Origin of the sequence: Paenibacillus sp. GCM10023250, from assembly GCF_042653205.1 — a bacterium.
Taxonomy (GTDB): Bacteria; Bacillota; Bacilli; order Paenibacillales; family Paenibacillaceae; genus Paenibacillus_Z.
Window position 1 is genome coordinate 114,960 of record NZ_JBHSHY010000001.1, and the last position, 115,343, is coordinate 230,302.

The window sequence follows — 115,343 nt, forward strand, 5'->3', positions numbered from 1 at the left end:
CGATATCGGATTCAGCACGCCCCGCCCGGACCCGAACGACGCCATCGACATTTCCGTGGAAGACATCCGCTCGGTCGTCGAACGGAACTTGCTGTCCGCGATGTACGTCTGCAAATTCGCCGGCGCGCACATGCGGGAACGCCGCTCGGGCAAAATCGTCAACGTCGGCTCGGTCGCGGGCCACGTGCCGGTCACGGCCGGGCTGATCTACGCCGCCGCCAAGACCGGCGTCTCGTCGTACACGCGAAGCCTCGCGGAGCAGCTGCGCCCGTACGACGTCAACGTGAACTGCATCTCGCCGGCGCCGACCTTCACCGGCCGCTTCCTCGCGACGCGGACCGTGCGGAGTGAAGAAGGAAAGTCCCGGCTGCAGCGCATCGCCCAGCCGGAGGACATGTCGAACATTGTGCTTTTCCTGTGCGGAAGCGCTTCCGACGCCCTGACCGGCGAGACGCTCGTGTGCTGGAAATAACGAACCCGACATCACCGAGAGCGAGGGAAGACGACGATGAATCAAGCACTACGCACTATTATGGGGCCGGAAGCGCCCGGCCTGTATGACATCCATACCCACGCCGCCGGACCGGAAGGCAGGCTGCCGCTGACGGCGGACATGCTGACGGAGCTGCCTTCCGGGGACTTGTTTGGCCTCAGCCAGAACGTCGGCATGGGCTGGAAGCCGGACCGGCTGCTGGGCAAGCAATTTCTGATCTTAAGCACGCAGGGCGGCATTCGGGCCGAAGACGGCACTCCGGTTGCGCTCGGCTTCCATACCGGTCACTGGGAGGTCGGGCTGCTCGCGCGGGAAGCGGCGCGCGAGATCGCCGCGCTCGGCGGCGTGCCGTTCGCGGCCGCCGTCAGCGACCCGTGCGACGGTCGTTCGCAAGGGACGACGGGAATGTTCGATTCGCTGCCGTACCGCAACGACGCGGCGATCGTCTTCCGGCGCCTCATCCGGTCGCTGCCCACCCGCAAGGGCGTTATCGGCATCGGCACCTGCGACAAAGGATTGCCCGCCATGATGATCGCGCTCGCAGGCATGCGCGACCTGCCGACGATCGTCGTCCCGGGCGGCGTGACGCTGCCGCCGACGGACGGCGAGGACGCGGCCAAAATCCAGACGATCGGGGCGCGGTACGCGCACGGCCAGCTCACGCTCGAGGAGGCGGCCGATCTGGGCTGCCGCGCCTGCGCGACGCCGGGCGGGGGCTGCCAATTCCTCGGGACGGCGGCATCGGCCCAGGTCGTGGCGGAGGCGCTCGGCATGACGCTGCCGCACGCGGCGCTGGCGCCATCCGGCCAGCCGGTCTGGCTCGAGCTCGCGCGGCAGTCGGCCCGGGCGATGCGGCGGATGGCGGACGATGGGACGACGACGCGGGACATCGTCACGGACGCCGCCCTGGAGAACGCGATGGCGGTCCACGCGGCGTTCGGCGGTTCGACGAATCTGCTGCTGCACATCCCGGCGGTCGCGCACGCGGCCGGCTTGCGCATTCCCGACGTCGGGGACTGGACCCGCGTGAACAAGGCGGTGCCGCGGCTCGTCAGCGTGCTGCCGAACGGTCCGGAATACCATCCGACGGTGCGCGTGTTCCTGGCCGGCGGGGTACCCGAGGTCATGCTTCATCTGCGCAAGTTCGGGCTGCTGCGCCTGGACGCGCGGACCGTCTCCGGCGAGACGCTCGGCGACGTCCTCGATTGGTGGCAGGATTCCGAACGGCGCCATGAAGTGCGCAAGCGGCTGCTGGCCGTCGACGGCATCGATCCGGACCGGGTCATCCTGCCGCCGGCGCAGGCGGCTGCGCGGGGGCTCACGTCCACGGTCGCGTTCCCGGTCGGCAATCTGGCACCGGAAGGCTCCGTGATCAAGTCGACGGCGATCGATCCCGACGTGGTCGGCGCCGACGGCGTCTACCGCCACGTCGGACAGGCCAAGGTGTTCACGTCCGAGAAGGCGGCGGTGAAGGCGATCAAGGACGGCGGCATCCGGGAGGGCGACATCCTCGTGCTGATCGGCAGAGGCCCGTCGGGCACCGGCATGGAGGAGACGTACCAGCTGACCTCCGCGCTGAAGCATCTGCCGTTCGGCAAGCGCGTGACGCTGATCACGGACGCGCGCTTCTCGGGCGTCTCCACCGGCGCCTGCATCGGCCACGTCGGGCCCGAAGCGCTGGCCGGCGGCCCGATCGGCAGATTGCGCGACGGCGACTGGATCGACGTGCGGATCGACCGGAACGCGCTCGAGGGCAGCCTCGACTTCGTCGGCGAAGGCGAGACGCGCTTCGCGCCGGAAGCCGGAGCGGCGATCCTGGCCGCGCGCCCGCCGCATCCGGAGCTGGCCGCGGACCCGGCGCTGCCGGACGACACCCGGCTGTGGGCGGCGCTGCAAGCCGCGAGCGGCGGCACGTGGCGCGGAAGCATCTACGACGTCGACCGGATTATCGAGACGCTGCAGGCGGGGATGGCCGCGCTGGCAAGCGGCAAGGAGAGGGGAACGGAAGCATGAGGAAACGGCTGGAAGGCAAAGTGATCGTCGTGACCGGCGGGACGCGGGGCATCGGCAAAGGCATCGCGCTGATGTGCGCGGCCGAGGGCGCCCGCGTGGCCGTGAGCGGCCGCAACGAACAGGAAGGGAGCGACGTCGTGCGGCGGATTGCCGAGAACGGCGGCCCCGAAGCGAAGTTCATCGCGAAGGATATCAGCAGCGAGCAGGGGTGCCGGGAGCTGATGGAGGAGGCGGCTGCGCATTTCGGGCGGATCGACGGGCTGGTCAACAACGCCGGCGTCTTCCCCCGGGGGAGCGTGCTCGACACCACGGAGGAGCTGTTCGATTTTATTTTCGACGTCAACATCAAAGGCGCGTTCTTTTGCTCGCAGTACGCGATGAAGGAGATGCTGAAGACCGGCGGCGGCTCCATCGTGCAGATCGGCTCGACGAACGGCTTCAAGGGGGCGAAGGAGCTGGCGGCATACGCTTGCTCGAAAGGCGCCCTGCGGACGCTGAACCGGAATATTGCGGCCCACTACGCCAGGGATGGCATCCGCTCCAACTGGGTGACCGTGGGCTGGGTGCCGTCCGAAGGGGAAGTGGAGCTGCACGGGAAGAACGGACTGCAGGTAGAGGACCTGCACGAGATGGCGGCGGCCCGCATCCCGGCCGGCCGGATGCAGACCCCGGAGGATATGGCCTACGGCGTCGTCTATCTGCTGTCGGACGAATCGAGCCAGGTCACGGGCACGGAGCTGGCCATCAACGGCGGGCTGGGCTTATAGCTGCGCTCCTCGAATTGCACCGTGAATAAAACGCGAAATAACCGCCCGCGGAAACGCGGGCGGTCTTCGGTATGGCGGCGATTAGCGGGCGATCAGCCAAATGACCAATATCCAAAACGGCATGACGGCCAGCGCACCGTTGAACAGGCCGAACTTGAAATTAGTTGCGTCTTCCTTCATGTCGGATTCGGCAGCGGCCGGTGCCGCGGACACGGATTCGTGCATCTTCATGCCTACGCGCAGCAGCGCGGCGTCGGCGGTATCACGTTGCATCCCGTTCATCAATAACCCTTCTCTCCTGGATCCTTTGCATGACCATCGTCATGCAAGCTAGTCGTTATAGTTAATATCGGCTGAGATGATATAGGAATGAAGACCTTAGTTTAACTTTTTTTTCTTGATAGCAGGTCTTCCAATCGACGACGAAAGACCTTTCGTGTTTGGCGGAATCTTGGTTCTAACGACGCAGTCTATGTCCCGGTCGCGAAGCGGCGTTCTTTCTTTTCTTTAAGAGCGCCGGCGCCGCATTTACTCGTAAGCGCTGTCATTGGCTTCGGCAGATGTCCGTTCCTTTGTAATTTATGATACGCCGCGGCGTTCGATTCGGTGTGTAGCGCTGGCCGCGGGCAAATAATCCAAAGGCGGCATCGCGCCGTTCGATGCGTCCGGCGCACCGCCCCGCTGTACATTTCGCGGATGAGCCCGTACAATCACGATGAACCGTATTATCCGACGCAGAGGAGGGAACCGGACATGCGATCCGAGGACCAGGTCAAAGCGAAATTGCATCAGCTGAAGCAGCTCCAGCAAGCCGCCGATTCCGATGCCGTCCGCATTCAAATCGAAATGCTGGAATGGGTGCTCAATCAGCCGACCGGCAGCTACCACGAATAACCGCCGGCCCGCGAACAGGCCGCCGAATCATCGGCGGCCTGTTCGGCCGTTCGGAGCCGCGCAAGCAACATTTGGCAGGCGGATTCCGTCAAGGTAGCGTCGGGGCGGGCCGAAACGAGGCCAAGCACGCGCCGTTACCTCGTTCGTACCGCATCGTTTGCGCGCGAAAATGTGTCCAAAGGATGAAAGAGTTCCATATTTTCGCAACATTTACATACCATGTGCGTCAAACATGAGGAAGCAGTCGCTTGGACTGCCCGGACGGGACGCGGACGCGTTCGACACAGAAGAGAGAGAGAAAGGAAGACGTGGCATGAAATCGTTGAAGTGGTTATTAGCGGCATCATTCTTGATCACATCTTATTCAAGCGCGGGGTTGACCGGAGCGAGCGCGGAGGGCTTGGCACCAGAGCAGCCGCCTGCCGCTACCGACCGGCTGGATCTGACGATGGGCAGCGCGAAAATGCTCCATAACGGCGCCGTCTATCAATCGGCGCAGCCCGTGGCCAGCATCGCCGGCAGGACGTTTCTGCCGTTCAGCTCCATCGCGGCCCGCTACGGCTACAAAATTTCGTACGACGCGAAGAAGAAGGAGTCGACCGCCGAGAACGACCGGCACAAGCTGGTCTTCAAGATCGGCAGCGCCGTCGCTTACCGGGATGGCGTCGAGACGAAGCTGACCGGCGCGCCGTACATCTCGAACGGCTATTTGATGGTTCCGCTCCGCTCCTGGGGCGAAATGGCGGACAGCACGATCGCGGTCGTCGGCAAGACGATCACGCTGAAATGGTCGTCCGTCGTCGCGCCGGCGAAGCCGACGGCCGCCTTCGAGGTGCAGCCCGCCGAGATCTACGCAGGCCAAACGCTGGTGACGTACGTGGACCGCGCGACGAACGCGACGGGCCTTCCGTTCGTGGACGAACGATGGACCGGCCGGTTGGACGTCTTTCCTCAGCCCGGAACGTACGTCGTCACGCGGGAAGTCGAGGACAGCAACGGCGTCTGGAGCGATCCGTATTCCGTCACCGTCACGGTCAAAGCGCCGAACCTGCCGCCGGTCGCGGATTTTACCACGGATAAGCCGACATACCGGATCGGCGAGAACGTCTCGTATATCGACCTTAGCACCGACGACGAGAACGCCATCGCCAAGAGCACCTTCACGGGCAACGACAAGGCGTTCTTCGAGCCCGGCGAGAAGTCCGTTACGCTGACCGTCGAGGATAGTCACGGCCTGACGTCGACTGTCACGAAGACGGTCACCATCACGAACGAGGTGTTGTATACGAAGGACGAATACGACCGGCTGTTCACGCCGATCGGCGATATCTACGCCGTCGACGGCGCCGCGGTGCTCAATTATCCGGCGTACAAATATTCCATCGTGAACGAAGCCGCCCAGATGGTCCGCAGCAACAGCCCGGAGACGCTCGTCCAGGAAGGCATCGCGTACCACGCCCAGATGACGGGCAACGTCCGGTTTATGTTCCATAACGTCAACAATATCGGGTATCCGGTCTCCGTGCATCTGCTCGCGACGAATCTCGGCAGCGCCCCGGCCACGTTCAACAAGAGCGCCATGGGCATGGGCGGCCCGACATTGTCGCCTGAGCTCGCCGGCAAGCTGTCCACGTCCCGGTACTTGACCGCACTGACGGCCAAACCGGCGCCGATCGCGACGACGATCGCCCCGGGCGAGACGAAGGAAGTGCTGCCCGAAATCGCCAAGGTGCCGCTGAAGGCCGGCGAGTCGCTCAGTTCGTACGCGGACGTCTACTCCGATAAAGAGCTGCTGTACAACATCGTCGTGGTCGCCGCGGGCAAGAATCCGGTCGCGGAGCTGAATAACCTGACGGTCATGCCGCGCGACGGGATCCATACGCGGGGAACCTTCTACAGCGCCGACCGGACCATCACGGTCGACGACCGGATCGGCGACAAGCCGCAGCGCGTCATGTTCGGCGACGTCGGCAAAGACGCGTACGACACGATTCTGGACGGCATCGACGAGACGTCCGGCCAGCTGGAGTACAACCGGGGCAACTTCGGCGTCCTGTACCGCATGCATCTGTCGGATGTCGCGCCGCATACGCTGATCTCGCTGAACGCGCGGGGCGGGCTCTATACGGGCGCGTTCCTCGTCAACGGCCAGCTCGTGACCGTCGCGAACAACCAGGCGCTCCGGAGCAACGCCCAGTCATCCGTGCTCTACCGGACAGGCGACAGCGAAGAACCGGTCGACATCGTCTTTACCATCGCGTCGGGCAGCAACCTGCCGATCGCGATGACGTTCACGCCGCTTCCGCCGATCCGGCAGTAGCGCCGAACATCCTTCCGCCAGCAGCCGCCCGCCAGCATGACGCCGTTGTAACGGCGAACCGCCGGCGGGCGGTTTTTTTGCGCGTTCTTCTCCACGTCAAGCCGGACAGCTCGTTCTGCGTCCGGACGTTCCGAAGGCAGTCCAACGCTTGCGCGTCAAGCGGGTGGACTGCCTTTCGCGCGTTATTGCTCCATATCGGCGCATAAGAACCGGGCATGCGCCGTTCATTTATCGGCAGGCGACCGCATATATGGATATTGGAAGCGCATTCCAAGGGGGCAGAGAAGACATGGTTATGATGGAGAAGGGAGGAGACGCGCACACTTGTCCGATTCGAGCAGCATGAATACGCGCAAAATGTAAAGCGCTTACAACTGGAGGGGTATGCCAATGAAAAAGCGGTTCAAACAAACGCTGCGCTTTTTTCGCGGCGGCGATCGCCGTCTGCCTGGCGGCCGGTAACGCGGAGACGGCGCGGGGGGCGGGCGAGAACTTCATTACGCGGAGCGGCGACAAGCTGATGGACGGCAGCGCGGAATACCGCTTCATCGGCACGAACGCGCCGTTTCTGGAGCGGGCGTGGGCCGATCCCGCGGAGATCGAGGACGAGATCCGGGCCGCCAGCCGCTCGGGCATCGACGTCATCCGCCTCTATCCGTTCGAGGTGCGTATGAGCGGGGATCCCCCAGGCATGTTCCGGCACGTCATGGGACCGGGGTCCTATAATGAAAGTGCATTTAAATTGATCGACAAGGTTATTCAGCTCGCCAACGCGTACGGCGTCAAACTGATCGTGCCGTTCGTGGACAGCTACACGTACGTCGGCGGCACGGCCGATTGGGCGGCCTTCCGAGGGAAGCCGGCCGACGCCTTCTGGAGCGATCCCGTCATCCGGCAGGACTTCAAAAACTTCATCGCGTACGTGGTGAACCGGGTCAATACGTACACGAAGGTCCCGTACAAGGACGATAAAGCCATACTCGCCTGGCAGCTCGGCAACGAGCTGCGGTCCACGGATGCCTGGACGAGCGAAATGGCCGCCTACATCAAGAGTCTGGATCCCAATCACCTCGTCGGCGATGGCGGCTACGTGCGTGCTCAGGGCATCCGGGCGAACGCGCTAAACGACCCCAATATCGATTTTATTGATCCGCATATCTATCTATACCACAATTATGCAGATCCCATGGCCAAGCTGAACGAATGGCGCAACGCCACGAAGGGCAAGAAGCCGCTGCTGATCGGCGAATTCGGGAATTTCTCGCCCGAAGCGAACGCGCAGCTGCTGCAAACCGTCCAGTCGAACGGGACCTCCGGTGCCATGTATTGGGGCAGCATGCCCCATCACCGGATGGGCGGCTGGCATTGGCCGCCGGTCGGGGATTGGTCGTACCTGCGCTATCCCGGCTTCGCGACGGGCGACTGGGCGAACGAATCGGCCGTCTTCGGCCAGCTGCGCGCGCAGGCATACGCCATCCGCGGCGCGGCCGTGCCGCCTTGGACGGCGCCGCCCGCGCCGGTGCTGTTCCCGGCCGATTCCGCGCATACGCTGTCCTGGCTCGGGGTCTCGACCGCGTCGGCATACGACGTCGAACGCGCGGAGGCGCCGTCCGGCCCATGGTCCGTCGTCGCCGCGGACGTGACGGACGACATCACCGCGCCGAGCGACTACAATTACGCGGTGCCGCTCTACGACGACGCGTCTGCCGCCGCCGGCACCGGCTATTACTACCGGATCCGGGCGAAAAGCCCGGATGGCGCGCTGTCGCCGTATTCCAACGTCGTCGGGCCGATCAAGCCGCGCGCCGCGCTCGTACTCGACAACGCCGATGACGGCTATTCGGAGACGGGCAGCTGGGCGGACAGCACGCTCCCGGCGAGCTACGGCGGCGGCTCCCGGTACAGCAACTCGGCGGGCAGCACGGCTGCCTGGGCGCTGAACGTCGAGACGCCCGGCTATTACAACGTCTACGTTCGATACCCGTACCATCAGACCTCGTCGCAGAACGTCGCGTACGTCGTACGGCACAACGGCGTAAGCGATGCGATTCCCGCCGTTGACCAGACGACGGTCGCGAAGGGGCAGTGGCGGCTGATCGATACGGCGTACTTCGCGGCGGGGGGCGAGCAAGGCATCACGCTGACCGCCGGAACCAAGGCGGGCTCCGGCAACGTCACGCGCGCCGACGCGGTGATGCTCGAGCCGGTCGCGTACGGCGATCTCTTCCAGAGCGGCGTGCTCGCCGGCTGGTCGTCCGGCAGCGGCTCGTGGGCGCCGGCGATCGACACCGCCAAGACGCTCGTCTCGCAGACGCTTAGGCAGTCCGCGGCGGGCATCGCGGAGACGCGGGCGGAGGGGACGTTCGGCGACGCGTCCGTCACGGCCGCCATCAAAGCGTACGACCGGACGGCAGCGGACTCCTCGTCCGGCCTGATCGCCCGGGCCAGCGCGGACTTCTCCAGCTATTACACGCTGCGCCTCAACTACGGCCAGAACAAAATTCAGCTGTACAAGAAAGTGGGCGGCGTCTGGACGAAGCTCGGCGAAGCGGAAGTGCCCGCGAGCCCGGGCGCGTGGTACTTGCTGCGTCTCGAGCTCCGCGGCGGCGCGATCGCCGGTTACGTTAACGGCATCCGGAAGATCGCCGTCAGCGACGGTTCGCTGACGCAGGGCTACGCCGGGCTGCGCACCTATGAGCAGACGGCCGTCTTCGACAATTTCATCGTCGCCGCCCCGGAATCGCCGCCGGCAGGAACGATGAGCGCCGAAGCGGAGGCGAACGGGGCGCCGGCGACGGATGATCCGGCGAGCGGCGCGACACCGGAGACGGATCAGCCGGCAGCGCCCGAGACGCCGGAAAGCGCCTAAGGCCCGAAGCCCGGAAGGCGCAGGGGCGCCTTCGTCCGCGACAGCCGAAACAGAGAAACCGCGTGGCCCTGGCCGCGCGGTTTTTCTGTTTCTTTTTTACGGACTGCTACCCTGACCGCCACCCGGAAAAGCCGCTCCGGTCACCGCCCGGCTTCGCTCCGCATACGATGCCGTTACGTTTTCAGGTTGCCCGTATTGCGTATGATCGTCTTGACCTGCAGCTCGACTTGCAGCCGCGGCAAGTATGCGGTCCGCCATTTCGCCAGCTGCGGGCGCTGCAGTTCGTCCCGGAAATGCTGGCCCAGCCCGAAAATGTCGGCCTCCGTATGCCGCACCTTCGCGATAATTTTCTCGAACCGCTCGGAAACGACCTTCCGCAGCTCCGATTTTATCATTTCGGGGGACGGATCGCCGCGTTTGTCCATAACGACGACTTTGAGGTGGATCGTACTTCTGAGTTGCGGCTTGCCGTCGCGGATCGAGCCCTTGCTCCAGATGCGGCTGCTCGTGATTTGGACGGTGGCATGGCCCATTACCTCGATCTTCCCCTGCGTGTTCATGCCGTCGAAGACGTTGTACAGCAGCGTCTCCTCGTTGTTCAGACGCCCGACCATCTTGCCGTTCTTCATGATCGCCGAGCCGACGCTTCGGATGATCGTCGTGTCGCCGGACTTCACGATCGGGATGACGACGTCGTGCGTGTACGAGTGGATGCTGCGGAAAATGCGCCAGGTCGGCGTGTACGCGATGTCGGGGCTCCAGCCGGCGCTTTTCTGGAAGAAGTCGTAGATCGCGGTATTGTTGTGGTCGGCCCGGTCCTGCATATGTTTGAAGAATTTTTCGAGCGGCTCGTCGCAGACGACGAACATCGTCTTGGGCGCGATATGCCGGGAGCGCACGATGCTTGCGATGCCCTCGGACAGCCCGCTCTCCGCGAATTCGCGGTCGACGATGATGACCTTCAGGTGAAGCAGGTCGACCTGGCTTTCCATATTCATGCTGATATGATCGATGACTTTGTTGATGGAATCGCCTTTGTCGGAGATGACCTGAATGCCTTCGGACTCCGACTCCGTTACTTCCGGGATATCCAGGTAGAGGGTGTATTTGCCATCGTGATACGAGATTCCCATGGCGATCGGCAGGGAGCGGTGGTTGATGTCCTTGTTGGTCCAGCAGCCGGCGAGCAAGAGGAGCAGCAGGACCGCGGCTGCCGTTTTCGACAGTGTTCTCATGGCGCCTCCTTCTGCAGCTGGCCGGTGTATCGGCGGCCGGCGGCGAACACGGCGAGCGGCGTTATGATGGACACGTAGCCCCACAAGTACAAATCCCAGCGGAATAACGCGTTGACGGACTTCCAATCCGGAATGAATAAACAACAGACGAATATGACGCAGGCGAGAATCGGCAGCAGGATGTTCGGCCGGACGTTCCGGACGCTGAGGCGAAACACATTTTCCATCTGCCAGATGAGAACCGCGATAAACAGCAGGATGAATGCCAGCAGGCCGAGCACGAGGAACATCGTCACCCGGTCGAACATAAGCCATTCGATGTCGATCGTGTCGGCGGTGAAGATGAATGGAAATTCCAGCTGGCTCGAGGTCTCTTCGCCAAGCGTCATTAACGGAATGTAGACGGCTAAGAGGTACAGCGGAATCAGGAACGCATAAGCGGTATAAATGCCCCGGGCGGTAAACGAGACGTAGGACGGAACCAGTCCCATGAATAAGAAGCAGCCCGAAAACGCAAACAGGCTCTTGTAATATGAAGCTTGTCCGAGAAACGCGAAATCCGAAGCGCTTCGGGGAACAAGCGGCGCCGCGTAATGCGGATCGATGTTCTGGAACGAAGCGGCGAGCACGAATAGGACCGAAGGCAGGAACAGCACGCCCATTAGCAGGCTTAACCGCATCAAGCCTTGAATGCTGCCGCGGAGCACGATGTACGTCGGGATGGCGATGAACATGAAATCGAAATGCCACAGCGGCATCGAGGACGAGACGACGATCGAAATGATTTCCGCGAACGACCGAACTGTCAAGACGGCCAGCACGCCGATATATAGCCAGAGGGGCAGGAAGATCACCCAACCGAGCCACCGGCTCTTGCGCATGAGCACCGTAACGACGTTATGCCCGTGATAGTAACGGATGCCTTTCAAATAAAGCGCGATGATCGCCAATTGGATCAACAGTCCGGTAGCGATGGGCAGCCAATGGATTTCCTTGGTGCTCGCGATCATGTCCATGGGGAAAAGGTAGAACATCATGCCCGTATGCATGAGGAAAAACGTCATCGGCACTTGCATGTTTTTGAACACGTCATTCACCTTCCGGTTTGTTTGCTTGCAAATACGGAATGTCGAGCGTTTTCTCGCAGGCCAAATAGGCGCAAACCAAAACCAGTCCGGACATTAGGCCGAGCACGCCGTAGAGGGCGGACAGCACGAGCGTGACATACTTGAACATTCGGAACGTCAGTACGTTCTGAAACCCGACCGCGGTCGCGCCGGAGATCGTGCCGGCCGCCAGTACGATGATGAGCAGATTGCTGACCAGCTTGGCCGCTACGGCCGCTTGCCCGAGCACGATGCCGCCGACCATCGTGATCGCGGGACCGATGCTGGCCGGAAGCCGAATGAGCGCCTCCATCAGCAGCTCCAGGACGATCATCATGACGAGCGTTTCGACGAAGGCGGGGTAGGGCACTTCCAGGCGGCTCTTCGCGATCGAATGGGCCAGTTCGAAGCGCAGCACGTCGGGATTGACCGAGACGAGCGAGACGTAAAGCGCCGGAAGGAGAATCATCAGAAGCAGGCCGAAGACGCGGTAGACCCGCAGAAATATCGCGATCGGCTGCGGGTAGTTCCGGTCTTCCTCCGACATGATGAAGTCGGATGCCAAGCTGGGCACCACGATCGCGTAGGGCAGGCTTTCAATGAAGATGACGGCCCTGCCGTTGCGCAACGCCCGAACCGCGTTGGCAGGCGTCTCGCACGTGCGGAACCGGGTTACGATGCCGTACTTGGACAAGCCGAGCAGTTTGGTCAAGTCTTGCAGATTGTCGATGTCCAGGCTCGACTGCAATTCGCGCGACTTCAGCCGATCCGTCAGCTTGCGCAGCAGCGAAGGATGGATTGCGCCTTCGAGATAGGCGAGCGTCACGCGGCTTTTGTACGTGTGGCAGAAGCTGTACGTCAAGAAATGGAAGTCGTCTGAATTGATCCGCTTGCGCAGCATGCCGAGATTCAGGTCCATGTCTTCATTGAAGGCACCGTTCGGATTCAGGATCGGATTCTCCATCAGCGGTTCCGAAATGGGGCGGTGCAGCTGCTGCAGGATCGGGTATAGGCTGAAGACCGATTCGGACGGTTCATGGACGACGATCAGCTTCGCGTCGCGCAGCGCGGCGGTCAGTTCCTGCAGCCTGTTTGCCAGCTTGCATCCGAGTCCCGCGAGCATGCGCAGCAGCTCTTCCTCCGAGCCGCCGCCGTCGTGCAGCTGCTGCCGGATCATCGTGAGCGTCTGCGGGAAGTCGATCATGGACTTGAAGCCGACGAGCGCAACCGACGCGCCTCCGAAGTAAGCCCGGTGCACCATAAAATCCTCCTCGCGTTCATAATGCCGCTCCAGCTCCGTCACGACCGACATCGTTCATCCTCCTTCGCCATGGTTCCGATTCTTGTCGATATACTTGTCCAGTATCTCTAAATGCCGCGTTCGATAAACCTGAACCTAGTCAGCGCGGCGCCGGAAGCGAGGAGGCTCGATCGTTGCCGTCGAAGAAACGGGCTGCATGGGGGTGATTAATGCGATTAATCATTCGTGCGCGCATTTTGATTAATGATGTTAACTAACGAGGGAGGTACTTCTCTTTTTCTGCGGCAATCGAATGCCTGCACGTCCTGGTGAAAAAGAACCGCTCCCGGCGGTTCTGTTTATTTCATGGCATTAATTGAATATCGCATGAACCGCCGGTCGGTGCGTTCGGATGATTATGCAGGAAGGCGGCTAGTTCGCGACGAATGGAGGAAGGACGACGTCTAGCCATGCTTGCTTGACGTAATGCCGGCGCCCGGGAGGGGTATGATGAAAGTTCGCTATCCGATCGCGGACGCCGCGCTCGCCGGCAGCCTGGAGCGCGCCTATCCGATTCGAATCCAGGAGATCGCCTTCATTCCGCACGGCGATTCCGCGTATTCGTACAAGCTCGTCTGCGGCGGGGGAGCCGCCTATTATTTGAAGCTCTACGATCATGCGAACGACCGGCAGCGGAGCGGGATTGATCGCCTGCCGCGCTACTTGCCGCTCATTCGGCGTCTGCATCGCGACGGAGTATTCCCGAACGCGGCGCGTCCGGTACCCAACATAAGCGGCGGGCTGTCGTCCGAATGCGGCGGATACACCTTAGTGCTCTACGGTTTCATTGAAGGGGAAACGCTGGCGGATGCCTACCCGTTCCCGGACGGCTTGCTCGAGGAAGTCGCCGAAGTAATGGCCGGCATCCATCGGCTCGCTTCCGTCGCGGCCGGTGTGGGCGTCGCGTCCGAATCGTTCGAGCTGGCTTTCGCGGATCGGCTCGAGTCCTGCCTGTCCGCGCTCGAACGGACGGACTTCGCCGGAAGCCCGGTCCAGCTGGCGCTGCGGGCGCTTATCTCGCCCGAGCGCGCGCGTATCCGCGGGCTCCTGCGGCTCGTCCGCGAGCTTCGGCGCGAAGCCGTCGCGGATGAGCGCGAATACGTGCTCTGCCATGGGGATCTGTGGGGCGGGAACCTGATTCGCGGCGAACGCGGCTTGTCCGTGCTCGATTGGGAGAACGCGCTGCTGGCGCCTCCGGAATTCGACTGGTTCGGCTATATCGGCGACCGGTTCGAGCGGTTCGCCGCCGCTTACGAGCGGCGCCGGGGACGTCCCGTAGCGCTCGACGGAGGTCTGCTGCGCTTCTATGCGTACCGCCACCATTTGCGCAATCTGACGAACTGGCTGCTGAACATTCTAGGGCGCAACCGCGACGACGCGCAGAGCGCGCATGATTTGGACCTGATCGCGCATCATTGCTTGAACCGGCTGGATGCGATCGAGCCGGATGCCGCGCGGGCCGAGCGCGAATTCGGCCGGCCGGGCCGTTCTTGATCCGCGAATGCGCCGCGGGTTCGGAATAATCGCGAGTCAAGCGCGAATTCGCAATCATGTCGTCCGTCGCGTCGATTCGGGCGACGGCCGTTCGTCGTCCTTATGAAAGCGCAGAAGCGCTTACCCGAATTCACTCGCCAAAGGAGAATGAATGATGCTATTCGTATGCTTGGGCTATTTCGATCGCGAAGCGATGGACGCCCGTCCGAAGGAGGAAATCGAAGCGGTCATGGGGCAATGCGGGCCGCATCTCGAGGAGCTGTACGGCACTGGCCGGGTCTTCCTAGACGCCGGACTGGGTACCGTCGGCAAAACCATCAGGCGTGCGGAAGGAAGGACGGTCGTGACCGACGGCCCGTTCATCGAATCGAAGGAAATGATCGGCAGCGCGTTCTTCGTCGAAGCGGAGGACCTGGACGAAGCCGTCCGGATCGCATCGCTGCATCCGGCCGTGCGGCTGGCCGAAGGCGAAGCGTTCGGCTGGGGCCTTGAAGTCCGGCCCATACATTACTTCGAGCGCAGAGACCCGCAGCGGTAGAGACCGCGGCGGAAGACGCGAGAGCAGCCGGTACCCCTGCTTTCAACCATGGCAAAAGACCCGCAAGCGGGCACGATCCGTCGTGTCCGGCTTGCGGGTCTTGTTCGCGATTGCGGTCTTGGCGCGTTCGGCAAGGAACGGACGCGCCGTGCCGCGCAGCCGCCTTTAGACGCGCTGGCCGCGGATATAATGGCTCTTCCAGTACGAGCTGTTGAAATCCGAGACGACGACGCCCTCGTCCGGCAGGTTGTTGATGAATTGGCCGTTGCCCATGTAAATGCCGACGTGATTGACCTGTCCCGGCTTGCTGACGCTGAAGAAGACGAGATCGCCGGCCTTCAGCTGGCTGCGCGGCACGTACGAGCCGATCTTGGCTTGGGCTTTCGAGCCCCACGGAATCGATTTGCCGTTCAGCTGGAACACGTACTGCGTGAACGAGGAGCAGTCGAAGAGGAGCCGCTTCTGATCGCGTTCCCCGAAGACGTATTTCACTTTCCCGATGTACGATTTCGCCGTGTTGACGATGCGGCTGCCGCTCGAAGCGCCGCTGCCCGGATTCGGCTGCGGATTGGCGGATTCGCGGATCGTGACGTACGAACGGGACACGTAGCCGGTGCGGCCGTCATAGTCGACGAGCACCCAGTAGTCGTTCGCCGCTTCGACGGGAAGCACGGTGCCGGCCTTGACGAAGCCGATGATCGAAGCGCTCGTGCTCTGGCCGGAGCGGAAGTTGACGCCTTTGTTGACGGTCGCCGTCGCGACGGGCGATGCCGACGCGGGCGCCGCGAATCCGCCGATCGCGGACAGGGCCAGGCCCAGGCTTAACGTGATGGCAGCAGCCGATTTTCCAAGGTGTTTCTTAAGTCGCATGGTCGTGATGACCTCCTTATGTATCGTGGGATGAATTCCTTGCCTGTCCATACTCTACCATAGCCGGGCTTGCCACCATTTACCTGCGTAGGATGAAGTTAACGTCCGCGCTGAAGAAATCGCCAATTATTAGATCTTCATGAGAAAAATTAAGAAATCATTCCTTGACAGGAAACAAACGCTCAGCTCTACATAATTTCGCCAACGGGTTCCAAAACCGCGTCCAGCATGGCAAGGGCGCTTCCTTCGATTCATATAGTGAGTCATGAACGTTCTATCCGACTTCTATCTGAATCGAAAGCGAGGTTATCAAGCACGAGTATGAAACCATTCCATTGGAGAGCCGGTCTCGCCGCGATCGCCGCTTTGCTGCTGTGGAGCGTCCTGTTCGCGCCCCCGGCGAGCGCGGCGGAGGCGAAGAACCAGCTGATTATCGTGAACAAGCAGACGAACGAACTGGCCTTCTTCGAGAACGGCGCGCTGGTCAAGACGTTCCCCGTCGGCACGGGCCGAACGCCGGACCTGACGCCCGAGGGTACCTTCCCGATCGTCAATAAGATCAAGAACCGGCCTTACTACAAGGACCATATTCCCGGCGGCGATCCCCGCAATCCGCTCGGCGACCGCTGGCTGGGGCTCGAAGTCGACGGCACGTACGGCACGACGTACGCGATTCACGGCAACAACAATCCGAAATCGATCGGCCGCTATGTCAGCGCGGGCTGCATCCGCATGAACAACGACGCGATTCATTGGCTGTTCCCGCAGATCGAGCTCGGCACGAAGGTCGTCATTACGTCGTCCGGGCATTCGTTCGCCGCGATCGCGGCGGCGCACGGTTATCCGGTCTGGCAGCGTTACGAAGGCAAGCTGTCGCTGAACGGCCAGGCGCGGACGCTGAGCCGCGACGTCGTCGTCGCCGATTCGCGCGTCTTCTTGCCGATGCGGGAGCTGTTCGAGCTGCTGGGAGCGAGCGTCGCGTGGGACGGCGAGACGAAGACCGTCACCGCGATCGTCGGCGGCCGGACGATCACGCATGTCCCGCAGACGGGCACGGTGACCGTCGACGGCAGGACGATAGCGATCACGCCGTCCCTCGTGTCGTCGAATACCGTGCTGCTTCCGGTCCGCGGCATCTTCGAGTTGATCGGGTACGATATCGCCTGGGACGGCCGGGCGAAGGAGATCCGGATGACCTCCGTATCCGGTGCATTCTAATCCGCGCAGCGCAAGCCGCGCGGGCGGCGGAAGGAGGCGCACCAGGGCCGGCGGCGGCTCGGGCGGCATCGCCCGCTTGAAGGGGCGGCCGGCCGCCGGCCGCCTCTCTTGGCCGCGCGTCCGCGCCGTGCTTCTTTGCCGGGAAGCCGCGCAGCCGCGGGCTTTCGTCTATACGGTTCGCTTCGGGTAAGTAAGTAACAATTTTTTCACGTCTTCTCGCGCCGGGACAGGTTCTTTATAATGGAAAGTGGCAAACCGCGGGCGGGCGAAGGTGTGCGGCTGAATGCGAAAGCGCTTTTTCAGCCGGCGCCGCCGTCCGTCCGAGCCGAACGATGTCGTTCGCCGCACTTGTCGCACGGAACTCCGGACGAACCGGAGGAATCGAAACACGAATAGGAGGCATCGCGCATGAAGTACACCTATTTGGGAAAATCGGGCTTGAAGGTCAGCAAGTTATGCTTGGGCACGATGAATTTCGGTCCCGAAACGGACGAGCAGGAAGCGTTCCGGATCATGGACGCCGCTCTGGACGCGGGCGTCAACTTCTTCGACACGGCCAATGTGTACGGCGGCCAGGGCAATCGGGGAAGAACCGAGGAGATCATCGGCCGCTGGTTCGCGCAGGGCGGAGGCCGGCGGGAGAAGGTCGTCCTCGCGACCAAGGTGCATAACAACATGGACGACGCCTTGGACGGGCCCAACATGACGAATGGGCTGTCCGCCTACAAGATCCGCCGCCACCTGGAAGGCTCGCTCCGCCGTTTGAACACGGATCACGTCGAGCTCTACCAAATGCACCACGTCGACCGCAACGTCGGCTGGGACGAGCTGTGGGACGCGTTCCAGGTCCATATTAATCAAGGCAAGATCAGCTATGTCGGCTCCAGCAATTTCGCCGGCCGCGATCTGGTGAAGGCGCAGTACGAAGCGAAAGCGAGACATCGTCTCGGACTCGTGTCCGAGCAGCATAAATTCAGCCTGCTGTGCCGGCTGCCGGAGCTGGAAGTGCTCCCGGCCGCGCAGGATCAGGGCATCGGCGTCATCGCCTGGAGTCCGCTGGACGGCGGCCTGCTGGGCGGTAACGCGCTCAAGGCATCCGGCGGCTCGCGCAGCACGCGTTCGCAGGAGCGGGTCGACGCGCACCGGAGCAAGCTCGAGCAATTCGCCAGCCTGTGCCGGGAGCTCGGCGAGAGCGAAGCCAACGTCGCGCTGGCGTGGACGCTCGCGCACCCGGCCATGACGGCGCCGATCATCGGGCCGCGGACGCTGGCGCAGTTCCAGGATACGCTGCGCGTCGTCGACATCGAATTGTCGGACGAGACGCTGAAGCGGCTCGACGAGATCTTCCCGGGACCGGGCGGCGAAGCGCCGCAAGCGTACGCGTGGTAACGAGAAGGGTATCGGCCTATTGAACGCCGAGCTCTTCATCAGGAATGTCATGATCCGAATGACGTGAGACCAACATTCGATATCAAGGAGGCAATTGCCATGACGACGCTGCAAACCTCGACTCTCGGCCGGACCGGCCTCGCGGTCACTCGGCTCGGCTTCGGCGCGATGGAAATCCGCGGGCCGCGCATCTGGGGCGGCCGCCCCGTCGCGGACGGAGAGGCGGACCGGATTCTGAACGCCGTCCTCGACGCCGGCATTAATTTCATCGATACGTCCTACGACTACGGCTTGAGCGAAGAATACATCGGCCGGTTCATCAGCAAGCGCCGGAGCGAATACGTCCTCGCGACCAAGTGCGGCTGCACGGTCGTGAACGCAGGCGATCACGACGAGACGCCGCATGTCTGGACGCGGGACAACCTGCTCCGCAACATCGACGTCAGCCTGAGCCGCATGAAGACGGACTACGTCGACTTGCTGCAGCTGCACAATCCGACGCTGGACCAGACGGAGGAAGGCAGTCTGATCGACGTGCTGAAGGAAATCCAGGCGTCGGGCAAAGCGCGCTGGATCGGCATCTCCTCGACGCTGCCGCATCTGCCGGCTTATATTGAGACCGGCGCCTTCGATTCGTTCCAAATTCCGTATTCCGCGCTCGAGCGGGATCACGAGAATCTCATCGCGGCCGCCGCGCAGGCCGGCGCCGGCACAATCATCCGCGGCGGCGTCGGACGCGGCGAGCCGGGGTACGGTCTCGGCAACCAGGACCGCTGGGCTGCCTGGGAACAGGCGAAGCTCGATGAGCTGCTGGACGAGGGCGAGAGCCGGACCGACTTCATCCTGCGGTTCACGCTCAGCCACCCGCAGCTGACGACGACGATCGTCGGCACGAAGAACCCCGAGCATCTCGCCGAGAACATCCGCATTGCGGAGAAGGGGCCGCTCGCCGAGGACGTGTACGAAGAGGCGAAGAAGCGCCTGAGCGCCGCGGGCCAGCAGCCCAAGGCTTAAGGCCGGCGTCTCGTCTTCATTCTCTTCATCCATCTATCAGATCGCTAAGGATGGCCGATCCAATCCGCCCGTTTGGGCGGATTTTTCTGATTTCGCCGCAAATCGGACGATCGCCGTGCGGCTCCCGGACCGTGGCCGATCGGGTTCCGGCGGCGTTCCGATTGATTCCGACGCGTTATCGTTCCTGCCTTCGATTGTAGCTAGACGCCTCCTCGCCCGTCGCATCGACGTCGGATTCGCCGCCTTCGGGCGGCTTTTTTCATGAATTCCCGTAGGATTCGGTCGGATCGCGTAGGATGGCCGTATCGTGGACCTAGCATCGCGTGATTTAACTTGACATGACTCGTCCATCGGCCGTGCATGCTGCGGCAAGTGGCGGAAAGGAGGAGGTACGATGATTGCGTTCGAGCAAGTCGACAAACATTACGGCGACTTTCATGTCTTGAAGGACATCGGGCTCCGCGTCGAGTCGGGCGAGGTCGTCGTGGTCGTCGGCCCGTCGGGGTCGGGGAAGAGCACGCTGCTCCGGTGCATCAATCGGCTGGAGTCGATCACGAGCGGCAGCCTGACCGTGCTCGGCGTCAAGCTCGGGGACAAGGGGACTGACATCAATCGGCTGCGGCGGGACATCGGCATGGTGTTCCAGCATTTCAACCTGTACCCCCACATGACCGCCCTCGGCAACGTCTCGCTCGCGCCGATGAAGGTGCTCGGACAGCCGCGGGCGGAAGCGGAGGCGACGGCCAGAATGTACCTGGATAAGGTCGGCATCGGGGACAAGGCGGACCGGTATCCGGCGCAGTTGTCCGGCGGCCAGCAGCAGCGCGTCGCGATTGCGCGGGGGCTTGCGATGAAACCGAAGATCATGCTCTTCGACGAACCGACGTCCGCGCTCGATCCCGAGATGGTCGGCGAAGTGCTGGACGTCATGAAGGCGCTCGCGCGGGAAGGGATGACGATGGTCGTCGTCACGCACGAGATGGGGTTCGCCCGCGAGGTCGCGGACCGCGTCGTGTTCATGGATCACGGCCGCATTCTGGAGGTGTCCCCGCCGGAGGTCTTCTTCGAGCGGCCGCAGGAAGAGCGGGCGCGCGTGTTTCTTAACCGGGTGCTTCATCATTGACGGGGCGCTTCGTCACTTACAAGGCGCATCGTTCCGGTCACGTTCAATCCAAGAGAGGGGAAATGTACGATGAAACGAAGAAAATGGCTATTCGCTTGTGTCCTCACGATGCTGCTGGCGGCAATTGCGCTTACGGGCTGCGGCTCCAATAACGGCGCGAACGGAGGATCGAACGCTTCGTCGAACGGCAATGCCGCGAGCGGCGGGGCGGCGGAAGGCGACGGCGCCGGCAACGCCGGCGGAGATCAGGCGGCTGGCTCGGCGGCGCTTGACGCCATTAAGAGCCGCGGCAAGCTCGTCGTCGGCGTCAAGTTCGACACGAAGCTGTTCGGCCTAAAGGACCCGGCAAGCGGCAACGTCGAAGGCTTCGACGTCGACATCGCGAAGGCGCTCGCTAAGGAGATCGTCGGGGACGAAACCAAGATCGAGTTGAAGGAGGTCACGTCGAAGACCCGCATCCCGATGCTCAACAACGGCGAGATCGACATGATCGTCGCCACGATGACGGTTACGGAGGAACGGAAGAAGGAAGTCGACTTCTCCGACGTGTACTTCAAGGCGGGCCAGTCACTGCTCGTGAAGAAGGGCAGCCCGATCAAGAGCATCGACGATATCAAGAAGGGAATCAAGGTGCTGGCCGTCAAGGGCTCGACATCCGTGGACAACATCAAGGAAAAAGCGCCCGACGCGACCGTGCTGGAATTCGACAATTACCAGGACGCGTTCAGCGCGCTCAAGGCCGGGCAAGGCGACACGCTGACGACGGACAACGCGATTCTGTACGGCATGGCCGCGCAGGATCCGAATTATGAGGTCGTCGGCGAGCCGTTCACCGACGAACCGTACGGCATCGCGATCAAGAAGGGCGAGACCGCGCTTCTGGACGCCGTCAACGCCGGGCTCAAGAAGCTGAACGACAGCGGCGCGTACAAGGAAATTTACGAGAAATGGATCGGCGAGACGCCGGCGACTAACTAACGTAAGCAAGCGCGAAGCGCGACCGGCCTTGGCGCCGCCGCGCTTCGCGCTTGCCCGATTCGGGCGGAAGGAGGGATACGATGCCGGATCTGTCGATTTTCACGGACCATTTCGGGTTATACATGAAAGGCTTCGGCAACACCATTCTCTCGAGCGTCGCCGCCTTGCTCGGCAGCTTCGCGCTCGGGACGGTCGTGGCCGTCTTCCGCATCTCGGCCGTCAAGCCGCTGCGGTGGGCCGGGACCGCCTTCGTCGAGTTTATTCGCAACATTCCGATCTTACTCATTGTCTTTGCGTTTTATATAGGGCTGCCGACGCTGGGCGTCACACTGAGCGGATTCGCCTGCGGCACGATCGGGCTGACGGTATATACGGCGTCCTTCGTCGCCGAAGCCATCCGCGCGGGCATCCTGAGCGTGCCGGCCGGCCAGTCGGAAGCAGCCAGATCTTCGGGCATGAGCTACGCGCAGACGATGCGCTTTATCGTGCTGCCGCAGGCGATCAAGATCGTCATTCCGCCGCTCAGCAACCAGTTCATTAACCTGGTGAAGAATTCGTCGGTGCTGGGCGTGTTCGCCGGTTTCGACCTGATGTACTACGGCGATCAAGTGGCGAGCAAGACGTACGCGACGTTCGACACGTACCTGTTCGTCGCGGCGCTCTATCTCGTCCTGACGCTGCCGCTCAGCTGGGCGGCGCTCCGGCTGGAACGCCGGTGGGCGCGGAACGGCTAGTTTTCGCGCGAACGGGCGCGGATTCGCCAAGCCCGTCAATTCCGATATTAGGAGGATCGAAGGATGGACATCGCCGGCGCATTCGCCTACCATAATCTCATCTTTATCCTCAAAGGCTTCGGCATGACGCTCTGGGTCGCCTTCGTCGCGATCGTCGCGAGCTTCGTGCTCGGCGGCATCGCCGGAACGCTGCGTTACATGCGCATTCCGGTCGTCTCCCGGGTAATCGGCGCGGTCGTCGAGATCATCCGCAACCTGCCGCTGCTGCTCATCCTATTCTTCACGTACTTCGCCATGCCCGACGTGGGTATCAAGCTGAGCGTGACGAGCGCGGCGATCGTCGGCTTGACGGTCTTCGAGGCGGCGATGATTTCGGAAGTCGTGCGCAGCGGGCTGAATGCCGTCCCGAAGGGCCAGATCGAAGCCGCGCGTTCGTCCGGGCTCACGCGCCTGCAAACGATCCGGTACATCGTGCTGCCGCAAGGGGTGCGGGCCATGGTGCCGCCGCTCGTGAGCCAATTCATCTCTCTCCTGAAGGACACGTCGCTCGCCATCGTCATCTCGCTGCCGGAGCTGATGCATAACGCGAAGATCGTCATCGCCCAGCAGTACGACTATACTCTGCCGGTGCTCGCGCTGGTTGCCGTGCTGTATTTCGCGGTGAATTACGCCTTGTCGATCGCGGCGCGTCGGCTCGAGAACAAACGCGTCTAGCATAGAGCAAAGCGCCTCGGGCCAGGCCCGGTTCCGAAAGGCGCTGCGATCGCGTGCTACCGGCCGCGCCGCCCGACGGGCTCATGGGAGTGGGTGCCTATCGCTATCGCGAAGCAAAGCGGCTTCAAAACCGAAAACATGCAAATTACCGTCATTGCCGTCGTCGTCGCGGTCGCGGGAGAATTCAAGATCAACCCGTTCAGCGGCGACTTCTTCCGCATCGGTCTTGGCAGCAGCGCCTTCCTGTTCCTGCTGCTCTTCATGCGCCATCTGCCGTACCGCAGGACGGGGCTCGCCGTCGGGGCGACGGTGCTGCTGTTCCGGATCGCGCTCGACGGCGCGGCGGAAGGCGCGGCGTTCTCGCTGCTCGGCAGCGTGCACGCGCATTTCTCCGCGATGCTGTACTACGCCGTCTTCGGCGCGGGAATGGCGCTCGTGCAAAGCCGGCTGCAGCAGCTCGATCCGCTCATTCTCGGAGCGTGCGCAACGCTGATCGATATCGTCTCGAACGAGGCGGAGCTCCTCTCGCGGAGCCTCGCTTTCGGCCTGCCCGTATTCCGCGCCGATCAGATCGGCGTCGTTTCCTTGATTGCGGCGGTGCGGAGCTATTTTACGGTCGGCATCTACAGCAGCATCGCGGTGAACCAGATGCGGGTCGTGCAAGCCGAGCAGCAGAAGCGGCTCGAGCAGATGATCGGCGTCGGCAGCGGGCTGTACGCCGAAGCGTTCTACCTGCGCAAATCGATGGACGTCATCGAGCAGATTACCGCCAAGAGCCACGATCTGTACGAGCGCTTGAACGAGGAGGGGCTGCGGACGCACGGCCGGGCCGTCCTCGAGCTCACGCAACAGATTCACGAGGTCAAGAAGGACTCGCAGCGCATCTTGGCCGGGCTGACCAAGCTGGTCGATCTCGACCATGCCTCCGAGATGACCCTGGCCGAGATCGTTAGTCTCGTCGCGAAATCGAACGGCGAATACGCCCGGATGCTGAAGAAGGACATCCGCATGGAGTCCGAGATCCGCACCGATTATGCGACCCGCCATTACATACCGCTCCTGACGGTGCTGAACAATTTGGCGGCCAACGCGGCCGAGGCGATCGAAGCGCGCGGCACCGTGCGCTTCGACGTGTATGAACGGGGAGATGAGACCTTCTTCACGGTCGCCGATACCGGGACGGGCATCGCGGAGCAGGACCGGGACCTCGTGTTCGAGCCGGGCTTCACAACCAAATTCAACCAGGAAGGGACGGCGGCGACGGGGATCGGCCTGTCGCATGTGCGCGACATCGTCGGATCGTTCGAGGGCAGGCTGCGCCTGCTGGCACCGGGGAAGGACGCATTAACGACGTTCGCGGCGGCGTTCCCGACGGAACGGTTGAAGAAAGGGGGATAGGCCATGCCGACGTTTTGCATCATCGACGACGATGCGGTAAGCAGGCGGATGCTTCAGACGATCATCGAGAAGGGCGGGGTCGGCGAGGTGGTCGGGACGGCGGCGGGCGGTACCGAGGGCGCGCAGCTTATTCTCGACGAGCAGCCCGACGTCGTGCTGATCGACCTGCTCATGCCAGACCAGGATGGACTCGAGACGATCGCGGGCCTCAAGCAGGCGGGCTACGACGGCCGGTACGTCATGATCTCCCAGATCGAGAACAAGGACATGATCAGCAAAGCGTACCAGGCGGGGATCGAATTCTATATCCAGAAGCCGATCAACCGGATCGAGATCGAGGCGGTACTCGGCAAAGTGAGCGAGCAGTGGCGGATGGCGCGCTACTTGAACGAAATCAAGCAGTCGATCGCGAAGCTGGACCGCCTCGATCCGGAAGCGGCGGGCGAACGGAAGAGGCCGGGCGCCCGCGAAGTCATGCGGACGATCCTGATGGATCTCGGCATCGTCGGCGAGAGCGGAAGCAGCGATATCGCCGTCATGACGGAGTATTTGCTGCGCCATCATCGCGGAGGCGGTCTCCCGCCGCTGAAGTCGCTCTACGAGGCGTGCATCCGCGAGAGCAATCCGGAAGGCGCCGACGCCGAGAAGGAAGGCAAGGCGGTCGAGCAGCGCGTCCGCCGGGCCGTCCTCGCCGCGCTGACCAACCTGGCCAGCATCGGGCTGACGGATTACGGCCATCCGAAGTTCGAGCATTACGCGCCGCTCTACTTCGATTTTCGCGACGTCCGGCTTAGGATGAAGGAGATCGATGAGCTGGCGCCGCAGGAGAAGCCGAAGGTGAACATCAAGAAGTTTCTGCAGGTGTTCTATCTGGAGACGCTCGACAAGCTGAACGGGGCGCGATAGCGGCGGCCTCTATATACCATAGCCCGGCCGACCGGAGACACGCGATTCAAGCGCTGTCTCCTTTTTTGCGTGTTCCGGTACTGGCTTGCCGGCGGACAGCGAACGCTGCGGGATACGTATCGTGATGCTGCCGAAGCCGTCTCCTTTCCTTGCCGGAAACGAGGCGGCTGGGGCTATAGACCACATCTATTGCTCCTCTGAAAACTATGAATTACTTCAATGGGGATGATTCGTATTATAGTGAAGTTACGAACCGCGCAATCGTCGCGAAGCGAACCAATCCTAACTATTGACAGCAGGAGTGATTATACATGAAAACCTACTACGAAACCGACAAAGCCCATATTTACTGGGAAGAAGACATCGAGACCGTTGTCATCCGCTGGCACGCCTTCGCCAAAGGCGAAGAGTTCCGCGAGCCGCTCGACAAAATGATCGAGCTCGCCGTCATGAAGAACGCCAAAAAAGCGCTGTTCGATTCGAGCCATATTCTGGTCGTCGCCGAAGACACCAAATGGCTGGCCGAAGAATGGCTGCCGCGCCTCTTGAACGCCGGCATCCATTACACGGCGACGGTGAATCCGAAGCGTTCCGCGGCGAACGAAGAAGGCGATGTCCGCAGCGACCCTGCGCCGCTGCTGCATCATGAATTCACGGGGATGTGCCCCGCGGTGGAATGGTTGTCCGGTATTACGGCGTAAACGCCGGCCGGCGAAAGGAGAGGGAAACATGGAACGGGAATTGGCCTTGGAAGTGGTTCGCGTAACGGAATTGGCAGCGCTGGAATCGGCGCCGTGGATCGGCAGAGGCGATAAAATGAGCGCGGACGACGCCGCCACGACGGCGATGCGGACGATGTTCGATTCCGTCTCCATGCGCGGCACCGTCGTCATCGGCGAAGGGGAAATGGACGAAGCGCCGATGCTGTACATCGGCGAGCGATTGGGGAACGGCGAAGGTCCGGAGGTCGACGTCGCGGTCGATCCGCTCGAGGGCACGAACCTCGTGGCGAGAGGCTTGAACAATGCCCTCGCCGTCGTCGCGATCGCGAACAAGGGTCAGCTGCTGCACGCGCCGGACATGTACATGGAGAAACTCGCGGTCGGCCCCGCGCTCGCCGGCAAGCTGCGCCTGCTCGATCCCGTCGAGGTTACGCTGGCGAAGGCCGCCGACGTCCTCGGCAAGCCGGTCTCCGATCTGAACGTCATGATTCTCGACCGGGAACGGCACGCGCCGATCATCGAGACGATGCGCGGGCTCGGCGTGCGGATCTCGTTGCTGTCGGACGGCGACGTCGCCGGCGCCATCGCCCCGGCCTTCCCGGAGACGGGCATCGACCTGTACCTCGGCTCGGGCGGCGCCCCGGAAGGCGTGCTGGCCGCCGCGGCGCTGAAAGCGCTCGGGGGCGAGATTCAAGGGCGCCTGCTGCCGGAAAATCCGGAGCAGTACGAGCGCGCCGTCGCGATGGGGCTCGCCGATCCCGACCGCGTGCTGGCGATGGAGGACCTGGTCGGCACGGACGATGTCATCTTCGCGGCCACCGGCGTGACGCACGGCGAATTTCTAGAAGGCGTGCGTTATCTGCCGAACCAGCGGGCCGAGACCCACTCCATCGTGATGCGCGCCAATACGGGCACGGTCCGGTTCATCAAGACGATCCACTATTTACCGAATAAAACGATCCGCCGCGAAGAGTCGGCGCAGCTTACGGGCTGAACGCGGATCGCCTGAACCGGTGCGGACGTGCATGAAATCCGTGGCGGAGCGGAAAGATAATTGCGATATCGTCCGCCCACCCGAGCCGGGTTCGGACGCCCACCCGAGCCGGGTTCAGATGAATAAGGGACGAGTCTCTAATAATAGAAAGTTCAGAAAATTTGAATAAATAACTGGCGCATTGCCCGCGGCTGTGGTACAGTGTGTGTACACGAAAGGAGGTGGTCAACATTTCTAGTTCCATGTTGATCGCGTCCCTTACCCGGTCCGCTCGGATCTAGATCCGGACGGAGGCGCGGGATGCGGATCGATGCAGTACAAATAGCGCCTCGGGTACCCGTCGTTTTCGGACGACACGGAGGACCGCCGCGTTTGGCTCAGGCCGGGCGCAGGCGGTCTTCTTGTTGTTCCGGCCCCGCTATGCGGCGCTCTCCGCGAGGGGAGATTTACAAGAAGTTCAAGGAAATTTCAAATTGCCCATTGACAGTGCTCGCGCATCGATGGTAAATTGTCACATATACTTTGAGGAACGGAAAGGAGGGTTACGACTATGCGGTACGATCGATTGGTTTTAATTACGCTGCCGGCTGCCGGCGGCGTCCGCAATCGCATAGGACGTAACCCTCGCGCGGTCTGACCGCGGCAGGACGGAGAACGCGTTTTCCCCGTCTGCCCATCGGAAGGCGCACGGTTGCGGCGACGTAATCGTGCGCCTTTTTTGCGCGCTCGGCAGGGAATTCGCGGCTATCGGTCCGCGAATGCCCGAACACCGGGGCTCAGGCGTATCGCTTACGGCGGTACGTCTTTTTTGTTCTTCAAATCGAGAGAAAGGTTGTGGATGGCGTGTTTACCGTACTGAAGAAGTTAAGCTGGTTTTTCAAAATGCGCTGGAGGCGCTATGCGATCGCGACCGTGCTGCTGACGATCGTCGGCATCATGGACGTACTGCCGCCCAAGCTGATCGGAACGGCGGTCGACGGCATCCAGCAGGGGACGATGACCCCGGGCAAGCTGGCGGAGCTCGTGGCATTCTGGGGGGGTCTCACCGTCGTCGGCTATCTCATCACGTGTGTCTGGTGGTCGCTGCTCTTCGGCTCGTCCTTCGTGCTGGAGCGCACGCTGCGTTCGCGGCTCATGCGCCATTTCATGCGGATGACGCCGGCGTTCTACGAGCGCAACCGGACGGGCGACCTGATGGCGCGGGCGACGAACGACCTCGGCGCGGTGTCGCAGACGGCGGGCTTCGGCATCTTGACGCTGATCGATTCCACGCTCTTCATGCTGACGATTCTCGTCATGATGGCCGGCGTGATCAGCTGGAAGCTAACGCTCGCGGCGCTGCTGCCGCTGCCGCTCATGGCGCTCATCATGCAGCATTTCGGCAAGAAGATTCACGAACGGTTCACGGAGCAGCAGGACGCATTTGGCAATCTGAACGACCAGGTGCTCGAATCTGTATCCGGCGTGCGGGTCATCCGGGCGTTCGTGCAGGAAGGGGCTGACCGGCAGCGGTTCAGCGCGATGACGGACGACGTGTTCCGCAAGAACATCGCCGTCGCCAAGATCGACGCGCTCTTCGAGCCGACGGTCAAAATTTTGGTCGGGATCAGTTATTTGATCGGCCTTTGCTACGGCGGGGTGCTCGTGTTCCGGAGCGAAATCTCGCTCGGCGAGCTCGTCTCGTTCAATATGTTCCTCGGGATGCTCATCTGGCCGATGTTCGCGATCGGCGAGCTGATCAACATCATGCAGCGGGGCAACGCGTCGCTCGACCGCATCAACGAAACGCTCGGGGTGAAGCCGGACGTGCAGGATGCCGAACGGACCGTGCCGGTGCAGGTGCCGGAATCGCTTGAATTCAAAGGCGTGACGTTCCGCTATCCGTCCTCGACGATCGACAACCTGGTCGACATCTCCTTTACGCTGAAGCGCGGCCAGACGCTCGGCATCGTCGGGCGGACGGGAAGCGGCAAGACGACGCTTCTCAAGCAGCTGCTCCGCGAATACCCGCTCGGTCAAGGCCAATTGACGGCCGGCGGCGTTCCGCTCGGAGAAATCGCCTTGCGCGAGGTCCGCAGCTGGATCGGCTACGTACCGCAGCAGCCGATTCTGTTCAGCAAGACGATTCGCGAGAACATCGGCTACGGCATCGAAGGCGAGATGAGCGAGGAGCTGCTGGGCAAGGCGCTGGACCTGGCCGCGTTCCGCAAGGACGTCACGTTCCTGCCTGACGGCCTCGAGACGCTGGTCGGCGAGAAGGGCGTCGCCCTCTCCGGCGGGCAGAAGCAGCGCGTCAGCATCGCCCGCGCCGTCATCGCGAATCCGGAAATCCTCATGCTCGACGACGCCCTGTCCGCGGTAGACGCCAAGACGGAGACGGAGATTCTCCAGGGCATTCGCCGGGAACGCGCCGGCAAGACGACGCTCATCGCGACGCACCGGCTGTCCGCCGTGCAGCACGCGGACTGGATCATCGTCCTGGACGAAGGCCGGATCGTCGAAGAAGGCGTACACGAGCAGCTGCTCCAGAACAACGGCTGGTACAAGGAGCAATATGACCGCCAGCAGCTCGCGACGGCGGTCGAAGCGTAGGCGCTTCGATGCTCCCTCCCGGCATGTCACGGCAAGATCAGAACGAAGGAAGAAAAGAAGGTGGAACCTCCAATGGGCAACAACGGCAAACGATTATTTCAATACGCCTGGCAGTTCAAGAAACCGATCCTGCTCGCGCTGCTGCTGCTCGCGCTGGCGATCGCCGCGGAGCTGGTCGGCCCGTTCGTCGCGAAGCGGATGATCGATACGAATATCATGGGCATCGAGAAGCCGTGGTACGAAACCGCGAGCCAAGACGAACCGTACGCGGTCGGCTACCAAGGCCGCGCTTTCAAGCGCGCCGGCCACTGGCAGGCCGGCGAAACGAAAGGCCGCGAGGTGCGCGTGCTGCAAACCGGCTTGACCTACTATTTCGTCGACGCTGCCGGCGTCCCCGATACCGGCAAACGGACCTTCGCGGACGGTGCGCTGACGGTCGAAGCGAGTGACGGGACCACGCAGCGGTTTCCGGCCGTGAAGCTGACCCGCGGCGAGATCTACGGTTTCTACAAGCCTGAGTTCCCGAGCATCTTCAAGCTCGCGGCGTTCTACGTCGGGCTGCTGCTCGTCGGCGCGGCGCTGGCTTACGGCCAGCGGTATTTGCTCCAGGTATCGGCGAACCGGATCGTGCGCAAGATGCGCAACGACGTCTTCGGGCACATCCAGGAGCTGCCGGTGCAGTACTTCGACAACCTCCCGGCGGGCAAGGTCGTCGCGCGGGTGACGAACGATACGGAAGCAATCCGCGAATTGTACGTGTCCGTGCTGGCGAATTTCTTCTCCGGCGCGATCTACATGGTCGCTATCGTTGGCGCGCTGTTCATCCTAGATGAGACGCTCGCGCTGATCGCGCTGCCGATGCTGCCGATCCTGTACCTGTGGATCGTCGTCTACCGCAAGTTCGCGTCGCGGTACAACCACGTCATCCGTTCCCGCCTGAGCGACATCAACGGCATGATCAACGAATCAATCCAAGGCATGCCGATCATCCAGGCGTTCCGCCGCGAGAACGAGACGATGGCGGAATTCCGCGAGATGAACGACGATTACTTCAATTACCAGAACAAGCTGCTGACGCTCAACTCCTTGACGAGCCACAACCTTGTGAACGTGTTCCGGAACGTGATCTTCCTGCTCGTCATTTGGCTGTTCGCCGGCGGGTCGCTCTCTTCGGCTGTAACGATCGGCGTCCTCTACGCCTTCATCGATTATATGAACCGGATGATGCAGCCGATCGTCGGCATCGTCAACCAGCTGTCCAACCTGGAGGTCGCGCGGGTGTCGGCGGAGCGCGTGTTCGCGCTGCTCGACGAGCCGGGCGTCCCGGTCTCGGAAGAGCGGATGCCGCGGTACAAGGGCAACGTCGGCTTCCATGACGTATCCTTCGGCTACAAGCCGGGCGAGGATGTATTGAAGAACATCAGCTTCGAGGCGAAGCAGGGCGAGACGGTCGCGCTCGTCGGCCATACCGGCTCGGGGAAAAGCTCGATTTTGAACCTGCTCTTCCGGTTCTACGATGTGGAGCGCGGCACAATCACGATCGACGGCGCGGACGCACGGGGGCTCTCGAAGCAGCAGCTCCGCGAGCATATGGGCATCGTGCTGCAGGATCCGTTCCTGTTTACGGGGACGATCGCCTCGAACGTCAGCCTGGACGATCCCGCGATTACGCGGGAGAAGGTCGAGCAGGCGCTTCGCGACGTCGGCGCGTACGACATGTTCATGCAGCTGCCGAACGGCCTGGATGAACCGGTCATCGAGAAAGGCAGCACACTGTCGGCGGGGCAGCGCCAGCTCATCTCGTTCGCGCGGGCGCTCGCGTTCGACCCCGCGATACTGATTCTGGACGAGGCGACGGCAAGCATCGATACCGAGACCGAGGCCATCATCCAGCGGGCGCTCGACGTGCTGAAGCGCGGGCGTACGACGTTCGTCATCGCGCACCGGCTGTCGACGATCCGCGCGGCGGACCAGATTCTCGTGCTCGACCGCGGCCGCATCGTGGAGCGCGGCAATCACGACGAGCTGATGGCGTTCGGCGGCAAGTACCGCGCGATGTATGAGCTGCAGCAAGGCGCGGCGGTCGCCGTCAGCGCATAGGCCGGTCCGTCCGCCAGGCGGCAGCTCGGCCGCGCGCCGGTCGGACCCGCCAGGCAGCCGCTCGGCCGCTGACGCCCGATGCGGCAGGCGCGATCCTACGGCGTAGGCGCGTTCTCGCCTTCCGCGCGATGGCGACGCGTGTCCGCGCGAATCGCCGCGGTGCTGTGCGAGTCCGTCGGGAGCGCCACGCGAGATCGGCGCCAAGCGCAATTTCCAATTCGCGAAAGCCGCATGCCTGCGAACGGCATGCGGCTTTTTTACGCGCGCGCACCGTATTGGGGGGGCTATACCGTAACTGGCTGTCCGCATATTCGAGGGCAGCAGGGGAGGATTTCCGAGGGAAATCATCGAGAATAACGCGCTTCCTGCAACCTTGATGCCGACGACAGCGTCAGTTGCTGCGAGGTGATGGTCATGAAAATATTTACATTATTGGCGGCCGCATGCGCGAGTCTTGCGCAGGCGACAGGCTGCAGCAATGACGGGCCGGATACCCCGGGCACGACGATCTCGTCTTCCGCTTCATGGGCTTACGCGTTCGTCGTCCATGACGGCGTCGTCTATGCGACGACCGATGCGCCGGTCACCGGCGTCGGGCGGGAGATCGGCGCCGTCACGACGTATTCCGACGACGAAGGAACGTACGAAGGCAATTTCTCCAACCGTTACCCCGCCGGCACCAAGTATTATGTCGTCCCGGGCGTCGATCCCGCGGTCTCCATCGCGGTCGCGACCGACGGCGGGTACGTGCGGGCGGACGCTGCAGGCAAGTACGGCGCCAAGTAACGGGGCGGCAGTGCGGATCCACCCATCTCGCTGTCTCCGCCCGCGCCTGTACCGCATCGCAGCTGCAACGGAAGGAATTCGTTGCAATCGCCTTTATTAATGTAGGAATCGCGAATCGGCAGCGAGGTTCGCGTTCCCTCCATGTCCGCATTTGTCGGATCAGCTCGGAGATTGACAATTCTTCCGCCTATCGCTTACTGTGTAAAATCTGGTAGAGACTCCAAATTCGAGAGGATGGCAAGAAGTGGAACACGGAATCGGCGTCATATTATTCGTGAAGGAAGCGGAAGGCGGCCTGACGAGCGTCGACGAACGGGAATGGACCCCGGCGATGGTCGCCTCGCTCGAGCACGTCAACTATATTACGGTCGGCGGACGCGAATACGAGACACTGGAAGGCCGTATGAATCTGGATAGCGGCAAATTGGAAATCCTCGTCGTTCCGATGCGGAACGACGGATGACGCAGCGAAAGGGGGACCCTCGATTGACACGACACGAACAGCCGCATGAGACGATCAGAAGCAAGCTGTTTACGAAGGAAGGCAAGCCGCTGCGGGTGCTCTCGACGTCGCTTGGCCTCGCCCTGCTGGCCAGCGTCGCGTTCGGCGCGGTGACGTTCGCGGCGGACGGCACGGCGGCGGCGCCCGAGCAGCCGAAGCTGGTCGAGTACTCGACGGAGGCCGTGAAAGCGTATTTCGATCCCGCGGTCGACTGGAACCTTCCGATGCTCGTCGAGGACGACGATAACGGGCAGGCCCAGCCGCCCGCCGAACCTCTCGGTGGAGGCGGCGCGGGATCGGCCGGCACAAGCGGCTCCGGCGGCGAGACGATCGTCATCAACAATGGTTCGTCCTCCAGCTTCGGCTGGGACGATCTGCTCCTCTATCATTTGCTGTTCAATAACGGCGGCTCGTATTCGACGTCATCGTGGTCGAGATCGCATACGACGTACTACGCGGGCACGAGCGCGCCGTACAAAGCCAAGCGCTACACGGGCGACAGCTTCCAGAACAAGCCCGTCGTCGGCTCGGCCGTCCGTCCGAAGACGACGACGGGGTCGGGCACGGTCACGCGCCGTTCTTCGTCCTCGAAGCCCGGCGGCATCGGCGGCACCTCGAGCGTCATCAGCGGATCGAAGTCGAGCTCCGGCTCGTCGAGCCATAGCAGCGGCTCCCGTTCGTCGGGAGGCTTCGGCGGATGAGTACGCAGGCGTTCGAAGTGAGCGGGATGCCCGATCCGGACCGCGTATCGCGCGTCGCGCAGCTGCGCGACATCGGCTTTGCCTGGGCGGATCTGGAGGACGAGGCCTACTGGCTTGACCAAATTGTCGTCATGAAGGAGGAGACGTACGCCGAGCTCGAGGCCGCGGCCGCCAAGCTGTGGCGCATCTTCGATAAGGCGGTCCGCTTCGTGCACGGCAAACGCGAGCTCTACGAACGGCTCGGTATTCCGGAGATCCTGTGGGCGACGCTGGATCTGCTGCCGCTCCCGCCGGAGGGATTGATCAGCCGCTACGCGCGGTTCGACTTCGCCGTCTCGGACGAAGGCGCGATCAAGCTATTGGAGCTGAACGCCGACACGCCGACCGGATACGTCGAAGCCGCGATCGCGACGCCATGGCTGTGCGACGAGGCGGGCATCGCTTCGCCGAACGCGCGCATGGCGGAGCTCATCGCGGCGGCCTGGGCCGAGGAACGGCCCGATACCGCGGCCTGCGTCGGCTACGGCGAGCACTTGGAGGATTCCGGCACCATCGAGGCGCTCGTACGCCACAGCGGCTTGAACGTCCGCTGCGTCGACTGCCTCGAACTGTGGGTGGATGAAGGCGTGCTGAAGGATGGGCAGGGCAACGCGATCCGGAGCCTGTTCGCGTTGTACCCGAAGGAGTGGCTTGCCGTCGACGAGGGCGGCGACGCGCTGCTGTACGCGGTGGACAGCGGCAATCTCGCGCTGTTCAACAACCCGCATGCCATCATTCTGCAATCGAAGGGGCTGCAAGCGGCGATCTGGGGCTTGTACGAACTGAATCAGCTGTACGACGCCGAGGAACGGAAGGCGATCCGCCGTTATATGCTGCCGACCTATAACAAAGCTGTCTTCCAGGGCAGCTTCGTCTCGAAGTCGATGTTCGGCCGCGAAGGCGGCTCCGTCCGGATGTTCGACCGGGAGGGGCGGCTCGAGCTCGAGGACCGGGACGGCTTCGATACGAGCGCGCTGTTTCCGATCGTGTACCAGAAACGGGCGGAGCTGGCCCGCATCGCGACAACCGCGGGCGACTTCCATCTGCTGACGGGCCTGTTCGTGTTGAACGGCACGCCCTGCGGCCTGCTCGGCAGAGCCGGCGGTCCGATTACCGGCAATACGAGCCATTTTATCCCGCTAGGAGTGAAGGAACGAGGATGATCGAGAACATGACCCACCCAACACCCGCACCGGAACCGCCGCGGGCATCGTCCGGCGCTGCGCGCCGCTTCCGCCCGAGGCTGCTCGGCCTGCTCGCGATAGGCGCGCTCGCCGCGCTGCTGCTCGCCGCCTGCGGGAACGACCGGACGTCGGTGCTGAGCGCCGGCGCATCGGCGAACGCGCAGGCCGGCGCCGCCGACCCGAACCGGATCCCGTGGGATTACCGGCTCGTCCAAGGCACCGTCGGCGACTTGATCGGCGGCGACATGACGATCCTGCCGGACAACGCGCTGCTCCCGAACGACGGCAACTACGCTACCGGCGACAAAGTCTGGACGCTGCAGTACATGAGCGCCGACATGACGACGGGCGAGAACGGCAACAACGAAGTGAAGCTGTCCGCCTGGACGACGATCAAGTCGTATCCGGACGAGGCGAAGGCGAAGGCGGACATCGCCGATTTGAAAATATCACTTAAGACGAATGTCAGCCTAGTCGGCGTCTACAAGACGACCTACCAAGGCAAGACGCGCAATTTCGCCGTTATCACGCTGCCGTCCGGCAACCAGCTGAAACAGCCGATCGACGACGCGCGGTACCAGAAGCTCAAAAGTTTGAAAGAAGTGCCGGTCATGGTCGAGGAAGTCCACGACTACGCGAATTATGATTTGGCTTACGCGAAATTCAGGGGGTGGGCATGATGGTCGTGGTGACCAATCTAATTATTAGCGTCGTCGTCATTATTCTTCTTCAACTGCTCGGCATGCTCGTCTTCAGCTGGATGACCCCGTTCAAAGACATGGAGGAGCTGCGCAAAGGCAATACGGCCGTCGGCCTCGCGCTCGGCGGCAAGTTCATGGCGACGGCAATCATTCTCGGCGTCGCGGCGTACACAAATACGTCCATCTGGCATCTGATGCTGTGGTTCGCCGTGGGGTACGTCTGCTTGATTGCCGCATATTGGCTCTTCGAGCTGGCGACGCCGGGACTCAAGGTCTCCGAGCATCTGCAGCAGGGCAACAACGCCATCGGCATCCTGCTCTGCGCGGTATTCCTCGGCACGAGCTTCGCGATCAGCAGCCTGATCGTGTAACGCGCCAACCGGGAGGCCAGAGGCTTTCCGCCGCACTACGAGGCTGATCCGAACGGGAGTGGAACGTCCGCATGCATTTTTTGCTTCGCTTGCTGCTCAAAACCATGCATTTCAAGAACACGTCGATCATCCTGACGGCGCTCGTCTTCATCCTGGCGTGCTCGACGCTCGCGCTGGCGCTGGAGCCGGAGACGTTCCGTTCTTGGTACAACGCGCTGTATTGGGTGCTGACGACGATGTCGACGGTCGGCTACGGCGATTATTACGCCAAGACGGCAGCCGGCAAGCTGCTGACCATGTTCCTGTACGTATTCGGAATCGGGCTGCTCAGCCTGCTGATCGGCAAAGTCATCGATTCCGTCGCATCCATCCAGCGGCAGAGGGAGGCCGGTCAATTGCGGTATCAGGGGAAAGGCCACTTCATCATCATTAATTGGAGCAAGAAGGCGCAGTACGCCGTCGACGAAATCGCGGCCTGCCTGCCGGAAGCCGATATCGTCATCATCGACGAGTCCGATCGGCATCCGATGCAGCGGAGGAGCCGTGTGCACTTCATCAGCGGCGATCCGGCCTCCGACGAGGTGCTCGAAGAGGCGAATCTGAAGGAGGCGCGCGCGGCGATCATCTTCGCGGACTCGCGTATCGACGAGGCGGCGCTGGCCGACGGGAAGACGCTCCTAATCGCGTCGAGCATCGAGCGGCTCGCGCCGAGCATCCATTCCACGGTCGAGATCGTGCACGAGAAGAACGTCCAAAACTTCCGTTACGTCAAGGTGAACGAATTCGTGCTGTCGCATGATGCGATCTCGCGGCTCGCGGTCCGGGCGGCGCTGCAGGAGGGCAACGCGGAGATCTTCAGCCAGCTGCTCAGCCGGCAGCACGGCGACGATATCTACGAGGTGCCGCTGAAGCCCGAGTGGCGGACGTACGGAGACGCCTTCCAGGAGCTGCTGAGCCGGGGCGCGACGCTGATCTCCGACCGGGGCGACCTCGGCGTGAACCGCAAGCTTCGCGAGGCGATTCCGCCGGATGCGAGACTGTTCGTGATCGCGGACAAACCGACCATCGACGCGATCGTGGGCACGAAGGCGATTGAATCGTAAGACAGCTAAACCGAAAGACCATGCCTTGCGGCGCTGCCGCAGACATGGTCTTTTTTGCATGTCAGGGCGCCGCTTAGCGCAGATTCGCGCCGCCGCCCGAAGCGGAGGCGCCGCTGCCCGCGCCCGGCTCCAGGAAGGCGAGCCGGAAGGAGACGGCGCCGGCCGCGAGCGAGATCAGGAAGCAGGCCGCGGCGGCGAGCGGGAGCGCGGACCATTCGAAGAGCGCGCGGCCCCAATACGTCTGCCCGCCGATCGCGAGCAGGCCGAGCAGGAACGAGACCCCCGCGGCGTGGATATAGACGCGGCTCGCGAAGCCCCGCCGCGCGGCGCGGGCCGAGAGCCAGGCGACCGCCGGCAGCGCCTGCAGCGCATGGAAGCCGAGGCCATGCAGCCAGATGATGTTGCCGTCCGCTCCGACGATGCGGCCCTGGTTCATCGAGATCCAGATGCCGGCCGCGAAGGAGACGGCCACCGCAGCCATGGCGTAGCGGATGCCGATCGCCAGCTCGGGCTGCCGGCGGTAGGCGCTAGGCCGGAAAAAATAGCCGGCAAAGAAGAGGTAGTACGCAATCAGCAGCGCCGCCACGCTCGCGAATACATTGCCGACCGCGACGTCGAACGCCGCCGCGCCGTCGCCCAGGAACCGCGGATTGACGCCGCGGGCGTTTTGGATCGTTTCCGCCGCGTACGAGTAGAGCGCGAGCGCCATATACGACCAGCGGAAGAACGCCCGGACCTTCGGGCCTGCGCCAGAAAGCGGGACGATCGCCGCCGTCGACAGCACGAACAGCCCCAGCGCCGCGTTGAACGAGAACGCATGCGAGATGTCGCCGCCCGGCGCGACCGCCGCGCCTTCCGTCAGCCACCAAATGCCGCAGACGGCCGCGAGCAGCAGACCGAGCAGCCCCGTCAGTACCAGCCATCGTTCACCATGAAAGAACCGCGGGGGCTCCTTGGCTTCATGCCGATTTCCCGCCGTTTGCGAGATCATCACGTTCTTCATCTTCCTTCACTCCTTATTCGGTAAATGTGCTGCTCTCATCGTACAGCTGTTATTTATTGGAAAACACCTGCGCAAGGCCGAGGCCCGGGTACGGCTTTGGTCGAGGGCGGCCCCGGACTTCGAGCGGAGCGGCTCCAATCGCATGGTTTCGCGGCGAAATTGTTGATTGGATTGGCGATATGATCAGCCGGCGCGCAGGATTTCGGCATTGGATTGGCGATTTTGCACATATCGGGAAGGGGGCCGGGCCGTTAGTCTGAAGGAGTGAGAGCGCTTGCAAGCTCTCGTCACGATACGATTCAACGGAGGGTGAAACGCATGAGAAAATGGTTGGTATCCGGCCTGAGCGTCGCGCTGCTCGGTTCGCTGCTCGCGGCCTGCTCGTCGGACGGCGGGAACAACGCGGGTGCCGGGAACGCGAACGGCGGTAACGCGCAAGGCAACGGAAACGGAGCCGCGAACGAGGGGACGGCGGGGTCGCAGGCTGGGGAAGGCGAAGCGTCGGCATATCCGATCAAGACCGACAAAACGCTGACGTACTGGGGCGAAATCACCGGCAATCTGGTCGGCGTCAAAGCGTCGCACGACGAAGTCCCGTTCTTCCAGGATTGGCAGAAGAAGACCGGTGTGAAGCTCAAATTCACGGCGCCGCCGGCGGGTCAGACGAAGGAAGCGCTCAACGTGATGCTCGCCTCGGGCGATCTGCCGGACATGCTCGAGTACAACTTCCTCGGCTTCCCGGGCGGGCCGGAGAAAGCGATCGGCGACGGCTATATTCTGAAGCTGAACGACCTGATCGACAAGAACGCGCCGAACCTGAAGAAATTTTTGCAGGACAACCCCGACATCGACAAGATGGTCAAGACCGACAGCGGCAGCTATTACGCGTTCCCGTTCATTCGCGGCGACGAGTATCTGCGCGTTTTCCAAGGGCCGATCATCCGCAAGGACTGGCTCGACGAGCTCGGTCTGCCGATGCCCGAGACGATCGACGACTGGACGGCGACGCTGCGCGCGTTCAAGGAGAAGAAGGGCGCGGCCGCCCCGCTCTCGTTCGTCAGCAAGCCGCGGTTCTTCAACGAATCCGGCAACGGCGCGTTCATCGGCGCGTTCGGCGTGAACCGCGGCTTCTACCAGGAGGACGGCGAAATCAAGTTCGGCCCGGCCGAGCCGGGCTTCAAGGACTACTTGCGCCAATTCCACGAGTGGTACGCCGAAGGGCTGATCGACAAGAACGCCGCGACGGCGGATTCGAAGGCGCTCGACAGCAACATTGCCTCCGGCGCGACCGGCGCCACGGTCGGCAACGCTGGCGGCGGCATCGGCAAGTGGCAGCCGCTCGTGCTGGCGAACGATCCGAAGGCCGTGCTCGTCGCCGCGCCGTATCCGGTGCTGAAGAAGGGCGACACGCCGAAGTTCGGCCAGCGCCAGCAGGCGTACTCCTCCGAGGGCACGGTCGCGATCACGACGTCGGCCAAGGATCCGGAGCTGGCGGTCCGCATGCTGGATTACGGCTACAGCGAGGAAGGGCATATGTTTTTTAATTTCGGGACGGAAGGCGTCAGCTATAACATGGTGGACGGCTACCCGACCTTCACCGACCTGCTGATGAAGAATCCCGACAAGCTCGCGCCGGCGCAGGCGATATCGCAGTATGCCCGCAGCAGCTACAACGGTCCGTTCGTCCAGGACAAGCGCTACGCCGAGCAGTTCTTCGCGCTCCAGACGCAGCGCGACGCGATCGGCATTTGGGCCAAGACCGACGCGGCCAAGCATAACTTGCCGCCGCTTACGCCGACGCCGGAGGAGAGCTCGGAGTATGCCGCGATCATGACCGACATCGATACGCTGGTGGACGAGATGACGCTGAAGATCATCCTCGGCACCGAGCCGGTCGACAAGTACGACGATTACCTCGCGAAGATGAAGTCGCTGAACCTCGACCGCGCGATCGAGATTCAGACGGCGGCTTTGGCAAGGTACGACAGCCGGTAAGAGATCGGGGAGGGGATTCGCCCTCCCTACGAAACGAGGTGAACGCATCGCGCCATGGCACAGCCGTCCGCGGTCAAGAACCGCATCATGCGGGATTTCCTGCTCAATAAATATTTGTACCTGATGATGCTGCCGGTCCTCGCGTACTACGTCGTCTTCCATTACGCGCCGATGTACGGGGCGCTCATCGCATTCAAGAATTACTCGCCGATGAAGGGCATTCTCGGCAGCGACTGGGTCGGTCTGAAGCATTTCGAGGAGTTCTTCCGCAGCTACTATTTCGTACGTATTCTGAAAAACACGCTGCTCATCAGCCTGTATTCGCTGCTGTTCGAGTTTCCGGCGCCGATTATTTTGGCGCTGCTCATCAACGAGGTGCGCCACCGGATGTTCAAGCGCGTCGTGCAGACGATCACGTACATGCCGTACTTCATCTCGCTCGTCGTCATCTGCGGCATCATCACCGATTTCACCAACGCCGACGGCCTGATCAACCGCCTGTTCACGTGGCTCGGCTACGACGGGCAGGCCATGCTCCAGAAGCCCGGGCTGTTCCGCCCGATCTATATCTCGTCGGAGATCTGGCAGCGGATCGGCTGGGAATCGATCATCTACATCGCGGCGCTGATGAGCATCGACCAGGAGCAGTACGAGGCGGCCCGGATGGACGGCGCCAGCCGGTTCAAGCAGATTGTCTACATCACGCTGCCGGGCATCATGCCGACCATCGCGATCATGCTGATCTTGCGGATGGGCAACCTGCTCAACGTCGGCTTCGAGAAAATCATTCTGCTGTACAACCCGGTCACCTACGAGACGGCCGACGTCATCTCGTCCTTCGTGTACCGGAAAGGCCTGCTCGAATTCGGCTGGAGCTACAGCTCGGCGGTCGGTTTGTTCAATTCGTGCATCAATCTGATCCTGCTCGTGACCGCCAACGCCGTCAGCCGCCGAGTGAGCAAGAGCAGCCTATGGTGAGGTGAGAAGGATGAAAACGGAAACAAGCTTCGTCGACCGGGCGTTCGACGTCGCGATCTATACGCTATTGCTGCTGCTCGTCGCCGCCACGCTGTACCCGCTGCTGTACGTGCTGTTCGCTTCGTTCAGCGACGCCGGCCGGCTGATCGTGTACAAGGGCATCCTGTGGAAGCCGCTCGGCTTCAGCCTCGAAGCCTACAAGAGCGTGCTCGCGAATCCGGGCATCGCGATCGGCTACCGCAACACGCTGTTCATCGTTGTCGCCGGCGTCCTCGTCAACCTGCTCATGACGGCGCTGGGCGCCTACGTGCTCTCCCGCAAGAACGTGCTGTGGAACAACGTCTTCATGTTCATCATCGTGTTCACAATGTTCTTCGGCGGGGGGCTGATTCCGCTCTATCTGATTGTGAAGGGCGTCGGCCTGCTCGACTCGCTCTGGTCGACGATCGTGCCATTCGCGGTCAGCACGTTCAACCTCATCATCATGCGGACGGCGTTCATGGGCATTCCGGACAGCCTCGAAGAGTCGGCGAAGATCGACGGCGCGAATCATTTTACGATTCTCTTCCGGATCATCATCCCGCTCTCGATGCCGGTCATCGCCGTCATGATCCTGTACTACGCGGTCGACAAGTGGAACGGGTGGTTCTACGCGTCGGTCTTCATCAAGAGCCGCGAGCTGTTCCCGCTGCAGCTCGTGCTGCGGGAAATTCTGATCTCCAACTCGACCGACAGCATGTCGACGGGCGCCTCGGCCAGCGACCGGTTCCAGATCGGCGAGACGATCAAGTACGCGACGATCATGATCGCCACCGTCCCGATTCTGTGCGTCTATCCGTTCGTACAGCGGTTCTTCGTGAAGGGCGTCATGGTCGGCTCGTTAAAAGGCTGAACCGGACGGAAAATCGCAAGCGGAACGACAGGCCGTTCATCGGCCGACCCGCGCGAGGCCAGCCTGGCCCGCGCGGCCAACGAAAAGGAGGCATTCGAGAGATGATCGAAACGGCAGTATGGAACGAAACCGCAAGTGCCGCCGTCTGGGCGCGGATCCTCGCCAAAGTCGACGCCATGCGGACAGTCATGGGCGACCGTTCGCCGCATGTTGCCGGCGGCGACGGCAAGTACGACAGCTTGCGGCTCGATTGGTGGACGTCCGGCTTCTGGCCGGGCATGCTGTGGCTTGCCCACGACATGAGCGGCGAGGAGCGGTTCCGGGAAGCCGCCTGGAGCTGGGATGAGCGGCTGGAGCAGATGATGCTGGAGGAGAACCGCTTCGACCACGACGTCGGCTTCCAGTTCCTGCCCACGGCGGTGTTCAAGCACGCGCTGACCGGCGACGAGGATGCGCGGCGGCGGGGATTGTTCGCCGCGAACTTCCTCGCGGGCCGCTTCAATCCGCGCGGCGGCTTCATCCGCGCCTGGAACGGCGACCGGATCGGCTGGGCGATCGCAGACACGGCGATGAACCTGTCGCTGCTGTTCTGGGCGGCGAAGGAGAGCGGGGACCCGCGCTTCGCGCATGTCGCGAAGCTGCACGCGGACACGGTGCTGCGCGAATTCATCCGGCCGGACGGCTCGGCGCATCATATCGTCCGCTTCGATCCGGAGACGGGCGAGCGGGCGGACGCCCTCGGCGGCCAAGGCGCGGCGCCGGATTCCGCCTGGAGCCGGGGCAACGCCTGGGTGCTGTACGGCATGGCCAATACATACCGGCATACCGGCGACCCGGCGTATTTGCGGGCGTCCCAGCGGGTGGCGCATTATTTCGTCGCCCACCTGCCGGAGGATGCCGTCCCGCACTGGGATTTCCGGGCGGACGGGGAGCTCGCCGGCGAGCCGCGCGACACCTCGGCCGGCGCGATCGCGGCGTCGGGGCTGCTCGAGCTCGCGGACGCGCTGCCGGAGCGGGAAGGCCGGGCTTACCGCGCGGCCGCCGAGCGCATGCTCGCGTCCCTCGACGCGCGCTACGCGACGTGGGACCGGCCGGACCATGAAGCGATTCTGACGCAGGGCACGGGCCACAAGCCGGCCGGTCAGAACGTGAACGTCTCGCTGATCTACGGCGACTATTTCTTCATGGAGGCGGTCGCGAAGCTGAACGGCTGGGCGCGGCGGATCTTCTAGGGCAGGCAGCGCTTAATGGAGCGAAGGCGCCGCAAACCGCGGCCCGAAAGGACGAACGGCGTCCTTTCGGGCTTTTTCGCGTGTCCGGACAGCCGGAGTCGGCGAATCGTTGGCGATATTGTAAATCGATTTTTCGTTTTTCTCCATTCCGTTCCGGCGGCGCGAATCGGTATAATGGAGGTCTGAACGCGTCCTTCCAGACGACCAATCCGATACTTGCGGGGGATGGGAGCTTGCCGACGATTCGCGGATTATGGCAAAAACGCAAAAGCATCGTGTTCACGTGGCTGATCTCTTACAGCGCGGTCCTGTTCGTCCCGATCGCGATCAGCCTGGTCATCTATTCGCAGGCCAGCCATGCGCTGAAGGGCGAGATTCACCGCGCCAACGATGCCCTGCTGAAGCAGATGCGCTATACGATCGACAATCAGATCGATCTGATGAAACGGCTGGACATGGAGATCACGTGGAACGACAAGCTGCAAAGCTTGATGTACTCCAGCAAGCCGGCGAAGGAAGCGCCGTTTACCGCCTACCAGCTGGCGAAAGAATTCCGTCTCTATAAGACGTCCTATGCTTCGGTCGACGAATTTTACGTCGTCTGGGATCAGGGCGGGGCCGTCCTGCGGCCGGGCAACATCCGCGACCTGCGGACCGCCTTCCGCACGCTGCACGATACGGGGGATATGACTTATGATGAATGGCAGGCAACGGTGCGCGGACCGAAAGCGAACCGGTTCGCGGTGCTTCCGCATCTCGGCGCGGGAACGTCGGACGACGCCATCGCGTACATCACGCGGCTGCCGAACGATCTGAGCGGCAAAGCGACGGGGTCGGTCGTCGTGATGGCGGACGCGTCGAGGTTCCGGGAGGCGATCGAGGGCATTTCGGATTTCGGCGAAGGGCTGCTCCTCATTCTGAACGAGGACAACGAGATTCTGCTGTCGAGCCGTCCGGACGCGCCGGAATTGCAGCCTTTCCTAGGCGGCGGACATGTCCGCCTGACGCAGGCGCGAATCGGCGATTCGGAGCTGTTTTACATGCCGTCCGCCGTGTCGGACTTGAAGTACGCGCTGATCTTCCCGAGCGCCGTCTATTGGAAGAAGGCCGAATACGTCCGCAGCTTCGCGTCCATCAGCATCCTGCTCAGCCTCATCGGGGCCGGGATCCTGACATGGTTCTTCACGCGCCGGAATTACACCCCGATCCACGAACTTATGCAATCGCTTACAGACCGCAATTCGCCGGCCGAACCGGGGGACGGCAATGAGCTCCGGTACATCCAGCGCGCCGTGCTGAACGCGAGAAGCGAGAAGGAGCGAATCGCAACGCAGCTGCAGAAGCACCAGCAGACGCTGCGCTCCAACATGATCCACCGGCTGCTAAAGGGCAGGCTCGACGCGCGCGTCCCGTACGAGGAATCGTTCCGCTCGTTCCATATGGCGCTGCCGTCGGATGAATTCGCCGTGCTGCTGTTCGTGCTGGAGAACGAAGAGAGCCTGTACGCCAAGCTGCCGGGCATAGATCTGAACGAACGGGCGCGGCTCGCGCCGTTCATTATCGGCAACGTCGTCGAAGATCTGGCGCAGCAGCGCCGGCATGCGGGCTACGTCGCCGAAGCGGACGACATGCTGGCCTGCCTCGTCTGCCTGATGCCGGACGCGCCGGACGTCCGCGGCGAGCTGATGGCGATCGCTTCCGAAGCGCAAGCCTTCCTGCGCCGGTACGACATGGAGCTCACGATCTCCGTCAGCGGGATCCATTCGTCCTGGGCCGGCATCGCGGCGGCGTACCAGGAGGCGGTCGACGCGATGGAGTACAAGATGGTGCTCGGCAAGCAGGGCATCCTCGCGTACGAGGATATTCGCGCGGCTCCGGCAGATTCGGCCGGTTTCGGCTATTACTACCCGCTGCAGACCGAGCAGCAGCTCATCAATTTCATCAAGACCGGCGACTTCGGTCAGGCATCGTCGTACATGCGCGAGATCACGGACCGCAATTTCGGCGGACGGGTCATGCCGATCACGCTGGCGCGCTGCCTGCTCTTCAACCTGGTCGGCACGATGGTCAAGGCGATCGGCGAGCTGGGCGAAGGCAGCGCGTGGGAGCAGGATCCGGGCAGGATGGACGCCGTCATCGCCAGCGACACGATCCAGGGGATGCAGGAAGAGCTGCAGGATTTGCTTCGGGACGTCTGCGCATTCGCCGCGGCGAAGCGCGCGAGCAATGCCGCGCTGGAGCGTGAAGGCTCGCTCCGCGAGCTGACGGCCGACGTGGTCCGATACATCGAAGACCATTACACGGACGCGAATCTGAACGTCAATGCGATCGGCGAACGCTTCGACCTGAAGGGCAGCTACCTCTCACGGCTGTTCAAGAACCAGACGGGCGAAGGGTTGCTCGACTGCATCCATAAGACGCGGATCGCGCAGGCCAAAGCGATGATCCGCGAGAAGCGGGATTCGATCAACGAAATCTCGCGGCTCGTCGGCTACAACGACGCCGCCACGTTCATTCGCGTGTTCAAAAAATACGAGGGCATCACGCCGGGCAAATACAAGGAAATCTACTAAGGGGGCCTTGTCATGCGAAAAAAAAGCGCACGGCTCATGGCGGCGGCCGCGGCGACGGTCGCGCTGCTGGCGCTGGTCGGCTATAGGGATAGGGAGAGCGCCGGCGTCCGGCCGGCGGACGGCAGCGCCGGCGAGCCGAAGCAGGCGGGAGGCGCGGCGGACGAAGCCGACGGCAGCGGCAGGGGCGGCGCCAACGGAGGCGAGGCTGCGATGACGTACTGGGCGGAGCTGAACGGGAACGCGGCGAGCGCCAGGCAGCGGATCCAGGACGTGCCGTTCTTCCAGGAATGGCAGCGCGAGACGGGCACGAGGCTGACCTTCATTCAGCCCCCGTCGAATCAGGCGAAGGAAGCGATCAACGTGCTGCTGGCGTCAGGGAAGCTGCCTGACATGATCGAGTACGAATGGGCGAGTTTCCCGGGCGGGCCGGAGAAAGCGATCAAGGACGGATATATTTTAAGGCTGAACGACGCGATCGACCGCTATGCCCCCAACCTGAAGGCGTACCTGCGCGGGCATCCCGATATCGACAAGCAGATTCGGACGGCGGACGGCAGCTATTATATGTTCCCGTTCGTGCAGAACGACGACCGGCTGCGTACGTACCAGGGCCCGATCCTGCGGAAGGATTGGCTGGACGAGCTCGGGCTCGGCGTGCCGGAGACGATCGACGATTGGCATACCGTGCTGAAAGCCTTCAAGGAACGGAAGGGGGTCGAAGCGCCGCTCACGTTCCTCGGCGTGCCGAATCCGCTGTATGGGATCGAAGGCGGCGGCTTCATCGGCGCGTACGGCGTTAAGAAGGGCTTTTATTTGGAGAACGGCCGCGTGAAATACGGTCCGCAGGAGCCCGGCTACAAGTCGTTCCTGACGCTGTTCCGGGATTGGTACGCCGAGGGGCTTATCGATCCGAACTTCGCCGCGGTCGACTCCGAGACGCAGGACGCGAGCATGCTGACGGGACGGAGCGGCGCGAGCATCTGGAACGCGGGGGCGGGCATCGGGACCTGGCTGCCCGTGCTGCGGCAAAACGATCCGTCGGCGGAGCTGACCGCGGCGCCGTATCCCGTGCTGCGCCGGGGCGACCGGCCGAAGTTCGGGCAGCTCGCCCCGGCCGTCGGGTCGAGCGGCGGGGTGGCGATTTCTGGCGCGAGCCCGAACGCCGAGCGGGCGGCCCGGCTGCTGGATTACGGGTACGGCCCGCAGGGCCATATGCTGTTCAACTTCGGCATCGAAGGCGTCAGCTACGAGATGAAGGACGGCTACCCGAGGTACACGGACCTCATCCTGAACAATCCCGACAAGCTGGCGCCGTCCCAGGCGCTCGCGATGTATACGCGGGCCAGCTATTTCGGGCCGTTCGTGCAGGACGTCCGTTATATGGAGCAGTATTATTCGATGCCCGAGCAGAAGGACGCGATCCGGCTCTGGGGCGCCACGGACGCGGCGGACCATGTGCTGCCGGCGACGCCGAAGACGGAGAAGGAGAACGCCGAGCTCTCGGCGATCATGCGGGACGCAGCGGCGCTGACGGACGAGGCGTCGCTCAAATTCATACTCGGCATCGAGCCGATGGACGGGTTTGACGCCTACGTCGAACAGCTGAAGTCGCTCGGCATCGAGCGGGCGATCGAGATTCAGCAGACGGCGTACGACCGTTACCGGCAGCCGGTCCGCGCCGAGCGCCCCGTATCCGATTGAAGCGGACATGTTCGCCGAACCGCGCTCAGGGTAAAATAGCACATAGGGTAAAATAGAATCATCAAAACGTTGGACTAGCGCGCTATTCGCGCCTGTACCGCATGAAAGGTGCCGGCCATGCTGACGGTTTATTGGTTTCCGATTTCCTATGCGTTTCTGAGCTTCCCGGCGGCGGCGCTGCTGTTCACGCTGCCGTTCCTGCTCGTGCAGTATCGGCGTCACGGGTACGTGAACAAGTACCGGGCGCTGCTGCTCTACTTGTTCCTGCTCTATCTGTTGAACGCGGTGTTCCTGATCCTGCTGCCGCTCCCGCCGAGCGTCCACAATTCGCCGCCGGCGGCCGGCTCGTACGCGCAGTGGATCCCGTTCCATTTCGTGCTCGACGTCCTCAAGGAAACGGGCGTCGATTGGGAACGGCCTGCAACGTACTTTCGGCTGCTGGGGGAACGAGCGGTGCTGCAGGTCGCGTTCAACGTGCTGCTGACCGTGCCGTTCGGCATGTTCCTGCGCTACTATTTCCGAACGGGCTGGCTGGCGTGCCTGCTGCTGACGCTCGGGCTCTCGCTCTTCTTCGAGGCGACGCAGGTGACGGGCATCTACGGCATCTACGATTACCCGTACCGGCTGTTCGACGTCGATGACGCGATGACCAACACGGCCGGCGGCCTGCTGGGCTTCGTGGCCGCCGAATGGCTGTCGAAGCGGCTCCCTCGCATTGACAAGCTCGACGAGCGAGTCGATCTCGCGGCGAAGCGCGTGTCGTACACGCGCCGCGGCCTGGCGTTCCTCATCGATTGGTGCGTGCTGAATCCGGTCCTGGCGGCGCTCGCGGTACTGCGCGTTCCGTTCCCGTACGTCATCGCGGTCGCGGCGTATTTCATCGTCCTGCCGTATTTGACCAACGGGCAGACGCTCGGCAAATGGTCCGTCCGCATCCGCTTGCGCGGAGCCGGAAGCCGGGTACGGCTGCGCGAGCTGCTGATCCGATACGGGCTGCTCTACGGCGCCGTCGGCGGCATTAACGCGCTGATGGCCGGCCTCGGCGCGCGGGGGGCGGGCGATTCCGTTCTCATCCTGCCGCTGCTGCTGGCCGTGTTCGCGGTCAATGCCGCGTTCGCCATTCACCTCGTGATTTGCTTGTTCAACCGGAAACGCCGGCTCTTCTACGAGCGGCGCAGCGGGACGGAACACGTCATCACGCCGAAAGCCCGCAAGGCCAGGCGGATCGAGACAGGCTGATCGAGGTTGGATAATCGAAGCGGGCTGATCGCGGTCCGGTGCGGATTCCCGCGACGGTCTTCGCGGCGGGCCGCGAAGAGGAGGGCCGCTCAAATTGCGAGCCGGCCGGTCCAACGTTCAGAAAACTGTTGGAATTGCCTAGCTGGACGAATCGGCGGCGGGCGAAAGCGCCGTCAATGAACGGATTTCCGGTCGCGCAATCGCTCTCAAAGCGTGCCGACACCCGGTCGCGGACCGCGATTCGGCGGCGATTCGTCCGTTCAACTTCGGCGCGCTTCTTGTCGTATCGCTTGCAACTATCATATAATAGTGAATAAATATTTTTTAATGTTATGGACTGGTCCGGAAAAGGCTTGCGACGCGGCGGCGCCTCGGCTTTTACGGCATTTTATGCCGGTGCGCCTGCATCCTTTTCGGCAAATTCAGCGTGTAAGGACGGTAAACATGAGTGACAGACAAACTAGTACAGACGTTATCCTGATCGGCGCCGGCATCATGAGCGCGACGCTGGGGTCGCTGCTGAAGCAGCTGGCCCCGGACTGGAACATCAAGGTGTTCGAGAAGCTGGCGAGCGCGGGCGAGGAAAGCTCCAACGAATGGAACAACGCGGGAACGGGGCATGCGGCGCTGTGCGAGCTTAACTATACCGAGGAGAAACCGGACGGCTCCGTCGACATCGCCAAGGCGATCAAGATCAACGAGCAGTTTCAAGTGTCCCGGCAGTTCTGGTCGTATCTCGTGGATCAGCAGCAGATCCGCAATCCGCAGGACTTCATCATGCCGCTGCCGCACATGAGCCTGGTGCAAGGGGAGAATAACGTCGGCTTTCTGCGCAGGCGGTATGAGGCGATGTCCGCTAATCCGCTGTTCGCGGGCATGGAATTTTCCGACGACCCGAAACAGTTAAAGAAATGGATTCCGCTCGTCATGCAGGAACGGAAATCGAACGAGCCGATCGCGGCGACGAAGATCGATAGCGGCACGGACGTCAATTTCGGCGCGCTGACGCGCATTCTGTTCGAGACGCTGCAGCGCCAAAACGTCGAAATAAAGTACAGACACATGGTCGATAATATAAACCGGCTGCGCGACGGGCGCTGGGAACTGAAGGTGCGGAATCTCGGCACGGGCGCCGTCGAGCGTCACGCGGCGAACTTCGTCTTCATCGGCGGCGGAGGCGGAAGCCTGCCGCTGCTGCAGAAATCCGGCATCCCGGAATCGAAGCGGATCGGCGGCTTCCCGGTCAGCGGCCTGTTCATGGTGTGCAACAACCCGGACATCGTCGCCCAGCATAACGCCAAAGTGTACGGCAAGGCGCCGGTGGGCGCGCCGCCGATGTCCGTGCCGCACTTGGACACGCGGTACATCGACAACAAGCGATCGCTGCTCTTCGGACCGTTCGCCGGCTTTACGCCGAAGTTCCTGAAGACCGGTTCCATGTTCGACCTGATCGGGTCCGTGAAGCCGAACAACGTCGTGACGATGCTGGCGGCGGGCGCCAAAAACATGGGCTTGACCAAGTACCTGATCCAGCAGGTCATGCTCTCGAAAGAGAAGCGCATGGAAGACCTGCGTCAGTTCGTGCCGAACGCCAAGAGCGAGGACTGGGATCTGCTCGTGGCCGGCCAACGCGTCCAGGTTATCAAGGACACGGAGAACGGCCGCGGCACGCTGCAGTTCGGCACGGAAGTCATTAATAACGCCGACGGTTCGATCGCGGCGCTGCTCGGCGCATCGCCTGGCGCTTCCACCGCGGTGTCCGTCATGCTCGAATTGATGAAGAAGTGCTTCCCGCAGGATATGAAAACGTGGGAGCCGAAAATCAAGGAAATGATTCCGTCCTACGGTCTTTCGCTCGTGAAGCATCCGGAACTGATCCAAGACATTCACGCGTCGACTTCGCGCGCGCTCGGTCTGAACCGGGAGCTGCAGCCGGCCAAATAATCCCCGTAGATTATCGTTTACCGCAGAGATGGCCTTCGTCCCGTTCACCTGGGCGGAGGCTTTTTTGGCGTTGTCCCGCAGCTTCGATCCGGACACTTTCGATTCCGAAGGCGAAGAAGGATCTGTTCGTCCGGCTGCCCTGGCGGAAGATGCGGACCCGGCCGAGTCTGGCGGACGAACGGAATCGCGTGCGCCAGTCCGATCCGAAGCCCGATCCGGACGGAGAGGGGCATCCATGAGGCGCGGCGTTCGCCTGTTGTGGCTGGCGGCGGCCTGCTGCATGACATTCGCGCTGTCCGGGTGCTGGAACAGCAGGGAATTGAACAATCTGGCCATCGTGACTGGTATGGGCATCGACCGCATGAACGGAACCGGGCAATATCTGGTCTCGTTCCAGGTCGTGAATTCGAGCAAACTCGCGGCTAACTTGGATGGCGGCGGTCCTGGCGAGCTGCCGATCATCGTCTACGCGGCGACGGAAAACTCGTTATTCGGCGCCATGCGCAAAGCCTCGCAAAAAATATCCCGCCAGCTGTTCTTCTCGCATACCCAGCTGCTCGTTATCGGAGAGGCGATGGCGCGAGGCGGGATTCAGGAACTGTTCGATTTTTTCGACCGATCGCATGAATTTCGGCTGAACATGCCGGTCATCGTCTCGAAAGATACGACGGCGCAAGCGATCCTCCGGAAAGTCACGCCGCTCGAGAAAGCCTCCGCTAGCGGGCTCAATAAGCGCTTGAAAATGACGCAGTCGGTCTGGGCGCATAATTTGACCGTGGACGTGAAGGACATCATCTCGGCGCAAAGCCGCGCGCAGGACATGGCGCTGAGCGGAATCGAGAACACGCCTGAAAAGGGGATCATGGTGTACGACGGGCTCGCGGTGTTCCGGGAAGGGAAGATGACCGGTTGGCTGAAAGGCGAGCATGCCATCGCGATCCTGATGCTGAAGAACACAATCAAAAGCACGATCTTCCAGTTGTCGTGCCCGCATTCGAAGGATAAGCTCTTTGTCGAGCTGCTCAGCGCCAAGTCGAGCCTGCAAGTCGGCATGCGCTCCGGCAAACCGGCGTTTCGCATTCGCGTCAAGGAAGAAGGGAACGTCAGCGAAGTGCACTGCCCGGTCGATCTGAATAACAAGGCGACGATGGTCAAGCTGCAGCGCGAGTGGGCGGATCGGACCAAGGCCATGCTGGAGGCGACGATCCGGACATCGATGAACGAACGTACGGATATCCTCGGCTTCGGCGAGGCGGTCAGCCGCAAATATCCGAAAGCCTGGAAGCGCATGGAGCGCGATTGGCGGGAAGCTTACGCGGACGTCGACTTCGACGTGTCGGTGGAAGCGTATCTCCGGAACACGGGCATGACGCTGAAAGCCTATATTCCTGAGGCATCGGAAACGTAAAGCGGCTTCAGCCGCGATCGATGCCGCGGCGGCGCTTGGCGGCGAACGCGTACCACAGCGGGAGGCAGATTAGGACGATCAGGAAGATGGCTTGCGCCGGCTTCAGTACGCTGAACGCCTTGCGCAGCGTCTGCAGCGCCTCTGGGATCGGAGTGCCGGACAGCAGGTCGGCCGCCACCAGGAAGGCGAGCTCGGCGGCGAACAGCAGGACATAGACAAGCACGATTTTCATAGCGGTACCTCGGCTTCGCGTCATGGGATCGATACCTTCCCAGCATTGCCGGGATCGGCCGCGCCTAATCCGACCGCCGGGCGATCGCGTCCGGACGGCATCTTCACCGATACGGGAGACATGTTTATGAGAACGGATATGCAATGCATCAGCGGGCTTCAACTCTTTTCCATGATGGTGTTGTACGTATTCGGCACCGCGCTGGTCATTCCCGTCGGATTCCAATCCGGCCAGGAAGTGTGGTTATCCATCCTGTCAGCGCTGCCCGCCGGTCTGCTCCTATACCTGATCTTCGACGGCCTGCACCGGCAATTCCCGCGGCAAATCCTGAGCGGCTACTGCCGCCATATCTTCGGCGCGCCGATCGGCTGCGCGCTTAGTCTGCTGTACGCGGTTTATTTCATGTACGTCGCCGCCCGGAACCTTCGGGAAGCGGGCGACTTGCTCATCACGTCGAGCTACGACGTCACGCCGAACTTCGTCATACAGACCGCCATGATCGTCGCCGTCATTTACGTGCTCCGCAAAGGACTCGAGGTATTCTACCGGTTGGGTCAAATCTACTTTTTTATCTTCATCCTCATCGGCGCCGTCTCCAATCTGCTGGTTTTGTTTTCCGGCTTGATCGATCTGAGGAACTTGGAGCCGTTGACCGGCGAAGGCTGGCGCAAGATCCTCTCGTCGGCGTATCCTTCGATCTTCATGTTTCCGTTCGGCGAGGTAGTCTGCTTCATGACCGTCTTCGCGCATGTGAACGGACGCGGCACCGTGAGGCGAAATGGCTTCTCGCGATGCTCATGGGCGGCTTGCTGCTGAGCATGACGCATGCTCTCGAAATCTCGGTGCTCGGCGAGAACATCTACTCGCGCTCGACGTTTCCGCTCCTCAGCACGCTCAGACTGGTCAATATCATGGACTTCATCCAACGCATGGACGCGCTGGTCCTTCTAGCGATGATCATTGGCGTGTTCTTCAAAATGACGATGTACGGCTATGCCGCGATGGCGATCGCCGCAGACGTGTTCAAGGTAAAAGAACCGCAGCGTCTGGCGTATCCCGTCTCGATCGTGATCCTCTTCGCCTCGATCTTCTCGGCATGGAGCTTCCCGGAGCACAACGAGGAGGGATTGACGGACGTCCATCTGCTGAAGCCGATATTCGACCTGACGATTCCGGTGCTGCTGCTCCTCGTCCATCTGCTTCGCCGCAAATGGAGCAAATCGTATGCCGCGCGGGTGCAAGCGGACCAACGGTAACGCACGCCTAAGGCAAAGGATCCACCGCAAGGCCGCCGACTGACCGGCGGCTTTTTTGGCGTTCCCGCGCATAGGCCGGAAGAGTAGGACTTCCAGCACTGACATAGGACTATATTAACAATATTGCCGGAATCTGGACACTTTCGGAAGATTGGCCGTACTAATGAGAGACTCTTACCAAACGCTAGCTTTCGAAGGAGGGTAGCCAAAAAAGAGGCAGCGCAAAAAGATTGAGGAGGCTCTCATGCATAACCCATTGAAACGGCTGGCATTGACAGCGCTTGCAGCTACGCTGCTCTTGCCGGGGGGCGCGATGGCCGCGGGACAGGACAGCCCGCAGGACTACGACGCCACGCGGAAAGCCGCGGCCGAGAAAGCCGCGCTGCTGACGGGGACCTATCAGACGACCAGCGTGCAGTACGCGCTGATCGACCACGGCCGCATCGTCGTATCCGGAGAATCCGGGCGCAATCACGAAAACGATCAAAAACCGCTGTCGAAGGATACGATGTACGGGATCGGCTCGACGAGCAAAATGTTCGTGACGGCGGCCGTCATGAAGCTCGTCGACGAGGGAAAGGTCGACCTGGACACGCCCGTCGTCCGCTACTTGCCGGACTTTACGATGCAGGACGAGCGGTACACCCGTATTACGCCGCGCATGCTGCTGAATCATTCGTCCGGGCTGTACGGCTCGACGTTCCCGAACGCGTTTTTGTTCGAGGACAACGATACGTACGCCCACGACCGCTTGCTGGAGGAGCTGGCCAAGCAGAAGCTGAAGGCCGACCCCGGCGCGTACTCCGTCTACAGCAACGACGGCTTCACGCTGGCTGAGCTGCTCGTCGAGCGGGTGAGCGGCACGGACTTCACCTCGTTCATTCACAAGTCCTTCACGGAGCCGCTCGGCATGGACGCGACGAAGACGCCGCAGGACCGGCTCGACCTCTCCCGGATGGCGGGATTGTATTTCCCGGCTTACAAGGGCCAGCTGCCGAACGAGACGGTCAACGTCATCGGAGCCGGCGGCATCTACTCGACGGCGGAAGACCTGGTCCGCTTCTCGCAGATGTTCACTGGGCAAACCGCAGGCATCCTCTCGGAGAAGTCGGTCGATGCCATGGATCAAGCGGAGTACAAGCTCGGCATGTGGCCGGATGACGCCGATACGTCCGTCAATTACGGGCTCGGCTGGGACAGCGTCGACCTTTTCCCGTTCGGCGAGTACGGCATCCAAGCGCTGACGAAGGGCGGCGACACGATTCTCTATCACGCCTCGCTCGTCGTGCTTCCCGAACAGAACATGGCGGCGGCCGTCCTGTCCTCAGGCGGGGCCAGCACGACGGACCAGCTGCTCGCGAACGAGATCCTGCTCAGCGCGCTGAAGGAGAAGGGCGCCATTGCGGAGCTCAAACCGGCGAAATCGTTCGACACCCCGGTCAAAGCGCCGATGCCGGAAACGCTGACGGAGCTGTCGGGCACGTACGGCGCAACGAATCAATTGCTCAAGGTCGAGGTGCGCAAGGACGGCGACCTGGCGGTCAGCGCCGTTCAGGCGCCGGGGGCGCCGGCCGAGCATTACGCCTACACGGCGGACGGCACGTTCGTCAGCGCGGACGGCAATGCGAAGGTCGCGTTCGTGAAGGAGTCGAACGGGCATACGTATGTCTGGGTGCGCGCGTACGCGTCGCTGCCCGGGCTCGGCCAAACGGCATTGTCGCAGTATTCCGCCGAGAAGCTCGAAGCGAACCCCATTCCGGGCGAGACGGCGGCGGCGTGGGAGAAGCGCGTCGGGCAGTCATATTATTTGGTCAACGAGAAGTATTCGTCGCTCGCGTACCTGCTGCAGCCCGCGGTCAAGCTCGCGCTGTTCCCGGACGCGCCGGGCTATTTGCTCGACCAGAAGATTCTCGGTCCGGACGTTTCCGCCAGCGACCTGCAAATTCCGACGATGGCGGGGCGGGACACGCAGGCGTACCGATTCTATACGGATAACGGCATCGAGTACATGACGTCCGCGGGCAGCGTGTTCGTCAGCGGTGAAGCCGTGAAGCCGATCTATGCCGGCAAACAATCGACGGCTACGATTCCGGCGAACGGTTACGCGAAGTGGTACCAGGTTCCCGAGCAAGCGGCCGGCAAGACCATGCAGGTGAAGCTGCACGCCGACGCCTCGTTCGCCGTCTACGACGCGCAAGGGACATGCGTCTACTTCAGCGCCGCCGGCGGGAAGGACGCCGTCGTCCTGCCGAAGGACGGCACCGTTGTCTTCGCCGGCGAAGCCGGAACGAAATTTGGCATCACCATCAAGCCTTAATACCGCTTCAGCTGCGCGCGGACGACCGTATCAACCGCGAACGGGCCCGCCGGGCAGTCGAAGCGCAAATCAATGAAGCTCTTGGGATGGAAATCCCGAGAGCTTTTATTGTTTGCGGCATGCCGCCGTTTTAAGCATTTTTTCAGTTTACTTTCATCTGTCTATTAGCCAGCCTTAAGGAACGCTTCAGGTTCGCGTCCTATACTTCTCGCATGGCATGACACATCAGGACAGCGAAAGGCGGTAATCGAATGAACGAGAAGATGAGAATCGAGCTGAACGCGGATGAAGCGGGCAAGACGCGGAACGTGAAAAAGGCGGGCATCGCCAATTGGCGCGCGATGTTCGCGACGTTCATGGCGGGCGCGGCCGTTGTCGGCGGATTGACGTTCGCTTCGGATAAGCTGAGTCTATTCGGGTATGGCGGCCAGTCCGCGCAAGCGGCCGTCTCCTCCGCCGGCGATTCCGCCGCGGCCGGCGTCCGCGGCGCCTCGTTAGCGGCATCGGGAACAAGCGGCATCGCGTCCATCGTGAAAACCGCGAGCCCGGCCATCGTCAAAATCGAGACCAAAGTGAACCAGGCGAACAACGGATTTTCGGGCCGAGGCGCGCTTCGGCAAGGGGCGGGCGGAGACGAGGTCGAAAGCGGGATCGGTTCCGGCTTCGTGTTCGACTCGAGCGGCTATATTTTAACCAATGAGCACGTCATCGACGGGGCGGACGACATCGAGGTCTACGTGCAGGGATACGACGCACCGTTCACGGCCACGCTGGTCGGAAGCCGGTACGACCTGGATTTGGCCGTGCTGAAAATCAAAGGAGACAAAGCCTTTCCCGCGTTGAAGCTCGGCGACTCCGACAAAATGGAGGCCGGGGACTGGGTCGTCGCGATCGGGAATCCATACGACTTCGACTACTCCGTGACGACCGGCGTCTTAAGCGCCAAAGAGCGCGAGATCAGTATCGACGACGAGCAGGGCACTCGCAGCTACAAGCACTTGCTGCAAACGGACACCGCGATTAACCCGGGCAATTCGGGCGGTCCGCTGTTGAATATGGCAGGCGAGGTCATCGGCATCAACACCGCCGTAAACGCCGAAGCGCAAGGCATCGGCTTCGCGATTCCGTCCAGTACGGTGCGATCCGTCGTCGATCAGTTGAAAGGGAGCGATACGAGCGCGAAGCAGCTGCCAACGCTGTAAGCGGCAGGCATGAGTACGAGCGATCGCGGCTGGGCCGGGCGCAGACCGGACAAGGGCGCTCCGACGGCGAAGTAAGCCGTTTGGATCTTGCTTCAAGCCAGCCCATATGCCAAGATGGGAGCATAACGGTGAGGGAGGAAGCTTCGTATGATGAAATGCGCAGTGCTGGACGATTACCAGCAGGTCGCGATGTCGATGGCGGATTGGTCGGTTGTCGCGGATCGGGTTCAGGTGGAGGTGTTCCACCGTCATTTCGACGATGAGGAGGAGCTGGCGGCCGCCATCGCGGATTGCGAGATCGTCGTGATCATGCGGGAGCGCACGCCGTTCCGGCGGTCGCTCTTCGAGCGGCTGCCCCGGCTGAAGCTTCTCGTGACGACGGGCATGCGCAACGCCTCGGTCGATCTCGCCGCCGCTTCCGAGCGCGGCATCGTCGTCTGCGGCACGCGCGGCGGCGGCGAAGGCACGACCGAGCTGACGTGGGCGCTCATCCTGGGCTTAGCGAGAAAGCTGGTGCAGGAGAACGAGTCGCTGCGCGGCGGTGGGCCGTGGCAGCAATCGATCGGCGCCGACCTGACCGGCAAGCGGCTCGGACTGCTCGGGCTCGGCCATATCGGCAGCAACGTCGCGCGGATCGGACAAGCGTTCGGCATGGAAGTCGCGGCCTGGAGCCAAAACCTGACCGCGGACAAAGCCGAGGCGGCCGGTGTGCGGCTCGCGTCTTCGAAGGACGAACTGCTGGCGAACTGCGACATCGTCTCGATTCACCTGGTGCTGGGCGACCGCACCCGCGGGCTGCTCGGTGCCCGCGAGCTCGGGCTGATGAAGCCGACCGCCTACCTGATCAACACCTCCCGCGCGCCGATCGTCGATCGGGAGGCCTTGATCGCGGCGCTGCGCGAGGGCCGGATTGCCGGCGCAGGGCTGGACGTGTTCGAGACGGAGCCGCTACCGGCGGACGATCCGTTCCGCTCGCTGCCGAACGTGCTGGCCACGCCGCATATCGGCTACGTCACCGAAGCGGCGTACCGCGGATTCTTCCGCGGCGTCGTCGCGGACATCGAGGGGTACTTGAGCGGCTCGCCGGTGAACGTGCTGGGTTAAGCTGGCAGCGCGAGGTACGTTCACGAGATGTTCATCCTTGCAGCCCGATCTCGTCATCTCAAGCGCCCGTTCCTCTGGTATACTGAGGTCGTTCATGACGGACGTTGAGGAGTGAAGAGGATGAAATTAGGCGCGGGACTCCTGCTGCTGCTTATCGCGCTGTTCGCGCTGCCGACGGCCGCGTCGGCCCATACGGAATTGAAAAGTTCCTCGCCCGCCGACGGGGAAACGGTCACGAAGGCGCCGTCGGACATTCAGCTGACGTTCGCGACGACGATCCAGCCGTTGACCGTGCTAAAGGTGACCGACGGCGAAGGCAAGGCCGTCGCGGTCAAGAGCGCCGCCGGCGAGAACGCCATCACGGGCACCTTCGAGCAGCCGCTCGAAAACGGAACATACCAGGTTGACTGGCGGATCATCGGGGAAGACGGGCATAACATCTCAGGCAGTTATGCGTTCACGGTCGCGGTGCCGGCCGGGCAGGCGTCTGCCGGCGGCGAACCTCCGGCCGCGCCGGATCAACCTTCGAACGGTCCGGACACGGCAGGTTCGACCGGGACCGGTTCGAACGACGGCACGCCAGCCGGCGCGTCCGGCCAGGACGCGAACGCGCCGCAGTCGAATGCGGCCGGTGACGGCGGCCAGGCCGAGGCCGCGGATACGGCGGCGGGGGACGTCTCGGCAGCCGATGCCTTGACGACGTTCACCGCGGACGATGGGGCCGGGAAGAGCAATCTGGGCACCGGCTGGATCATCGCGATCGGGTTCGGATGCCTGGCGATCGTCGGCGCGATGATTCGCGTTTTCAAAGTCTGAGGTAAGCGAAATGGTCCGTGCATGCTGGTACCATCCCCTGCAAGTAGACATTCAAAAAAACCTTCATGGTATCATGGAGGTTTGAGTGCCACTTGGAGGGGATATTTTTAAGGCTAAAAAGGACAGACATTCCAGACGTATTCGGAAGAATTCAAATCGAAGGCGGTCCAGGCCTATGTAGAATGAAATAACCATCGCCAATAAGCGATGGTTATTTTTTATGATCATATACAAAAACGTTGAGGAAGGAAATGAGAGAAAGTATTAAGATTTTTTCGCAATCGTATTCGTTGCCACTCCTTGCCGATCTATATGGAGGGATAAGTTTATTTCAAAAATGTCCTTTAGTTGCTTCGCCATTTCCTTCGGCGTAAAGGGCATATTGGTATTAATCCACCATTCCACTACACCGACAAAAGCCGATGTCATATATTGAATGGCCACTTCTGGCTTCGATTCACCGCGAAATCCCTCTACCTTTAGTCGCTCCTCGATTCCGCTCTTGACCATGGACACCAGTTGTTCCCTAAAGCAGATCAAACCTTTATTGCTCAGCATCGAGGAATAAAATAAATAATGCTTCTCTAGATATTGAAACAGCGGAAGCGGAGATTGTACGATATCCGAACATTGTTCCTCCGTATGCGATAAGACGCAATGGTTGACCATCTGATTCAAGTGATCCTTGATGCATTGATCAAGCAGATCGTATTTATCCGCGTAATGCAGATACAGCGTCCCCCGGTTGAGATCCGCTTTTTGCGATATATCGTTGATCGTAATTTGTTCAAAGTCTTTCTCCGCCATCAATTCGATTAACGCGTTTTGGATGGCTTGCCTGGTTTTAAGGATCCTTCTGTCCATTTTTGTCACGGGTCCACCTCAGCTCTCCGGATGAATATACAAAAACCGGCCATGTGTTAATTAGTTAACAGAAGTCAACGTTCTACCGATTGCGATAGCGAATCTTCTCTCTATAATGTAAATCAATACATGTTAATTAATCAACCAACGTTGATTATTGGTGCGCGTGACATGTAGATGACGAACGAAACCATGAAGGGAAGAGAGGCGAAGGTACGATGAGAATAGATGTCTGGTCCGATGTTATGTGTCCGCTGTGTTATATTGGCAAAACCAATTTGGATACCGCCATTGAGCGGTTCCAACACAAAGGTAAGGTGGAAGTCGTTTATAGGCCATTCCAGCTGTTCCCGAACGCACCAAGCGGCAGCGGTAAAAATTATTACGCGTGGACAGCCGAGATCCATGGCGGAGGCATGACCGCCGATTATGTAAGGGAAGCAAATAAGGCGGTCATTGAATTGGCCGAGGCTGTAGGTCTTGCCTATCGACTCGATACTTTAATTCCATCCAACACGACCGATGCCCTTCGCGTTGCCTTATACGCGCAAGAACAGGGCAGTGCGGGGGTATGGATGGCACGGGTGTATAAAGCGTATTTTACCGATTCGTTGAACATCGGTGACCAGCGCACCTTGGCCAAGCTTTCGGAAGAGAGCGGTCTGGATGGACAAGCCGTTCTTCATATCCTGTCCGGCGATCGCTACAAAGATGCAGTCAAACAAGAGCGGCAAAACGGGGCCAAGCTTGGAATTACGGGCACGCCGTTCTATGTGTTCAACGACAAGTATGCCGTATCGGGAGTCCGATCAAGCCAAGCCTTCCTTGAGATTCTTGAACGCGTGTGGAGAGAAGATCATTCCCTCCAGATGCTTGAGGCTGATTCGCAAGACGAGGTGCAGAGCGGGTTGTGCGGGGAAAAGGGTTGCGCCTTAGAATGAACATCATTGACTGGCGACGAGCGCATCTGCGGGCATGGAACACCAAAATCAAATTTAGGAGCTGAACCAAAAATGTTGAACTCCACCATGAATTCGAACTATAAATCGCTATTCGAGCCCTTCACGTTTCCATCGGGCGTTCAGGTGAAGAATCGGATGCTGATGGCCCCGATGACCAACTCGTCCTCGCTCGAGAACGGAGAAGTATCGGAACAAGAATTGCTGTACTATCGCGAGCGCTCAGGCGGTGTTGGCGCGGTAATTACCGCGAGCAGCCACGTGTCGCCGGAAGGAAAAGCGTTTGTCAACGAAATCGGTGCGGACCGCGATGACTTAATTCCTTCGCTTAAGAAACTGGCGGATACGATTCACGCGCAAGGGTCAAAAGCCATCTTGCAGTTATTCCACGCGGGCAGAATGACTTCGGCCGAGCTGATTGGCGGCAAGCAACCGGTAAGCGCCAGCGGCGTAGCCGCAGAACGGGAGGGGGCGGTAATACCGAGAGAACTGACGGAGGAAGAGATACTCGCTACGATCAAGGCCTTTGGGGAAGCGGCCCGCAGAGCCATCGAAGCCGGGTTTGACGGCGTGGAAATTCATGGTGCCAATACGTTTTTGATTCAGCAATTCTTTTCCCCGCATTCCAATCGCCGGACAGACCGTTGGGGAGGTACGCTCGACAACAGAATGGCATTTTCGCTTGCCGTAATCGATTCCGTGAATCAAGCAGTCGCCAAACACGCGGTGGTGCCATTCATGGTCGGATACCGGTTATCGCCCGAGGAGAAGCATGATCCGGGCATCACGATGGAAGACACGCTTAAGCTGGCAGATCGGTTGTCCGAACAGAAGCTCGACTATCTACATCTTTCCGTGAGGGGCTTTTGGGACGGATCGATACGCGATACGGCGGATACGACATCCCGGGTCGTGCTCGTACATGAGCGAGTAGGCGCTCGCATACCGGTCATCGGGGTTGGCGGCCTTTCCTCGCCGGATGACGTGAGGACGGCGTTGGATTCGGGCGTTCCCTTGCTGAGTTTGGGGCATGCGATGATCATGGAACCGAAGTGGGTGGAAAAGGTACGGAACGGTCACGAAAGCGACATCCGTACGACGCTTCCGAGAACGGCTCAACACGAGCTGGTATTGCCGGACCCGCTATGGGACATGCTCGTGAACACGCCGGGATGGTTTCCGGTCGTATGATGAATCCGCCCGGTATCTTGATTTCATCTTGATTCGGTCTTCATTTCTTCATGATCGCGCCTCCTTATACTACTCGACATAACGAAGTTCCAAATACGGAGGATGAAGCGGATTGAAATAATATTTGGGATCGTTTTTACCGTAGCGATGCTTCGAGCCAGCGCTCAGAAGGCAGCGGACTTGGATTAGCAATAACCAAAAACATCTTAGAGTTACATGAAGCTGAATGCGGCGTGACGAATACGTCTCATGGTGTCGCCTTCTACTCTTGGCTACCTAAATACAACGTCGAGGTAGCCGATAAGTTTGGGAATTCGGTTGTATACCGTCCATTTTCGCGATAAATGGGTCTTTTTCGCCAGGAACGTGATATGATGAATGGAATAGACGCGATGGCCGCCGCGAAGCTGGCGGCCGAATTCGGGCGCGTACGTTCCGCGCGTTGTCACACCTCTGCGAGGTTCGCGAATACGGTAATGCAGGGGCGTGCATCCGGCGGTCAGCAGCCGGACCGAATAAGCTTGTTCGCCATTTCAATGACCTGTCCGAGGAGAACGATCGTGAAGATGAGAGACATACGGGAGTACATTTCGATTAACTTGATCATTTTTATGTTTTGGGTGTTTTTGGTCGTCAAGGACGGCGTCATCTCGCCGCTCGAAGGCGCGCTGCTGTTCGATCTTGCGCTCGTCTATCTGATGCGCGAGCCGATCAAACGATTGCTCGACGCGATGTTTCGCGCCCGATGACGGCCGAACCCCGCGTCACCCAGAGAAAAGCCGGGACCGTGATGGCGGTCCCGGCTTTTTCAGGTTATCCCAGGCTTCGAATCATTAGGCGGGCGGCGCGTGCCCGTTTTTTCAATGCCCGCCGCCGGTCTTAACGTCATGCCCGCCGCAAGAGGGGGGCCAAAAGCATCCCGTTCGTGGTATAGTTCTTATAAGAACATTTGTGATCGTATAGCAACCGAAGAGACAGGAACGCACGAGGGGTAATCGTGAGCGCGGAAATCGATGAGGATCCGGGACGACGAGGCAGCATCCGCCCGGTCAGGAAAGAGGCAGGTTGAATGGACTTCGATATGATGGCAGGGCTGATTCAGCACCTGGGCTACGCGGCGTTGTTTTTCGTATTATGTCTGGGCCTGATCAGCATTCCGGTACCCAACGAAGTGATCGTCATGACGGCCGGCGCGGTGTCGGCGGGCGGCTCTTTGCTCCCGCTGCCGGCATTTCTATGCACGTACCTCGGCGTACTGTCCGGGCTGACCTTCGGCTACACGATGGGGCGCCGGTACGGCAGGCCGCTGGTGCGGCGGTTTCAACACAAGGAGCGCCTCGGCAAAGCCTTGGGCTTCGCCGAGGTCCTGCTCTCCCGGTACGGGAAGTTCGCGCTCGTCGCCAGCTACTTTTTTCCGATCGTCCGGCACGTGATGCCGTATTTGGCGGGCATGAACCAATTGAGTTTCAAGCTGTTCGCGGTTTTCTCGTATGCGACGGGCTTGATGTGGACGCTGCTGTATTTCCTGCTTGGGCGGCTCATGGGCAATCAAGTCCAGGAAACGGGCTACGCGATCTATTATTACGGGATGGGTGCGCTGGCGGTGGTCGTCGTCGGCGCGGCTGCGCTGGCCGTCGTCAAGTGGCTGTCCCGCGCGCGAAGCCACCGAGACCGCACGGTCGGGCGTTAGCGAAGACTGCCCGGGACGCCTATAAGCCCAGCTCAGACAAGCCGGGCTGACCACGATTAAGCAGAACGAAGAGCTCCCGCAGACATACGGGAGCTCTTCGCGCGTTCGGGCATGATCCGCCAAGCAGGGCGGCCGGCTCCGCAGCACGGCTCAGTAAGGCTCGGCGTCGCGCCCCTTGCGCACGGCGTCGTCCGGCGCTTGAGCGCCGGCGCGGTTGCCGAGATTCGTCTGGCTGGCGCCGCCTCCGCAGGCCTTCGCCAAGCCTTCCCGCAGACGGCGGCCGTATTCGTCGTCCGCCGCTTCGGCGAGCGCGATCATCCGGTCCCGGATGCGCGAATCGCAGCGGGAGAGGTCTCCGATCAGATTGGACAGCAGCTCGTCCTTCTCCCACGGCTCGAAGCCCCGGAACGTTTCGCCGGCTTGCTTTGTGTTGTCGCTGCGGTCGATGGATTGACGCACCAGATTGCCCTGGACGTAAGGCGTATGCTCCTTGCCGGCCTGTTCGGCTTCGGCGAGGCCGCCGAGCAGCGACGGCTCGTAATTGACGTGCGGGTTTTGGCCCGGCGCGAGATCGACCCGGAGCTGCATCATGCCGCCGCGCTGGTTCGTCGCCACCTGCTTCCGGGGCGCATTCACCGGCAGCTGCAAATAATTGGCGCCAACGCGGTGGCGCTGCGTGTCCGAGTAGGAGAAGGTGCGGCCCTGCAGCATCTTGTCGTCGGAGAAGTCGAGCCCGTCGACGAGCACGCCGACGCCGAACGCGGCCTGCTCCACTTCCGTGAAGTAATCCGCGGGATTGCGGTTCAAGGTCATCTTGCCGACGGGGAGCCAGGGAAAGCGGTCGTTCGGCCACAGCTTCGTGTCGTCGAGCGGATCGAAGTCCAGCTCGGGATGCTCGCCGTCGGGCATGAGCTGCACGAGCAGCTCCCACTCCGGATAGTCGCCGCGTTCGATCGCTTGATACAGATCCTGCGTCGCATGGTTGAAGTTCGTCGCCTGAATCTCGTTCGCTTCCTGCTGGGTCAGGTTCTTGATGCCCTGCTTCGGCTCCCAATGATACTTCACCAGCACCGCTTCGCCGGCCTGGTTGACCCACCGGTACGTATTGACGCCGGAGCCCTGCATCATGCGGTAATTGGCCGGAATGCCCCACGGCGAGTAGACGAGCGTCACCATATGGAACGTCTCTGGTGAGCTGGCGCAGAAATCGAAGAACCGCTCGGCGTCCTGCACGTTGGTCACGGGGTCCGGCTTGAACGCGTGGATCATGTCGGGGAACTTGATCGCGTCGCGGATGAAGAAGATTTTCAGGTTGTTGCCGACGAGGTCCCAATTGCCGTCTTCGGTATAGAACTTGACCGCGAAGCCGCGCGGGTCGCGAAGCGTCTCCGGCGAATGGGTGCCGTGCACGACCGTGGAGAACCGGACGAACACCGGCGTCTGCTTGCCCTTCTCTTGAAATAGCTTGGCGCGCGTATACGCGCTCGCCGGTTCGCCGCCGACGGTGCCGTACGCTTCGAAGACGCCGTGCGCGCCGGCGCCGCGGGCATGCACGACGCGTTCCGGGACGCGCTCCCGGTCGAAATGGCTCAGTTTCTCGATGAAATCGTAATTTTCCAGCGTCGCCGGCCCGCGGTTGCCGACGGTCCGGATATGCTGATTGTTCGTGATGGGATGCCCCTGCCGGTTGGTCAATTCGTTGCTTGCGTTATGCCCGTCCGGGCGGCGCGTAGAATCTGAGGTCACGGTTGTCGCGGCTCCTTTGCGTAAGAGAGAATGGGCTTTTTTGCCGCTTATAGTATTGATTAACAGGCGGAAATTATGCGCCGGGCCGCAGTCGGCCGCGCGGAGAAGGGATGCGGGATTCCGCAACTGATGACAAGTAACAAAATCGCGATATTGTTATCAGACTTGCGGTCTGTTATAGTTAACCCAACGACAGGAAGGAGGACGAGCGGATGACGAACGATCTGCCATTGAGCAAGGAACAAATTCTCGATACCGCGGAACAAGTGCTTAAGCGCTTCGGACCGGATAAAACGTCCGTCGTGGACGTCGCGCGGGCGCTTCAAGTGAGCCACGGCACGCTGTACCGCCATTTCGCGAGCAAAGCCGCGCTGCGCGAAGCGGTGACGGAGCGCTGGCTGCGCCGGATCATCGCCGAACCGCTGGCCGCGCTCGCGGAACTTCCCGGCGTAAGCGCGGCCGAGCGGCTTCGGCAGTGGGTGGCAGCGCTCATCGCCGCCAAGCGGACGTACGCGGCGGACGATCCCGAGCTGTTCAAAATGTACGCGGACGTCACGCTGGAAACGGGGGACATGATCGATACGCACATCTGCGGCTTGATCGGGCAGATGGCGTCCATCATCGCGGCGGGCGTCGCATCCGGCGAGCTGAAGCCCGTCGATCCGGAGGACACCGCCCGCGCGATCTTCATCGCCACGTCGAAGTTTCACCATCCGTCCCACGCGCGGGAGTGGCAAGCGGAGCGCGCCGACCGGGAGTTCGACATCGTCTGGCGCCTGCTCCTGCAAGGCATCGTGCCGGACGTTCGCCAAGCTTGACGCGGCAGCGCCGGGGCAGGCCGACCGCAGCAGCCAGCCAGCAAGAGGGAAGCAGGCGCATGGCCGCGAGCCGCTTTCGATAACCCTTCGATCATCGAATCGAAGGGTTGTTTGCTTTTTGCGCTAGCTTCGCGAATTGGAGACGAATTGTTTAATGACAAAATTGATAATCCGTCACTTGATATTTGTTTGTGGCTGGTCTATAATCAAACCATCCAAGCGAGGACATGTGAATCAACCGTTTTCCGTTCGTTTCGAACGCAGGCGTTATCAAGCCCACATGCTATTCAAGGAGGAATCATTCATGAGCCGTACATTGGAAGGCAAAGTCGCGTTGGTCACCGGAGCGTCGCGGGGGCTTGGGAAAGACATCGCCGAGCTGCTCGCGCGGCATGGCGCCAAGGTCGTCGTCAATTACGCCAGCAGCCCGGAGAGAGCGGAGCAGGTCGTGGCCGCGATTAAGGCGAACGGCGGGGAGGCGCTGGCAGTCCGGGCGGACGTCAGCCAAGTGTCCGAGATCGAGCGGTTGTTCCGCGAAACGCTGGACGCCTTCGGCCGCATTGACATCCTGATCAACAACGCCGGCATTATGATCACGAAGCCGCTCGCGGACATTACGGAAGACGACTACGACCGGCAATTCGCGATCAATACGAAAGGCACGTTCTTCGCGATCCAGCAGGCGGCCAAGCATATGGGCAGCGGCGGGCGGATCATCAACTTCTCGACCTCGGTCACCGGTCAAATGTTCCCGACTTACAGCGCGTATACGGGCTCCAAAGGCGCCGTCGAGCAGTTCGGCCGCCAGCTGGCCAAAGAGCTGGGCCCGAAAGGTATCTCGATCAATACCGTGGCGCCGGGACCGATCAATACGGAGCTATTCAAGGCCGGGAAGACGCCGGAGCAAATCGCGAGCGTCGGCAATAGCAACTCCTTCGGCCGGCTCGCCGAGACCGAGGATATATCCAAGGTCGTGCTGTTCCTGGCCGGCCCGGATTCCGGCTGGGTGACGGGCCAGACGATCCGCGTTAACGGCGGCTTCATCTGATTCCGTGCAAGCGATCTAGTCCGCGATATGAATGGTATCAAAAATCAACCAGCAGCCGAATTCTCGGCTGCTGGTTTTGTTATCCCGTCAACTTGCCTGACGCGCCTTCGTTTCGATGCCGTAGATGAGCAGCATGATCGTTCCGATCAGCAGCACCGCGGTAAACACGCCGAATATCGGGGCGTAGCCGACATGCCCCTGCACGAGGGCGCCGACGAGATAAGGCGCGACCACGCTCCCGATCCGGCCGAAGCCGGCCGCGAAGCCCGCGCCTCCCGCCCGGATCGGGGCCGGGTAATTCTCGGGGGTATACGCGTACAGCGCGCCCCATGCGCCCAGGTTGGAGAAGGACAGCAGCGCTCCCGTCAGCAGCAGCATCCCCGTGCTCTGGCTGAAGCCGAAGCCGAGCGCCATCGCGCCGGAGGCGACGAGGAAGACGGCGAGCGTTGCCTTGCGGCCCCATCGCTCCACGAGGTACGAAGCCGCGAAGTAGCCAGGCAGCTGGGCGAGCGTCATGAGCAGGACGTAGCGGAAGCTCTGGATCATCGTAAAGCCTTTGTCGACCAGGACGGAAGGCAGCCAGAGGAACATGCCGTAATAGGAGAAGGCGATGGCGAACCAAACCGCCCAGAGCGCGATCGTCTCGCGCTTATAGGACGTGAACAGCTCGCGGATCCCGATGCGCCGCTCCGCCTTCGCGCGATACTGCGGCGATTCCGGCACTTCGCGGCGGATCCAGAACGCGAGCGCGATCGGCAGTGCGCCGACGGCGACCGCGACGCGCCAGCCGTACGGCGGAATGACGAAATACGCGAGCACGGCGGCCAAGATCCAGCCGGCGGCCCAGAAGCTCTCCAGCAGGACGACCATCCGGCCCCTGATTGCCGCCGGCGCAAATTCGCTGACGAGGGTGGAGGCGACCGGCAGCTCGGCGCCCAGTCCGACGCCCATCAGGAACCGCAGCGCGAGCATGATGCCGAACCCGCCCGCGAACGCGCTTCCGAGGCTGAACACGCCGAACACCAATAGCGTGAGAAGAAATACGGGACGCCGGCCGAGCCGGTCGGCCAGATAGCCGCCCAAGACCGCGCCGATCGCCATGCCGACCAAATTGAACGTGCCGAGCAGGCCCGCCTCCTGCGCCGTCAGCCCCCACTCCTCGCGAAGCGCGACCAGGACGAACGACAGCAGCCCGACGTCCATGGCATCGAACATCCAGCCGAAGCCGGCTGCCCAAAACACCTTGTTCAGTTCGCGCTTGGTACCGGCTGCGGCCGCATAGACTTGGTTCATAGCAACGCTCCTTTCGGTCTCCGTACGGGTTGTGATAGCGCGCGGCAGGCGCGTAACCCGCAGCTGTGCGTGTACGATGAGTGTTCCATATCCGGCGCAGCCTTATTCCAGCTCCGTCCGGCCCGCCTTCGGCAATCCGCGCGCAAGGCGGGCATACTTCACAAAATCGGCCCGTTCATCGTTGTATGAGGGGGTACACATTCATACTGCGGAGGACACGAACATGATGAGAGAATTAACGACCGAATCCGAATGGCTCGAGGGCTTTCCGGTGATGAAGGAATTGCGAACGCATCTATGCCGGCGGACGTACCTCGAATTTCTTCGTACGATGACGGCCGACGGCTACAGGTTGTTTGCGTTATACGATGGCCGCGAGATTGCCGCCTTGGCCGGCATAAGCATCGTCACGAATTTTTATTTCGGCAAGCATGTCTTCGTGTACGACTTGGTCACCAAAGCCTCAGGCCGGTCCAAAGGCTTCGGTAAAAAATTGCTTGCCCAAATTCATCAATACGCGAAGGATAACGGGTGCGGCGCGGTAGCCCTGGGCTCGGAAATGTCCAACGTCGACGCGCATCGGTTTTATGAAGCTAAGATGGGGTATGAGAAGGCCGCTTACTCCTTTATGCTCGTGCTTTGAGACGGGAAGCGGCCGTTTGGAAGGAACTTCCGCTTAACAGATCGGTGCGGCAGCAGTATAGTTTAATAATTAGGTGATTCGGTTTAATATCGTTAAACATTTGAGACACCTATACGTTGGAGCGCGAAGTTCCGGGTTGGAAGGGCTTGCGTGCACAGCCATTCGCCGGTCCCCGATGCCTATGTGAAGTTTTTCACGTATTAATCGGGGGCGCGTCCATGATGATGAGCATTGATCAGGTATCCGGAAGAAGAGCGGATAGAAGGAGGAGCATCGAAATGCCGGAAATGACCATTCCAAGACAAGCGGCAGGTAAGTCGCAGCCCCAAGCAGCGGACGTCCTGCTGCCATTATCGAAGCCGGAGGTTCAAGAAGCGATGATCGCGCTGGCGGATCACCTGCCGAAGCTGGCCGAGATGACGGCGCTGCTGACCAAGACTTACGATCTGGCGAGACAAGTCGCGGGCGACCGCGTGCTGGTCCAAGATACGCTGGGCGCCATCCGGGAAGTCGCGAAGCCCCTGGAGGAAAAAGCGAAGCATTACGCGTCGGCGGCCATCGAAGCCCGCGCGCGAGCGGAGCAAGACGGGGCCGCGATCGGCCTGTTTGGCCTGCTGGGCCTGCTGAAAGATCCGGAGCTGCAGCGGCTGCTTCGCTTCGGCCGGGCGTACGTCGACATTCTGGGCGAAAGACGAAACTAATCGAGAGGGAGTTGGGGATATGCGCAAGCATATTTTGATAGTAGGCGCGGGTTACGGCGGTCTGCTGAGCGCGCTATCCGCCCGGGCGCATTTTTCGCCGGAGGAAGCCGAGATTACGGTCATCAACAAATACGACACGCATCAAATCATTACGGAGCTGCATCGGCTGGCGGTGGGCAACATCGCCGAGAAAGCCGTCACCCTGCCGCTCGAGCACTTGTTCAAAGGCAAATCGATCCGCTTGCGGATCGGCACGGTGGCCGCGATCGATCCGAACGGCCGCAGCGTCGCGCTGGAGGACGGCAGCACCTACGCATACGACGCGCTCGTGCTTGCGCTCGGGAGCGAATCGAACTTCTTCGGCGTGCCCGGGCTGCAGGAACATAGCTTCACGCTGAAATCCGTCGCGGACGCGAAACGGATCTACGCGCATCTCAACGGCAAAATCGCGGCGTACGCGAGAGCGAAGCGCAAAGCGGACGCGACGTTCGTCGTGGGCGGCGGCGGCTTGACGGGAGTCGAGCTCGTCGGCGAGCTGGCGGACGAGCTCCCGGACATCTGCCGCTCGCACGGCGTCGACTTCGCGGACGTGTCCATCTACCTCGTCGAATCCAAATCGAACATCCTCTCGTCCTACTCCGCGGATCTGATCAGACGCGCGGTAACGAGCCTGGAGAAGCGCGGCGTCCGCTTCCTGACCGGGCTTACCATCACGGAGGTGAACGGAACGACGGTCAGCCTGAAGGATGGCCGGAAGCTCGAAGCGGGCACGGTTCTCTGGGCCGGCGGCGTGAAAGGCAGCTCGCTCGTGGCGAACTGCGGCATCGCCGTCGACCGCGGACGCGCCTCGGTTAACGCGTATCTGCAATCCGTCTCGCATCCGGAAGTGTTCGTGGCCGGCGACTGCGCCGTCGTACTGGGGCCGGACGGTCTCCCGTACCCGCCGACCGCGCAGCTCTCTTGGCAGATGGGCGAGCATATCGGGGGCAATCTGTACGCGTACTTCAAGGGCGCCAAGATGGACGCGTTCGAGCCGGTCAATTCCGGTTCGCTCGCCAGCCTCGGACGCAAGGACGGCATCGGCTGGATCGGCGAAAGCGGCATCGAGCTGAAAGGCTTGCCGGCCACTTGGATGAAGAAAGCGAGCGACGTGCGGTACTTGGCGCATATCGACGGCTTGTTCTCGCTGGCGTATTGAACCGGCTGCGGAGCGTATTGCCGAACCCCTCGGTGACTTGACCGGGGGGTCTTTCCGCATGCGGTAGCACGAGGCGTCGTGCGCATTGTTTGCATGGTTTATTTCATTCGCCCGAAGGCAATACAAAGGGAAGAAGACGGCCGCCGAAGAATCGCTCGCGGGCGGAATTAGGTCCGTTGTAAGCAGGCGGCCGCGCGTCATGGCGCGCGGACATGGAGGAGAACCTTACCGATGCCGCAGGAAATCAAGGGTCAAGGGATTCAATCGTTGGAAGCCGGCTTGGCGATGTTGAAGCGGATCGCCGCCGAAAAGCGCCCCCTTACGATTACGCAGATCGCGCAGCTGTGCGACATGCCGAAAAGCAAAGCGCATCACTATTTAACCAGCTTTTGCCGATCCGGCTTCCTGCATAAAGGCGAGGACTTGAAGTATGCGCTCGGCCCGGAGCTGATCTTGCTGGGCCTCGAAGCGGTCGACGCCATGGATATCTACGCGCTCGCGCTGCCTTATCTCGAAGCCATCCGCGATGCCGTGAACGAAACGGTCTATCTGTCCTTGTGGGGACTGAACGGTCCGTTCTTCGTTCGCTGCGTCGAGAGCAAGCGCGCCATCAGCATCGGGGTTCGAGTCGGATCGCAAGTAAGCGTCACGAGGTCTTCGTCGGGGAAAGCATTCGCGGCGTTCATGCGGAAAGAAGAAACGGCAGCGATCATCGCGAAGGAACTGGAAGCCGATTCGACGGATCCGGAGCTGTTCGAGCGGGAGCTTCGAGCCGTTAGGGAATCCGGCTATGCGCATAGCGACGGGACGATCGCGCCGGGCATCGCGGGGATCTCCTGCCCGGTCTTCGATCGAGGCGGCCGCATACTGGCAACCCTGACCATACTGGCGCTGAGCGGCACGCTGAATGCTTCCGAAGACTCCGAGGCGATTCGCGTGCTGAAAGAGAAGGGATCCGCGCTGTCCAAGGCGCTGGGCTACAAAGGGGAACGAGGGGTATGATTTCGGGCTGGAGGGAGACAATGAACGGAAGAATCGGGAATCGGAAAGAGTGATCGCATGTGAATGCAGCCCCTCGGTTGTGGCAGGAGCTTCAGGAATCGGCGGATTTCGTCTGCTATGAACAGGACATGAACGGTATTCCATTGTTCGTCGGCTATATGAAAACCATCACGGACACGGATATTCTGCAGCGTCATATCATGAGCTGCCTGACCGGCGGTGAAGCGCTGACCATCGAGCAATTATATCGCAAGATCCCGATCGCGGAGAAGGAACGGTCCGACGATTGGGAGCATATTCGTGACAAGCTCCACCGCGGCTATGTCGCCATTCAATACGGCCAGGATAGCCCTCATTGTCTATTAATCAATGCAGCTTCCTCGAAAGGCCGCAGCGTCGCAATTCCGGAAGTCGAATTCACCGTGGAAGGCCCGAAGCAAGCCTTGGTGGAGTCGCTGGACGTCAATCTGAACTTGATCCGCCAGCAGGTTCCCCATCCCGGGCTGCGGATCAAAGAAATGACGGTCGGGAGCATATCCAAGTCTCGCGTGGCGGTCGTATACATAGAAGGCATCGTCAACGAAGCCTATCTGAACACGTGCATGCAGCGGCTCCAGGATGTCCAGTTCGACCAAATCACGGACAGCACGCTGCTGCAGCAGATGATCGAAGACAACTCGAACTCCATCTTCCCGCAGACCATCGGGACCGAGAGGCCCGATTACGTGGCTTGGGTCGTGTCCTCCGGGCAAATCTGCGTGCTGAAGGACGGGTCGCCGACCGCCATATTCGCGCCAGTCACGCTGTGGCTGTTTTTCATTACGTATGAAGATTATTATTTGCCCTGGATCGTCGCATCCTTGCTGCGGATGATCCGGATGTGCTCCGTGCTGTTTTCCGTCTACGCCACACCGTTGTACGTGGCCGTCATCACGTATCACGGGCAGGGCATTTCAAACGTTTTTTTGCCGACGATTGTCTCATCGCGCATCAACGTGCCGTTTCCGCCGGTCGTGGAGGTGCTCATCATGGAGCTGGTCATCGAGCTGCTGCGCGAAGCGGGCGCCCGGCTGCCTTCGAAGATCGGCCAGACGATCGGCATCGTCGGAGGCATCGTGCTCGGTACGGCCGCCGTCGAAGCCGCGTTGACCAGCAACTTCTTGTTGATCATCGTAGCGTTGTCGGCGCTGGCATCGTTCACGACGCCGATATTCCGCATGAGCGCCACCATACGCATCCTGCGGTTTCCGTTTATCGCGGCCGCGCAAATCTGGGGGCTGCTCGGAATATTCATCTGTACGCTGGGGCTCGTGGCGCATCTGCTGCGATTGACCTCGCTCGGCATGCCTTACCTGGTCCCGGTGTATCCGTTTCGTACGGCTGACTTATACGATACGGTGATCCGCCCGCCTTATTCGAAATTTCATCACCGGTTCAGCTTTTTCCGGTCGCCGAACCCCGTTCGCTTCGACCGAAAAAAAGCATCGGCCAAAAAAGACATTGACGAATGAACCCGCCATGGGAGGGAGCAGCAGTTGAACGCAACGGAGCATCCGCGCTTAACCATATCGTCTATTCTCGTATTCGCGCTGATCAATGCGATGCAGTTCGGCCCCGAGTATCTGTCCATGTCGATCAAACCGATCCAATGGGCCGGGCAGGATGTGTGGATCTCGGTCCTTCTAAGCGGCCTCGGCATCCACGTGATCATTTGGCTGATGTACCGGATCCTCGAGCGCGGCGGGACGGACGTGATTCATATGCATCCCCGATTGTTCGGCCGATGGGCGGGCGGGGGGCTTAATCTTCTGTTTCTCGTGTACTTCCTTCTCCTTGCAAGCTTTCAGGTGCGGCTGTTCATCGAGATTATCCAAGTGTGGCTCTTTACCGACTTAACCGCGTGGCCGTTGGCCTTGGTCCTGCTGCTACTCGCGTACTACATCGTGGCGGGAGGCTTCCGGGTCGTGGTCGGGATATGCATGTTCAGCCTGGTCCGGTACATCACCATCGCCGCGACGTTTTTTCCGGCGGTTTATTTTCATTTCGGCAATTTGACGCCGGTCTTCGATCATTCTCCGTTCGAGATCGCGCAAGGCGGCAAGGCGCTGACTTTTCCTTATGTAGGCGTGGAGGCGCTTCTGTTCTGCTACACCTTCATCAAATCGCCGGAAACGTCGCGAAAATGGGCATACGGGGCGAACGCGATGACCACCTTCTCGTATCTCTTGGTTCTCTTCTTCTCCCTCTTATTGTTCAAGCCCGAACAATTGTCGATTGAAATATGGCCGCAGTTGACTAAGTACCAATTCATTCAATTTCCGTTTATCGATCGATTCGAATACATCGGGGCGGCCGCGCAGATCTTGTGGGTTATGCCGATAATATGCTTCTGTCTGTGGGCGTCGAGCCGGATCGGCAAAGTCATGCTGGGCGTGAGGCAGTCGACGGTGCTGCCGGTATTGTTGGCGATCGTCTTTGCCGCCGTCTGTTCAATCCCGGACCGCAGTCGCGTGGAGGAGGCGCAGGGACTGCTGGAAGCATTCGGATTTTACATGACGTTCGCGTATATCCCGTTCCTGTATCTCGTCGTCTTGATCCGAACGAAAGCGAGCGCAGCCGCATGAACCGTCGATTCATTCTTGTTCCGCTCCTTTTCTTGACGTTGACAGGATGCGTCAAGCAAGACATTTTGGAGAAAACCGCGATCTCGTTCGTCGGCGCGTTCGACGAGGCGCCGGACGATCAATTCGAATTAACGCTGGCGCCGCCTCAGTTCCATGCGGGCAACTCCGATTCCGTCTCCAACCTCGTGCTCTCCGGCTTCGGACATACCAGCAAAAACATCGTGGAACGACTGGACATGCAGCTCAATCGGCCCATCAAAACGGGAAAGATCTCGGTGCTGCTCTTCGAGAAATCGTTGGCGGCAAGCGGGCTGGCGGACGAGCTGGACGTGCTGCTGCGCGACGCGCTCGCGTCGCGCAAAATGTACTTGGCCGTGGTCGACGGCAAAGGGAAGAAGCTTCTGCAAGCCGACTTCAGCTCGAACGTGGAGAAGGGCATGTATTTGTACGATCTGCTTAACTCGAATGTCCGGACCGGCTTTGTGCCGAGGCAAAATTTGAACGATTTCGAATACGCCTATACCGGCAAAGGGATGGATCCTTTTTTGCCGCTCCTCGCACTGCGGAACGATCGCGTCGTGATTACGGGCTTGGCGCTGTTCAAGGACGACCGCTACGTCACGTCGCTGGACGAGAAGCAAATGCGCGTCATAAAGCTTCTGCGGGAAAACACAAAGTACGGCGTGCTTGAAGCGCCGCTGGGGAACGGAACGTACGCCTCGGTCAAGAACGTCGGTTCTCGCGTGAAGTATCGCGTCGCTCACGGCCGGGTCCGTCCGGAAGTGACGATCGCGCTCCGGATGAAAGCGGAAATCGTCGATACCCGGGGGCTCCGGCTGACCGGCGATGTGCAGCAGCGAATAAAAAACGGCTTGGAACGGGAGCTGACCGCAACGGGGTCGGCGCTTATCCGCCGCTTTCAACAAGAAGGCATCGATCCGCTCGGACTCGGGGATATCGTAAGGAGCCAGACGAGGAATTGGGACGAAGCGGCTTGGAAGCAAGCGTATCCCGCGTCGAAGGTCATGCTGAAGGTTCGCGTGAATGTAATTGAAACGGGTATCCGGAAATGACGATCGCGGCAGGTCCGCCGGCAGCAGCGCGTCATCATGGCGGCGGTACCGGAGCATACGCAGCCAAACGAAAGAGCCTGCGCGCGCAGGCTCTTTTCTCGTGTCCGGCCGGGCTCAAGGCCGATCTCGCGTCCGGTCCGCTGCCGGTACGGCGCCGCGTTCAGCGGTGATCGTACCGGCGCTCGATGACAAAATGGGACATATCGGCCCGGAAATAGCTTTCGCTGTATTCGATGGGCGTATTGTCCGCAAGGTAGGAGACGGTGCGAATGTGGAAGCAAGGGGCGCCTGGCTCGATCCGGAGCAGCTCCGCGACCGCTTCGTCCGCGAGGGCGGGCTTCAGCGTATCCAGGGAGCGGTCGATCGGACGGCCGTACTTTTCTTTGAGGAGCTTGAAGAGCGAACCGATTTCCCGCTCGTTCGACAGACCGGGCGCCAAGGACCACGGCAAATAAATCGTCTCGTAGGCGACAGGCTGGTCGTCGGCGAGACGGAGCCGGACCAGCTTCGTGACGGGCGACTGCTCCGGAATGTCGAGCTGCGATTGAAACGGAGGCTCGGCCGGCACGACGGACGACGACAATAGCCGCGTCTCCGAGCGGCGGCCGAGCTCTTCCATCAGCTCGGAGAAATTGACGATCGGCGCGAGCATGTGATGGACGATTTCGGATTTGGCGTCGGCGATGAACGTTCCCCGGCCTTGAATCTTGCGGATGCGGCCTTCCAGCTCCAGCTGCTGGAGCGCCTGGCGGATCGTCGTGCGGCTCACGTTATAGAGCTTGCACAATTCGTCCTCCGTCGGCAATTGATCGCCCGGGCGGTATTCGCCGGATTTGATGGCAGCCAGCAGATGCTGCTTCACGACGGCATATTTGCTTATGGACATAGCGGGACTCCTCGTTCTTCATGGGATCCATCCATACAACCTCGCATGGAGACGTATTCATCATAACATATCCGCAGAAGGGTCGAAAGCAAAGAAATGGCGTGCCGGCCGTACAAATCCTATTCTTTGGGGCGATAATCACGAAATAGAGCCGCATCAAGCCATTGGCCCAATATCCGAACCGAAGATATGTAGAATTTGAAAATTATGGGTTGACGATTTGTAATGATGAATCTATAATCATCCTTACCTATAATGACAATGGTGGAAACGGAGGCGTCGCCTAATGAGAAAAGACCGGCTGAAAGTGGCGGTAATCGGCGGGGGTTCGTCGTATACCCCGGAGTTGATCGAAGGCTTCATCAATCATTACAGCAGCTTTCCCGTGCGTGAGCTGTACTTGGTCGATATCGAAGCAGGGCGAAGCAAGCTGGAAACGGTCGGCAGGCTGGCCGAACGGATGATTGCGAAGGCCGGCCTGCCGATTCGAGTCCATACGACGACGGACCGCCGGGAGGCGATCGCCGGCGCGGACTTCGTTACGACCCAGATGCGCGTCGGCATGCTGGAGGCGCGTTCCCGGGACGAGAAGATTCCGCTCCGGTACGGGCTCATCGGCCAGGAGACGACGGGGGCGGGCGGCTTCGCCAAGGCGCTGCGGACGATCCCGGTCATTCTGGACATCGCGCGCGAGATGGAAGAGCTGGCGCCGGACGCGTACATGATCAACTTCACGAACCCCGCGGGCATCGTGACGGAAGCCGTGCTCAAGTATTCGAACATTCGCACGGTCGGCCTATGCAATCTCCCGATTGGCACGAAAATGCAAATCGCAAAGCTGTGCGGCGCGGACGTATCCGACGTGAGCATCGAGATGGCCGGCATCAACCACCTGAACTGGACGACCCGCATCGTCGTCGGCGGCGCCGACATCACGGACGCCGTGCTGAACAAGGCCGCCGGCGCGAGCGGCCTGACAATGAAGAACGTTCCCGATTTCGGCTGGGACGCGGAGTTTCTGCGCGCCATGGGGGCGCTGCCGTGCAGCTATCATCGCTATTATTACATGAAAGACCTCGTGTTCGAGGAGATGAACAGGACGTTCCTGGAGAAGGGCACGACGCGCGCCGACGACGTCAAGCGGGTGGAGCGCGAGCTCTTCGAGCTGTACGAGGATCCGGGGCTCGCGGTCAAGCCGCCGCAGCTCCAGCAGCGGGGCGGGGCTTACTATTCCGAAGCGGCCGTCAACCTGATGACGTCGATTTACAACGATAAGCGGGACCTCCAGATCGTTAACGTGCGCAACGGCGGCATCCTGCCGTTCCTGCCCGCGGACGCGTCGATCGAGGTCAATTGCGTCATCGATTCGCAGGGGGCGCACCCGGTTCGCATCGAAGCGCCGATCCCGGCGCAAATCCGAGGGCTGCTGCAACTCGTGAAGGCCTTCGAAGAGCTGACCGTGAAGGCCGCCGCGGAAGGCGACTACGGCGCCGGACTGCAGGCCTTGACCCTCCATCCGCTGGTCGGCAGCGCGAAGCTGGCCAAGCAAGTACTGGACGAGATACTCGATGCCAATGCGCCGTATCTCCAGGAATTTCAGTCGCGGCGTCTCGGGGCGAACGCGTAGCAGAGGGCGGCGGCACGACCGCCCATGATGGACAGCCGGAGGCGTTGACCGGCCTCGGACCGCGCGTTGCCTCGGCCTGCGCGGTCCGGCGGCCGGGTATCACTTTGAACAGGAACGGGGGCATGTCGCGACCTCTCATAACAACTATTATTGCAATCGCTTACATTACAATCAATTTCGTTGTTTACATGAAAGGTAGTAACCTTTATAATTAGTCATAACATGTCAGATAAACAAACATGAACCTGTCGCGCGAAAGGAGGGATACGTTCGGTTGGCGGAAGCCGCCGCGAACCGCCGCGATCGTGGTTGCCGCTTATCCGTATCGCTACGAGTTTTCCGTACCCAGCACCTTCTTACATCCGGTTCAGTCGAACGCCGCATGGTTTTGGAATCAGCCACCATTAACGATGCAAGGGGATGATACCCGCATGGCAGGCCTACGCCTTGGAAAGAAGACGGAATTGCGCGAAACGAAATATTTGTACCTGTTCCTGTCGCCTTGGATCATCGGACTTCTGTTGTTCACGGGCGGCCCGATCCTCGTATCCGGCTACTACAGCTTCACCCGCTACGACATCGCCCACGAGCCCGTCTTCATCGGGTTTCAAAACTACATAAACCTGTTCCAAAACGAGCTCTTCTGGAAGTCTTCCGGCGTCACCTTATATTACACGCTTGTCGGCGTTCCGGTCGGACTCGCGGCTTCGCTGTTCCTGGCGATCCTCCTCAACGTCCGCATCCCGGGGCAGCGCGTCTTCAGCACCATCTTCTACTTGCCCTCGGTCGTCTCCGGCGTCGTGCTGTCCCTGCTGTGGGTCTGGCTGCTGGATCCCGACTTCGGCGTCATTAACGTCCTCTACTACAAGATCACCGGAACGGCCGGTCCCCAGTGGCTGTCCGACGAGCATTGGGTCATTCCTTCCCTCATCATGATGTCGCTCTGGACGCTCGGGAACAACGTCGTCATCTATCTCGCCGGCCTGAAGAGCGTTCCGGCCAACCTGTACGAAGCCGCCCAGATCGACGGCGCTTCGCGCTTCCGCCAGCTGCTGAACATCACCATTCCCATGATATCGCCCGTCACATTGTTCCTGCTCATTACCGGCATTATCGGTTCGTTCCAGGTGTTCGTCCAAGCGGACGTCATGACCAAGGGCGGACCTAACTATGCGTCCTATTTCTACGTCTACTACCTGTATCAGCAAGCGTTCCGGTCGTTCAACCTCGGCTACGCGTCCGCGATGGCCTGGGTGCTGTTCGTCTTCGTCGGCCTGCTGACCTGGCTGATGATGAAGGTATCCAAACGTTGGGTCCATTACGAAGGGGGCGGAGATTGAGATGACGACTCGTAAAACCGCCGCGGGCCGGTCCGCGTCCGGAGGAGAGCGCACGGTCAAGGCGCTGGCCCTCGGCACGCTGATCATCCTGTCGGCGCTGATGATTCTGCCGCTGTACATCATGGTCAGCACCGCGCTCAAGACGCAGCAGGACGTGTTCCTGTTCCCGCCCGAATGGGTGCCGAGCCCGGCCGTGTGGCATAACTTCATCGACGCGATGCAGGCAAGGTCGTTCGGGCGGTACTTCTACAACACGTCGTTGTACGCCGTCGTCGGCACGTTCGGCGAAGTGCTCTCCTCGGCGTTCGTCGCCTACGGCTTCGCGCGGTACCGCGGCATCGGCCGCGGCGCTATGTTCCTGATCCTGCTCGCCACCATGATGATTCCGTATCCCGTCACGATGATCCCGCAATTCGTCCTGTTCAAGAATCTGGGCTGGATCGACAGTTACCTGCCGCTGAACGTGCCGTCCTTTCTCGGCTCAGCCTACATCATCTTCCTCTTGCGGCAGTTCTTCAGCTCGGTGCCCGTCGATCTGTTCGAAGCGGCGCGGCTGGACGGGTGCAGCGAGCTCCGGACATTCTGGAACATCGCGCTGCCGCTGTGCAGCCCCGCGCTCGCAAGCGCGGCCATCTTCGGCTTCATGTACCGCTGGAACGATTACCTCGGCCCGCTCATCTACCTGAACACCGATTCCAAGTTCACGGTGTCGATCGCCTTGTCGTCCTTCACGAGCTTGTTCAACATCGTCCCGTGGCATCTGCTCATGGCGGCTGGCATCGTGGCGATTTTGCCGCCGACGATCATCTTCTTCCTAGCGCAAAAGTATTTCGTCCAAGGGATCGTCGTGTCCGGCTTGAAATAAGCGGCTAAGCGCCCGCGCGGAACGGAAGGGAGGGGATGCCGGCCGGGAAGACGCCGCATCGCTGCCAAGTGGGGTAGTTGATCGATAACGATGAAACGTATAGGAGGGCTACAGATGGCAAAGAAGTGGATCGGCATCGCGAATGTCGCGTGCCTCGGAGCGGTATTGGCGCTCAGCGGATGCAGTTCGGACACGGGCAACGGGGGAGCTGCGAGCACGAACGGTAATGCGGGGGCGAACGAGCCGGCCGGCAGCGGTTCGGCCAGCAGTGGGAAGAAGGTCACGATTACCCTGCTGAGCGCGCAGGATAACGGAATCCGCGACAAATTTCTGCCGGATGTCGTGAAGAAGAAATTCGAGGCCGCCAATCCGGACATCACGCTCGAGATCGTCAGCGTGCCTTACGATCAATTCGATTCCAAGATGAACACGATGGTCGCGGGCGGCACGCCGCCGGATGTCTGGAGCCACTGGGGCCAGAGCGGCTTCGTCGATTATAACGTCCGCGACATGGTGCTCGACCTGACGCCGTACATGGCCGACTTCAACAACCCCAACATCCCGCAGTCCACGCTGGACATTTATAAAGTCGACGGCCAGCAGAAGGGCATTCCGCTCAATATCTACTCCAGCATGATCTTCTATAACAAAGAGCTGTTCGACAAAGCTGGCGTGACGGTGCCGAACTACAAGCCGGGCGATTCGGCCTGGACGTGGGACAAGCTGGTCGAGCTCGCGAAATCGGTGAGCAAGGACTACGGCAAGCCGAGCGCCGTCTACGGATTCACGTACGGCATGGGCGAGCATCTGCTCACGTACAGCTGGGATTGGGGCCTCGACGTCTTCGCACCGGCTTACGCCACGGGCTTCCTGGATTCGGCGGATCTGAGCGATCCGAAGCTTGCGGAAGCGACGCAATTCTTCCAGGACATGATCTTCAAGGACAAGATCATGCCGACGTCGGCCGTCGAGGAATCCATCGGCAAGATCGGCGATCCGCTCCTGACGGGCAAGGTCGCGATGTCGCTCGTCGGCAGCTGGGCGATGGGCGGCTTCAAGGAAACGAACATGAAGTTCGGCGTACTGCCGCTGCCGACGGGTCCGGCCGGCACCTCGACGCCGTTCATCTACGCCGACCCGCTCATGATCTCGTCCAAGTCGAAGAATCCGGACGCCGCCTGGAAGCTCGTGAAGTTCATGACCAGCCCGGAGATGCAGATGGAGATGACCACGACGACCGGCTATCCGCCTTCCGACACCGTCGCTTACGCGGAATGGTTCAAGCAATACGAAGGGCTGACGGACATCGCCTACCTCGAAGAAGTCAATTCCGCCGCGATCGAGAAGGGCAAGGAATCGCCGAACCATCTGATCGCCGGCTACGGCGACATCACCTCGTTCATGCTGAACGAGCAGCAGGCGATCTTCAACAAGGAACAGGACCCGGCGGCCGTCCTGAAGGATATGAATCCCAAGTTCCAGAAGCTGCTCGAGGAGATCAAGCAGAAATCGGGCAAGTAACGCCGCCCGAGCGCATAGATAAGCTGTAACGGCATGAATCGGCGACCGGAAGGCGAAGCGGCCAGAACCCATCGGGCCAGGCGCAACCCGGTCGCCGCCATGCGGCGCGTACCAGCCAGAGAGGAGCGTGGGCAACGCATGAAGCTGTCCATCGGAGGATTTTCGTTCTTTAATGAGAAGCAGGCCGGCAAGATGGATATATTCGGCTATCTCGAATCGGTCAAATACCGCTATCGCCTAGGCGCCGTCGACTTGTGGAACGGCTTCTTCGCGAGCGGAAACGAAGACGGGCTCGTGCTGCTGCCGGAGGAAGAGGTCGTCCGCAAGATCCGGGAGGCGATCGACGAGCGGGAGCTGACGGTCGCGAACATCGCGCTCGACGGCGTTCATCTCATCGATGCCGACCCGGCCAAGCGCGAACGGCTGTACCGGAACGCGCTGCTCCATCTGCGCGCCTCCGAGCTGCTCGGCGCCCGGACGGTCCGTATCGACATCTGCACGCAAGAGACCGAAGAGATCGGCGAGGCTGATTTCGACTACATCGTACAGCGCTATCAGGAGTACTGCGACCGCGGCGCGGAGCACGGCTACACGGTCGGCCCGGAGAACCACATGGGCGCGGCGCTGAATCCGCATCTGCTCAAGCGGATCGCCGAGGCGGTGAATCGCCCGAACTTCGGCATCCTGCTGCACTTGAAGCGCTGGAAGCCCGAGTACGCGGACGGCGACGCGATCGTGGCGCCATGGGTCGTGCACACGCACGCCGACTTGAAAACGCTAACTTCGGGCGATGCCGAAGCTTCGGTCCGTGCGCTTACGGAGGCGGGCTACCGCGGCTACTGGGCCGTCGAGCATAACGCCAAGACGCAGGCTTACGAAGAAATCGACTGGATGCTGGCATCCGTCAGAAGATTGCTCTATCGCATGGGCGAGTCCTGAGGAGGAACGGATTATGGAACCGGTCAAAATCGGAATCATCGGCGTCGGCCAGATCGGCAAGCATCACCTCGAGCAGTACGCCTCCATCGGCGGCATCGAGGTCGCGGCCGTCTGCGACGTCAACGAGCCGGAAGCCCGCCGCGTGGCGGAGCGGTACGGCATCGGAAGCGTCTATACCGACTACCGCGAGATGCTGCGCCGCGACGACTTGATCGCGGTGGACGTCTGCCTGCACAATAACTTCCACGCGCCGGCGACGATCGCCGCGCTGCAGGCGGGCAAGCACGTCTATTGCGAGAAGCCGATCGCCGGCACGTACCGGGACGGGGCTGCGATGGTCAAGGCGGCGAACGACTGCGGCAAAATGCTGCACATCCAGCTCGGGACGCTGTACCGCGGCGAGACGAAGGCCGCCAAGACGCTGATCGACGAAGGCAAGCTCGGACGGCTCTATCACGCCCGGTCCACCGGCTTCCGCCGGCGCGGGCGCCCGTTCGTCGACGGCTACGGCACGCCGTTCTTCACGCGGAAGGACGCCGCGAGCGGCGGGGCACTGCTGGACATGGGCGTCTATCACATCGCGCAGATGCTGTACCTGATGGGCATGCCCGAGGTGACGCGCATCTCCGGCTGCGTGTATCAAGAGATGGACATGGATCCCAAGCGCAGAGCGGAGAGCGGCTTCGACGTCGAGGAATCCGCGATGGGCTTCGTCCGCTTCGCGGGCGGCGCCACGCTCGACATCATCGAAGCGTGGTCGCTCCATCTGGACGGGCTCGAAGGCGGCAGCCTCGTCGGCTCGCGCGGCGGCCTCCGGCTGCCGGCGTATTCCGACGTTCGCGCGACGACGGGCTTCGGCTACTATACGACGGTCGGCGACATGGACGTCGACGGCACGATCGACCTGAACGCCATGAGCGAACGGCGCCGCCGGCTGTATCCGGACGAGGATGCGTACGAATCGTCCGCCAAGCATTGGGCAGCGGCGCTGCAGGGAAGAGTCGCGCTGCTGCCGACCGCGGAGCTCGCGCTGCAAACAATGCTCGTCAGCGAAGGCATCTATCTGTCCGCACAGCTGGACCGGGAAGTGACCGCCGAAGAAGTGGCGGCGCATTCGCCAGCCGTCATCCGGGAGGCGAACTGAATGATGGAATTCGAACCGCTGTATCATCCCTATCCGTCGCGGCGGATGACGACCTACGGGCGCAAAGGCATGGTGGCGACCTCGCAGCCGCTTGCCGCCCAAGCGGGGCTCGACATCCTGAAACGCGGCGGCAACGCCGTAGATGCCGCGATCGCGGCGGCGGCCTGCCTGACCGTCGTCGAGCCGAACTCGAACAGCATCGGCGGCGACACGTTCGCGATCGTCTGGGCGGAGGGCAAGCTCCACGGCCTGAACGCGAGCGGCCCGGCGCCCGCAGCGATCTCGATCGAGGCGGTCAAGGCGGCCGGCCACGAGCGGATACCGGGCTACGGCCTGGTCCCGGTGACCGTCCCCGGCACGCCGGGCGCCTGGGCCGCGCTGGCCGAACGGTTCGGACGGCTGCCGCTCACTGAGACGCTGCGCCCCGCGATCGACTACGCGGAAGGCGGATTCCCGGTATCGCCGACGATCGCGCGGTATTGGGCCGACGGCTTCCGGAACATCGGCGAGCTTCGGGACGAGCTGTACGAGCCGTGGTTCGCGACGTTCGCGCCGCACGGCAGGACGCCGGCCGCAGGCGAGCTGTGGCGCTCCGAGGGCCACGCCCGGACGCTCCGGTCGATCGCGGAGACGAACGCGGAATCGTTTTACCGGGGCGAGCTGGCGGACCGGATCGACCGGCACTTCCGCGAGAAGGGCGGCTATTTGAGGAAGGAAGACCTGGCGGCGTACCGCCCCGAGTGGGTCGAACCGATCCATGTGAAGTACAAGGGCTACGAGGCGTGGGAGCTCCCTCCGAACGGCCAAGGGCTGGTCGCGCTGATCGCCCTGAACATCCTGAAGGGCTTCGATCACGCCGCGAAGGATCTGGCCGAGACGTACCATAAGCAAATTGAAGCGGTCAAGCTCGCATTCGCCGACGGGCTGGCGTATATCACCGATCCGCGGCACATGGACGTCTCCGTGGAGGCACTGCTGTCGGACGCTTATGCCGACGAACGGCGGGCGCTGATCGGGGAGCGCGCGCTCGTCCCGGCGCCGGGCGAACCGCCGACGGGCGGCACGGTGTACTTGGCCGCGGCCGACGGGGAAGGGAACATGGTCTCGTTCATCCAGAGCCATGCGGGCGACTTTGGCTCCGGCGTCGTCGTGCCCGGCACCGGCATCTGTCTGCAGAATCGCGGCTCCGGCTTCTCCTTGGACCCGGGCCACCGGAACGCGCTGGCGCCGGGGAAGAAGACGTACCACACGATCATTCCCGGGTTTTTGACGAAGAACGGGGTGCCCGTCGGTCCGTTCGGCGTCATGTGCGGCTCGATTCAGCCGCAGGCCCATGTGCAGCTCCTGCTTAACGCGATCGATTTCGGGCTCAACCCGCAGGCCGCGCTGGACGCGCCGAGATGGCGCTGGGTCCGGGATACGGTCATCGAGGTCGAGCCGGGCTTCCCGGATCATATCGCTCAGGCGCTGGCCAGGAAGGGCCATACCGTGCAGCGGGCGCTGGACGTCGGGATGTTCGGCCGGGGCCAGATCATCTGGCGGGATCCCGCGAGCGGCGTGCTGGCCGGCGGCACGGAGCCGCGGGCGGACGGCGAGGTCGCGGCCTGGTAACGGGCGCGGAGAGCCGGCCGCGTTCGCGAAGACCGCCGGTCGCCGGGGCGCCGCCTCGCGGCGTTAGAGTCCCCGAGCAGGGCGCTCCGCGCAGGTGCCGCGGCCGGTACAGCCGGCCCGCCGGGCGCTTGAACTTTGCGCTTCGCATCGTTGGCCAAACGCTCCTTCACGGGAAATCGCGGACTCGTTCCGCGATTTCCTTTTTTTCGCGCGGCGAGGAGTTGAATCTGCCGGACAGGGTGGCAGGAGCAAGCGCTGTCATTATATACTAGTACACGCACGGGAAAGGATGGATTACGGGACATGTCATCGCCTGCGTCACCTCCAACGCCTTCAACGCCTTCATCGCCGTCATTCGCTTCAATGCCCGACGCGCGCGCGCTCGGCTTCATCAAAGCGTTCAATTTTTTCATCTATGGCGCCATCTCCATTTACGCCACGTTTTTTCCGCTGTATCTGAGGGATGCCGGCATGTCGAGCTTCGCGATCGGCCTGCTGCTCGCCGGCGGTCCGTTCGTGTCGCTGCTGGCCAACCCGTTCTGGGGCTATTGGAGCGACCGCCTCGAGAACGCCCGGCGCATCCTGCTCATCCTGCTGATCGGCAATGCGGCGGTGATGCAGCTTGTCTTCTCGCTGAAGGCCGTGTACTGGATCTTCGGCTTCATGCTGCTCTATTTCTTCTTCCAGAGCCCGTTGTTCTCGCAGAGCAACAGTCTTATCCTGGACGTGGCCGAGAAGACCGGGCGGAAATTCGGCGCGTTCCGGCTGTGGGGGTCGCTCGGCTGGGCGGTCATGGCCGTGGCGACGGGTCCGGTCCTCGAACGGCTCGCGATCAGCCGGCTGTGGATCGTGTACGGCATCATGATGGCCGTCTCCATTGGCTTGGCGTTCCTGCTGCCGCGCGGCGGCAAGCCGGACACCGCCCGGAAGGCGCCCCGATCCGGTTCCCGGCAGCTGTGGGCCAATAAACCGTTCATGCTGTTCCTGGCCATCGGGGTGCTGATCTCGATTCCGAACTCGATGAACAACACGTTCGTCTCGATCTACATCTCCGACTTGGGCGGCAAGAGCACGCTCGTCGGCTGGTCGGCATTCTTGGCGTCGATCTTCGAGATTCCGGTCTACCTGCTCCTCGACCGCTATCTGCGCAAGAACGAGCGGACGATGATCGGCTGCCTCGCGGCGGTCAGCGTGCTGTACGCGCTCCGCTGGTTCCTCATGTCGACGGCGGCGACCCCGTACATGGTCCTCTTCATTCAGGCCATGCACTGCCTGACGTTCGCGGGTTACTACTACGTCGGGACGCAATTGACGGTGCTGCTCGTGCCGAGGGCGTTCCGGGCTTCGGGCCAAGCGCTGTACGCGCTCAGCTGGGGCGGCGTGTCCGGCATCGTGGCCGGCGTGACCGGGGGCTGGATCTTCGAGCAGTTCGGCGCGCATGCAATGTACCGGATCAGCGCGGCAACGGCACTTCTCGGCGTGGCGGGCTTCGCGCTGTTGCACCGCTTCATCGCGCGGACATCCGCGCGTGACACGAACGTGCCCGGCTTCAGCGGGCGCTAATGGCTCGGCTGAGACCGGCATAGGCGAGCGAAGGCCAGTCTAATAGGGCGGAGGTGATCATCGTGAAGCCGGCTGGTCCTGCAGCGCCAACTTGCCGCGGGCGAGCGAGACGAAGTAGAGCAGCAGCGGCAGCAGCACAAGCGGGAGCAAGGACATCGTCGACCAGGATTTCGCGATGCTCTCCTGCACGATGACCATGTTGGAGTAGCACATCAGCGCCACGACGATGCCGGCCAGCATGATCGGCCAGACCAGGATGTTCTCGTCCCGGATGCGCAGGACGTGCGCGACGCATCCGATCGTCGCGTGGAACGCGATCAGGACCCGAATGAAGATGGAAAGGATCCAGATAAAGATCAGGACGCCTTCCATCCGCTCGAGGAACCCGCCGAAGGAGACGTTTTTGGCCAGCAGGTAGGTCGGGTAGACGTTATTGCCCGTCTGTTCGGGACCGAGCATCATGACGCACAGCAGCGTCAGGAGCACCAGCACGACGTTGCCGGCCAGGGTGCCGCCGATCAGCGCGCGCCGGCGGCCTTTGCCTGGGGAGACGTATGGATAGAGCATCATCAGCAGCACTGAATTTTGCAGCGAATAGAACGCGTAGGCGCCCCTAAGGATCGGCTTGGCGCCGAATTCGTAGACGGGCAGCAGCCGGGACGGTTCGAGAACGGGTATCAAGCAGAGCAGGAGCATCGCCAGCAGCGCGACCGTCCAAGGGAAGAAGATCTCCACCGCGCGGGAATACACCGTGCTGCCGGACTTCAGGGCAATGACCACGACGAGGGAGAAGAGCAGCATGAGCGCTTCCACCGGCGTATCCTGCAGCAGCTGGGTCGTCATGAAGAACCCCATGGAGCCGATCATGAGCGAGCCGAGGAGGAAGAAATAGGCCGTATAGCTGAGCGTCACGGCGGCCCCGATCCATCTGCCGAGCAGCTTGTCGGTGTATTGGGCCAAATTCAGGTCGGGATAGCGGTCCCCGATCGCGGCGTACAGCACGACCAGAAGGATGTTAACGCCGGAGCCGATGATCCCGGCAAGCCATGCGTCCTGCTGGGCCGCGGCCGCGAGCCCGCTCGGCGCGATCAAGATCGACGTGCCGACCGTGACGAAGATGACGATGATGGTGAAGGAACGGATGCTGATCCGATTGGCGTTGTCCATCCTTGCGCGCTCCTTGCCTTAGCTGAGCATCGCGAAGATCGCGTTGCTGAGCGGTTCGAATAATTTCATGACCATGCGCAGCGGATTCGGCAGCTCGACCTGCGTCAGCTGCATCGAGAACAGCGTCGAACCCGTCGTCATGATGACCAGGAAGACCGCGATTTCCTTGCCTTTCCCTTGGCCCCGCAGCTTGCGAAGCTCATACCAGCTGATGACCGATACGACCAGCGCGACGATAACGATGGCGATCATGCGGGGTTTCAGCCTCCTCTATCGGTTTGATGGGTGACCGGCTGCGTCGTCGTGCCGATTCGTCTCGTGGTGGTATCGACGTGCACGAAGACCGGAACGTCCTTGTACGTTTCGTTCCAATCCTTGATCCGATGCCAGATCTTCGGATGCTGGCGGTGCACTTGCTCGCCGAAGCCGAAGACGTCGATCCCGAGCCGCTTCTTGGAATCCCGGACGGTCGATCGGATGAGGCTGGTCACCTTCTTTTCGGTGGCGTGGTCAAACCAGTTCATTGTCGCTTCCTGCGTCATGTCCAGGTTGCATTCGACATCCGAGATATCCTGCTCGATCGTCACATAGGCGTGGATGGCCAGGTCGTCCTTGTTCGAGCCGCGCACCTTCACCTTGGCGTGCGTGTTGAACAGCTCCAATGAGGCGCGGCCATGATCGGGGCAGCGCACGGAGCCCACGGTCCAGTTGACCGAATCGGTCACGAAATTAATCGCTTTCGTCCCTTGCTCGTCCAGCCAGCCGACCATGCGGTCCTTGTCGAACATGGCGGTTCCGGAATATTCCAGGTTCTGGGATGGCGCGATTTGCTGCTGCGCGGCCGCGCTCGATCCCGAGTCGCTTCCCGAAATTTGAATGCCGGTCATGAAGGCGCTCTTGCCTTCCGTTTCCATGTCGATCAACAGCTCGTTCAGCGTCATCAAGCTCGTCGCCGCCCACTGCTTGTCGGAGTTTTGCAGCTTCGTGTACAGGTTGTTGGCTGGAATCGGGTCCATTGGGCTGTAGACCTTCAGAATATCCGATGCCGGGCGGTTCTTCGCGACGACCAAATAGAAGTCGTTGCGCATCTCGGCGTAGCGGGACAAGTAGTCCAGCGGCTTGCGCAAGCCTTGGCGTGCCGTCCGCTCGCCGAAGATGACCATGCGCAGATGGGAGAATTGCAGGCGGCGAGGCGACAGCACGGCCATGCGGCCGATGGCGTCAGGCAGCGTCTTGCCCTCCTGCTCGAATGTCACGACCGGGGCCAATCGGGAGCCGGCATTGCTCTTCGGCGTGACTTCCGCCGGGTTGACGATCTGCGCGGATACATGATAAGTATCGCCGACCCGGTCGATGCCGAGACCTACGACGATGGAGATTTCGTTCAATTCTATTCGGTCCCAACAACCGGCAAGGGGGACGAGCACGAACAGCGATAGGATCGCAACGAGGGTTCTCCGATGGCGCACCTAATGTTCCTCCTTATGCGCAAACCTTATTTCTGTCGGACGAGATTCCGCTTGCCCACGGTGCTCGGCCGCTTCTTCATGAACGGCAAGGGCACGCGCCACAGCGTATCCTTCTGGTCGGACCGGTCGTACGGCGCGAGCGGCGACATGTACGGGACGCCGAAGGATTGCATCGCGCACAAGCGCAGGACGAGCGCGATCATCCCGAGGAACAACCCGAACAAGCCGAAGGAGGCGGCGATGATCATGAAGAGGAACCGCGTGATCCGGATGGCGATGCCGAAGTTGAACGCCGGCATGACGAAGTTCGAGATCGCCGTAATTGAGACGACGATGACCATCGCGCCCGTCACGAGCCCGGCTTCGACCGATGCCTCGCCGATGACGAGCGTGCCGACGATGGAGATGGACTGGCCAATCGTCCGCGGCATGCGCACGCTCGCTTCCCGCAGGATTTCGAAGGTGACCTCCATAATCAGCGCTTCCACGAAAGCCGGGAAGGGAACGCCCTCCCGCTGGCTGGCGAGGTTGTAGAGCAGCACCGTCGGCAGCAGCTCCTGGTGGTACGTCGTGATCGCGATGTAGAGCGACGGCGTGAACATCGCGAGGAGGAAGGACAGCATGCGCAGCAGGCGAATCATGCTCGAGAACACGGACGGCTGATAATAGTCCTCCGGCGATTGAAACATCTGCGTGAACACCGCGGGAACGACCAATGCGAACGGCGTCCCGTCCACCAGAATGGCGACCCGGCCTTCGAGCAGCTGGGCGGCGACGACGTCCGGCCGTTCGGTATTGCTCACCGTCGGGAAGATCGAAATTTGGCTTTCCTGAATCGCTTCTTCGATGTAGTTGCTCTCCAGAATGGCGTCGATATCGATCTTATCGAGCCGCCGCTTGACTTCGTCCAGCAGCTCCGTCGAGACGATCCCGTTCAGATAGACGATCAGAATGTTCGTCTGCGTCACCCGGCCGATCTTGCGGGGCTCCGCCCACAAGCGCCGGTCGCGGATCTTGCGGCGGAGCATCGACATGTTGACGTTCAGCACCTCGGTGAACCCTTCCCGGGGGCCGCGGACAACGGACTGCACGTTGGGCTCCTCGATCCCTCGGGCGTTGATCTTCTGGGTCGAGATCGAGAGCGCACCCGGCTCGCCTTCGATGAGCAGTATGGCGTAGCCGCAAAACAGATGATCGTACAGCTCTTCGAAATCGGTCAATTTCCATACATAACTGTCCGAAATCACGTATTGCATCAGGTAGTCCGCCGGCTCCAGCGATTCGGCGGTATCGATCGGGACGGCCATTCGGCCGCTCGCCAGTAGCGAGCGGATCAATTCCTGCGTGTCGGACAGGCCGTCCATCGAGACGACCGCGGCCGCCAGGGGTTTGCGGCCGGGCAGCGTCAAGTGCAGCTCCCGGTACTTCATGTCGCTGCTGCAGCCGTTGTCGCGCTTCAGCCGGTTCAGGTTGTCGCCTAGCCGATCGCCGATCGGGTCCGGTTCTCCATGCGACGTATACTCGCTCATGACGTTCACCCGCTTAAGTCGAGAAATAAAGATACGCTTAAGGTTCACGAAAGCGCCGCGCATTATTCCATTTTTTTCATCGCGGTCATGAATTTTCCGCTGATTCCGAAGGTTCGCGCGCACTTGACATTCGTCTCGCGCTCGTACTAATGTTAGGGGCAAGAGGTGGAGAGCATGAGCAAGAAGCAGGATATTATGGCGGCCACGCTCGACTTGATCCATGAAGAAGGGCTTCAATCGGTGACCTTCGCCAAGCTGTTCAAGCGAGCCAATGTCGGGTCCGGCACGATTTATAATTATTTCGCGAATAAAGAGGAATTGGTTAACGCGGTCTACCGCGAGGCGCGGAAGCTGATGGGCGAATTCCTGTTGAAGGATTACGATGCGGGTGCGAGCCTGTACGAACGGTTCAAACGGCTGCAGCTGAACCGGCTGGAATTCGGGATCCGGTATCCGAAGGAATTTCTGTTCATCGACAGCTTCTCCTTTTCGCCGTATATTTCGCTGGAGCTGCGGGACTCGGACGATCCCTATTATTCCTCCGAAGCCGTGCTGACGCTGATCGTGGAGGGACAGAAGCAGGGCATGATCAAAGAGATGGACTCCCATCTGTGCCATCAGCTCATGCACGGGATCATCTCGTCTATATTGAAAGGGTACTACGTGCGGAAATATCCGCTGAACGAGGTTCAAGTCCAGCAGGTCATCGAAGCGTCGTGGAAAGCGATGCTCGTCTAACTAGGCAGTCCTTCGCAGGACGCTCCTCGAAGGGCTGTATTTCGTTTGAACGGCTTCGGCCGATTGCGGCCATACCAAAAACGGCAGCCTGCCAGGTCTGCCGTTTATTTCGTTATTGCGAGTCTTCGTCCCGCGGTTATGCGCGCTGCGCCAACGGCAGCATGATGTAATACGTCGTGCCGGCGCCTTCCTTGCTGCGCACGTCGATCCGGCCGTTCATGCCCCGGATGACGCTGAAGATGACCATCGTTCCGAGCCCGGTGCCTTTCTCCTTCGTGGAGTAGTAGGGCGCTCCAAGCCGGTTGATCTGCTGCTCGCTCATGCCGATTCCGGTGTCGGCAATCGTGACGGTGACCGTTCGCGCCTGCTCGTTGACCGTAAAGGCCAGCGACAGCTTCCCGCCGCCCGGCATCGCCTCGATGGCGTTCTTGCCGATATTGATTATCGCTTGCCGGAACTTGGACTTGCTGCCGTATACCGTCGCGGACGATGTCAAGTCGGCGGCGATCTCGACGTTCTGCAAATTCGCGTAGGAGCTTAAGATCTGGGAGGCTTTCGCCAGCGCTTCCTCCAGGACGATCGGCTCGAGCTTCTCGATCTGCGGCTTGGCGAGCGACAAGTAATCGGAGATGATCGACTCGGCCCGGTCCAGCTCCTCCAGCGTGATGGCCGAGAACTCTTGCCGCTTCCGGTCGCCGAGCGACGGGTCGGACAGCAGCTGGATGAAGCCGCGGACGGAGGTGAGCGGATTGCGGACTTCGTGGGCGACGGACGCCGCGATTTCGCTGACGACCTTCATTTTTTCCGCTTGGATGATCTCCTCCTGCATCCGGTGCTGCGCCCGGATCGTCTCGATCATGAACACGAGCATGACCGCCATAACGCACTGCACGAGGATAATGGGAAGGCTGGGCACGAACGACGCCATGAAGAAGGAGGGATTGCCCTCGAGCAGCGCGTATATATTGACGACCGTCACGCGCAAAAAGAAGCACATGCCGAATACGAGCAGCATCCGTTTCTTGGCACTGGCGCCGTCGAACGTCTTGAATGCGATCAGCAGCAGGACGGCCGTCGGAATCAGCGCGATCGCATAATGGAACAGATCGATGCCGCCCAGCGCTTGCCGGTAGGCGAGCAGGCTGCCGAACAGCAGCAGCGTCGTGTAGAGTCCGCCGTAGAGCGAGCCGATGACGAGCGGAATGCCCCGCAGGTCGAGCACCGAGTCGAAGATCTTGACCGGGAAGGTCATCGTGATCAGGAGGGGAACCAGGAATAACACGTAGAGGAAAAACGGGTTTTTCCGCTTATAGAACGGGCGGTAAAAAATCAAAGGCAGGAAGATGATGAACGCGTTGAGAATCAGGTCGGAATGAAAGAGCATGGAGCCGTTCCTTTCGTGAGAGCATAGCTTTATTTTCGCGGGCGGCACGTTCATTTCCTTCATTGGCAGGCAGTAATTTTTTGTATACAAGGCAGGAAGAAGATAGGCATTCGTCGAACGAAGACGAAGCAGGCTGCGCAATTAGACTCACGTCCGGTTCGTGAACGCGAACCATATCAGGCGAATACGCGCAAGCGAATGGAGGAGAAATGAATGGCCGAAGTGGTTCTGTTTCACCACGCGCTCGGCGTGACGGCAGGCATCGAAGCGTTCGCCGGCGAGCTGAGAAAGGCGGGGCATACCGTCCATATCCCCGACTTGTTCGAGGGCCGCGCGTTCGGCTCGATCGAGGATGGCATGTCCTACGTCCAGGAGGTTGGGTTCGAGGCGATTATCGAACGGGGGACGCAAGCGGCGGCTGCCTATCCGCGCGAGGTTGTCTATGCCGGCTTCTCGCTCGGCGTCCTGCCGGCGCAGAAGCTCGCCCAGACCCGCGAAGGCGCCCGCGGCGCGCTGTTCTTCTATTCCTGCGTGCCGGCTTCGACGTTCGGCACCGAATGGCCGGCGGAGCTGCCGGTGCAAATTCACGGCATGGACGCCGATCCTTACTTCGTCGACGAAGGCGACATCGACGCGGCGCGGGAGATCGCGGCCGCGGGCAGACGGGCCGAGCTGTTCCTGTACGCGGGCGACCAGCACTACTTCGCCGATAGCAGTCTGGCGTCGTACGACGTGAACGCCGCGGCCTTGCTGACGCGGCGCGTCGTCGATTTCCTCCGGCAGCTGGACCGCTGAGCGGGAAGCGGAGGGAGCGGGAAGCAGACCGAGCGGGAAGCGAACCGAGCGGTGAGGGGCCTCCCGCTCGCGAGCCAGAGACACCCGGCGCCGCGATAAGCGCCAGCGCCCGAAAGGGGCAGCCGTTCCATTGGGACGGCTGCCCCTTTCGGTTTATTTTCTCGCAAACCGCTTCTTCAGATAAGCGACGGTCCGCTCCAGCTTCAAGAGATGGGTGCCCTTCACCAGAATCGCGGTATGCGGCCCGATCGTGCCGGACAGCGCGCGGTGAAGCGGCGGCCGCGAGTCGAAGCTGCGAATGCGGGAGGCGGGGAGCCCCGCTTGCTTGGCGCCGGCCGCGACGTGCCGCGCGAGCTTGCCGATCGTGTACAGCCGCGTCAGCTTCAGCTTCCCGGCGTACCGGCCGACCTCGAGATGGACCTGGCGCGCGCGGGTACCCATGTCCTTCATGTAGCCGATGACGGCGACCTTATGCGTCCTGCGCACCGCGGCGAGCGTATCGAGGGCGGCCTTGGTCGCGTCGGGGTTGGAGCTGAACGTGTCGTCGATCAGCAGAATGTTCCCCCGGAGCCGCGTCCGGACCAGCCGGCGGTACGGAATGGGGTACTTCTTCAGGCCGAGTCGGATGACGCCGGCCGGCATCCCCAGCCGATGCGCGATAGCGATCGCGCTCAGCGCGTTATAGACGTTGTGCACGCCGAGGCACGGAATGAAGAACCGCTCCTCCTTGCCGTCCAGCCGCACCCGGAACGCAATGCCCTGATCCGAGACGCGTATGCCCCGCGCCCGGTAATCGGCTTTCCGGCGGATGCCCACCTTCAGCAGCGTACCTCGAAAGCCTCCCATGGTCAGCAGCCGCGAATTGTCGTCGTCCGCGTTCAACACGAGCGTGCCTGCGGGCTGCATGTAATGGATCAGCTCGGATTTCGCGTTTGCGATGCCCTGTACCCGGTTGCCGACGTTGCCGATATGCGCCGTCCCGACGTTCGTGATGACGCCGAAGCCCGGGCGGATCAAGCGGCAGTGCCGGCGGAGATCGCCCTTGCGGAGCATGCCGAACTCGAGCACGACCGCCCGGTGGCGCGCCCGAATGCGCTTGATATGCTTGCGGGTGCCCGCCGGCGTGTTCCAATTCGACGGGGTTTTGAAGATCGCCCACCGTCTCCGCAGGATGGAGGCGATCATTTCTTTCGTGGTCGTTTTGCCCGCGCTTCCGGTGACGGCGATCACGGGAATGTTCCGATCCGGCATGCCCAATTCCACCTTTTCCATAACGAATGTGCTGTAGTCTACGCAGCAGGGGCCCGGAAGGCGTGGGTAATCGGCGGAAAATGGGCCATTGCCGGAGAGCCGCGGCGGGCGCTCGGCGATATAGTGTAGAAGTGTGGGTGAATCGACACTTCAAATCTATCGAGCGGAGCGTGAACGCGTGAAAATCGTAGGGCGCTTGCCTAATTTGACGAGATACGAGTCTATCGGCATTAATCAGCTGTACAACGTGGCCGACGGCCATGCGCATCAACCGCAAACGCCGACGCAGCGGCAGATCGTCGGCCGGCTGCCGGAGCTGTTCGACGAGGCGGAGACCGCCAAGCAGGGGGAACTGGAGGAGGCGTTCCGGCACGCGTTTTATGCATTGGCCGGCCAGCGTACCGCCGAGCGTCTGGAGCGGACGCTGTTCTGCTATTCGGCTTCGCTGTCCACCGACTTGATCGCCACGTACCTGAACGCGCGCGGGCTCTCGGTCGCGCTGCTGCATCCTTGCTTCGACAATCTGGCCACGCTGCTACGGAGGCGGAACGTCGCGCTGACGACGCTGCGCGAGGAAGATCTCGGCCCGGACCGGGTGGACCGGACGTTTGCCGAGCTCCGCGAGGACGCGGTGTTCATCACGCTGCCCAATAACCCTACCGGCTTCGAGCTGCCTCGGGAAGCGTGGGAACGGATCGTCGCGCTCTGCGGACGCTACGGCAAGCTGCTTATCGTCGACTGCACGTTCCGGTTCTTCTCGCGGACGCCGGCCTGGGACCAATACGAGCTGTTGGAGCAATCCAAGATCAGCTACTTGATGGTGGAGGATACGGGCAAGACATGGCCGACCCAAGACTTGAAATGCAGCATCCTGGCGATGAGCGAGGACTTGGAGGCGGACGTGCTCGAGCTGCACAACGACATTCTGCTGAACGTGTCGCCGTTCATCTTAAGACTGTTGACCGAATACGTGAAGGATACGGCGCGCGAGGGACTGGCATCCTCGATCTGGGAACCGATCGACCGCAACCGCGCCGCACTTCGGGAAGCGGTCCGCGGGTCCGGACTGATCGCGGTCAATCCGGCTTCCAACATCAGCGTCGAATGGCTCCGGATTGCGGATCCGCAGATTCGCAGCGTGGACTTGGTGGATCGCTTTCAACGGCTCGGACTCGGGATATTGCCGGGCGACCACTTCTACTGGCAGGACCACGGGATCGGCGAACGCTATATCCGGATCGCGCTGGCCCGGTGCCCGGACATGTTCGCCAAGGCGTGCGCCGTGCTGAAATCGGCAGTCGCCGTGGACGAGGCGGGCCAGGCGTGAGAATCATCTACCTGGACGAACCGACGTATCTGCCGGACGACTTCGTGCGGGAGATGGCGTATCTCGGCGATTTCGAAGTATACGCCGACCGGCCGGATCGTCCGACCGCGCTGGCGCGGCTGGCGAACGCGGATGTGGCGATCGTGGAGTGGACGCGGCTTCGCGATCTGGATTTCGGGCGGCTCAACCGGCTGAAGCATATCGCCCTCGTCATGACCGGCTGCGACCTGGTCGATCTCGAGGCGGCCGGCGCCGCGGGGATCTCGGTCTCGAATTGCCCGACGTATTCGGCGCAATCGGTGGCGGAGCACGTGTTCGCCCTGCTGCTTGCGGTGAACCGGCGCCTCTTCCAGGCGGATCGGCTCGTCCGAAGGGGGGAGAGCCACGTGTACGGCCCGTTCCTGGCCGGCGAGCTGGCGGGCCGGACGATGGGGCTGATCGGGACGGGGCACATCGGGCAGGCGGTGGCGCGTATCGCCCAGGGATTCGGGATGCGGGTCATCGGCGCGAACCGATCCGGCCGGACGGTCCCGGACGTGGAATCCGCCGATATCCGGGACGTGATGCGGCAGAGCGACGTCGTCTCGGTGCAGGTGCCGTTCAACACCGCGACGAAGGGGATGATCACCGCCGAGCTGCTGGGATCGATGAAGCAGTCGGCGCTGTTCATTAACACGAGCCGGGGCGGGCTGGTGGACGAGGCGGCGCTGTTCGCGCTGCTGCGGGACGGCGGCATCCGGGGGGCGGGACTGGACGACGTGGTGCAGACGGCCGGCAATCCGCTGTACGGCCTCGATAACGTCGTGTTAACGCCGGGAACGGCGTGGTACACGGATGCCGCCCGGGAAGCGAACATGACGGAGCTGCTGGAGACGGTGCGGGCGTACGTCGGCGGGACGCCGCGGAATATCGTGAACGGTGCATATTTGCGGCAGGCTTGAGCTTAAGGGCAGAGACGACAGACGGGCGGAAGCAGCTGCTTCCGCCCGTCTTGTGATGAACCGCCGCCGCGTTCGCCATGGCCAGGAAAGGAATTTCCTGCCGGATTGCGAATACGTCTACAAGGCGCGCCCGGCTATTTGCGATTCAAGCGCAGCCCGAGGATGCCGAGCATGATCGCGCAGACGCCGACCACGAGATACATCCCGACCGTGAATCCGTTCGGCGCGTTGAAGGTTAATAAGAGGCAGCATAACCCCAGGATGAGGCAAATGACGCTGAGTATGGTGCGTTTATACATGTGATCGACTCCTTGCGGCTTCTGCAGCCTATTGCAGCTTCATATCCTTATTCTACAGATTGCGGCCGGAAGAAATCAAACGAGCGCGCGAGAAGGGAGGAATGGCGATGCGCAGCACGGATAAACGGGACCGGCTGAGCGAGGACGTGTTCACGTACCGGCTCACCAAGGACGCGAAAGTATTGCTGTACTGGAAGGGCAGGCTCGTGACGACGCTCGCCGGCAAAGCAGGGGAGAAGTTCATGAAGGCCATCGACGGCAAAGACCATCTAGACGCTCAGTTGATCATGGCGAAGGCGACCGGAAATTTCAAGCGCGGCAACGAGAAGGACCATGGTTCGGAGCCGTAAGCCCGGCACGACACCGCAGTTCAGCCTCCTGGCTGCGCAAGTCTACGCAGCTTGACGCAAAGGGGCCGGACGTCATCGCGATGACGTCCGGCCCCTTATTCCTGCTTGAAGCCGCGGTCGGCTTACTTGTAGATGGTAAAGATGTAATCGGTGTCCGGCTGCTGCTGCCAGGTCTTCCCGCCGTCGCCGGAATATTGGGCGATGCCGCCGGCATAGACGTCTTGGTTGACGTAGCCCAGCCCGTACTTGTTGTCCGTCGAACCGTCGTCCTTCGCGTTCGGTGAACGGAAGATGAGGCCGTACTTCTTGGCCGTGTCGAGCCCGGTCAGCCGCGGGAAGATCGAGTACGGCTGCGGCGATCCGACGATGTTGTACGGCGGAATGGCCGTCGTGAACAACGTCTTCACCGGCTTCAGGCCGTCGTCCAATTCCACGATGTCGATGTACAGATTATCTTCCGGCAGCTTGTTGACGTAGCTCTCGTAGAAGTACAGATCGAGCTTCGGCAGGGAGCTGCTCGTCAGCGAGAACGTCTGCATCCGCTGCACCTGCCCGCGAAGGTCCGAATAGCCCGCGTACGCAGCGTTGCTATCGTCCTGGGCAATGACGGAGCCCGTATTGCCCGGCACGTTGTAGACTTCGATCTCGTTCAGCGAGTCGAGCCAGTGGCTCGTTTTCAGGACGAGCCGGATTTTGGACGTCGTGACGGTCGGGAAGTCGAGCTGACGGCGGTCGCCAAGGATCATGCCCTTCGTCAGGTCGACGTACTTGGCCGCGGCGTCGTCCCAATATTGCAGCGCGTATTCCCACGTCTCGTATTCCTGCTTGCCATAGCCGTGCTCATAGACGACGACGCGGTTGGCGGCCGTCGGCGCGCCGAAGTTGATCTCGACCCATTGGTTCGCGAAATTGCCGTCGTTCCACGCGGCGCTCCAGCGGGTCGCGACGTCGCCGTCGATGATCTTGGACGCGCTCGTGCTCCCGTCGTACTCGGAGGAAGCGGTCGCCGTGACGCCCTTGCCGAGCGCCAGGTTGACCGGCGCGTCGACGCCGGCGCGGGAGCCGTTGTCGGACAGCCGGAGGATGACGGATTCGCCCGGCTTCAGCGTGCGCGAGTAGGTGCCCTTGAACGCGCCGAGCTTCGTTTCGCTATACACGTCGGTCAGGACGTATGGGACGTTTTCCTTCAACTGCAAATCCTTGAAGTTGACGACGACGGGAGCGCTGTTGTTCATATCCCAGTTGGAGAGGCTCACGATCGTGTCGCCATGCTTGTCCCGATTGTCCTTCATGTAGAGGACGGATGGGGAATGCTCGCCCTGATGATAGAAGTTCGTCATGCTGACCGGCCTCGCGGCCAGACCGAGATCGGCGATCGCCATTAAGCTTTTGTTCATGACGATCGTCTTCATCCGGTCCTCCGTCACGAACGGAACGAGATCGCCGAGCAGCAAGTGGCCGCCGCCCATGACGATCGCGGTCGAGAGGAGCGTCGCTTGGTTCAACGTCGTCTTGCCGTAGACGCCTTGCACCACGTTCTCCAGAATCGCCATGTCGGCGTCGTTATATGGGTACAGCGTGCCGTTCGTCCACCAGGAGGCCGCCGCGTTCAGCGCCTGGCGCTCCATGCCCGAATACTGCAGGCCCGAGTTGTCGTTCAGGCCGATCGACGTGTCGCAGCCGGTTCTTCGGCCGTGGGCATAGCCGGAAGGGAGGAGCGGCGCGATCGATTCGTCGATGAAGATGCGCTGCGGCGCGGCGAGCAGCGCGTCGCGCATGACCTGCATGCCGATGCGGTACGCCTGCATGCCGTTCTTGGTCTTGTCGTGGAAGCTGCCCTCGAACATGCCGAAGTCGAGGAAGTCGAGCTTGGCGTAATCGAAGCCGGGCTCCACGAAGTAATAGTTCATGAGCCATTTCAAGTAAGCCTGCCCGCCCGGATGCGTCGCGTCGACGATCGGCGTATTGAGGTACGACATGATGAGGTTGCCGTCGCCGTCCTTCAAGGCGATGTCCCCGTAAGTGTACGAGGTCGTCGGCACCGTATCGGTCAGCTTGTCCCAGATGGCGAACGGAGCGGCGTACGAGCCGGCCTTCAGCCCTTTGCCGTGCACGAAATTCACGTAATCGTGCAAGTTGTCGAGGACCGGCTTGTCCTTGACGCCCTGGTAGCAGCAGTCCAAGTTGATATAGGTATAGCCAAGCGACTTCAGATGATCGGCGTAGTAGTCCGTTATGCCGAACAGCGCATCGGCCGTGCCGTAATCGCCCACGTAATAATTATAGTAGGAATTATAGCCCTTCGGCACGGGCTCGCTCCATGGCAGCATCGGCTCCCCGATGGCATAGACGCTTCCGAACGTCTCGAGTCCGGTCCGGTAGTCGTCGAAGTAGCCGAGGAAGAACAGATCCGACGTCACCGAGCCTCCGCTCTGCTGTCCGCCCGCGTTGTATAGGGAGAATCCGGTGAGCGGCCCGTTCGCCGTCGCGGCCTGTCCGAGATGCTGCATGCTCTTCCAGTTCTTCGTCGTGGCCGCGCCCGCGATGACGCCTTGCTTGCCGGCGTTGTCGAACAAGCCCGCGACCCAGTAGCTCGTGCCGTTGAACGGCCCCCAGACGTCGTTTACGCCGGCCGGCTTGTCGTAGCCGTTCTGGCTCTTGCCGAAGTCGTCGACCGGCGCGACGCCGAAGTCGTAATTGTTCGTGTACGGCGTCGTATAGATCCGCTTGTCGGCGCCCGCGCCGATGTCCAGGTTATCCGCCGCGATCGGCTCCAGCACGGTAACCGCCTGGCTCGCCGCTTGGTTCACCGTCATGTCCGCGAGGAGATACGTCTGATTCTCGTACATCGTCAGGCGGAGCACGATCGTCGAGCCCGAATCCAGGACGCTCGTGATCGTCAGCCGCTGGCCGTTCTTGCCGTATCCATCGCTGCCGACGGACTTCCAGGCCGCCGTCCGCGTGCCGGGATCGTACGAGTGGATGCGTTCCGTCGAGCCGGCAAGCTCGTAATCCGAGTAAAAATCCGCCATCAGCGTCGTGCCGCCTTGCTTGAACTGGCCGCGGCCGGACGCGAGATCGTAGCTGACGGCGATTTTGTTATTGACAGCGGTTACAATTGTGCCCGTTTGCGATACCTTGATGCGATCGGCAGCGGCATGCGCACGCCCGCCGGGCATCGCGACGGACAACAGGAAGAGCAAAGCGAACAGTCCTAATAGGTTCCGTTTCATTCCATAATTTCCTCCTACTTAAGTGGTAATCGTCTCTCCAAACTCGCTTGCAGCCCCGAACCGCATACGTTCGCGGGCGCCATGCAGTGGTTCCGCGCCGCACGCTCCTTTCCAGAAATTGTACGCGTTGCCGTACTAGAGCTTATCTTACTGTCCGGCCGCCGGAAGCATAATGTAAAATTTTGTGCTGGGCATGTTCAATATTTTGCAGACCCGCGCCCGGAATGAACGCCATCCTTTCTGGAAACCCTGACTGGAAGGAAGGGGAGGGAAGGTTTTCCACATGGACAAGCAGCGCCAGGATATCGCGGAAGCGGTCGCGGCACGGCTGGGCGTCTCGCCGGACGTCATATGCCGCCGGCTTCGGACGCGGGAAGGACTCGAGGTTTCCTGCCTTTATCTATCGTCGCTCGTCGACCAGACGCTGGTGGACGAGGTCATCATTCGCCCGATCCTGAACGCCGCGCGGGAGACGGATGCGTACGGCCCGGACGCCGAATCGCCCGACTGGCTGCGGGACCATATTTACCATGGGCAGCTGAAGGAAATTGACGGGCTCGACGCCTGCGTGGAGGCGGTGCTGGACGGCCATGCGCTGATACTGCTTCCGGGGCGCCGGGCGCTGGCCATGGACGTCTGCAAGCGGGAACAGCGCAGCGTGGAGGAACCGAGCACGGAATCGACGATCCGCGGACCGCGGGAAGGGTTCGTGGAGGATCTCATCCGCAATCTGTCCCTCATCCGCAAGCGCGTCAAGAGCGACAAGCTCGTCTTCGAGCCGATGGTGCTCGGGACGGAGACGAAAACGCTCGTCTGCCTGACTTATATGCGCGGCATCGCCTCGGATCGGCTCGTGGACGAATTTCGCAAGCGGCTCGGGGCTATTCAAACGGACAGCATATTGGAGAGCGCGTACATCGAGGAATGGATCCAAGACAAGGCGTTGACGCCGTTTCCGCAATTGATGGCCACCGAGCGGCCGGATGCGGTCGCCGCGAAATTGCTCGAAGGGCAGGCGGCGGTGCTGACCGACGGGACGCCGATCGCGCTCGCGGGACCGCTGACGTTTTTCCAGCTGTTCACCACGCCCGAGGACTATTACCAGCGCGCCGACATCGCGACGCTGCTGCGCTGGCTGCGGATGGCCGCCTTCCTGATGTCGATCTTCGTTCCCGCGCTCTACGTTGCGGTCGTCAGCTATCACCAGGAGATGCTTCCGATGCCGCTGCTGGCGAGCTTGGCCGCCCAGCGGGAAGGCGTGCCGTTTCCAGCGTTTCTCGAAGCGATGATGATGATGCTCACCTTCGAAATTCTGCGGGAAGCCGGTCTGCGGATGCCGCGGATCGCCGGGCAAGCGATCTCCATCGTCGGCGCGCTCGTGCTCGGCCAGGCGGCGGTGGAGGCGGGGATCGTCTCCGCGGCCATCGTCATCGTCGTCTCGCTCACCGCGATTTGCAATTTCGTGTCCCCCATGTACAGCTTCGGCATCGCGCAGCGGATCGTTCAGTTCGCGTTCTTGCTGCTCGCGGGCATTCTGGGCTTGTTCGGGCTGATGTGCGGCTGCTTTATCCTGCTGATCCATCTCGCGTCGCTGCGTTCGTTCGGCGTCCGGTATTTCGCGCCGTTCGCGCCGCTCTATCTGCCCGATTGGAAGGATACGTTCGTGCGCGCGCCGAGGCCGGCGATGAGCCGGCGCCCGGCCATGCTGCGGCCGGGAAAGACAAGGCGGTGAGCGGCTTATGATCGGGCTGCGGATACTGCTGGCCGTCATGCTGCTGCTGTCGTGCGCGGGCTGCTGGGATATGCGCGAGATCAATCGTCTGGCCATCGTCAACTTGACCTCCGTCGACATCGATCCGAAGACCCATCAGCTCGTCGCGTACTACCAGGTGATCAATCCGACGAGCATCTCGGCCAAGCAATCCGGGCCGGCCAAAGCGTCCGTCTATACATTCTCGGTGACGGAAAAAAGCCCAGGCCAATTCACCGAGAAGACGGGCACGATCATGTCGCGGATGCTGTTCACGCCTCATTTGCAATGCTATGTGCTCACGGAACGGTACGCGCGCAAAGGACTGAAGGACTTGATCAACTACTTGGAACTGTACACCGACCGGCGGACCAACGTGTACACCGTCGTCACCGACGCGCCGCTGAAAAACGTCATGGAAACCTTCACGCCGCTCGATCGGATTCCCGGTCGCAATCTCCGGATGCTGATCGACTGGCAGTCGCGGCTGATCGGCATGAAGCGCAAGCTGACGCAGGTGAAGGATATTGCGGAGGGGATCCCGCTCAGCCGGCCGACGATCATCCCGATGCTGCATTACCATGGCGACCCGTCGGCCTCCCGGTCGGATCGCTTGGAGAACATCAACGGGGCGGATCCCGGCTTCGAGCTCGCGGACGGCGTCGTGTTCGTTCATGCGAAGATGGAGGGGAAGGTCGACCGCAATACGATGACGCTCTTCTACGTGCTGAACGGCGAAGCGACCCGGAACTTCGAGCGGCTGCGCGTGAACGGCGCCGTCGTGGACGTGGAAGCGAGTCATATCCAGGTTAGCCGGCACTGGGGACCGTCGCGGCTTAAGGTCGCGATCCGCGCCGAACTGCGGGTACTGTTCAATCATCAGAAGGTCCCGCTTACCTCGCAGAACGCGCGCGAAATCGAGGCGGCGTACGATCGCACGGTGCGGAGGCACGCCGAGGACTTCGTCCGTCTGGCGCAAGAGAAGGATTGGGATCTGCTCGGCATCGGCGACACGAGGCAGGGCCGCGGCAAGTGGCGGGACTTCGACGTGACGTTCGACGTCCGCTCCAAAGCGAGATGGTTCGGCAACACGAGAACGCCTTACCGATAAGGAGAGAGACGATATGGAAAAACCTGAGGAGCTCGGCGGCTGGCCCTTATTCACGATGACGGCTTCGTTCGTCGCGGGAACGACGTTCATCCTGCTGCCCGTCGGGCTGATCTCCGCGGCGCGGCAGTACGCCTGGCTCGTCGAAATGTGGAGCGTGCTGTTCGGCGTGATCGCCGGCGCCTTCTGGCTGTACGTGGCGAGCCGCTATCCCGGGATGACGCTCGTCGAGATCGCCCGGCACGCCCTCGGGAAGTACGCGGGAGGCGCGGTAGCGCTCAGCTACATCGTGTTATTCGTCCAGCTCGCGGCTTGGGTGACGCGCAACATGAGCGATTACATGCAGATCAACCTGATGCCCCGCACTCCGCTCGCGATCTTCAACGTCGCCGCGCTGCTGGTCTGCGCCTACGCGGTCATCAAGGGCATCGATACGATTGCGCTCGTGAGCTTGGTGATTCTTCCGCTGCTGACCATCGCGTTCTGGACGCCGTTCACGGTCATGCTGCGGGAATGGGACTGGCGGAACTTCGATTATCCCGGGGGGTTCGAGTGGTGGCCGACGCTGGTGCAGACGAAGTACGCGCTCGGCTTTCCGTTCATGGAAACCATCGCGTTCATGATGGCTTTCCCGCTGGTGCGCCGGCGGCGCGGCGCCGCCTTCCTGGGCGGGATCGCCTTCACGGGAACCCAGCTGGCGCTGTCGCTCTTCTTCACCGTCGGCATCCTCGGCGTGTACCGCGGCTCGCACCTGACGTATCCCATCTATATCATCTTCCGGGAAATGGAATTTTCCAATCTTATCGAGCATCTGGAGGCCATCGTGTCCGTGATCGCGCTGCTCCTCGTGTTCATTAAGCTCAGCGTGCTGTTCTCCTTCGCCGTGACGGGGATCTGCCAGCTGTTCGCCGTCGAGAACCGCGCCTTGATCGCGTACCCGCTCGTCTGGGTCATCTCCGCCTACGCGTTGTTCTTCACCACGATCATCGAGAACGCGGAATGGGTCGAGCGCTATTTGTTCTACTACTACCTGCCGTTCGCGTTCGGATTCCCGCTCCTGTTCCTCGTCGCCTCGTGGTTCCGCGGCAAGGCCGGACGTTCGAAGGAGGCAGCGGCATGATCTGGCTCGTCCTGCTGTACGCCGTGTTTCTCGCCGCCGGGTTCTTCGGGATGAAAGCCATCCGCGCAAGCCGCAAGGAAAAAGCGTTATTCGTGACGATTACGACGATCGGCGGCATCTTGTGGGGGAGCTTGGTGCTGCGGCGGCCGCTCGACGTCAACCGCGCCATCGCGATCGTCATCGATTATTTGCTGTAACGTTCTGCGCGGCCGGGCGGGAGAGCCTGTAGCCTCTCGAAGGCATGCGCATGTACGGCCATCGGCAAAGGGCAAAAGAGCCGCCGATTCTATCGCTCCCTCCAAGCCAAACAGCCGGGCCAACGCCCGGCTGTTTGCCGTATCTGCGCGGCGCTGCCGGTTTACCCGCCGCCTGGGCCGGCTGTACCCGGCACCATCCCGCACCTTCGCAAATATTTAACTTTTCTCGCATTCCGAGCCGCTGCCGCCTGCGGATGAATGGTACAATGTTGAAGGACCCGATAAAATCCAAATGAAAGGAAAGAAGCATGAGCCAATCCAATCAGGAGTATATCGTCATCTCCGGCGCGAGGGAAAACAATCTCCACAACGTCAGCTTGCGCATCCCGAAGCGGCAAATCACCATTTTCACCGGCGTATCCGGCTCCGGGAAGTCGTCGATCGTATTCGATACGATCGCCGCGGAATCCACGCGCCTGCTGAACGAGAACTTCAGCATGTTCGTGCGCACGTTCCTGCCCCGCGTTCCGCAGCCGGATACGGACGCAATCGAGAATCTGAGCATGGCCGTCATCGTCGACCAGAAACGGCTCGGCGGCGGATCCCATTCCACGATGGGGACGATCACCGATATTTCGCCCATACTCCGCCTGCTCTTCTCCCGCGTGGGACAGCCCCATGTCGGACCGGTGAATCTGTTCTCGTTTAACGACCCGCAGGGCATGTGCCCCGAATGCAACGGGCTCGGTCGCCGGCTCGGCGTCAACCTGGACAAGGCGGTGGACATGTCCAAATCGCTGAACGAAGGCGCGATCCTGCTGCCGGGCTATGCGGTGGATGGCTGGGATTGGAACATGATCGTGCAGTCGGGCTTCGATCCCGTCAAGAAGCTGCGCGATTATTCGGAAGCGGAATTGGATGAGCTGTTCTATGCCAAAGCGAAGAAAATCGAGACGCAGTTCGCCGGGAAACCCGTCAACATCACGGTGGAAGGCATCATCGAGAAGTTTTCGAACAAGTACATCAAGCAGGACGTGAAGACGAAGTCCGAGCGCACCCAGCAGACCGTGGCGCCGTTCATCTCCGAAGGCCCGTGCTCGAGCTGCCGCGGCGCACGGCTCAGCCAGGCCGCGCTCGGCTGCCGGATCAGCTGGCCGACCTCCATCGCGGAGATGTCCGCGATGGAGGTCGGCCAGCTGATCCGCGCCGTGCGGGAAATTGCCGACCCGGTCGCCGCGCCGATCGTCAAATCGCTGGTCGAGCGGCTGCAGCATCTGGTGGACATCGGCCTCGATTATTTGACGCTGGACCGCGAGACGGACACGCTGTCCGGCGGCGAGTCGCAGCGGGTCAAGATGGTGAAGCATCTGAGCGGCAGCCTCGTCGACGTGACGTACATCTTCGACGAGCCGAGCGTCGGCCTGCATCCCCGCGACGTGCACCGGCTGAACGACCTGCTGCGGAAGCTGCGCGACAAGGGCAACACCGTCATCGTCGTCGAGCACGATCCCGATGTCATCAAGGTGGCGGACCATATCGTCGACGTCGGACCGCACGCCGGCAGCCGCGGCGGCCATATCGTGTATGAAGGCAGCTTCGAGGGCTTGCTGGCGGCGGACACGCTGACGGGCACTCATATGAAGCGCCCGCACCGGCTGAAGAAGGACTGCAGGCAGCCTTCCGGCAAGCTGTCCATCAAGGACGCACAGCTCCACAACCTGCGCAACGTCAGCGTAGACGTCCCGACTGGCGTGCTGACAGTCGTGACGGGCGTCGCCGGCTCGGGCAAGAGCACGCTGATCAACGACGTGTTCCTCGGCCAGCACCCGGACGCGATCGTCATCGACCAATCGGCGATCGGCGTATCGACGCGCTCGAATCCCGCGACCTATACGGGCATCATGGACGACGTGCGCAAGGCGTTCGCTTCCGCGAACAAGGTGAACCCAGGCCTGTTCAGCTTCAATTCCAAAGGCGCCTGCGAGAACTGCCAAGGGCTCGGCGTGGTCTACACGGACCTCGCTTTCCTGGACAGCGTGAAGCTGCCGTGCGAAGTATGCGGCGGCAGACGGTTCAAGGAAGAGGTGCTCGCGTACAAGCTGAACGGCAAGTCCATCGCCGACGTGCTGGAGATGACGGTGGAGCAGGCGCTCGAGTTTTTCCAGCTGAAGGAAGTCGCGCGCAAGCTTCGGGCGATGAGCGACGTGGGGCTGAACTACATCACGCTCGGCCAGCCGCTCAGCACGCTCTCGGGCGGGGAATGCCAGCGTATCAAGCTCGCGAGCGAGCTGCACAAGAAGGGCAGCATCTACGTGATGGACGAGCCGACGACCGGCCTGCACATGTCGGATATCGGGCTGCTGCAGGCCATCATGGACCGGCTCGTGGACGCCGGCAACACGGTCATCATCATCGAGCACAATCTCGACGTGATCAGCCAGGCGGATTGGATCATCGACATGGGACCGGACGGCGGAAGCCGAGGCGGCCAGGTCGTCTTCGAAGGCGCGCCGTCCGAGATCGTTCATGCGGAGCAGTCGATCACGGGAAGGTACTTGAGAGCGGATTAATAGAATTGCGGCGGCGATTATCGCACGCCGCGCGCGTAAGACCGCATTTTCGGATGCGGTCTGTTTCTGCTTGCATACCGCCCATCGCCATCCTGAGAGACGGATCGCGCCTTCAGGAGCTCGTTAGATTCCCTTCGTTCTGAATGATCGGATGGATGCGCGCTTCGACCTGCAGCTTGGGCAGGTACTCGCTGCGCCAATTCTTGAGCCGGTCCCGCGGCAGGATATTGCGGAATTCCTGGCCGATGCCGAGAATATCCGATCCGCTCTTGCGCAACTTCGCGAACAGCAGCTGAATGCGCGCGGTCGTCTGCTGTTCGAGCTCCTTCCCGATGAGCGCCGCCGACGAATCGCCCTTCTTCTCCAGCACCGATACCCGGATCGTCATATCGAGGATCACGCGGGGCCGGCCGTTGACGAGATTGCCCTTCATGCGCACGGCGTCTTGCAGGATCAGGACGCTGGCGTTGTTCATGACCTCGATACGGCCTTGCCCGCTGTCTTCGTTGAACATATTGGCGATCAGCGTCTCGTCCGGGTCGATGCGGCCGACCATCTTCCCGTTAGAGATGATGGCGGAGCCGTCGTAGTCGAACGTCCCGCTCTCGCCGCTCTTGAAGATGGGGATCGCCACGTCGCGCGTATACGAGTGGATGCTGCGGTATACCTCCCATACGCGCGTCAAGGCCATCTGCGGGTCCCACCCCGCGTTCTTCTCGATGCTGTCGTAGACGGCCGTCGCGGTCGGTTTGAACGATTTCACCATGAACGCGAACAGCGAATCGAGCGGTTCGTCGCTGATGAGGAGCAGCGCCTTGGCCGAGATGTGGTCGTTGCGCATAAAGTTGTCGATGCTCTCCTTCATCCCCGCTACCGCATAGCTGCGGTCCATGACGATCACTTTGACCTCGGGTAAATCGACGTTGCTCGTCATCTTGGCGCTGATCGCATCCACGGCTTGCGTGATGGTGTACCCGTAATCCGATACGACTTTCAGCTCGAGCCCGTCCCTGACCGGATCGGGAAACTGCAGATACACATGATAGACACTTCCATGCTTCGCGATGCCCATGCAGACGGGCAGCGCCCGATGATTGATGTCCCGGCTATCCCAGCAGCCCGTCAACAGGCCGAGGAACAGCAGCGGGACGGCGACGGCCGGCAGCAAGCGCGAGGCGGCCCGCTTCATGCGGCCACCTTCGCCCGGTATCGCAGTCCCAGCAGCAAGGTCGACAGCGGCAGCAGAATCAGGACATAGAACCGGAGATACCCGTTCCAGGCGAAGATATGCTCGACGGTGTTCCAATCAGGAATGCACAGGCACGAGACGAATGCTGCCGCGAGCAGCGCAAGCAAGATATAGACCGGCTTGAAGGCGGGAAACCAGCGGTGCACGATCCGAACCGGCTGCCAAAGCGCGACGGCGACGTAGAGCATCGCAAAATTCGCGAGGCTGAACAAAAAGAAGATCGTCACCTTGTCGAAAATGATCCAACTATAATAGAGCGAATCCAGCGCGACGGAGAACGGAAAATCAAACGTCGACGCCGTGGCTTGGCCGAACGTCAGGAGCGGAATGTACACCGCGAAAAAAAAGAACGGGCACAGCAGGGCGGCAGCCCAAATAATCCGGCTTTTTCGGAACGTCGCCTTCGGCTTCACGAAGCCCAAAAACGAGAAACCGGCGGCGATCGGGTGCAGGCTTTGCCAATAATTCTTGTCGGAGAAGAACGAGAAATCGCTCCTGAGCGGGAACCCATACCGCCAGTCGACATTCTGAAACGACACCGCGATAATGAAGAGAATGACCGGCAGGCAGAAGAAGCTCATCAGAACGGAGGTCCGCAGCAGCATCCCCAGTCCCTTGGACGCGATATATCCGGAGACGGTTAAGAAAAGCGCTACCAGCGCCCAAACCGGGGTCTTCGACAGAAACACGACGATGACGACTTCCGCCAGGATCCGCACGACCAGCACGGCGGAGACGGACAAATAGAGGGCTAGCGGCACCAGAATCAGGAAGGCCACGGTTTTGCCCGCGCGGAAGAAGAGACCGGTAATATCCTGGTCTCCCGAATAACCGATCCCTGCCATATAGACCACGATGGTCAGCATATGGATCCCGAAGTTCAAAAGGATTTCCACCCAATGGCCTTCGCCCGCGCTCATGATGATATAGCGGGGATACAGAAAGAAGATCAGGCCTAGATGGATGAGAATGTATAGTACGAAAACTTGCCAGCTTCTATCCATGGTTGTTAGCATTCCTTATTTTATACACACTGACGTAAGGGATTCCGTACGTCGTCAAGCTCGCCAAGTAGGCGCATACCAAAGCCAGGCCTTCCAGGATGCCCATTACGCCGAATAGCGCGGCCAGCACGACGATCATATATTTGGCGGTTCGCAGCGCGATCGTTTGCGGCAGCCCGACGATGGTCGAATTCGCGATCGTGACCGCGGCCAAAATGATGATGAGAATATTGCTGACCAGCTTGGCTTGCACCACCGCTTGGCCCAGGATGATGCCGCCGACCATCGTGATCGTCGGCCCGATGCGCTGCGGCAGGCGCACGCTGGCTTCGATGATCAGCTCGATGATGATCAGCATCAGCACGATTTCGATGAAGACCGGGTACGGGATGCCTTCCCTGGATTGCGCGATGGACACCGCCAGCTCGATGCGAAGCACTTCGGGGTTCACGGAGACGAGCGCGACGTAAAGCGCCGGCAGAATCAGCGTGGCCAAGACGCCGATGAAGCGCACGCTGCGCACGAACACCATGAGCGGCGCGGTCAAGTTCCGGTCGCTCTCCAGGAAGAAGGCATCGAGGATCAAGCCGGGGAGCACGAACGCGATCGGCAGCTGGTCCAGCAGCAGGACGGCCCTTCCATCCCGCAAGTAGCGGGCCGTTTCCTCCGGAATCTCGGATTGGGTGAAATTCGATAGCGTTTGCCACGCATTGAAGCCCATGTACCTCGATAGACCCTGCAAATTGCGAACGCATCGGTTCCGGTTGGATTCGATTTGACGCTTGATCTTGGCGATGAACGCCGGGTCGGCCTTGCCCTCGTAATAGAGCAGCGACAGCGACGTCGTCTCTTCCTGCCCGATAACGGTCGTATGAACCCGAAGCTTGTCCGACTGCATTTGTTTGCGAAGCATGCCGATATTGGTGTTCACATCTTCGATGAAGGCGTTGAACGAACCTTGCAGCACGTTCTCGGTCGTCGGCTGATCGACCTGACGATCCAGCATCTTCGGAACCGGATCCGCGATGACGCAAGCGGAGTCGTCTTCGAAGCAGATGAGCAGCTTGCCCTTCAGGATGGCGGCGATCGCTTCGCTCTCGTCCTCGGGCCCGGGCTTGACGTCCCCAAGCGAGGCTTTGAGCCGGTCCAGGCTTATTCGGGCGAGGGAGGCGGCTTCGCTGTGCTGCTGCAGGCCGATTTTCGTGTTCGGCACGTCGATCAAGGATTTGAACCCGACGAGCATGACGGGCGCATCCGATAAATAGGCGCGAATCGCGAAAAAGTCATTGTCGTGCGCGAACGTCTCGCTTAGCTGTTGCACCAGGCTACTCATGAACGCGTCCCTCCCGGCTGGATGAATATCCCTTATCTTCGCCATCGCGGCGGAGGAATATGCAAGCCGGCGCGCCGGGGAGCGCCGGTCTAGGGGCCAGGCGGCTAGCCCGCCGCCCGGTTCATCCGGCTCCGGAAGCTCCCGATGATCCACAGCAGGAGCGGAATTCCGAGCAGAAACACCGGGAAGGCGACGTCCTTCCAGAAGCGCGGGAAGCTCGTCTGGGACTCGTCGACGCTGCGCGGGAACAGGGCGACGGCTAGGACGAGACCGGCCACGATCCACAGCACGCGGCGCCACTTGCGGACATGCAGCCATTGGGCCGTCCCGTAGCTCGTGATGAACACGTAGATGCCGATCTTGACGAAGACGGTGAAGCTCATGCCGACGACCAAGAAGATATCGAGGTTCTGCACGAATTCCATGACGGAAATGTACTGGCTGAGGGAGTAGACGGGATACTGCAGCTTGGCCGGAACCGCGCTGCCGAGCATCATGATCGCATCCATCACCGTGTTCAGCAGGACGAGCGCCGCGAGCCCCACGCCCCACAGGCCGGCGGCGACCGCCTTGCGTTTATTGCCGACGAAGGCGATCAGCATGACGATCATGACCGATTCGCTCAGGAAGGAGGCCGCGGGCGAGCTGCCGGCGAGCACCGGCATCAGCCCTTCGGAGGGCATAATCGGCAGCAGCCGGTCCACGTGGAGATCCTTCAGAGAGAAGATCCGGAACAGAATGACGTTGAAGACGATGATGGGGCCGATGATCTCGCTGCAGCGCCCGATGATGTGGATGCCTCCGTCCACCGCGTAGACGATGACGAGCAGCATGAACAAGAGGATGATCCAGAGCGGCGTCTTGTCGAACAAGGCCATATGCACGAAGTCGCCGTATTCGCGCAGGACGATGCCGGTCACGGCGATCCAGAGCAGCAGGTAGGCGAAGACGATCGTTTTGCCGAGCCAGGTGCCGATGATCTTGGGCACGTATTCGACGAACGTGTCGTTCGGGTGGAGCAGGCTCAGCTTGGCCGCGATATAGGTCGCGAGCACGGCCGCGGCGCCGGCCAGCACGGCAGCCAGCGGGGAGCCCTGACGGGCGGTCTGGAACGTCGGGGAGAGCACGAGCATGATCGTCATCCCGGACTCCATCGAAAACAGCAGCCAAAACAATTGATAGTTCGTCAGCTTCATCTCGAGCTCCTTACGTTTTATTCGGAGGCGGCCCTTGAAGGCCGATGCGCTTGATCTTGACGCGCGAATGAACGGTGACCTTCGCCTCCGAGAACGCTTGCTCCCAGTGCGCGTCCAGCCGCGCCCATGCGTCCGGATGCTGCCGGTTCACCGCTTGCCCGAAGTGGAACACGTCGACCCTGAGCTCCTTTTGCGCCTTCCGGATGACGGCGGACTCCTCCTGCTCGACGCGGCGGTTCAAGGCGGCTTCGAATTCTCGCAGCACCTCCGGCTTGCGAAGATCAACGTCCGGCTCGCTCTCGAGGATGACGCCGCTGCCCTGCAAGCCGACGTCGATCTCGACGCGTCCGTTCTTGACCGCGGTCCGTACCTGGGACTTGAGCCGGGTCACGTTCGTATTGAACTCGCCCTCGCCTCCCGGCGCGTCCGCCGCGATCGGCACGCGTTCCGTCTCGCCCGTGAGCCAGAGCCGGTAGACGGATTCCATCCGATCGAGATAGCCGGCCAGCTGATGTTTGCGGTTCAGGACCGCCCGGCCGTAGATTTGAAGCGTCTTTTTATGAAGCTTGGCATCGTAGACGATTTCCACGGCAGGCAGCGTCGGGCCGCTTCCCGGCACGTTCTCCTCGATCAAGACCTCCAGCAGCGAATTGCCGGTCGTCTTGCCGATGATGTGGCGGATCTTGGACAGTGCGATCGCCGGCATATTTTCGAGCGGATAGGGAATTTGCATGAAGTCGAGCGCCGTTCCGCCTTTGACGACCCAAATATCGGATTTGAGCCGGCTGTCGGGATCCCGCGTGACCGAGTCCATGAGATCGGCAATCCCGGACTTCGCCATCTCTTCGCCGAAGTAGATATTATTGCGATGCCCCCGGGTAATTCTGCGAGACAGCTTGAGCTGCAGATCCAGGAGGCAATCGGATACCGTCTTGCCCGTGCCTGTCTCGACGAGATACGACTGCTTGTTGCCGGTATCCCCGGATTGCTTCGGAATCATGAATTGGCCGATGAGCAGCAGCGAGCCGTCCTCGAGCCGGTCGACGCCGGAGCCGAGCTCGAAGAGGCGGTCGTTCAGCTCGCGGCGGTCCCAGCATCCCGTCAACGGAAGCAGCAGCAGGAGCGCCGCGAGCCAACCGAATCGAATACGTCGCATATTACCTCCTAAGGGGCTTGCCGCGGAGGATCGCCTTGAACGAATTCAGCTTCAACCGGGGCGCCCGAATGAGCACGTCTTGGACTTGGCCCGGCTGGAACGGGGCGATGGGGGATAGATAGGGAACGCCGAACGACTCTAGGCGGGCCATGTGGACCAGGATGATGAGCGTGCCCATGGCGATGCCGTACAGCCCGAGCGCCCCGGACACGATGAGCAGCGGGAACCGGAGAATCCGGAACGGAATGCTCATGTTGTACCGGGGAATGGCGAAGGACGCGATGCCGGTAATCGCGACGATGATGACCATCGGCGCGGACACGATGCCCGCCTTGACCGCGGCTTCCCCGATGACGAGCGCGCCGACGATGCTGACGGCGGAACCGACGGCTTTAGGCAGGCGCACGCCGGCTTCGCGCAAGCCCTCGAACAGGAATTCCATCAGCAGCGCCTCGATGACGCCGGGAAACGGTACCCCTTCGCGCGCGGACGTAATGTTCGGCAGGAAGTTCGTCGGCAGCAGCTGCGGGTGGAACGTCGTCACGGCCACGTACAGGGACGGCAAGTATAGGGACATCGCGAACAGAATGTATCGGGTCCACCGCACGAGGGTCGCGAACAGAAACCGTTCGTAGTAATCCTCGGCCGCCTGGAAGGCGGTCCAAAACGTAATCGGCAAAATCAACGCCTGCGGCGCGCCGTCGGTCAGGATCGCGATTTTGCCTTCCAGCAGATTCGCCGCCACGATATCCGGCCGTTCCGTGTTGATGG

The 115,343-nt window shown here is 61.4% G+C and carries 99 protein-coding genes and 1 pseudogene (2 of these 100 cut by a window edge); 75 read left to right on the top strand and 25 right to left on the bottom strand.

Annotated elements, in window-relative coordinates:
* The 3 genes in view from ACFPB1_RS00510 to ACFPB1_RS00520 are tightly spaced (at most 36 nt apart) and all read left to right on the top strand, a layout consistent with a single transcriptional unit that may run on beyond the window.
* Window positions 1-472, top strand: partial view of an SDR family NAD(P)-dependent oxidoreductase gene (locus tag ACFPB1_RS00510; protein ID WP_379220708.1) — the 3' portion only. Its footprint begins 332 nt before the window's first position; 472 of the gene's 804 nt are visible here — the last part of the coding sequence; the start codon falls outside the window, past its left edge; its stop codon occupies window positions 470-472.
* 36 nt (window positions 473-508) lie between these two features.
* Window positions 509-2,506 (top strand): YjhG/YagF family D-xylonate dehydratase, encoded by a 1,998-nt coding sequence (locus tag ACFPB1_RS00515; RefSeq protein ID WP_379220710.1) that lies wholly within the window; start codon window positions 509-511, stop codon window positions 2,504-2,506.
* A complete protein-coding gene (locus tag ACFPB1_RS00520; RefSeq protein ID WP_379220713.1) occupies window positions 2,503-3,273 on the top strand; it encodes an SDR family NAD(P)-dependent oxidoreductase in 771 nt (256 codons plus the stop codon). The genes ACFPB1_RS00515 and ACFPB1_RS00520 overlap by 4 nt, the downstream gene beginning before the upstream one ends.
* 81 nt (window positions 3,274-3,354) lie before the next feature.
* Here ACFPB1_RS00520 and ACFPB1_RS00525 read toward each other — a convergent pair whose 3' ends face one another.
* A complete protein-coding gene (locus tag ACFPB1_RS00525; protein ID WP_379220715.1) occupies window positions 3,355-3,555 on the bottom strand; it encodes a hypothetical protein in 201 nt (66 codons plus the stop codon).
* A gap of 471 nt (window positions 3,556-4,026) precedes the next feature.
* On the opposite strand from ACFPB1_RS00525, the gene ACFPB1_RS00530 reads away from it, so the two are divergent.
* The 3 genes from ACFPB1_RS00530 (at window position 4,027) to ACFPB1_RS00540 (ending at window position 9,356) form a co-directional block, all read left to right on the top strand.
* Window positions 4,027-4,167, top strand: a complete 141-nt coding sequence (locus ACFPB1_RS00530) for a hypothetical protein (RefSeq protein ID WP_379220717.1) — start codon at window positions 4,027-4,029, stop codon at window positions 4,165-4,167.
* Window positions 4,168-4,480: 313 nt separating this feature from the next.
* Window positions 4,481-6,487, top strand: coding sequence for a copper amine oxidase N-terminal domain-containing protein (locus ACFPB1_RS00535; protein WP_379220720.1), 2,007 nt, complete (start codon window positions 4,481-4,483; stop codon window positions 6,485-6,487).
* A 520-nt stretch (window positions 6,488-7,007) separates the two neighbouring features.
* Window positions 7,008-9,356 (top strand): cellulase family glycosylhydrolase, encoded by a 2,349-nt coding sequence (locus ACFPB1_RS00540; RefSeq protein WP_379220722.1) that lies wholly within the window; start codon window positions 7,008-7,010, stop codon window positions 9,354-9,356.
* A gap of 173 nt (window positions 9,357-9,529) precedes the next feature.
* On the opposite strand, the gene ACFPB1_RS00545 is transcribed toward ACFPB1_RS00540, so the two are convergent.
* Genes ACFPB1_RS00545 through ACFPB1_RS00555 form a run of 3 tightly spaced genes read right to left on the bottom strand, consistent with a single transcriptional unit; the run spans window position 9,530 to window position 13,009 of the window.
* Window positions 9,530-10,591 carry a Ger(x)C family spore germination protein gene (locus ACFPB1_RS00545; RefSeq protein ID WP_379220724.1) on the bottom strand — a complete coding sequence of 354 codons (1,062 nt, stop codon included), beginning with the start codon at window positions 10,589-10,591 and terminating at the stop codon, window positions 9,530-9,532.
* Window positions 10,588-11,679, bottom strand: coding sequence for a GerAB/ArcD/ProY family transporter (locus ACFPB1_RS00550; protein WP_379220727.1), 1,092 nt, complete (start codon window positions 11,677-11,679; stop codon window positions 10,588-10,590). Before ACFPB1_RS00550 ends, ACFPB1_RS00545 begins: the two co-directional genes overlap by 4 nt.
* Window position 11,680: 1 nt before the next feature.
* Window positions 11,681-13,009 (bottom strand): spore germination protein, encoded by a 1,329-nt coding sequence (locus ACFPB1_RS00555; RefSeq protein WP_379220729.1) that lies wholly within the window; start codon window positions 13,007-13,009, stop codon window positions 11,681-11,683.
* 438 nt (window positions 13,010-13,447) lie between these two features.
* On the opposite strand from ACFPB1_RS00555, the gene ACFPB1_RS00560 reads away from it, so the two are divergent.
* Together ACFPB1_RS00560 and ACFPB1_RS00565 are read left to right on the top strand one after the other, a co-directional pair.
* Window positions 13,448-14,491, top strand: a complete 1,044-nt coding sequence (locus ACFPB1_RS00560; RefSeq protein ID WP_379220731.1) for a phosphotransferase enzyme family protein — start codon at window positions 13,448-13,450, stop codon at window positions 14,489-14,491.
* Window positions 14,492-14,645: 154 nt separating this feature from the next.
* Entirely contained in the window at window positions 14,646-15,029 is a 384-nt protein-coding gene (locus tag ACFPB1_RS00565) for a YciI family protein (RefSeq protein WP_379220733.1), read from the top strand.
* Between the two features lie 165 nt (window positions 15,030-15,194).
* Here ACFPB1_RS00565 and ACFPB1_RS00570 read toward each other — a convergent pair whose 3' ends face one another.
* Entirely contained in the window at window positions 15,195-15,899 is a 705-nt protein-coding gene (locus tag ACFPB1_RS00570; protein WP_379220735.1) for an NlpC/P60 family protein, read from the bottom strand.
* A gap of 321 nt (window positions 15,900-16,220) precedes the next feature.
* Between ACFPB1_RS00570 and ACFPB1_RS00575 the strand changes: the two genes are divergently transcribed.
* The 20 genes from ACFPB1_RS00575 to ACFPB1_RS00670 all read left to right on the top strand — a co-directional run bounded on the left by ACFPB1_RS00575 (window position 16,221) and on the right by ACFPB1_RS00670 (window position 37,168).
* Window positions 16,221-17,117 carry a L,D-transpeptidase family protein gene (locus ACFPB1_RS00575; RefSeq protein ID WP_379220737.1) on the top strand — a complete coding sequence of 299 codons (897 nt, stop codon included), beginning with the start codon at window positions 16,221-16,223 and terminating at the stop codon, window positions 17,115-17,117.
* A 408-nt stretch (window positions 17,118-17,525) separates the two neighbouring features.
* Window positions 17,526-18,506, top strand: coding sequence for an aldo/keto reductase (locus tag ACFPB1_RS00580; protein ID WP_379220740.1), 981 nt, complete (start codon window positions 17,526-17,528; stop codon window positions 18,504-18,506).
* Window positions 18,507-18,605: 99 nt separating this feature from the next.
* Window positions 18,606-19,520: an aldo/keto reductase gene (locus tag ACFPB1_RS00585; RefSeq protein WP_379220742.1), complete on the top strand. Its 915-nt coding sequence runs from the start codon at window positions 18,606-18,608 to the stop codon at window positions 19,518-19,520.
* Between the two features lie 394 nt (window positions 19,521-19,914).
* The gene (locus ACFPB1_RS00590; protein WP_379220744.1) at window positions 19,915-20,643 is read left to right on the top strand and encodes an amino acid ABC transporter ATP-binding protein; all 729 of its coding nucleotides are present in this window, start codon (window positions 19,915-19,917) and stop codon (window positions 20,641-20,643) included.
* Window positions 20,644-20,712: 69 nt separating this feature from the next.
* Window positions 20,713-21,621 (top strand): ABC transporter substrate-binding protein, encoded by a 909-nt coding sequence (locus ACFPB1_RS00595; protein ID WP_379220746.1) that lies wholly within the window; start codon window positions 20,713-20,715, stop codon window positions 21,619-21,621.
* An 80-nt stretch (window positions 21,622-21,701) separates the two neighbouring features.
* The gene (locus tag ACFPB1_RS00600; RefSeq protein ID WP_379220748.1) at window positions 21,702-22,355 is read left to right on the top strand and encodes an amino acid ABC transporter permease; all 654 of its coding nucleotides are present in this window, start codon (window positions 21,702-21,704) and stop codon (window positions 22,353-22,355) included.
* 63 nt (window positions 22,356-22,418) lie between these two features.
* Window positions 22,419-23,069, top strand: a complete 651-nt coding sequence (locus ACFPB1_RS00605) for an amino acid ABC transporter permease (protein ID WP_379220750.1) — start codon at window positions 22,419-22,421, stop codon at window positions 23,067-23,069.
* Between the two features lie 93 nt (window positions 23,070-23,162).
* The gene (locus ACFPB1_RS00610) at window positions 23,163-24,467 is read left to right on the top strand and encodes an ATP-binding protein (protein ID WP_379220752.1); all 1,305 of its coding nucleotides are present in this window, start codon (window positions 23,163-23,165) and stop codon (window positions 24,465-24,467) included.
* A 3-nt stretch (window positions 24,468-24,470) separates the two neighbouring features.
* Window positions 24,471-25,373, top strand: coding sequence for a response regulator (locus ACFPB1_RS00615; RefSeq protein WP_379220755.1), 903 nt, complete (start codon window positions 24,471-24,473; stop codon window positions 25,371-25,373).
* 311 nt (window positions 25,374-25,684) lie between these two features.
* Window positions 25,685-26,074, top strand: coding sequence for a hypothetical protein (locus ACFPB1_RS00620; RefSeq protein WP_379220757.1), 390 nt, complete (start codon window positions 25,685-25,687; stop codon window positions 26,072-26,074).
* A 28-nt stretch (window positions 26,075-26,102) separates the two neighbouring features.
* On the top strand, window positions 26,103-27,089 hold the full coding sequence (gene glpX / locus ACFPB1_RS00625; RefSeq protein WP_379220758.1) for a class II fructose-bisphosphatase: 987 nt from the start codon (window positions 26,103-26,105) through the stop codon (window positions 27,087-27,089).
* A gap of 843 nt (window positions 27,090-27,932) precedes the next feature.
* On the top strand, window positions 27,933-29,681 hold the full coding sequence (locus ACFPB1_RS00630) for an ABC transporter ATP-binding protein (RefSeq protein ID WP_379220760.1): 1,749 nt from the start codon (window positions 27,933-27,935) through the stop codon (window positions 29,679-29,681).
* A 72-nt stretch (window positions 29,682-29,753) separates the two neighbouring features.
* Window positions 29,754-31,781, top strand: a complete 2,028-nt coding sequence (locus tag ACFPB1_RS00635) for an ABC transporter ATP-binding protein (RefSeq protein WP_379221660.1) — start codon at window positions 29,754-29,756, stop codon at window positions 31,779-31,781.
* A gap of 414 nt (window positions 31,782-32,195) precedes the next feature.
* Window positions 32,196-32,567 (top strand): hypothetical protein, encoded by a 372-nt coding sequence (locus ACFPB1_RS00640; protein ID WP_379220763.1) that lies wholly within the window; start codon window positions 32,196-32,198, stop codon window positions 32,565-32,567.
* A 244-nt stretch (window positions 32,568-32,811) separates the two neighbouring features.
* A complete protein-coding gene (locus tag ACFPB1_RS00645) occupies window positions 32,812-33,030 on the top strand; it encodes a hypothetical protein (protein WP_379220765.1) in 219 nt (72 codons plus the stop codon).
* Between the two features lie 23 nt (window positions 33,031-33,053).
* Window positions 33,054-33,770: a hypothetical protein gene (locus ACFPB1_RS00650; protein WP_379220767.1), complete on the top strand. Its 717-nt coding sequence runs from the start codon at window positions 33,054-33,056 to the stop codon at window positions 33,768-33,770.
* Window positions 33,767-34,972, top strand: coding sequence for a glutathionylspermidine synthase family protein (locus ACFPB1_RS00655; protein WP_379220769.1), 1,206 nt, complete (start codon window positions 33,767-33,769; stop codon window positions 34,970-34,972). The genes ACFPB1_RS00650 and ACFPB1_RS00655 overlap by 4 nt, the downstream gene beginning before the upstream one ends.
* A gap of 8 nt (window positions 34,973-34,980) precedes the next feature.
* A complete protein-coding gene (locus ACFPB1_RS00660; protein WP_379220771.1) occupies window positions 34,981-35,673 on the top strand; it encodes a signal peptide protein in 693 nt (230 codons plus the stop codon).
* Window positions 35,673-36,065, top strand: a complete 393-nt coding sequence (locus tag ACFPB1_RS00665) for a DUF350 domain-containing protein (protein WP_379221662.1) — start codon at window positions 35,673-35,675, stop codon at window positions 36,063-36,065. The genes ACFPB1_RS00660 and ACFPB1_RS00665 overlap by 1 nt, the downstream gene beginning before the upstream one ends.
* Before the next feature lie 71 nt (window positions 36,066-36,136).
* Entirely contained in the window at window positions 36,137-37,168 is a 1,032-nt protein-coding gene (locus ACFPB1_RS00670) for a potassium channel family protein (protein WP_379220773.1), read from the top strand.
* Window positions 37,169-37,241: 73 nt separating this feature from the next.
* Here the strand turns inward: ACFPB1_RS00670 and ACFPB1_RS00675 are convergent, their stop codons facing one another.
* Entirely contained in the window at window positions 37,242-38,171 is a 930-nt protein-coding gene (locus tag ACFPB1_RS00675) for a hypothetical protein (protein WP_379220775.1), read from the bottom strand.
* Between the two features lie 318 nt (window positions 38,172-38,489).
* Between ACFPB1_RS00675 and ACFPB1_RS00680 the strand changes: the two genes are divergently transcribed.
* From ACFPB1_RS00680 to ACFPB1_RS00720, 9 genes are all read left to right on the top strand, one after another.
* Window positions 38,490-40,166, top strand: coding sequence for an ABC transporter substrate-binding protein (locus ACFPB1_RS00680; RefSeq protein ID WP_379220778.1), 1,677 nt, complete (start codon window positions 38,490-38,492; stop codon window positions 40,164-40,166).
* Between the two features lie 54 nt (window positions 40,167-40,220).
* On the top strand, window positions 40,221-41,144 hold the full coding sequence (locus ACFPB1_RS00685; protein WP_379220780.1) for an ABC transporter permease: 924 nt from the start codon (window positions 40,221-40,223) through the stop codon (window positions 41,142-41,144).
* 10 nt (window positions 41,145-41,154) lie between these two features.
* Window positions 41,155-42,036: a carbohydrate ABC transporter permease gene (locus ACFPB1_RS00690; RefSeq protein ID WP_379220782.1), complete on the top strand. Its 882-nt coding sequence runs from the start codon at window positions 41,155-41,157 to the stop codon at window positions 42,034-42,036.
* A gap of 101 nt (window positions 42,037-42,137) precedes the next feature.
* Complete coding sequence (locus ACFPB1_RS00695; protein WP_379220784.1) at window positions 42,138-43,268, top strand: glycoside hydrolase family 88 protein; 1,131 nt, start codon at window positions 42,138-42,140, stop codon at window positions 43,266-43,268.
* A gap of 233 nt (window positions 43,269-43,501) precedes the next feature.
* Window positions 43,502-45,841: a helix-turn-helix domain-containing protein gene (locus tag ACFPB1_RS00700; protein WP_379220786.1), complete on the top strand. Its 2,340-nt coding sequence runs from the start codon at window positions 43,502-43,504 to the stop codon at window positions 45,839-45,841.
* A gap of 12 nt (window positions 45,842-45,853) precedes the next feature.
* On the top strand, window positions 45,854-47,542 hold the full coding sequence (locus ACFPB1_RS00705; protein ID WP_379220788.1) for an extracellular solute-binding protein: 1,689 nt from the start codon (window positions 45,854-45,856) through the stop codon (window positions 47,540-47,542).
* Window positions 47,543-47,659: 117 nt separating this feature from the next.
* On the top strand, window positions 47,660-48,781 hold the full coding sequence (locus ACFPB1_RS00710; RefSeq protein WP_379220790.1) for a VanZ family protein: 1,122 nt from the start codon (window positions 47,660-47,662) through the stop codon (window positions 48,779-48,781).
* A gap of 444 nt (window positions 48,782-49,225) precedes the next feature.
* The gene (locus tag ACFPB1_RS00715; RefSeq protein ID WP_379220792.1) at window positions 49,226-50,725 is read left to right on the top strand and encodes a malate:quinone oxidoreductase; all 1,500 of its coding nucleotides are present in this window, start codon (window positions 49,226-49,228) and stop codon (window positions 50,723-50,725) included.
* A gap of 235 nt (window positions 50,726-50,960) precedes the next feature.
* Window positions 50,961-52,133, top strand: a complete 1,173-nt coding sequence (locus tag ACFPB1_RS00720; RefSeq protein ID WP_379220795.1) for a Ger(x)C family spore germination protein — start codon at window positions 50,961-50,963, stop codon at window positions 52,131-52,133.
* A 7-nt stretch (window positions 52,134-52,140) separates the two neighbouring features.
* On the opposite strand, the gene ACFPB1_RS00725 is transcribed toward ACFPB1_RS00720, so the two are convergent.
* Window positions 52,141-52,365, bottom strand: a complete 225-nt coding sequence (locus ACFPB1_RS00725) for a hypothetical protein (protein ID WP_379220797.1) — start codon at window positions 52,363-52,365, stop codon at window positions 52,141-52,143.
* Between the two features lie 126 nt (window positions 52,366-52,491).
* Between ACFPB1_RS00725 and ACFPB1_RS00730 the strand changes: the two genes are divergently transcribed.
* The 6 genes from ACFPB1_RS00730 (at window position 52,492) to ACFPB1_RS00755 (ending at window position 59,060) form a co-directional block, all read left to right on the top strand.
* On the top strand, window positions 52,492-53,181 hold the full coding sequence (locus ACFPB1_RS00730; RefSeq protein WP_379220799.1) for a GerAB/ArcD/ProY family transporter: 690 nt from the start codon (window positions 52,492-52,494) through the stop codon (window positions 53,179-53,181).
* Between the two features lie 2 nt (window positions 53,182-53,183).
* Window positions 53,184-53,621, top strand: a complete 438-nt coding sequence (locus ACFPB1_RS00735; RefSeq protein ID WP_379220801.1) for a GerAB/ArcD/ProY family transporter — start codon at window positions 53,184-53,186, stop codon at window positions 53,619-53,621.
* A gap of 244 nt (window positions 53,622-53,865) precedes the next feature.
* Window positions 53,866-55,938, top strand: a complete 2,073-nt coding sequence (locus ACFPB1_RS00740; RefSeq protein WP_379220803.1) for a serine hydrolase domain-containing protein — start codon at window positions 53,866-53,868, stop codon at window positions 55,936-55,938.
* Window positions 55,939-56,189: 251 nt separating this feature from the next.
* Entirely contained in the window at window positions 56,190-57,140 is a 951-nt protein-coding gene (locus ACFPB1_RS00745; RefSeq protein WP_379220806.1) for a S1C family serine protease, read from the top strand.
* A gap of 147 nt (window positions 57,141-57,287) precedes the next feature.
* Window positions 57,288-58,244, top strand: coding sequence for a D-2-hydroxyacid dehydrogenase family protein (locus ACFPB1_RS00750; RefSeq protein ID WP_379220808.1), 957 nt, complete (start codon window positions 57,288-57,290; stop codon window positions 58,242-58,244).
* A 120-nt stretch (window positions 58,245-58,364) separates the two neighbouring features.
* Window positions 58,365-59,060, top strand: a complete 696-nt coding sequence (locus ACFPB1_RS00755; protein WP_379220811.1) for a copper resistance CopC family protein — start codon at window positions 58,365-58,367, stop codon at window positions 59,058-59,060.
* Between the two features lie 264 nt (window positions 59,061-59,324).
* Here ACFPB1_RS00755 and ACFPB1_RS00760 read toward each other — a convergent pair whose 3' ends face one another.
* The gene (locus tag ACFPB1_RS00760) at window positions 59,325-59,924 is read right to left on the bottom strand and encodes a TetR/AcrR family transcriptional regulator (RefSeq protein WP_379221664.1); all 600 of its coding nucleotides are present in this window, start codon (window positions 59,922-59,924) and stop codon (window positions 59,325-59,327) included.
* A 218-nt stretch (window positions 59,925-60,142) separates the two neighbouring features.
* Between ACFPB1_RS00760 and ACFPB1_RS00765 the strand changes: the two genes are divergently transcribed.
* From ACFPB1_RS00765 to ACFPB1_RS00785, 5 genes and pseudogenes are all read left to right on the top strand, one after another.
* Window positions 60,143-60,865, top strand: a complete 723-nt coding sequence (locus tag ACFPB1_RS00765) for a DsbA family oxidoreductase (protein ID WP_379220813.1) — start codon at window positions 60,143-60,145, stop codon at window positions 60,863-60,865.
* Window positions 60,866-60,952: 87 nt separating this feature from the next.
* The gene (locus ACFPB1_RS00770; protein WP_379221666.1) at window positions 60,953-62,074 is read left to right on the top strand and encodes an NADH-dependent flavin oxidoreductase; all 1,122 of its coding nucleotides are present in this window, start codon (window positions 60,953-60,955) and stop codon (window positions 62,072-62,074) included.
* Between the two features lie 116 nt (window positions 62,075-62,190).
* Window positions 62,191-62,418: pseudogene (locus tag ACFPB1_RS00775) on the top strand (ATP-binding protein); the annotation flags it as partial.
* Window positions 62,419-62,640: 222 nt separating this feature from the next.
* Window positions 62,641-62,823, top strand: a complete 183-nt coding sequence (locus ACFPB1_RS00780) for a hypothetical protein (RefSeq protein WP_379220815.1) — start codon at window positions 62,641-62,643, stop codon at window positions 62,821-62,823.
* Window positions 62,824-63,143: 320 nt separating this feature from the next.
* A complete protein-coding gene (locus ACFPB1_RS00785; RefSeq protein WP_379220818.1) occupies window positions 63,144-63,764 on the top strand; it encodes a DedA family protein in 621 nt (206 codons plus the stop codon).
* 150 nt (window positions 63,765-63,914) lie between these two features.
* Here the strand turns inward: ACFPB1_RS00785 and ACFPB1_RS00790 are convergent, their stop codons facing one another.
* Complete coding sequence (locus ACFPB1_RS00790; RefSeq protein WP_379220820.1) at window positions 63,915-65,510, bottom strand: catalase; 1,596 nt, start codon at window positions 65,508-65,510, stop codon at window positions 63,915-63,917.
* 212 nt (window positions 65,511-65,722) lie between these two features.
* Here ACFPB1_RS00790 and ACFPB1_RS00795 point away from each other — a divergent pair, with 212 nt between their 5' ends.
* Both ACFPB1_RS00795 and ACFPB1_RS00800 read left to right on the top strand, forming a co-directional pair.
* Window positions 65,723-66,328, top strand: a complete 606-nt coding sequence (locus ACFPB1_RS00795) for a TetR family transcriptional regulator (RefSeq protein ID WP_379220822.1) — start codon at window positions 65,723-65,725, stop codon at window positions 66,326-66,328.
* A gap of 304 nt (window positions 66,329-66,632) precedes the next feature.
* Complete coding sequence (locus tag ACFPB1_RS00800; protein WP_379220824.1) at window positions 66,633-67,376, top strand: SDR family oxidoreductase; 744 nt, start codon at window positions 66,633-66,635, stop codon at window positions 67,374-67,376.
* Between the two features lie 87 nt (window positions 67,377-67,463).
* On the opposite strand, the gene ACFPB1_RS00805 is transcribed toward ACFPB1_RS00800, so the two are convergent.
* Window positions 67,464-68,669 carry an MFS transporter gene (locus ACFPB1_RS00805; RefSeq protein WP_379220826.1) on the bottom strand — a complete coding sequence of 402 codons (1,206 nt, stop codon included), beginning with the start codon at window positions 68,667-68,669 and terminating at the stop codon, window positions 67,464-67,466.
* Between the two features lie 223 nt (window positions 68,670-68,892).
* Here ACFPB1_RS00805 and ACFPB1_RS00810 point away from each other — a divergent pair, with 223 nt between their 5' ends.
* The 7 genes from ACFPB1_RS00810 (at window position 68,893) to ACFPB1_RS00840 (ending at window position 75,910) form a co-directional block, all read left to right on the top strand.
* Window positions 68,893-69,312: a GNAT family N-acetyltransferase gene (locus ACFPB1_RS00810; RefSeq protein ID WP_379220828.1), complete on the top strand. Its 420-nt coding sequence runs from the start codon at window positions 68,893-68,895 to the stop codon at window positions 69,310-69,312.
* Window positions 69,313-69,590: 278 nt separating this feature from the next.
* Complete coding sequence (locus ACFPB1_RS00815; RefSeq protein ID WP_379220830.1) at window positions 69,591-70,013, top strand: DUF1641 domain-containing protein; 423 nt, start codon at window positions 69,591-69,593, stop codon at window positions 70,011-70,013.
* 19 nt (window positions 70,014-70,032) lie between these two features.
* Window positions 70,033-71,211, top strand: a complete 1,179-nt coding sequence (locus ACFPB1_RS00820) for an NAD(P)/FAD-dependent oxidoreductase (RefSeq protein WP_379220832.1) — start codon at window positions 70,033-70,035, stop codon at window positions 71,209-71,211.
* A gap of 231 nt (window positions 71,212-71,442) precedes the next feature.
* On the top strand, window positions 71,443-72,213 hold the full coding sequence (locus ACFPB1_RS00825) for an IclR family transcriptional regulator (protein ID WP_379220834.1): 771 nt from the start codon (window positions 71,443-71,445) through the stop codon (window positions 72,211-72,213).
* A gap of 59 nt (window positions 72,214-72,272) precedes the next feature.
* The gene (locus ACFPB1_RS00830) at window positions 72,273-73,724 is read left to right on the top strand and encodes a spore germination protein (RefSeq protein ID WP_379220837.1); all 1,452 of its coding nucleotides are present in this window, start codon (window positions 72,273-72,275) and stop codon (window positions 73,722-73,724) included.
* Window positions 73,725-73,748: 24 nt separating this feature from the next.
* On the top strand, window positions 73,749-74,837 hold the full coding sequence (locus ACFPB1_RS00835) for a GerAB/ArcD/ProY family transporter (protein ID WP_379220839.1): 1,089 nt from the start codon (window positions 73,749-73,751) through the stop codon (window positions 74,835-74,837).
* The gene (locus tag ACFPB1_RS00840; RefSeq protein WP_379220842.1) at window positions 74,834-75,910 is read left to right on the top strand and encodes a Ger(x)C family spore germination protein; all 1,077 of its coding nucleotides are present in this window, start codon (window positions 74,834-74,836) and stop codon (window positions 75,908-75,910) included. Before ACFPB1_RS00835 ends, ACFPB1_RS00840 begins: the two co-directional genes overlap by 4 nt.
* A gap of 160 nt (window positions 75,911-76,070) precedes the next feature.
* Here ACFPB1_RS00840 and ACFPB1_RS00845 read toward each other — a convergent pair whose 3' ends face one another.
* The gene (locus tag ACFPB1_RS00845; protein ID WP_379220844.1) at window positions 76,071-76,796 is read right to left on the bottom strand and encodes a GntR family transcriptional regulator; all 726 of its coding nucleotides are present in this window, start codon (window positions 76,794-76,796) and stop codon (window positions 76,071-76,073) included.
* 286 nt (window positions 76,797-77,082) lie between these two features.
* Between ACFPB1_RS00845 and ACFPB1_RS00850 the strand changes: the two genes are divergently transcribed.
* The 8 genes from ACFPB1_RS00850 to ACFPB1_RS00885 all read left to right on the top strand — a co-directional run bounded on the left by ACFPB1_RS00850 (window position 77,083) and on the right by ACFPB1_RS00885 (window position 87,406).
* Window positions 77,083-78,423 (top strand): 6-phospho-beta-glucosidase, encoded by a 1,341-nt coding sequence (locus ACFPB1_RS00850; protein ID WP_379220847.1) that lies wholly within the window; start codon window positions 77,083-77,085, stop codon window positions 78,421-78,423.
* A gap of 431 nt (window positions 78,424-78,854) precedes the next feature.
* Window positions 78,855-79,763 carry a carbohydrate ABC transporter permease gene (locus tag ACFPB1_RS00855; RefSeq protein ID WP_379220849.1) on the top strand — a complete coding sequence of 303 codons (909 nt, stop codon included), beginning with the start codon at window positions 78,855-78,857 and terminating at the stop codon, window positions 79,761-79,763.
* A gap of 1 nt (window position 79,764) precedes the next feature.
* Window positions 79,765-80,628 (top strand): carbohydrate ABC transporter permease, encoded by an 864-nt coding sequence (locus ACFPB1_RS00860; RefSeq protein ID WP_379220851.1) that lies wholly within the window; start codon window positions 79,765-79,767, stop codon window positions 80,626-80,628.
* Window positions 80,629-80,742: 114 nt separating this feature from the next.
* On the top strand, window positions 80,743-82,149 hold the full coding sequence (locus ACFPB1_RS00865; protein WP_379220854.1) for an ABC transporter substrate-binding protein: 1,407 nt from the start codon (window positions 80,743-80,745) through the stop codon (window positions 82,147-82,149).
* Between the two features lie 138 nt (window positions 82,150-82,287).
* Complete coding sequence (locus ACFPB1_RS00870; RefSeq protein ID WP_379220856.1) at window positions 82,288-83,088, top strand: sugar phosphate isomerase/epimerase family protein; 801 nt, start codon at window positions 82,288-82,290, stop codon at window positions 83,086-83,088.
* 13 nt (window positions 83,089-83,101) lie between these two features.
* Window positions 83,102-84,232 carry a Gfo/Idh/MocA family protein gene (locus ACFPB1_RS00875; protein WP_379220858.1) on the top strand — a complete coding sequence of 377 codons (1,131 nt, stop codon included), beginning with the start codon at window positions 83,102-83,104 and terminating at the stop codon, window positions 84,230-84,232.
* Window positions 84,233-85,843 carry a gamma-glutamyltransferase family protein gene (locus ACFPB1_RS00880; RefSeq protein WP_379220860.1) on the top strand — a complete coding sequence of 537 codons (1,611 nt, stop codon included), beginning with the start codon at window positions 84,233-84,235 and terminating at the stop codon, window positions 85,841-85,843. It begins immediately after the preceding gene.
* Window positions 85,844-86,206: 363 nt separating this feature from the next.
* Window positions 86,207-87,406, top strand: coding sequence for an MFS transporter (locus ACFPB1_RS00885; protein WP_379220862.1), 1,200 nt, complete (start codon window positions 86,207-86,209; stop codon window positions 87,404-87,406).
* A 57-nt stretch (window positions 87,407-87,463) separates the two neighbouring features.
* On the opposite strand, the gene ACFPB1_RS00890 is transcribed toward ACFPB1_RS00885, so the two are convergent.
* The 4 genes from ACFPB1_RS00890 to ACFPB1_RS00905 are packed head-to-tail and all read right to left on the bottom strand — an operon-like array spanning window position 87,464 to window position 91,571.
* Window positions 87,464-88,573 carry a GerAB/ArcD/ProY family transporter gene (locus ACFPB1_RS00890; RefSeq protein WP_379220864.1) on the bottom strand — a complete coding sequence of 370 codons (1,110 nt, stop codon included), beginning with the start codon at window positions 88,571-88,573 and terminating at the stop codon, window positions 87,464-87,466.
* Window positions 88,574-88,591: 18 nt separating this feature from the next.
* Window positions 88,592-88,825 carry a hypothetical protein gene (locus ACFPB1_RS00895; RefSeq protein ID WP_379220866.1) on the bottom strand — a complete coding sequence of 78 codons (234 nt, stop codon included), beginning with the start codon at window positions 88,823-88,825 and terminating at the stop codon, window positions 88,592-88,594.
* 8 nt (window positions 88,826-88,833) lie between these two features.
* Window positions 88,834-90,042 carry a Ger(x)C family spore germination protein gene (locus tag ACFPB1_RS00900; protein ID WP_379220868.1) on the bottom strand — a complete coding sequence of 403 codons (1,209 nt, stop codon included), beginning with the start codon at window positions 90,040-90,042 and terminating at the stop codon, window positions 88,834-88,836.
* Between the two features lie 26 nt (window positions 90,043-90,068).
* Window positions 90,069-91,571, bottom strand: coding sequence for a spore germination protein (locus ACFPB1_RS00905; RefSeq protein ID WP_379220870.1), 1,503 nt, complete (start codon window positions 91,569-91,571; stop codon window positions 90,069-90,071).
* A 174-nt stretch (window positions 91,572-91,745) separates the two neighbouring features.
* Between ACFPB1_RS00905 and ACFPB1_RS00910 the strand changes: the two genes are divergently transcribed.
* A complete protein-coding gene (locus ACFPB1_RS00910) occupies window positions 91,746-92,309 on the top strand; it encodes a TetR/AcrR family transcriptional regulator (protein ID WP_379220873.1) in 564 nt (187 codons plus the stop codon).
* Window positions 92,310-92,445: 136 nt separating this feature from the next.
* On the opposite strand, the gene ACFPB1_RS00915 is transcribed toward ACFPB1_RS00910, so the two are convergent.
* Complete coding sequence (locus ACFPB1_RS00915; protein ID WP_379220875.1) at window positions 92,446-93,693, bottom strand: ATP-binding protein; 1,248 nt, start codon at window positions 93,691-93,693, stop codon at window positions 92,446-92,448.
* A 213-nt stretch (window positions 93,694-93,906) separates the two neighbouring features.
* Between ACFPB1_RS00915 and ACFPB1_RS00920 the strand changes: the two genes are divergently transcribed.
* A complete protein-coding gene (locus ACFPB1_RS00920; RefSeq protein ID WP_379220877.1) occupies window positions 93,907-94,488 on the top strand; it encodes a dienelactone hydrolase family protein in 582 nt (193 codons plus the stop codon).
* 153 nt (window positions 94,489-94,641) lie between these two features.
* Here the strand turns inward: ACFPB1_RS00920 and ACFPB1_RS00925 are convergent, their stop codons facing one another.
* Window positions 94,642-95,739, bottom strand: coding sequence for a UDP-N-acetylmuramoyl-tripeptide--D-alanyl-D-alanine ligase (locus ACFPB1_RS00925; protein WP_379220879.1), 1,098 nt, complete (start codon window positions 95,737-95,739; stop codon window positions 94,642-94,644).
* 178 nt (window positions 95,740-95,917) lie between these two features.
* Here ACFPB1_RS00925 and ACFPB1_RS00930 point away from each other — a divergent pair, with 178 nt between their 5' ends.
* On the top strand, window positions 95,918-97,066 hold the full coding sequence (locus ACFPB1_RS00930; protein WP_379220881.1) for an aminotransferase class I/II-fold pyridoxal phosphate-dependent enzyme: 1,149 nt from the start codon (window positions 95,918-95,920) through the stop codon (window positions 97,064-97,066).
* Complete coding sequence (locus tag ACFPB1_RS00935; protein ID WP_379220883.1) at window positions 97,063-98,007, top strand: 2-hydroxyacid dehydrogenase; 945 nt, start codon at window positions 97,063-97,065, stop codon at window positions 98,005-98,007. The genes ACFPB1_RS00930 and ACFPB1_RS00935 overlap by 4 nt, the downstream gene beginning before the upstream one ends.
* Window positions 98,008-98,141: 134 nt before the next feature.
* Here the strand turns inward: ACFPB1_RS00935 and ACFPB1_RS00940 are convergent, their stop codons facing one another.
* Window positions 98,142-98,306 (bottom strand): hypothetical protein, encoded by a 165-nt coding sequence (locus tag ACFPB1_RS00940; protein WP_379220885.1) that lies wholly within the window; start codon window positions 98,304-98,306, stop codon window positions 98,142-98,144.
* A gap of 107 nt (window positions 98,307-98,413) precedes the next feature.
* Between ACFPB1_RS00940 and ACFPB1_RS00945 the strand changes: the two genes are divergently transcribed.
* Window positions 98,414-98,656 (top strand): hypothetical protein, encoded by a 243-nt coding sequence (locus tag ACFPB1_RS00945; protein WP_379220887.1) that lies wholly within the window; start codon window positions 98,414-98,416, stop codon window positions 98,654-98,656.
* Between the two features lie 122 nt (window positions 98,657-98,778).
* Here the strand turns inward: ACFPB1_RS00945 and ACFPB1_RS00950 are convergent, their stop codons facing one another.
* The gene (locus tag ACFPB1_RS00950; protein ID WP_379220890.1) at window positions 98,779-101,889 is read right to left on the bottom strand and encodes a discoidin domain-containing protein; all 3,111 of its coding nucleotides are present in this window, start codon (window positions 101,887-101,889) and stop codon (window positions 98,779-98,781) included.
* Window positions 101,890-102,172: 283 nt separating this feature from the next.
* Here ACFPB1_RS00950 and ACFPB1_RS00955 point away from each other — a divergent pair, with 283 nt between their 5' ends.
* From ACFPB1_RS00955 to ACFPB1_RS00975, 5 genes are all read left to right on the top strand, one after another.
* Window positions 102,173-103,621 carry a spore germination protein gene (locus ACFPB1_RS00955; RefSeq protein WP_379220892.1) on the top strand — a complete coding sequence of 483 codons (1,449 nt, stop codon included), beginning with the start codon at window positions 102,173-102,175 and terminating at the stop codon, window positions 103,619-103,621.
* A gap of 7 nt (window positions 103,622-103,628) precedes the next feature.
* Window positions 103,629-104,750, top strand: a complete 1,122-nt coding sequence (locus ACFPB1_RS00960; RefSeq protein ID WP_379220895.1) for a Ger(x)C family spore germination C-terminal domain-containing protein — start codon at window positions 103,629-103,631, stop codon at window positions 104,748-104,750.
* A gap of 13 nt (window positions 104,751-104,763) precedes the next feature.
* Complete coding sequence (locus ACFPB1_RS00965; RefSeq protein WP_379220897.1) at window positions 104,764-105,867, top strand: GerAB/ArcD/ProY family transporter; 1,104 nt, start codon at window positions 104,764-104,766, stop codon at window positions 105,865-105,867.
* Window positions 105,864-106,064: a hypothetical protein gene (locus ACFPB1_RS00970; protein WP_379220899.1), complete on the top strand. Its 201-nt coding sequence runs from the start codon at window positions 105,864-105,866 to the stop codon at window positions 106,062-106,064. Before ACFPB1_RS00965 ends, ACFPB1_RS00970 begins: the two co-directional genes overlap by 4 nt.
* A gap of 308 nt (window positions 106,065-106,372) precedes the next feature.
* Window positions 106,373-108,634 carry an ATP-binding cassette domain-containing protein gene (locus ACFPB1_RS00975; protein WP_379220901.1) on the top strand — a complete coding sequence of 754 codons (2,262 nt, stop codon included), beginning with the start codon at window positions 106,373-106,375 and terminating at the stop codon, window positions 108,632-108,634.
* Window positions 108,635-108,746: 112 nt separating this feature from the next.
* Here the strand turns inward: ACFPB1_RS00975 and ACFPB1_RS00980 are convergent, their stop codons facing one another.
* From ACFPB1_RS00980 to ACFPB1_RS01005, 6 genes are all read right to left on the bottom strand, one after another.
* Entirely contained in the window at window positions 108,747-109,823 is a 1,077-nt protein-coding gene (locus ACFPB1_RS00980; RefSeq protein WP_379220903.1) for a Ger(x)C family spore germination protein, read from the bottom strand.
* The gene (locus ACFPB1_RS00985; RefSeq protein ID WP_379220906.1) at window positions 109,820-110,887 is read right to left on the bottom strand and encodes a GerAB/ArcD/ProY family transporter; all 1,068 of its coding nucleotides are present in this window, start codon (window positions 110,885-110,887) and stop codon (window positions 109,820-109,822) included. The genes ACFPB1_RS00980 and ACFPB1_RS00985 overlap by 4 nt, the downstream gene beginning before the upstream one ends.
* Window positions 110,880-112,220: a spore germination protein gene (locus ACFPB1_RS00990; protein ID WP_379220908.1), complete on the bottom strand. Its 1,341-nt coding sequence runs from the start codon at window positions 112,218-112,220 to the stop codon at window positions 110,880-110,882. Before ACFPB1_RS00990 ends, ACFPB1_RS00985 begins: the two co-directional genes overlap by 8 nt.
* Before the next feature lie 104 nt (window positions 112,221-112,324).
* Window positions 112,325-113,416 (bottom strand): GerAB/ArcD/ProY family transporter, encoded by a 1,092-nt coding sequence (locus tag ACFPB1_RS00995; RefSeq protein WP_379220910.1) that lies wholly within the window; start codon window positions 113,414-113,416, stop codon window positions 112,325-112,327.
* 10 nt (window positions 113,417-113,426) lie between these two features.
* On the bottom strand, window positions 113,427-114,572 hold the full coding sequence (locus ACFPB1_RS01000) for a Ger(x)C family spore germination protein (RefSeq protein ID WP_379220913.1): 1,146 nt from the start codon (window positions 114,570-114,572) through the stop codon (window positions 113,427-113,429).
* A 1-nt stretch (window position 114,573) separates the two neighbouring features.
* Window positions 114,574-115,343, bottom strand: the 3' portion of a protein-coding gene (locus ACFPB1_RS01005) for a spore germination protein (RefSeq protein WP_379220915.1). Its footprint extends 721 nt past the window's final position; 770 of the gene's 1,491 nt are visible here — the last part of the coding sequence; its start codon lies off the right edge, out of view; it ends in the stop codon at window positions 114,574-114,576.

Bases quoted from the DNA above. Each gene is read 5' to 3' on its own strand.
- ACFPB1_RS01000 (WP_379220913.1), bottom strand. From the start codon at position 114,572: ATGCGACGTATTCGATTCGGTTGGCTCGCGGCGCTCCTGCTGCTGCTT.
- ACFPB1_RS00985 (WP_379220906.1), bottom strand. From the start codon at position 110,887: ATGGATAGAAGCTGGCAAGTTTTCGTACTATACATTCTCATCCATCTA.
- ACFPB1_RS00765 (WP_379220813.1), top strand. From the start codon at position 60,143: ATGAGAATAGATGTCTGGTCCGATGTTATGTGTCCGCTGTGTTATATT.
- ACFPB1_RS00705 (WP_379220788.1), top strand. From the start codon at position 45,854: ATGCGAAAAAAAAGCGCACGGCTCATGGCGGCGGCCGCGGCGACGGTC.
- ACFPB1_RS00600 (WP_379220748.1), top strand. From the start codon at position 21,702: ATGCCGGATCTGTCGATTTTCACGGACCATTTCGGGTTATACATGAAA.
- ACFPB1_RS00690 (WP_379220782.1), top strand. From the start codon at position 41,155: ATGAAAACGGAAACAAGCTTCGTCGACCGGGCGTTCGACGTCGCGATC.
- ACFPB1_RS00620 (WP_379220757.1), top strand. From the start codon at position 25,685: ATGAAAACCTACTACGAAACCGACAAAGCCCATATTTACTGGGAAGAA.
- ACFPB1_RS00785 (WP_379220818.1), top strand. From the start codon at position 63,144: ATGGACTTCGATATGATGGCAGGGCTGATTCAGCACCTGGGCTACGCG.
- ACFPB1_RS00585 (WP_379220742.1), top strand. From the start codon at position 18,606: ATGACGACGCTGCAAACCTCGACTCTCGGCCGGACCGGCCTCGCGGTC.
- ACFPB1_RS00595 (WP_379220746.1), top strand. From the start codon at position 20,713: ATGAAACGAAGAAAATGGCTATTCGCTTGTGTCCTCACGATGCTGCTG.
- ACFPB1_RS00800 (WP_379220824.1), top strand. From the start codon at position 66,633: ATGAGCCGTACATTGGAAGGCAAAGTCGCGTTGGTCACCGGAGCGTCG.
- ACFPB1_RS00815 (WP_379220830.1), top strand. From the start codon at position 69,591: ATGCCGGAAATGACCATTCCAAGACAAGCGGCAGGTAAGTCGCAGCCC.
- ACFPB1_RS00885 (WP_379220862.1), top strand. From the start codon at position 86,207: ATGCCCGACGCGCGCGCGCTCGGCTTCATCAAAGCGTTCAATTTTTTC.
- ACFPB1_RS00920 (WP_379220877.1), top strand. From the start codon at position 93,907: ATGGCCGAAGTGGTTCTGTTTCACCACGCGCTCGGCGTGACGGCAGGC.
- ACFPB1_RS00710 (WP_379220790.1), top strand. From the start codon at position 47,660: ATGCTGACGGTTTATTGGTTTCCGATTTCCTATGCGTTTCTGAGCTTC.
- ACFPB1_RS00865 (WP_379220854.1), top strand. From the start codon at position 80,743: ATGGCAAAGAAGTGGATCGGCATCGCGAATGTCGCGTGCCTCGGAGCG.
- ACFPB1_RS00635 (WP_379221660.1), top strand. From the start codon at position 29,754: ATGGGCAACAACGGCAAACGATTATTTCAATACGCCTGGCAGTTCAAG.
- ACFPB1_RS00655 (WP_379220769.1), top strand. From the start codon at position 33,767: ATGAGTACGCAGGCGTTCGAAGTGAGCGGGATGCCCGATCCGGACCGC.
- ACFPB1_RS00850 (WP_379220847.1), top strand. From the start codon at position 77,083: ATGAGAAAAGACCGGCTGAAAGTGGCGGTAATCGGCGGGGGTTCGTCG.
- ACFPB1_RS00770 (WP_379221666.1), top strand. From the start codon at position 60,953: ATGAATTCGAACTATAAATCGCTATTCGAGCCCTTCACGTTTCCATCG.
- ACFPB1_RS00665 (WP_379221662.1), top strand. From the start codon at position 35,673: ATGGTCGTGGTGACCAATCTAATTATTAGCGTCGTCGTCATTATTCTT.
- ACFPB1_RS00855 (WP_379220849.1), top strand. From the start codon at position 78,855: ATGGCAGGCCTACGCCTTGGAAAGAAGACGGAATTGCGCGAAACGAAA.
- ACFPB1_RS00675 (WP_379220775.1), bottom strand. From the start codon at position 38,171: ATGAAGAACGTGATGATCTCGCAAACGGCGGGAAATCGGCATGAAGCC.
- ACFPB1_RS00560 (WP_379220731.1), top strand. From the start codon at position 13,448: ATGAAAGTTCGCTATCCGATCGCGGACGCCGCGCTCGCCGGCAGCCTG.
- ACFPB1_RS00975 (WP_379220901.1), top strand. From the start codon at position 106,373: ATGAGCCAATCCAATCAGGAGTATATCGTCATCTCCGGCGCGAGGGAA.
- ACFPB1_RS00680 (WP_379220778.1), top strand. From the start codon at position 38,490: ATGAGAAAATGGTTGGTATCCGGCCTGAGCGTCGCGCTGCTCGGTTCG.
- ACFPB1_RS00915 (WP_379220875.1), bottom strand. From the start codon at position 93,693: ATGCTCTTTCATTCCGACCTGATTCTCAACGCGTTCATCATCTTCCTG.
- ACFPB1_RS00925 (WP_379220879.1), bottom strand. From the start codon at position 95,739: ATGCCGGATCGGAACATTCCCGTGATCGCCGTCACCGGAAGCGCGGGC.
- ACFPB1_RS00820 (WP_379220832.1), top strand. From the start codon at position 70,033: ATGCGCAAGCATATTTTGATAGTAGGCGCGGGTTACGGCGGTCTGCTG.
- ACFPB1_RS00555 (WP_379220729.1), bottom strand. From the start codon at position 13,009: ATGTCGGTCGTGACGGAGCTGGAGCGGCATTATGAACGCGAGGAGGAT.
- ACFPB1_RS00670 (WP_379220773.1), top strand. From the start codon at position 36,137: ATGCATTTTTTGCTTCGCTTGCTGCTCAAAACCATGCATTTCAAGAAC.
- ACFPB1_RS00640 (WP_379220763.1), top strand. From the start codon at position 32,196: ATGAAAATATTTACATTATTGGCGGCCGCATGCGCGAGTCTTGCGCAG.
- ACFPB1_RS00870 (WP_379220856.1), top strand. From the start codon at position 82,288: ATGAAGCTGTCCATCGGAGGATTTTCGTTCTTTAATGAGAAGCAGGCC.
- ACFPB1_RS00570 (WP_379220735.1), bottom strand. From the start codon at position 15,899: ATGCGACTTAAGAAACACCTTGGAAAATCGGCTGCTGCCATCACGTTA.
- ACFPB1_RS00715 (WP_379220792.1), top strand. From the start codon at position 49,226: ATGAGTGACAGACAAACTAGTACAGACGTTATCCTGATCGGCGCCGGC.
- ACFPB1_RS00995 (WP_379220910.1), bottom strand. From the start codon at position 113,416: ATGAAGCTGACGAACTATCAATTGTTTTGGCTGCTGTTTTCGATGGAG.
- glpX (WP_379220758.1), top strand. From the start codon at position 26,103: ATGGAACGGGAATTGGCCTTGGAAGTGGTTCGCGTAACGGAATTGGCA.
- ACFPB1_RS00745 (WP_379220806.1), top strand. From the start codon at position 56,190: ATGAACGAGAAGATGAGAATCGAGCTGAACGCGGATGAAGCGGGCAAG.
- ACFPB1_RS00530 (WP_379220717.1), top strand. From the start codon at position 4,027: ATGCGATCCGAGGACCAGGTCAAAGCGAAATTGCATCAGCTGAAGCAG.
- ACFPB1_RS00735 (WP_379220801.1), top strand. From the start codon at position 53,184: ATGACGCATGCTCTCGAAATCTCGGTGCTCGGCGAGAACATCTACTCG.
- ACFPB1_RS00685 (WP_379220780.1), top strand. From the start codon at position 40,221: ATGGCACAGCCGTCCGCGGTCAAGAACCGCATCATGCGGGATTTCCTG.
- ACFPB1_RS00910 (WP_379220873.1), top strand. From the start codon at position 91,746: ATGAGCAAGAAGCAGGATATTATGGCGGCCACGCTCGACTTGATCCAT.
- ACFPB1_RS00990 (WP_379220908.1), bottom strand. From the start codon at position 112,220: ATGAGTAGCCTGGTGCAACAGCTAAGCGAGACGTTCGCGCACGACAAT.
- ACFPB1_RS00810 (WP_379220828.1), top strand. From the start codon at position 68,893: ATGATGAGAGAATTAACGACCGAATCCGAATGGCTCGAGGGCTTTCCG.
- ACFPB1_RS00895 (WP_379220866.1), bottom strand. From the start codon at position 88,825: ATGATCGCCATCGTTATCGTCGCGCTGGTCGTATCGGTCATCAGCTGG.
- ACFPB1_RS00795 (WP_379220822.1), top strand. From the start codon at position 65,723: ATGACGAACGATCTGCCATTGAGCAAGGAACAAATTCTCGATACCGCG.
- ACFPB1_RS00605 (WP_379220750.1), top strand. From the start codon at position 22,419: ATGGACATCGCCGGCGCATTCGCCTACCATAATCTCATCTTTATCCTC.
- ACFPB1_RS00720 (WP_379220795.1), top strand. From the start codon at position 50,961: ATGAGGCGCGGCGTTCGCCTGTTGTGGCTGGCGGCGGCCTGCTGCATG.
- ACFPB1_RS00905 (WP_379220870.1), bottom strand. From the start codon at position 91,571: ATGAGCGAGTATACGTCGCATGGAGAACCGGACCCGATCGGCGATCGG.
- ACFPB1_RS00755 (WP_379220811.1), top strand. From the start codon at position 58,365: ATGAAATTAGGCGCGGGACTCCTGCTGCTGCTTATCGCGCTGTTCGCG.
- ACFPB1_RS00725 (WP_379220797.1), bottom strand. From the start codon at position 52,365: ATGAAAATCGTGCTTGTCTATGTCCTGCTGTTCGCCGCCGAGCTCGCC.
- ACFPB1_RS00960 (WP_379220895.1), top strand. From the start codon at position 103,629: ATGATCGGGCTGCGGATACTGCTGGCCGTCATGCTGCTGCTGTCGTGC.
- ACFPB1_RS00875 (WP_379220858.1), top strand. From the start codon at position 83,102: ATGGAACCGGTCAAAATCGGAATCATCGGCGTCGGCCAGATCGGCAAG.
- ACFPB1_RS00970 (WP_379220899.1), top strand. From the start codon at position 105,864: ATGATCTGGCTCGTCCTGCTGTACGCCGTGTTTCTCGCCGCCGGGTTC.
- ACFPB1_RS00695 (WP_379220784.1), top strand. From the start codon at position 42,138: ATGATCGAAACGGCAGTATGGAACGAAACCGCAAGTGCCGCCGTCTGG.
- ACFPB1_RS00580 (WP_379220740.1), top strand. From the start codon at position 17,526: ATGAAGTACACCTATTTGGGAAAATCGGGCTTGAAGGTCAGCAAGTTA.
- ACFPB1_RS00520 (WP_379220713.1), top strand. From the start codon at position 2,503: ATGAGGAAACGGCTGGAAGGCAAAGTGATCGTCGTGACCGGCGGGACG.
- ACFPB1_RS00880 (WP_379220860.1), top strand. From the start codon at position 84,233: ATGATGGAATTCGAACCGCTGTATCATCCCTATCCGTCGCGGCGGATG.
- ACFPB1_RS00805 (WP_379220826.1), bottom strand. From the start codon at position 68,669: ATGAACCAAGTCTATGCGGCCGCAGCCGGTACCAAGCGCGAACTGAAC.
- ACFPB1_RS00845 (WP_379220844.1), bottom strand. From the start codon at position 76,796: ATGTCCATAAGCAAATATGCCGTCGTGAAGCAGCATCTGCTGGCTGCC.
- ACFPB1_RS00955 (WP_379220892.1), top strand. From the start codon at position 102,173: ATGGACAAGCAGCGCCAGGATATCGCGGAAGCGGTCGCGGCACGGCTG.
- ACFPB1_RS00525 (WP_379220715.1), bottom strand. From the start codon at position 3,555: ATGAACGGGATGCAACGTGATACCGCCGACGCCGCGCTGCTGCGCGTA.
- ACFPB1_RS00590 (WP_379220744.1), top strand. From the start codon at position 19,915: ATGATTGCGTTCGAGCAAGTCGACAAACATTACGGCGACTTTCATGTC.
- ACFPB1_RS00760 (WP_379221664.1), bottom strand. From the start codon at position 59,924: ATGGACAGAAGGATCCTTAAAACCAGGCAAGCCATCCAAAACGCGTTA.
- ACFPB1_RS00660 (WP_379220771.1), top strand. From the start codon at position 34,981: ATGACCCACCCAACACCCGCACCGGAACCGCCGCGGGCATCGTCCGGC.
- ACFPB1_RS00965 (WP_379220897.1), top strand. From the start codon at position 104,764: ATGGAAAAACCTGAGGAGCTCGGCGGCTGGCCCTTATTCACGATGACG.
- ACFPB1_RS00980 (WP_379220903.1), bottom strand. From the start codon at position 109,823: ATGAAGCGGGCCGCCTCGCGCTTGCTGCCGGCCGTCGCCGTCCCGCTG.
- ACFPB1_RS00740 (WP_379220803.1), top strand. From the start codon at position 53,866: ATGCATAACCCATTGAAACGGCTGGCATTGACAGCGCTTGCAGCTACG.
- ACFPB1_RS00780 (WP_379220815.1), top strand. From the start codon at position 62,641: ATGAGAGACATACGGGAGTACATTTCGATTAACTTGATCATTTTTATG.
- ACFPB1_RS00860 (WP_379220851.1), top strand. From the start codon at position 79,765: ATGACGACTCGTAAAACCGCCGCGGGCCGGTCCGCGTCCGGAGGAGAG.
- ACFPB1_RS00825 (WP_379220834.1), top strand. From the start codon at position 71,443: ATGCCGCAGGAAATCAAGGGTCAAGGGATTCAATCGTTGGAAGCCGGC.
- ACFPB1_RS00565 (WP_379220733.1), top strand. From the start codon at position 14,646: ATGCTATTCGTATGCTTGGGCTATTTCGATCGCGAAGCGATGGACGCC.
- ACFPB1_RS00545 (WP_379220724.1), bottom strand. From the start codon at position 10,591: ATGAGAACACTGTCGAAAACGGCAGCCGCGGTCCTGCTGCTCCTCTTG.
- ACFPB1_RS00615 (WP_379220755.1), top strand. From the start codon at position 24,471: ATGCCGACGTTTTGCATCATCGACGACGATGCGGTAAGCAGGCGGATG.
- ACFPB1_RS00890 (WP_379220864.1), bottom strand. From the start codon at position 88,573: ATGGACAACGCCAATCGGATCAGCATCCGTTCCTTCACCATCATCGTC.
- ACFPB1_RS00540 (WP_379220722.1), top strand. From the start codon at position 7,008: ATGGACGGCAGCGCGGAATACCGCTTCATCGGCACGAACGCGCCGTTT.
- ACFPB1_RS00945 (WP_379220887.1), top strand. From the start codon at position 98,414: ATGCGCAGCACGGATAAACGGGACCGGCTGAGCGAGGACGTGTTCACG.
- ACFPB1_RS00840 (WP_379220842.1), top strand. From the start codon at position 74,834: ATGAACCGTCGATTCATTCTTGTTCCGCTCCTTTTCTTGACGTTGACA.
- ACFPB1_RS00535 (WP_379220720.1), top strand. From the start codon at position 4,481: ATGAAATCGTTGAAGTGGTTATTAGCGGCATCATTCTTGATCACATCT.
- ACFPB1_RS00515 (WP_379220710.1), top strand. From the start codon at position 509: ATGAATCAAGCACTACGCACTATTATGGGGCCGGAAGCGCCCGGCCTG.
- ACFPB1_RS00575 (WP_379220737.1), top strand. From the start codon at position 16,221: ATGAAACCATTCCATTGGAGAGCCGGTCTCGCCGCGATCGCCGCTTTG.
- ACFPB1_RS00940 (WP_379220885.1), bottom strand. From the start codon at position 98,306: ATGTATAAACGCACCATACTCAGCGTCATTTGCCTCATCCTGGGGTTA.
- ACFPB1_RS00730 (WP_379220799.1), top strand. From the start codon at position 52,492: ATGAGAACGGATATGCAATGCATCAGCGGGCTTCAACTCTTTTCCATG.
- ACFPB1_RS00950 (WP_379220890.1), bottom strand. From the start codon at position 101,889: ATGAAACGGAACCTATTAGGACTGTTCGCTTTGCTCTTCCTGTTGTCC.
- ACFPB1_RS00750 (WP_379220808.1), top strand. From the start codon at position 57,288: ATGATGAAATGCGCAGTGCTGGACGATTACCAGCAGGTCGCGATGTCG.